Raw genomic sequence first — 113,090 nt, 5'->3', positions numbered from 1 at the left:
GGGGGGAAACGGTGGGACGCCGATCACGGCACCTCGGGGCCATCCGCGCACGCATCCGCTGCGGGGACGACGGCGTGCTGGGCCTCGAACTGGCCACCCTGGCCCTGGTGGTGCTGATGCTGGCCTTCACCACCATCCAGGTCGGCCTGTACTACCACGCCCGCAAGGTCGCCCAGTCCGCCGCACGGCAAGGCGTGGACGCCGGACGGGCGTTCGGCGCCAGCGAAGGCGACGGTGTCATGCAGGCCCAGGACTACCTCGCCCGCTTCGGCGGCTCCGTCAAAGACGCCCAGGTCTCGGCAGACGGCAGCACCGCCCAGCAGATCCGCATCACCGTCACCGGCGACGTCGCCACCCTCGTCCCCGGCCTCACACTGCACGTCACCCAGCACGCCGACGGCCCGATCGAACGCTGGACCAACCCGTGACGCGCCCCCGCCTGCTGCGCCAGGACCGGGGCAGCTACGCGCTGGAGACCGCGGTTCTCGCCCCCGTCCTGATCATCATCCTCGGCCTCATGATCGCCTTCGGCCGGGTCACCGACGCGAAGGGCGCGGTCGACGCCGCCGCCCACGCGGCCGCCCGCGCCGCCTCCCTCGAGCGCGACGCCGGCACCGCGCAGGCAGCAGCCCTGGAAGCGGTCACCCGCAGTCTCGACGGTGACGGCGTCACCTGCCAGACCTCGAGCGTTTCCATCGACACCTCCGGCTACGCCACCGACGTCGGCCAAGCCGCCACCGTCACCGCGACGATCTCGTGCACCGCGAACCTGTACGACATCGGCGTGCCCGGCCTGCCCGGAGCCAAGACGATCACCGCGTCCTGGACCAGCCCGATCGACACCTACAGGGCCCGCTAATGATCTTGACTGCTGTGCTGAGAAACCGTCTCGCCGCACTGCGCGCGCGCCGCGACGACGGCTCGATGTCCCTGTTCTTCGCAGTGACCACCGTGGCACTGCTGATGGTCATGGGCCTCCTCGTCGACGGCGGCGGGGCACTCAACGCCTCCAACCGCGCGGAATCCCTCGCCCAGGAAGCCGCCCGCACCGCCGGACAGCAACTCGACCCCGCCCAGGCGATCGAGGGCACCGCCATCACCATCGACCCGGACGCCGCCCAGGCCGCCGCCCAGAACTATCTCGCCGCCGCCGACGTACAAGGCGACGTCCAGATCAGCGACAACGGACAGACCATGACAGTCACCGTCCACGACACCTACAACACCTACTTCGCGCAGCTGATCGGCAAGGGAACCATCAACGTGACCGGCACCGCGACCGCACATCTGCAGACCCAGGCTGGAGGCTGAGCCCCACCGTGGCCCACCGAACCCCCGCACCTTTGCGCACCGTTGGCATTCTGGTGCGCGCGCTGCTCGGCCTCGCCCTCCTCGTCGCCCTGCTCGCCGGTACCCCGTACGTTCTGCTGCTCGTCGGCACGCAGCCCACCGACCTGTCCGGCGGTGTCGATGTCCTGCTCCGCCCGGACGACGGCACACTCTTCTTCACCGCCATCACCTGCATCGGGTGGGTGGCCTGGGCCGCGTTCACCTTCTCAGTGGTCCTGGAGGTCGTCGCTGTCGCGCGGCGCCGTTCCGCCCCGCGCCTGCGCGGCCTGGGCGGCCTGCAGTCCGTGGCCTCGTTCCTCGTCGGCGGGATCGTGCTGCTCGCCCCGACCGCCGCCTCCGCGGCGACCTCGGCGCCCGCCCACGCGGTGACCGCCACCCAGACGGCCAGCACCAGCACGCCCAGCGCCACGTCCGCCACGTCCGCCGCGTCGCCGTCGGCCGAGGGCACCAACGGCCCGACACACACCGTCAGCTCTTCCACCGAGCTGCCATGGGACCTGGCGGAGAAGTACCTCGGCAGCGGACAGCGGTGGCAGGACATCGCCGCCCTCAACCCCGCCATCCCGGGCCTCGCCGCGGGCGACCAGTACTTACCCAAGGGCGCGGTCATCACGCTGCCCTCCGATACCGTCCCTGCCACACCAGCCGTCAGCCCAGCCAGCGCGCAGGCGGGAGACGCCCGGACACAGCTGAACAGGAGTGCTCCGGATACCGACGGCGAGCGCGGGGCGACCGTTACGGTGCAGCCCGGCGACTATCTGTCGGAGATCGCCCAGAAGGAACTCGGCGACGGCGCCAAGTGGCCGAAGCTGTTCGAAGCCAGCCGGGGCAAACCCCAGCCGCAGGGCCTGCCAGAGATCACCAACCCGGATGTGATCTACCCGGGGCAGCAGGTCACCGTGCCCGGCCCACGGGACGAGAAGGCCGCCGAGGGCGAGAACGGCGACACGTCGAGCACCCCGCCGAGTACCAACGCTCCCAACAGCGGGCACAAGCCCGGCGCCGACCACACGCACACGCAGGTTCCCGCGCCAGGCCAGTCCACCTCGCCCGCACCACGGACGTCCGCGTCCAGCACACCGTCCAGCCGTCCCACACGCCAGCCTGACCAGGAGCAGGGGGCCGGATCCGCGGCTCCCCGCCCCACCGCGAGCACCTCCGCAACGGCGTCCGCCGAGCCGTCCGCATCCAATGCCCCCTCCCCCACGGCTACGGCACCCCAGGAACCCGCCTCATCCCCGGCAAGCGGCACACTGCAGCTGCGTACCGTCCTCGGCGCCGGCGCGCTCCTGGCGGCAGCGATCACCGGGGCGCTCGCGCTGCGCCGGCTGCTGCAGCGCCGTCGCCGCAAGCCGGGCGAGACGATCGCGATCGCGTCCGAGATCTCCCCAGCGGAGGCACAGTTGGCGGCAGCCGCCGAGCCGGGAGGCGCCGCACGCCTGGACGTAGCCCTGCGGACCCTGGCCCACCAGGCAGCCCAGGACGGCGACAGCGAACTGCCTCAGCTGCGGGCCGCGCGGATCGGCGCCCGCACGCTCGAGGTGCTACCCGAAGACATGGCCCACGAGCCGCGGGCGCCCTTCGTGCCCGGGCAGGGCGGCTGGTGGGTCCTGCCCGCCGACGCGCCCCTCCTGGACGAGGAGGCTGCCCACGAGGTACCGGCGCCGTATCCGGCGCTGGTCACGATCGGCAGTACCGAGGCCGGTGACCTCCTGCTGCTCAATCTCACCCAGGTGCCCGCCATGCTGCTGGACGGCAACCCCGTCCACATCACCGAGGTGTGCACCTCCCTCGCCCTGGAGCTCGGCATGAGCCCGTGGGCGAGCGACGTCGAGGTCGTCACCATCGGGTTCGGCGAAGACCTGCCGCAGCTGCTGCCCACCGCGCGGATCGCCCACATGCGGCAGGCCGCGCACGCGCTGCGGGACCTGAGCGAACGGCTCCTGGAAGCACACCAGATGCCCGAAACCCAGCATCAGCCGTACCTGCTCCTGTGCGCGTCCGCTCTGGACGCGGACCTTGCCTGGGAGTTCGCCGACGTCATCGACAAGGCCGGAACAGTTCCCGTCACCTTGGTGGCCCCGGCGAGTACGGCAGCCGCGCACTTCCCCGAAGCGGAGATCCTCAACGCTTCACTCAACGAGCCGCAGCAACTCGACTACGCCGGCACCGAAATCACCATGCAGCGTCTGAAGCATGCCGCCTACCTGCAGATCACCACCGCGCTGAAAGTGTCCGGGCAGCCGGCCCACCCGGCCGAGGGGCCCTGGCAGGAGGTCCCGGACGAACCCGACAGCAGGCAGCAGCCCCAGCGTCTCGCGCCGGAGAGAACGACCGCGCCCACGACGGACGCTCCTACGAGCCCCTCGCGGGCAGCGGACGTGAGCACCGAGATCTTCCCGGCCCTGCTCGCCGCTTCCACCGATCCGGCCGGACTGCGCCTGCTGCCCACCGCCGAGGCGGCAGCCGAGGCCGAAGAAGACCCTGCCCAGGAAGACCCCGGCACCGAAGCGACGACGGGTCCCACCCCAGCAGCCCCGGAGACGGACGGGGGCGAGAACTCCGGCGAGGAAGACGCGGCGCACGAGGTTGAGGAGTGCGAGGCGCACGATCTGCGCGCGCCGGAGATCCGGGTCCTGGGCCCGGTCGACGTGACGGGCGTGGACAGCACCGGCCACGGCCCGCGGATCGCCCAGCTCGCCACGCTGCTGTACTTCCGGCCCGGACGCAGCGCGGAAATCCTGTGCACTGACATGGACCCCGTCAGCCCCTGGTCGGCGAGCACCCTCAATGCCCGGCTGCAGGGCCTGCGCCGCTCCCTGGGCAGCGACCCCGCCGGCAACCCCTACGTTCCCCGCCGCAAGTCCGGCGAGGACCCCTACCGGCTCTCCCCCGGCGTGCGCTGCGACTGGACCCGCTTCCTGCAACTCGTCGAACGCGCCCTGCCGCTGGGCCCGTCCGGCCTGACCGATCTGGAGAAGGCGCTCACTCTGGTCCGGGGCCGGCCGTTCGGCGGCAAGCCCCTGCCCTGGGCCGAGCCCTACCAGCAGGAAATGATCACCCGGATCATCGACGTGACCCACACCGTGGCCACCCACCGCACCCCCGCAGGTCCGCACCACGACCTCACCGCGGCCCGCCAGGCCGTCGCGACCGGCCTCGACGTCGACGACACAGCAGAGCTGCTCTACCGGGACTGGATGAGAATCGAGACCGCCGCCGGGAACCGACAGGGCCTCCACACCGCCATCACCCGCGTCCAGCAGATCAACCGCGCTTTGGACTGCTCACTGGAGATCGAGACCGAGCAACTCATCAACGACCTCCTGAGCACCAACGACAGACAGGCCCCGGCCCAGTGATCATCCTCCAGCAGAACAGCCACTGCGGACCACCGCAAGACCCGGCGCTCGACCCGCCCCACGGCACTGCTCAACGCGCACGTGTGACAGTCGTTGAGATACGAGGTCTTTGATGGGGAAAAGCCAGCAGCACGGGACAGCAGGGAGTACGACGCCAGCAGCAAAGCTTGGCCGGGCACACCGCATCTTGATCGGTGTGGTCGTCGCCGGTGCGCTCGTCATCGCGGGAATAGGCTTCGCGGGTTCCTACGCGGCCGTGCGCGAGCTGGCCCTCAAGAAGGGCTTCGGGAACTTCGCGTACGTCTTCCCGATAGGCATCGACGCGGGTATCTGCGTCCTGCTCGCCCTGGACCTCCTGCTGACCTGGATCCGCATCCCCTTCCCGCTGCTGCGCCAGACGGCGTGGCTGCTGACGGTCGCGACGATCGCCTTCAACGGCGCGGCGGCCTGGCCGGACCCGCTGGGCGTCGGCATGCACGCCGTCATCCCGGTCCTGTTCGTGGTCTCCGCCGAGGCGGCCCGGCACGCGATCGGCCGGATCGCGGACATCACCGCCGACAAGCACATGGAAGGCGTCCGCCTCACCCGCTGGCTGCTCTCACCCATCCCGACCTTCCTCCTCTGGCGCCGCATGAAGCTGTGGGAGCTGCGCTCCTACGAGCAGGTCATCAAGCTGGAGCAGGACCGCCTCGTCTACCAGGCCCGCCTCCACTCCCGCTTCGGCCGCGCCTGGCGCCGCAAAGCCCCGGTGGAGTCCATGATGCCGCTGCGCCTGGCCCGCTACGGCGTACCGCTCGCCGAGACCGCCCCCTCCGGCCTGGCGGCGGCGGGCATAGAGCCCGCTCTCCTGTCCCCGCTTACCGTCGAGCAGGTGAGCACGGAGGCACAGCGTGTCATGCAGGCCCAGCCGGTGGGCGGCGAGCAGCCTCGTGATCAGGCGTCCATCGACGCCGCCGACGGACGCTTCGCCAAGGCCTACCAGTTGTGGCGCACTCAGTTCCAGACTGAGCCCACAGCCGCCCAGTTCGCGTCCTTCCTCCGAGACGAGTTCGGTATCTCTACCGCAGCCGGTGGTCCGCTCTCTGATGACCAATTGCTGCCCCTGCTCAGGGCCTTCCAGCAGCACTACACCTCACCGGCCGAAGCCCATCCTGCTCCGGACGACACGGAACCGGCCGCAGCAGACAAGTCGTGGGACGGGTTCTTCTACAGTGCCTGGCTCACGTACGCGCATCAGTACGGCCAGTACCCCGACGCAGCCGCCCTCGCGGCATACGTGTTCCAGCGGGACGGCATCACCGGGGCGACCGGCCAGCCCCTCACAGGCGAGGACCTGGCGGACTTCGTTGCCGCCTTCCAGGAGCGCGAGTTCGGCGACGGTGACTCGCAGGGCGAAGAGACGGACCATGAAGCTGGCGAACAGGCACCTCCAGCACCCGCCATTGTGGGAGCACAGGCTGCGGAGGGGAGGCAAGGCCTCCGGGTAAACGCTGCTATTGCCGATGAGGAGACCGCACCCGCGGAGGCGAACAAGGAAAGCGACCTCACCACCGTCGATCGCTACTACCTCGCGTGGGTAGAACATCAGAAACAGCGCGGCGCCGAGCCCACAGACAAGCAACTGTCTGTCTACCTCGACGAGAAGGGTGTGCAGGGCCGCGGCGGGAAGCCGATCAGCCCGTCCACGCTGCGCAGATACCTCCTGTCCTTCCGTGCCTACGGCGTCTGGGCCGAGCACCGGATGCGCAATGAGGCGCCCTTGGCCGACGCCGTTGCGCAGGACTGCGCAACGCGCGGGATCACCGCCCAGTACAACAACCCCATCGCTGCTACCGACATTACGAAGCAGGCCCACGACTTTGAACGCCGCTGGAAGGCTCTCGCCCGTCACCGTGACGATGCCCAGAGCTGATGTCCACTCGACGCGCGCCTTGCTCATCAGCTGCCCCATAGGGAAGGCGATCACCGAGAATCCCTGATCGGCTGCTGGGAGTCGTTTCTCTGTGCCCGGATACGCTGCCGCCATGATTCGTGCAGTGGTGTTCGATGTCGGTGAGTGTTTGGTGGACGAGACCCGCGAGTATGGCACCTGGGCCGACTGGCTCGGCGTTCCCCGACATACCTTTCATGCCATGTTCGGCGCGGTCATCGCGCAAGGCCGCGACTACCGAGAGGTCTTCCAGGAGTTCCGACCCGGTTTCGACTTGTCTGAGGAGCGCGAGCTTCGGGTGGCCGCCGGTCAGCCGGAGGCGTTCGATGAGCGGGACCTGTACGAGGATGTCCGGCCAACGTTCAGGCAACTACGGGCGGACGGCCTGTGGCTGGGCATTGCAGGCAACCAGACAATCCGTGCCGGAAAGCTTCTACGCGAGCTGTTCGCGGAGGACGTCGACCTGATCGGCACCTCGGACGACTGGGACGCCAGCAAGCCAGCCCCCGAGTTCTTCCAGCGCGTTGCCGAGGCTGTCCCCTTCCGTAACGACGAGATCCTTTACGTCGGTGACCGCGTGGACAACGACCTGCGGCCGGCGGTCACGGCAGGCATGCACACCGCGCTGGTGCACCGCGGCCCATGGGCAACCATTCAGTGGCGGACCACGGAAGCCGAAAAACTCCCGGCTTTCAGGATCGAGAGTCTCCTTGAGCTGTCCGGGCTGATCATCAACTTCAACGAGTCAGCGCACTGACGGTCGTCGACCAGCCATACAGTCGGTCGTCCAGCTCTCGCACACACCGCTCGTTCTGGTGCGGCGCCAGCACGCGCCGCACCTCCCGCACCCGGTCCATTCCCATCGCATACCAGGTCCGTTCCAGCTGATCGAGTGCCCGTAGCGCGTACCTGCAGGCCTCCTCAGGCTGTCCGGCAGCGGCCTCTACCGCGGCCAAATCGCCGAGTACAATGGTGGTCTGCTTCTCCTCGCTCGGATCAAGTGTGCTGAGTACAGCGAGGAGGGTCTCGCGTGCTTGCGGCAGATGGCCGGCCTTCAGCTGCGTATTGCCCTTAAATGCAGCTAGTCGTACAGGACTGAACCAGTCCAGCCATGGAGGATCAGCGTGCTCGGAGTCCGCGGCTAAGACATCCTCAGCATGACCGATCAAATGCAGCGCGGGACGCGTGTTGCCGCACCGGGTCTCGCACTCCGCCTCGACCGCGTCCAGCCAGGCAAGCAACCCCGCCGATGCAGACCCGCGCCGCGCGTACGTACGCGCAGCCACCATGCGCTCGACGGCCTCGTCGCGACGTCCGCCCCACGCCGGAATGAATGCCGTGTGAGCGAGCGCTGCGGCACCGATGAGCGGGTCATCTGCCTCGCCTGCCGCCTGGAGAGCGCGCAGCAGCGTCTGCGTTGCGTGGTCCGGCTCGCGAAGGTCGAAGAACTCAATCCGGCCGGCGAGTAGGTACGTCTCGGCGAGGGCCGCGGCCACTCCCCGCCTGGTCTGTCCGGCCGTCTCGGACAGCAGGACCAAGCCCAGAGCGGCGTGGGCCATGGCTGAGGGATGCAGTGCGGCGGGGGCAACCGACCAGTACAAGCGCCGATGAGAGCGCGTCACCGCCTCGAAATCGGCCACCACGCTGGCCGGTTGTAGCACGGCGGCGGCTTGTGTCGGAACCGCAGCCAAGCCGACCGCAGCCGCTGCCGTCGCCAGTGCAGACCGGCGCCCTCGCCCCGGCGTCACGCCAGTTGGCGAGAGGAATCCGAGCGCCTCGAGATCCTGGCCGAGTAAGCGCGAGAGTGCCTGTCCCACCTCTGGCTGCGGCCACGGCGGTGCCTCTGACTCCCAACGACGTACCTGACGTACTCCCACCCCGAGCGCGTCGGCGAGCGCCTGCTGGGACGGGTAACCTGCCGCCACCCGGGCGGACTTGAGCTGAATGTTGCCTGCGGGCCGTGCCACTACACACCTCCGTCTTGCCTCAATCAACAGTGTTACAGCAGGCCCTGTTTCTTGCTAGACATCACCTACAAGGCTCATTAAAAGTCCTTTTCTCGACCGAGAAAAGACCTCTGAAAGCCCTCGGAACGGGACATCCGGAGGGCCACTCTTGACACACCGTGATCCACGGCTACGGCGCGTATCGAAGAGTGCCACATGCCCTACCACCCTGTTGTCCCCCAGGAGGCGACCGTGTTACCCCGGTGTTCGATCGACGGCGCGTCTTTGACGGCGATTGAAGCTAGTCGGCTGCTCCGAATCGGGCGGCGGTGACTGCTGATGACGCTCACCGCGACAGCCATTCGCCTCGCACCCCGTCTGCACGAGGACCGGCTTGATGCCATGGCCGTATGGTTCGAGCGGCAGCTACGGAGCCCGTGCCAGCCGATGCCGCCTCAGGATGCCCGTCGTGTTCCGCAGATGCGCCGGCTCGTGGCCGCCCGGCTGCGTCTGTGTGGATTACCTGAACTCGTTGAGCCCATGCGGCTGTTGACGAGCGAGCTGGTCACCAACGCACTGGAGCACGGAGATGGCCCGGTGTCTCTGCTCCTCTCCTGTTCAAGCGAGACCGTCCGGCTGACGGTCGACGACGGCTCGCGAGAGAGTCCCCGGCTGAGAGCGCCTGAGCTGGATGCCGAGAGCGGGCGGGGGCTGTGGATTGTTGAGTCCATCGCTTCCGAGTACGGCGGCTCCTGGGGTGTCAGCCCGACTGCACGAAGACCTGGTGCTCTCTCGCAGTGCCCGCAGCAAAGGAACCTGCCGTCTGATGGCCGCTTTGGAGTTCACGCCGCCGCAGCAGACGTCAGCGGCCGCACCGGCCATGGACATGGGTGACTTCGCGGAGCTGGTCCGCTCGCCCAGGCACTGGCAAACCACGGGCCCCCGCGGTATCGAGCGGACCGCCGCCCTTCTTCCTCCTTCAGTAATTCGAAGCCCCCGCGTGCCCCCGGCGCGGGCCCGGTCTGTCGGGTGTCCACCGCGGTGCGCACCCGACAGACCTCATTCCCCGCCCCCATTCCCGCAGCCGTCAGGTCTCTTCGAGGCCGCCCGGGAGACAGACTGATGACGAATCACCGCACCAAGCGCGAGGTCTCAGCAAATCGCGCAGCAGTTATCGCCCAGAAGGCGACCGTGGTCCGCCGATACACCTGCGAGGGCGCGTCTATGGCGGCGCTCTGCCGTGACTACGGTGTGGGAATCGGATGGCTGCGGCGGCAGTTCGATGTCTGGGACGTACCCCGGCGCACGCTCGGACGGAGTGCCTTCGCAGCAGTGCAGGAGACATCCGCCGATGAGCGGGAGCGGGCGGCGCTTGCTCAGCGTCTGGCGGAGCCCGGCCTGCTCGAGCAGAGCCTCGTCCTCGATCTCAGCTCAGCCCGGGTCTCCGGCGCAGGCGTGAGCCGGCTGGCGGTGCCCGTGGGCGGGGTTCGCGTAGCGGGGGAAGTGACCGTCGGGAACTGGGGCGAGGCACTGATCGTCATTCTGCAGCTGGAAGCACATCCAGAGCGGTATCCCAAGGTCCGCCAGCGTAAGCCGCTCGGCTCGCCGTGGGAGCCGAGAACCGTCTGCTGGGGTGCCTCTACACCCGTCGATGACTGGCCCACGCGAGGCCGCATGTTCGGATACCACGAAGCCGGGATCAACGAATACACCGCCGCTCACGCCCAGTCGTCCGCGCCCCTCGGCCAGCGCTGACCGCACGCCTCAAGGCTCCACGGCCTGGTCGTCCGCGTCAGGGGCATGCCCCTCTACCAACGGCCCCCCTCGCCCTCCACTCGGCTGCAAACACGCCGACCGCTAGCCATGGCCAGCCGCTTCCCAGCGGTGCGTCTCCACGGCGGCCGCTCCCGGACCCGCCTGATCGGCCCTCGGGCCGCAGAAGCCGCTCTGGCTCCCCCAGAACTAGGGCTTCAGCCTCCTGCAGTCCGACGGCTCCTCCATCCCGTTTTGAGGACACCAACCCCCCATGTCTTGCTTACTTACCCCGGTTCCGCAGGCGGCTGGATCCGCATCTGTGCACTCGGAGGTGCACTGATGGCCACCGATGTCATAGACCTGATCGTTCACTCTGCAGGACGGGACCACGAGCTGCGTCTCGCCATGGAAGACCTGCAAATGGACCGCTGGCGCGCAGCGCAGCAGCTGCTTCGAAGCACCGGAACGAACTGGGCTTTACGGACGTCGCGCAGTCAGGCTCTGGCCGTGGGCGCCGCCAAGAGCCACGCCATCGAAGCATGGCGGGAAGAAGAGCCCGGCAGTGTGAGCGCGCTGATGATGTGGGCCCGAGTACTGACGCAGCGGGCGCTCTACGCCTTCCGTGACGGCGTGCGCGGTGAGAAGTTACGCCGCGCGGCCTATGTCGCAGACCAGGCGTGCAGGGCCGCGGCAAGCGCGTGGCCGGAGGATCCGGTACCGGGGGTTTGTTTCCTCGCCTTGGCGCAGACCGACGTCGATCAGTCATGGCCGCACAGCCGGCTGAACTGGTTTGTGCACAGGGACGGATTTCTGCCGCCCGGACCGTGGACAGTGCTGAACTGGGTCCACGTCCGGGATCCGTACAACCGGGAGGCCTACCCCCGGGTCCTTCAGGTCCTGCAGGCCCGCGGGGCGGGTGACCTGGACTTCGCTCTGTGGGTGGCAAGCACAGCACCCGAAGGCGCTGCGGTGACGCTGCTGCCCCTGTACGCATTCGTCGAGACCTACCGGCGCTCCATCGCACAGAGCCAGACCACCAAAGTGATTGCCTTCTGGGCGACTGCCCAGAAGGCCCACTACGCGTGGCGGGGCCTTGAGTGGTGGTTCAACGCACCTGCGCCGGGAGCGACATCAGCCGGCCAGAAGCGGCAGGCGCGCGACCCGCGCAAACACTCACTGACGGATCTGAACCATCTCGCACACGCCCTCAGCGCCACCGGCGTAGGAAACGCCGCAGACGTCTTCACCGCGATCGGCCCTTACGCCACCCCCGCACCGTGGGCCCACGTCACCCAGAACCCTGCGTGGTGGCAGGACGACTTCCGCTCCGCACGCAAGAGAGCCCTCAGAGACCGCAACGGTCGCCGATGAGCAGTCGAGCACCTCCGCCCTCATGCGGGCCATACCTGGCACACCACTCCACCCCCTACAACCAGAGGATTTCTCCGTTGTCTGCGAGTAGAGCCCATGCACGCCTTGACGATGATGCCGCGCTGCGCGCGCATGGCTACCAGCCCGAACTGTCCCGCCGGATGGGAGGATTCGGCAATTTCGCGATCAGCTTCAGCGTGATCTGCATCCTGGCCGGCGGCATGACGCTGTTCGGCTACGGCCTGAACACCGGCGGCCCCGCCGTCATGATCTGGGGCTGGGTCGGCATCGGCGCCATGACCTTAATTCTGGGGATGTGCCTGGCCGAGGTGACGTCCGCCTACCCCACCTCAGGCGGCCTCTACTACATGGCCCACCGTCTCGGCGGCCCCCGCTGGGCGTGGGTGACCGGCTGGCTCAACCTCCTCGGCCTGCTCGGCGCCATCGCAGGCATCGACTACGGCTGTGCCCTGTTCGTCGGAGCGTTCGCCAGTCTCCAGTGGGGTCTGACGCCCACGCCGGAGACGACGATCCTGATCTTCGCGGGCATCCTGGTCCTCCACGGCGCGCTGAACGCCGCCGGGGTCCGGCTGGTCAACGTCCTCAACAACATCTCCGTGTGGTGGCAGCTCTTCGGCGTCGCTCTGATCGTCGGGGCGCTCACCCTGGCCCCGGCCCAGCACCAGTCGGTGTCCTTCGTGTTCGGGCACTACAACAACGGCACCGGCTTCTCCAGCCCCGTCTACGTGGCCGCTCTCGGCTGCCTGCTGGCTGCGTATACGTTCTGCGGTTATGACGCCTCCTCCCACCTGTCGGAGGAGACCACTCAGGCCCAGATAGCGGCGCCCCGCGGCATCGTCCGCTCGATCGCCTGGTCCTGGGCGGCCGGCTTCGTGCTCCTTGCAGGCCTGTTGTTCGCGGTCCAGGACTACGACGGCACCCTCGGTTCGAGTACTGGTGTCCCCCCGGCGCAGATCTTCATCGACGTCCTCGGCACCGGCATGGCCAAGGGACTGCTGATCGTCGTGATCGTCGCACAGTTGTTCTGTGGCAACGCGGAGACCGCCGCTGCGAGCCGGATGTTGTACGCGTTCTCCCGCGACGGAGCCCTGCCGTTCTCGTCGACGTGGCGGCGGGTCAGCCACCGCACCCGCACCCCGATCACCGCGGTGTGGCTGTCCGTCGGCGTCGCCCTGGTCCTGGCGCTGCCGAGCCTGTACTCGCCGACCGCGTACGCCGCCGTCACCGCGATCAACGTCATCGGGATCACCCCCGCCTACGCGATCCCCGTCTACCTCCGCCTCCGCGCCGGCCGGGACTTCCAGCCCGGACCCTGGCACCTCGGAGGCTGGAGCCGCCCCCTTGGGCTCCTCTCCGTGGTGTACGTGATCGTCCTGACGGTCGCGTTCTGCCTGCCGCAGGCCTCCCCGATCACCGCCGAGTCGTTCAACTACGCAGGCTTCGCACTGGCCGTGGTCCTCGTCCTGGCCTGGATCACGTGGATCACCAAGGGCAAGCGCGACTACAAGGTTCCCCCGCTCGGCTCCGCTGCTCAGAACGCTGCTCTTGCCGGGGACGTGCTGTGATGACCGACGAGATCAACGACCGTCTCACCCGTGACAGGCTCGGCGAGCTCGTCCAGGCCCACGAGATCAACACGGTGATGCTCGGCGTCCCGGACCTGATGGGCCGCCTGAAGGGGAAGAGCTTCGACGCTCTCCACTTCCTCACGCAGCTTCCCGCCGGGTCGGAGATGTGCGCCTACATCCTGGCGTCCGACGTCAACATGACCCCGCAGGACGGCTTCGGGCTCACCGGCTGGCACGAAGGGTACGGAGACCTGAGGGTCGTCCCCGATCTGGGTGCCATCCGGCGTCTGAGCTACCTGCCCGGCACCGTTCTCATCTTTGGCGACGCCCACGACCACAACGGCTACCGCATCCCGGTGGCACCTCGGGAGATGCTGCGCCAACAGATCAAGTACCTGGCAGACCTCGGGTGGGAGGTCCGGGTGGGCATCGAGAGTGAGTTCCTGCTCTACCACGGCAGCGCAGAACGTAGCCGCCGAGCGGGATACCGGGGCCTGACGCCCGTGTCGCCCCACAACCTCGACTATGCCCTCGACCATCCCCCCGGCCTCTCCGCGTTCTTCGGAGCCCTCCGGGACGCGCTGCACCAGGCCGACGCACCGGTCGAGGCGATCAAGACGGAAGGGGCACCGGGACAGATCGAGGTCACGTGGCCGTACGGCGATGCGATGCGGGCCTGCGACACGTACGCCGTGCACAAGCACGCTGTGCGGGCCATTGCCGCACCGCAGCGTATGACGCCGACGTTCATGGCCGCCCCCGAGACGGGCATCGGCTCCGGCCTGCACTTCCACGTCTCCCTGTGGCGTGACAGCGAGCCCAAGTTCGAGACGGGGTTTGGCGCGGGTCTTCCCGAGGCCCTCGGGCATTCCATTGCCGGACTCCTCGACGCACTGCCCGAGATGGCACCGCTGTACGCCCCCTATCCCAACTCCTACCGGCGATTCGCTCCCTACTCCTTCGCACCGACGAACTTCACGTGGGGGTACGACAACCGCACCTGTGCCATCAGGGTCGCCGGCCGCCACAAGGACACCCGGCTGGAGGTCCGGCTCCCGGGCGCCGACGCCAACCCCTACCTCGCACTCGCCGCGGTCCTCGCGGGAATCCTCCACGGCATCACGAAGCACCCCATGCTGCCGGACCCCTGTACAGGGGACGCCTATGAGGCCAATCCGCTCCCGGGGCCGGTGCCGCACACTCTCGACGAGGCAGTGGCCGAATTCACGGAGGGCTCTCTTGCCACGCACGCCTTCAGCCCCTCGGTGGTGCAGCACTACGCCCACGCCGCCCGAGCCGAAATCGACGCGCACCACGGCCAGGTCACGGACGTGGACCGCGCGAGGGGGTTCTTCCATGCCTGACCTCCTGCCCGTGCCCACGGCCCCGGGGATAGTGCCGCTGTCTGCGGCTGCGGAGTGGGACGCCTGGTACACCAGGGACGCGAGGATGCGCGTGCCCATCACCGATGCGGAGATGGAACTCTTCCACCAGCACGTGGACGCGGCCCCGGGAATGCTGGCGCTCGATGCGGGATGTGGAACCGGCCACTGGTCACGTCGACTGGCTGCGGCAGGCCTGGGCGTCCTGGGCATGGACGTTTCACCCACGGCCCTGGCCATGGCCCGATGGCAGGGCTCCGGACCCCACCTCATGTACGCCCAGCACGACTTCGTCGCCCGGTCCGTCCCGGCCAGCCTGCAGCCCGGCACGTTCGACCTGATCATGTGCCGCAACACCCTGCCCTATCTGGACCGGGAACGGTTCCTCGTCGACGCCGGCCGCTGGCTGACCCCCAAGGGCCAACTGCACCTCACGGTGCCGCTCGTCGAACCAGGCGCCCCGCCCCCGCCCCGATGGGCAAGGAACCTCACCCCAGAGCAGATCCGCAACCTGGGGGCGGGCTGGAGATCGAGAACGGACTACCCACTGGACGCCAGCCACGTGTGCGTGGTCCTCAGCGGCTACGCAGACGCTCCGACGCTATAGACCCCTGCACGGTGGCCGACTCGTATCAACGGCCCGGCCCCCGCAGAAGGGACGTGCGGGCCGTCCCACCTGAGAAAGGACCTCTCTGTGGATCAGGATTCCAACGTCAAGCTCCGCGGCAGGCTGCTGACGTCCTCCCGCCCCCTGCCGGACTTCGATGTCGAGCGTGCGGTGGGACCGTGGCTCCACCGCACCGACGGCAGCCGCATCTTCGACGGATCGAGCGGACTCCTCTGCGCGAACGTGGGGCAGAGCAGTCCCAAGGTCTTCGCCCGTATCGAGCAGCAGTTCCCCCGTTACTCGTTCGGGGGCGCCGCTGTCGTCCAGCCCCACATCCAGATGGAGCTGATGGACCGCCTGTGCACGGCCGTTGGACGCCCCGACGACTCGGTCGCGCTGGCCACGTGCGGGACGCTCGGCGTAGAGGTCGCGGTGGGCCTGGCGCGGAACATCGTGCGGGTTCGCAACGGGAAGCGACGCGGAGACATCCTGACGTCCGATTTGAGTTACCACGGCAACAGCATGTTGACCCTCGCTCTCGCGGGGAATCACGCCAGGCGCCCGCGGCCGGAGGACTCGCTCGGTCTCGGCCCCGCCTTCCCGGCGCCTTACCCGCCGACGCACGGCCACGCCCATGAAGGGCACGGGTGCGATGCCTCGTGTGCCAACGAGGTGGCGCGGGCGATCGACAGCAGGGGCGCGGAGAACGTCGCCGCGGTCCTGATCGAGCCCATCAACGGGACCACGGGCGGCGCCTTCGTGCCCCCGCGGGGTTACCTGCGGCGGGTGTCGGAGATCTGCCGGGAGCGGAACGTCCTGGTCATTCACGATGAGGTCTTGACCGGGCTGTGGCGCACCGGCACGCCTCTGGCGAGTCATCACTGGGACGGGTGCGAGCCCGACCTGGTCATCCTGTCCAAGGGCTTGGGCGCCGGCTACGTCAGTGTGGGCGCGGTGCTGGTGTCGCCGGAGATCGCGCCTGTGCTGCGGCACAAGGACGTGGACCCGCTGCCCGCAATGGGCACCATGGCCACCCACCCGCTCCAGGCGGCGGCCTGCCTTGGAGTCCTGGACGAGCTGGAGTCCATGGACTTCGGCGCCTTCGCGGTTCGCGGAGAGCGTCTCGGAACGTCTCTGCGGTCCCTGGCCGACTGGGCGTCGGTGCGGGATGTCCGTGGCGTCGGCTACCTGTACGGGGTGGAGGTCACGCCGGGCCTGCTCTGGCCCTTGGTGGAGGAGTGCGAGCGGCGAGGCGTCTTCTTCTACCCGTTCACCGGAACTGGTGACCCGCGCAGCGAAGGCCTGGTCGTCGCGCCCCCGCTGAACTCCAGCGGCGAGGACATCGATTTCCTGACCTCCGTGCTCACCGACGCGGTGGCCGCCCTCAGCTAGCTCACCCCGCCGCTCCTTCTCCAAAAGGGCGGATCGTTTCGAATGAGAGATCGAGGACACGACATGCACTTTCCCGTTACGGTCATCGACCAGCTCGATGAGGCGCAGCTCCGCAAGTGGCACGACTACTACGGGGTGAACGCGGACCGGCCCCGCTTCGAGGAGGAGGGCATCTGGCGGCGCACCCAGCAGGAGGAGACCGCCTCCAACTCCGGCTGGACAGGCGAGAGTGACGCGCGCCGCCGCATCGTCCACTACTGGCACCAGTACGGGCTAGTGGACACCACCGCGGCGCCATCGCTGGCCATGCAGCAGATGTATCTGTACCACTCGGTGGCGGCGCCGCAGGCCGAGATCGACGTGGCGTGGGAGGAGAACCACGCCATGCTGACCGAGGGCGGATGGAAGCAGATCGGGCCGGGCCGGTTCGAGCTGGGTGACCTGCGTGTCCACATGATCCGCGTCGAAGAACACCCTGAGGATCTGCGGGCGGGCCGCCGGCTTCCGGCGGGCTACGAGGTCATCGACACCACGTTCACCTCCGTCAACACGTTCCCGCCGAGGGCGATCCGGCGTCGGCCGTGGGAGGTCCTGACCCACGGTGTCCGGGTCAAGGACACCCCCGGGCAGCCGGTCTACGCCGGCGACCTGGCGCAGCTTGCAGACTTCCTGCCGTTCCAGGTCGAGGTCGGCTGTGGTGTCTCCTACGAGGCCGGGATTCCGCCGCTGCACCGGCTCCACGAGATGTACCACGTCAACGAGATCGAGGACGAGCTGCTCGGCAAGGGCTTCACGTTCGTCCTGGCGCCGGGCCGGGACCCGCTGCTCGCGGAGATATTCCTCGACACGGAGGACAAGGTCGGCGAGCTGTCGGACATGTACCGGGCGTGCTTCAACGCCGAGGTCACCCCGGCCCTGCACGCGCTCAAGCGCATGGAGGAGGCCGGGCACATGGTCGGGCCGTTCATCACGAACAACTTCGACGCGCTCGGCGCGCGCGCCGGGTTCGAGGAGGAGTTCATGCGCCGCTACGACCAGCGGATTCCTCCGGTCACCTTCCACCCCGACGCGAAGGCCCTGGTCGTGGTCGGGCTGCACGCCGACCGGCGGCGGGTGGCCAAGCGGGCCCGTGCGGCCGGTCTCAAGGTGTTCCACGTCGACCCGGAGGGATTCCCGCGCCCGGACGGGTCCTGGTTCGCGTACCCGCTGGAGGCGCCGCAGACCGGTGATGTCGTCGTACGGAAGACGGCCGCCGACGCGATCGGTGACCTGGAGCGGCTGCTGAACCTCGACACCGACAACGGCTGAACTGTGGGGCCGGGCAACGGCAGTAGCCTCTGAGCTTGTCCCCGGCCCCGCACGCGGGCCCCCTCCCAAGAGTGAGAGTCACGGATGCGCATTTCAGTAATCGGCTGTGGCCACCTCGGCATCCCGCACGCGGCGGCGATGGCTGAACTGGGCCACGAGGTCATCGGCGTGGATGTCGATCAGGCCAAGGTCGACCGGCTCAACGCGGGCGAGTGCCCCATCTTCGAGGTCGGGCTTCCCGAGCTGCTCGCCCGCCACACCGAGAGCGGGCGCCTGCGGTTCACCACCGACCTCCGCGAGGCTGCCACCTTCGCCGAGCTGCACTTCATTGGCGTCGGTACCCCCATCGACGCCGACGGCCGCTCCTACGACACCGGACAGGTCTACGGCGCCATCCGTCAACTCGCCCCCCATCTCAACCGCCCGTGCACGATCGTCGGGAAGTCGACCGTCACTGTCGGTACTACCCGCCGTGTCACGGCCCTCGCCCAGAGCCTGGCTCCCGCTGGCGAAGACGTCGACGTCGTGTGGAACCCGGAGTTCCTCCGGGAGGGGCACGCGGTCGAGGACACCCTCCGTCCGGACCGCCTCATCGCCGGGCTCACCACCGCCTCGGCGGAGAAGGCGATCCGCGACGTCTACGCCCCGATCCTGGACGCCGGTGTCCCCCTCTTCGTCACCGACCCGCAGACCGCCGAACTCGCCAAGGGCGCCGCGAACACCTTCCTCGGCTTGAAGATTTCGTACATCAACGCCGTCGCCGACATGTGCGATGCCGCCGACGCCGACATCTCCCAGATCGTGGACATTCTCGGCATCGACCCCCGCATCGGGTCCGGCGGCATGCAGCCCGGCATCGGCTACGGAGGCGGCTGCCTCCCCAAGGACATCCGCGCATTCACCGCCTCCGCCGGGCAACTGGGCGCCGCCGCGGCAGCCACCCTCCTGCGCGCCGCCGAGCGCATCAACGAAGCCCGCACCGGCGTTGCCATGGACCTCATCACCCGTGCCTTGGGCGACCAGCCTGTGCAGGGCGCTCGGGTGACCGTGTGGGGTGCCGCGTTCAAGCCCGGCACCAACGACGTCCGCGAGTCTCCGGCTCTCGCTCTGGCCCACGTCCTCCAGGAGGCCGGAGGTGTTGTCACGGTCCACGACCCGCAGGCCGTCGCCACTGCCATGATCCGTAACCCCGAGCTCGACTACTCCGACGACCTGCCCGCCTCGCTCGACGGTGCCGACGTCGTCGTGCTGGCCACAGAGTGGCCCGAGTACCAGCAGGTCGACCCTCACACCCTCGTGGACCGGCCCGGGACGCCCCTGCTCGTGGACTGCCGCACCACTCTCAACGCCGAGTCCTGGCGCGCGGCCGGCTGGACCGTCCACCAGCTCGGACGTCCCGGAAAGTAGCGGCTCCGGACACCGGTTGGGTGGGCCACCTTCGCCCTATACGACTTCTCACCTGCCACACCTCGGGCAGCCGGTGATCGTCGGATAGCACTCCTCCGGCATGCGCCGAAGCGGATGGGGCACCCGTCAAGGGTGCCCCGTCTCGATCCAGCAGGCGCCGGGGTCGAGCAGCGTGGCATCGACACCGAGAGTGTCCGACAGTTCGGTTCCCGCCGCGGCGGAGGTCGCGTCGAGTCCGTCCCGCTGGAAGCCGGCTTACGATCCAGAGCGCAGTCCCAGAACACTGTGCTCCACCAGACCCGAGGGAAGATCACTCTTTCCCGAAGCCCTGGCAGTCAACTTAACAAGGCCAGCCCGGAGTTCGGCGGCGGGCTCGCCAAGGACGATCGCGCTGATGATCAGCTCCATCATCAGACAGTCGTACTCGTCGCCCATGCTCCGATAGCGCTCCCCATCGGCCTCCACCACGGCAGAGGCGATCCTCCTCCCGCGACCAGCTGCGGGGGCAAAGGACACCTCATAGACGCCGTGACCGGTCCAACTCCGGTGCATGAAAAGGACATCGCCTTCAACGAAGACGTTCCACTTCTCATCCATGTCCCGGGCTCGATATCCGCGCTGGATCCGGTCCCAGTCCTCGTCAGTCCAGACACGATCCGGCAACTGAGACACGGGCCGGGGCGTGCTGATCGGGTGGAGGCGCCGGAACGACTCTCGGGTGAGCGGGGCGTCGGCAGTCATGACGTGATCCTATGGAAGCACCACTCCAACAGGACAGCGGATTACCTCCAAGAGCAGGCAACCTGGGCGGAGGGCGCCCCTCAGCCGCCTTCCCGACGCGTCCGCAGCGTCCTGAACAGCAGCTTTGCAAGAATCCTTGACTACTACCCCAGATAAGGAGAGGAGTTCGACTACACCGTCCACCCCAACGTCGATCCGGCGGTCATCCACAATCTCGCCACCTGCGAGTGGATCGCCAAGGGGCACCCCCTGTGTCTGATCGGGGGCTCGGCACCGGCAAGTCGCACCTGCTGATCGGGCTGGGCACCGCGGCCGCCATGGCCGGTTACCGAGTCCGCTACACCACCGCAGCAGCCTTGGTGAACGAGCTGGTCGAGGCGGCAGACGACAAGCAGCTGGGCAAGATCGTCGCCCGCTACGGACGCGTCGACCGTCTCGAAATCGACGAGCTCGGCTACCTCGAGCTGGACCGCCGCGGCGCGGAAATGCTCTTCCAGGTTCTCAGCGGAGTACGGATGCCTCGCATGAACTCGATCATGGAACGGTGGGTGCCGACCTGCCGGCGCGAGCTGTTGGACCGCACCCTGATCTGGAACCCGCACCACCTGCTCCACGCACTGCGCGAGTTCGAGAGGTTCTACAACGAGCACAGGCCGCACCAGGGACTCGCCAACGCCCGCCCCCTCCACCCGCTGCCCGCCCCGATCGAGGACTCGAACCGGATCGCCCATCTGGATATTCGACGACGAGCGCGGCTTGGTGGCACGCTCCACGAGTACCGACATGCTGCCTGACCAGCATGGATGGGGTATTCGGCAAGGGCCACGTGCAGCCCGGGAACATCCCCGCGGGCGCGGGGAGCAGACCGCGGGCTGCGATGTCTGGGTGGGCAGCCCGGGAACATCCCCGCGGGCGCGGGGAGCAGTCCATGTGGTGCTTCGGCAGCCAGCGCATGTTCGGAACATCCCCGCGGGCGGGGAGCAGAGGAAATCCCGCAGCACTTCACCGTCGTGCCGGGGAACATCCCCGCGGGCGCGGGGAGCAGAGCAGCTTGTTTCGTACGATCTTCAGTCGCGCGGGAACATCCCCGCGGGCGCGGGGAGCAGTCCTCGTTCACCAGTGAGGCGAAGACCTTCGCGGGAACATCCCCGCGGGCGCGGGGAGCAGTTGATGCGGTAGACGGCGCCGACGACGGCGTCGGGAACATCCCCGCGGGCGCGGGGAGCAGGCGACCAGGTCGGCGATGTTGCCGTTGGTCGAGGGAACATCCCCGCGGGCGCGGGGAGCAGGGCAACTCGGGGCAGGGTGGCGGCCGGCAGGAGGGAACATCCCCGCGGGCGCGGGGAGCAGCGCAGCAGACGGCCCTGCTGCTGCACCGTCCGGGGAACATCCCCGCGGGCGCGGGGAGCAGGCGAAGTTCAAGGTGGCATCCACGCCGCGGACGGGAACATCCCCGCGGGCGCGGGGAGCAGCCGCCCTTGCGGAAGTTCATGACGGGGCTCGTGGGAACATCCCCGCGGGCGCGGGGAGCAGTCACGGGCCTGCTCGGCGAGATGCAGCGTGCGGGGAACATCCCCGCGGGCGCGGGGAGCAGGCCAACGCAGAAATGGGCATGTCTGGCAAAAGGGGAACATCCCCGCGGGCGCGGGGAGCAGCCTTCCTGCTCGCCGGGCCCGTCATGGAAGACGGGAACATCCCCGCGGGCGCGGGGAGCAGTCCCACCGGCTCGGCCTGCCGTGCTGGCGCTGGGGAACATCCCCGCGGGCGCGGGGAGCAGTCCGTCACGGTGGAACCCGTGTTCCCCGTGACGGGAACATCCCCGCGGGCGCGGGGAGCAGATGGGTTCGCTGCTCCGGAATCTCATCTTCGTGGGAACATCCCCGCGGGCGCGGGGAGCAGAACGTGTCGGACCGGGTCACGAGGGCGTACACGGGAACATCCCCGCGGGCGCGGGGAGCAGGCCATCGGGCTCGGGGCCGTGGCCGGTCTCGTGGGAACATCCCCGCGGGCGCGGGGAGCAGGCTCAGAACAGGCGCACAAAGGCGCGTTCGCCGGGAACATCCCCGCGGGCGCGGGGAGCAGTCTTTCTTGTTCGCCAGGTGCGACTCGCGGATGGGAACATCCCCGCGGGCGCGGGGAGCAGTCTCGAGGACGATCCGCCGTACGAGTACCAGCGGGAACATCCCCGCGGGCGCGGGGAGCAGACTGTTTGACCTGGGTGTTTACCTCTGGGGCGACGGATTCCAGAGCACTTTCTCCGAACCCGACAATCGACCCAAACTCACCCAAATGACCTTCAGGCTTTTCCGAAGCGTCGGCGTTTGGCCGCCTTGCTCCATCCGGGAGGAGCCGTGGTGGGTTGGGGCGCCTGCGGGGACGGGGGTTTCATGTCAGGGCGGTGGATAAGGGTGACGCCGTCGTGGTCGAGGGGGTGCCATGCGTGGTCGTGGGTGCGGAAGGTGTAGCCCTGTTCATTGTTGGTGGTGTGGGTGAGCAGGGCGCGTCCTTGACCGGCGTATTGCTGGACCTCGTGCCAGAGCGCGTCGCGGATGCGGGCTGACGGGTTGCCCACGAATACGCCTGCGGAGATTTCCAGGAGCCATCGGGTGAGGAAGCCACGGAGTCCTGCGGGGCAGTTGGTGAGGACGATGACGGTCACCAGGCCACCTGTTCGTAGTCGCCAGTGTCGTCGTGGTTGAAGCCGGAGGGGACTTCTCGGCCACCGTCGCTCTGGAGGGTGACCACGTCCCGGTCGCCGCCGGGGTCGGCCGAGCTGGTTCCTGTCGGCAGCAGAAGGTGCTTGATGTCGTCGACGCAGCGCTCCAGCAGGGACGTTTCGTTGATGCGGTCCCGCAGAGCGCGGCGGGTGCGGGGGCCGACGTCCTCCTCGTCCTGCGCAGCGACGTCGAACGCGAGTGGGATGCCGATCTCGGTCTTGTAGAGGTCGGCGATGTCAAGGACGAAGGACAGTTCGTGTCCGGAGTGGACGAAGCCGAGGGCTGGGCTGCAGCCCAGTGAAGTGACGACGGCGTGGGCGATCCCGTACATGCACTGGGCTGCCGCGGTGATGCCCTGGTTGACAGCGTCTGCGGCAGTGAAATCGCCGGGGGCATACTGGCGGCCGCGCCAGCGGATGCCGGTGCGGGCGGCCTGGGCGCGGTAGCAGTCTTTGACGCGGCGTCCTTCCCTGCCGAGGAGTTCGTGGCGGGTCAGGCCGGCGGGGTCTTCGTCGGGGAAGCGCAGCCGGTACATCGCGCGGGCCACGGCGAGGCGGCTGCGCGCGTTGGCCCACTGCCGGGCTTGGGCTTCCATGAGTGCCGAGGAGCGGGTGAGGGCGCGGCCGGCGGCGTAGTAGCGCACGCCGCGTTCTCCGACCCAGCAGACGGCCGCGCCGGTTTCTCCCAGCACGCTCATCGCCTGATGGGTGATGCGGGTACCGGGGCCGAGGAGGAGGGTGCCGATGGTCGCCGACGGGATGTGGGTGGTGCCTTCTGCGTCCTGGGCGGTGATGGCGTTGGCGTCCCGGTGGACGGTGCACCGTTCCAGGTAGATGAAGGAGATCCGCTCGGCGGTGCGGGTGAGTTGTCGCGGTGTCAGTGCGGCGTGCTGGGAGATCGTGGTCATGGTGTCTGCCGGGCGGGCGGGGTGAGGGGCGCCAGGGTGATCAGGCCGCAGCCGTAGGCTTTGGCCCGGCCGATCCCCTGGGTGAGGGTGCGGCGCAGGGCTGCGGGGTCGGTGACTTCGAGCCGACCGTCGAAGGTGACGGCGACGAGGGTGACGGGTTTGGTCTTCCTGTCGTCGTCTGTGGGCCTTTTGTCGAAGGAGCGGCTGTTGTGGTCGCGGATGGACAGCTCGTAGCGGTCGCCGTGGTGTTCGTGTTTGCCCTGGTACGTCGTGCCGCTGGGCAGGAGACGTTTGTCGTCGGCCTTCTCCAGGATGCGGAAGCCGCTGCGCTCCTGGCGGTCGATCAGCCATGCCATCTGGTGGACGGGGGTGAGGTGGGCGGTGATCTTGCGGGGCTCGTCGGGGGTGCGGCGGATGGTGTGGACCGGGTTGGCGGTCAGCCGGAAGGCCCAGCGGTCGCCTGTGGAGAGCTTGTCGAGGAACGGGGTGTAGGGCCTGGTCTGCCAGCCGGGGGTGTGTGGGTCGGCTGCGGCTGCCGCTGGCCAGCCGGCCTGCTCGACGAGGTGGGTGAGGTCCGGGCGGTCGGGGCTGACGATGTACAGCAGCACCTCGGCGCGGGCCTGGTGGTCCAGGCGCCACAGCACCCGTGGCGCGCCCGGTGTGGGGACGTCCGTGGGCAGCAGGCCGGGGAACGAGGACATAACGGCTGCGTGCAGGGCCTGCGGCGAGGACAGCAGCCGGCGGGCGCCGGGACGGGCGGTGTTCACGCGGAAGCGGGAGAGGAACATCAGCTGCTCTCATCCTCCAGAGCATCGAACGGGTCATGCCGCGGAGTGCCGCCCGTGACGGCGCCGGGCACCGCAACGTTGGTGGTGACGACGGTGCGCAGGGCGTGTCGGCGGTGTGCGGCGGCGAAGCTGAGCGGCTGGTCGCGCACAGTGTCAGCACCGCCGTGCTCGCCGGCTGCCGCCTCCCACAGCACCGTCAGTCCTTCCTCCGGACGGAAGCGGTGCTGCTTGCGGTACCAGGCGGACGCCTGCCACGGCACCTCTCGGAGAACGCGCTCCAGGCAGGCGTCCTCGTACAGGCCCAGCTCGAGCGGTGCGGCGGGCGGGCAGGAGCGGCGGCCGAGGAACGGCAGGTAGACCGGGGATTTCAGCGCTGCGTGCAGATCGGTGAGCAGTGTGTGCTCGCCTTCGAGGGCGGCGACGAAGACGGCGTCGGCGAGGTAGAAGCGTTCCGACAGCGGCATGGATTTGCCGGTGACGGCGTGGTGGGCGGTGTGGAAGTCCCGGATGCGGGTGCCGGGTTGGTCGATCCGGACGCCGAACCGCAACGCTGCCAGGGGCGCGAGTTCCGTGTCGTCGCCGCGTTCGATGCCTGCCGCAGCCGCGAGCAGGCCGATGACGCCGCTCTTGGTGGGGGCGGACTCGGTGGTGCGGCGGGTGAAGCGGGAGGAGGCCCCCCAGGACTGCAGGGGGCCGGCCAGCCGCAGGGTGAGGACGCCGCTCATGCGGGCTTACCCAGGCGTTCGGCGACGGCTTGGCCGACGGCGGTGACGAGGTCGCCCAGGGTGTCGGACTCGGTGCCGAGGTCGGCGAGTTTGAGGGTGTTGGGGCCGACGCGCAGGACCCAGCTGAAGGTGGAGTCCTGGTCGCCGTAGGCGCGTTCGATGTCCGGGACGTAGGCGGCGAGGCGGTCGGATGCCTCCCGGACGTGGCCGCCCTGGTCGCCGCGGACGGGTTCTTCGAAGGCGGCGACGAAGCTGATCGGGCGGGTGGTGCGCAACTTGACCACGACCGCGTCGGGCAGGGTGTGGTGCCCGAAGGTGTTGATCTTTCCCGTCGGCAGTGAGGCGACGAAGCTGTGCACGAACGCCTCGACCGCACGGCGCACCGGCTCGGTCCTCGGCTCGTCCTCGCGCAGGCCCTGGCCGAGGTTGGCGGCGAGCTGGTGGACGCCGAGGGCGGCGTAGCGGTAGAGGGTGGCGGAGTTGAAGTCGACGGTGCCGATCATTCCGGCGCCGGTCTCTTCCTCGGTGTTCTCGTCGTCGACGGCCGTGTAGTAGTCGGACTCGTTGTCCACCCGGTGCACGCTGATGGCGTGGGCGACCTGGACGGCGGCGTCGACGTTGAAGTCGGCGGCGTCGGCGACCATCCGGCCGAAGAGGGCGATGTCGACGGAGTGGCGGCTGTCCGCGATCTCCCTGACCTTCTCCTTGTTCGTCTTCTCCTTGAGGAAGGCCGTGATGTCGGCGGCGCCGTCGACGGCGAGGCGGGCGAGGCCGTCGAGCTGGCGGGCGCTGAGGAAGACCAGGTACTTCGCCTCCGGCGCCGGGGTGTTACCGGACTCCTTGGCGGCGTCGGCCTTCCGCTTGGGCACCTCGGTCTTCAGCCCTGTCGCCTTGACCGTCTCGTCGGCGAGTGCAAGGGCCGTGTCGGTGCTGAGGGAGGGGGCGAGCTCGGTGATGCGCTTGGCGAGCAGTTCCACGACCTTCTTGGTCCGCACCCCGAGTTCGCTCGGATCGAGCAGGTGCTCGTCGTCGAAGTAGGTGCGGGTGGCCCGCTTCCACGCCTGGCTGGAAACGCGGGCGCGCGGCACACCGCCGTACACGGCCGTCTTCGGCGCGCCTGTGTCGTCACGGTTGAGGTTGCTGGGCGGGACGGTCTGCAGGGCGTGCACGTCCAGGAAGATGCGGTTCACGAGGCGTCCTTGTGGCTGTCGTCGAGGCTGGCGGCGGTGTCGTCGGGGCTCCGGCTGGGGGTTTGTGCGGCCGGTTCCTGCCAGGAGTGGAAGGAGCGGCCCCACTCACGGCGGATGGTGTCGGCGCCACCGGGCCGCTGCCAGGTGTAGAGCTGCCCGGCGAGCAGGCCGTAGTCGAGGGGGATGTCCGCGCGGCGCAGCAGGACGATCAAGTCGCGCAGCCGCTGGGACAGGCTGGTCAGGTCGGGGGCGGTGCCGGCGCGCACCAGGCGCTTGCGGACGGGCTCGTCGATGCCGTCCGGCGGCATGAGACGCCGCACAGCCGCGCCCAGTCCGGCCGGCCGTTTGTAGGTGTGGGGGCGGTGCATGTGCGCGCCACGGGACTGCTGGTGCAGCGCCCAGAGCGTGAGGGCCGCGTGCAGGGCGTCCTCCGCACGCACGAGTTCCTCCTCGCTGAGCGGGCGCACGCCTTCGAGGCGCGTGTGCAGAGGTGAGGTGTCGACGAGCGTCCACAGGTCGGGCAGATCGGCGGCGTCCCGGCCCGCGCCGCGGCGCAGGCGAGCCAGCGCTGCGACATCCTGGGGGCTGTCGCGCAGGTAGCCCTCCTGCCACGTCTTGATCTGCTCTGCGGCGAGCTCGGCGACCCTCGAGCGGACGCTCGGCGCGGCTGTTGCCGTGGTCATGCGGGCACCTCCGTGTCAGTCGTGAAAGAGCCGGGCTGAAGCTGGTCGGAGTTGTCCGGGGAGACTGTGGCGGACCGTTGCAGCCCGACCTGCGGTTGCGGGGCCGATCCGGACAGCTCTCCCAGCGCCTTGGCCAGACGGCGGCGGAACCAACGTTCGGCCAGGCTGGCGTTGAGCCACTGTGTGCCGCCTTTGGCGGCGGAGACGGTCCTGCCCTGCCAGGCCGCGTCCCCGGCGTCCTGGATGAGGCGGTCGCCGAGGCGGCTGATCAGGCCGTGTACCTCGTGCTGCCACAGACGTCGCCGCTCGAACGCCTCTCCGGCGTCCGTGAGGGCTGCGAGCCAGGTGCGGTAGGGATTCTCCAGCGAGGTGAACCCGAGTTCACGCGCTGCCGATCGCCGTTGCTCCCCTTCGGAGCCGGCCGCGCGAGCGAGGTCGGTGGCCAGATCCCCGAGCGCCTGCACCGCCTGATCGGCGTCCTGGGCCGCTCCGATCGCCTGCCGGGCACACGTACGGTCCTGGCGGTGAAGCAGCACGACCGGCATGGCGAGTTGGTCGTCGACCACCTCGTCGATCACGGACTGCTGTGTCCCGTACGTGGCGCCGACGATCCGGGCCCGGATGAGGAAGTCCCGCGGCAGTTCCCCCTCGGTGACCAGGCGGGCGATCCACTCCAGGATCCCGGGACGCAGGTACGCGGCTGCTTCCGCGCCCTGGACCGTATCCGTATCCGACCGGTCCGCGACGAGGGAAGCGATGCCCCGCCACGCCGAGCGGGCCGGATCGTGCTCGCGGGGCAGGTAGACCGGCGACTGGCGCAGCTTCTTCTCCTGCGCCAGGCTGCGCCGCCACGCGGTCATCGGCTCGCGGCGGTGCATGTTCCGGGACGCGAGCGGGTCTCCGTAGCCGAGAACGACGCCCGTGACCGCGTCCTCGTCGTGATGGAGGCGCAGTCGGCGCGACTGCCACGTGTACAGATCGCGCAGCCCAGTCGGCGTGCGTTCGGTGCCGCCAGGTGGGCACGGTTCACGCCGCCAGGCCGGCCGGTCGTCCGCCGTGAACTCCAGGGCGTCGGTGTCGGCAGCCACCAGGTTCAGCAGCAGCGTCTCGCGCAGGCTGTCGCCTTCCGCGAAGACGCCGCCAAGGCCGCCGGCCCAGCCCGTGCCGAGCGGGTACACCTTGCCGCCCTTGACCCGGTCGTCGCCCACCATGCCGGACTTGATGCCGGAAGTGTCGTAGGCGTGGGCATGGACGACCCAGCGGGCCGCCTCGGCGAAGGTGAGCCGTTCGACGGTGGGCATCCGGGCGGTGAAGAACGGCTCCCCGTTGGGCACGTCGGCCACGATCCGGTTGAGGGAGGAGACCTCGTCCTTCGCCGTCCGCAGCCCAGCGGTCTGGAAGAACGGGGCGCGAGGACTCAGCAGGTCGAAGCGGTCATGGTGTGCCTCCAGATAGGTCGTGACCGGCGACAAGCACTGCGGGTCGGACCACAGGTCCGCCCACGCTTCCACGTCGCCAGGCCCCTCTAGGGCGTCATGCGCGAGGGCGAGCAGCAGCCGCAGCAGCGCGAACTCCTGCGTCGGCAGATCCCCCACCAGACGCCGCACTGCATTTGCTTGGTCGAACACCTGGTGTAGCGACAGCTCCTCCACTGAGCCATCGCGGTTGAGCACCCCAATCCACGGCTGAGTCGTCAGGTTGAAGGAGGGGACTGCCGGTGCGATTTGAGGCGGCTCCATCATGCATCGTCTCCAGACCTACAAGAATTCATGAACGGGATGCCTCCTGCCGCCGGTCACTCGACTCCGCGGCCCTGGTGTGTGACACAACATCAACTTGCTTGTAGACACCCGGGGTTTGACAGACCGCAACGTGTCCCTCCACAGTATCGGCGTACTTACGGCAACGATTCAAGGGGGAGGAATCAAGCTGTGTCGGGATGGATGCGGTGGGGAGCCGTGATCATCGGAGTCATCGTCACTTTCTGGCTGGCTCTCTTACTGGGCAGGTGGCTGCCCCTCGGAGGAGCAGAGGACGACGGGGTCAGATGGGGAATCGCAACAGCGCTCGCAAGTGCCGTATCTGCGGTTGCCGGTTTGCCGATGGTGCGCTGGGCAGAGGCGAAGCCGGGTTCGTCGAAGGATGCGTGACCCCACAGGCCACACCAACCGTCAAAGGCCGAGTCGGATAAGCTCCCACAGCTGACTGATGCCACACCAGGCGGCCGTGTTGACACGCACGTCTTGCTCCCCATCAGCGTGGGGATGGTCCCGATTCCAGGGGCATAGCACATTGCTCCCCGCGTCAGCGGGGATCTTTTGAACGAAGTACCTGCCTGGCTACTTCCCGCCCGTTCCGTCACGGGTCACCTCCAAGCCGTCGGAAGGGCTGTAGTAGAGCGCATAGCCTGCCAGCAGGGTCTGACAATCCTCATCGAGCGCGAGAATCAGCTGGTCAGCCAGCCACGGGCTGTCCTTGCCCTGCCAGGCGGGCACATACAGCTGCTCCAGTTCCGCGATGGCCTTGTCGAGGGTCTCGGCGTAGGAGAACTGGATGGGCAGCCGCAGCCCGCAACTCGCCGCCGCCCGGGCAGCGAACGAAGTGGGCACCTGGTCCTGCGGCAGCTCCAGCCCCCCGCGCCGGCGGCCCTGCTTGTCTGCTTCCAGCCATGGGAGGGTGGCGAGGGTGCCGTCGGCACGCCGCTGCATGACGACGACTTCCAGGCTCTCCCGGCTGTCGCGGACCTGGGCCCGCCCAGTGCGGGTGTCGTCGGCATCGCCCACCCCGGCCGCCACCCAGCCGAACAACGCCCTGCCGGGACGGCCGACTTCGCCGAGGCGGAACACAGCCGCCCGCTCGGCCTGATCGGCCCGGTGCCGCTCGAACCGCGCCCTTGCTTCCTCCAGCGCGTACGCCCAATGCTCCGGTCCGACCGGAGCGTCGGCGTACGCGCCCTGGACGAGCGGGCTGATGTCAGCGGGCAGCCGCACGGGACGCTGCGGCCCGCCGTCGAGATGGGGCAGCAGCACCGCGGCCGACCGCAGCAGCGCATACGCCCCGTATACCGCGACCGATCCGCGTACCGGGACGGGCACGTCCGCCTCCCAGTCGGCGCCGGTCAGCAGGCACCGTGCCGCACGCAGCCGCGCGGGTCGCTCGCTCTGACCCTCCCCGCGCTGGTGACGGTGCAGCCGGCCCATCCGCTGCAGCAGCAGGTCCACCGGGCACAGGTCGCTGACGAGGAGATCGAAGTCCACGTCCAGGGACTGCTCGGCCACCTGGCTGGCCACCACGATATGCCGCCCTGAAGGCCGCCCCGTCGCCTTGCCGGGCGGACCGAACCGCCTCAGCAGGTCACGGTCCTTGGCCGCCCGGTCGACGTCCACGAAACACGAGTGCGCCACGCTGACGTCCCCGTCGCCGAACCTCTCCCGCAGCACACGGGCTGTCTGCAGCACGCGCTTGACCGTATTGCGAACGACGAGCACACACCCGCCGTCGGCCAGCTCCCTCTCCAGCCGGTCGGCCAGAACATCCAGACCGTCCGCAAGCCTCTCGACCCGGACATCCGTGCACCGGGCCGAAGCAGCCGGATGGCGCACCACGGGCCTGCCGCCCGGCGCGACAGCGGTGAGCAGCGGATACACCCCGTCTGCCGGAGCGCTGTCGACCTGCGTGCCGGCCGCCCCGGAGTACGCCTCGACCAGCTGACGCCGACGCGCGGCAGGCAGGGTCGCAGAGAGTACGACCACGGGAACCCGGTAGGCGCCCAGCCAGGCCAGCACCCGGTCCAGGTAGACGCTCATGTAGGTGTCGTAGGCGTGTGCCTCGTCGATCACAACGACCTTGCCCGCCACCGCCAGATGGCGCAGCGCCAGATGCCGGCTCTTCAGCCCGGCGAACAGCAGCTGGTCGACGGTACCGGCCACGAACGACGCCAGCATCGCCCTCTTACGGCCCCGCAGCCAGGTATGAGCCACCAGCTCGGCGCCCGCGGACCGCGTCGGCTCCCCCAGCCGCCCGGGCGCAGGCGCGGCCGCATCAACGTCGACCGCCGCCACCTGCCCGCCACGGGCCAGTAGGCCGGCGAAGTCCTCGTTGAGAGCCGCCTTCGAATGCGCAAGGTGCACAGAGTGCCGGCGGCTGCCGTCCTCCGGCAGCCGCTTCAGCCACTCCAGCAGCCGCGGGAACATCGCATTGCCCGTCGCCATCGTCGGCAACGCGAAGAACACACCGCCCGCACCCGAACGCGCCGCGAAGACCTCGGCCACAGCGAGCGCCGCCTCCGTCTTCCCCTCCCCCATCGGAGCTTCGATGACCATCAGCCCGGGCGTCTCCATCTCCCGGGCCAACGCCAGCGCCGCCTCCTGAACCGGACGGACCCTCGCCCCCTGCGGAAGCCCGAACCGAGACACGAACAACACCTGCGCCTCCCCGACAGGCTCCGCCGCCCGCCACGGCGCCGGGAGATCCAGCCCCCGCCATGCCGCCGCCAGCCGCTCCTCACTGCCACGAGACGCAGCATCCGGGAAGTACGGGAAGAGGTCGGGATTGCTGGCGATCCAGTCGGAGACGATGACCAGCGCGGTCAGCAACACCTGTACGGGCTGCGGCAGTCTCGCCTCCCGCCACGCCTGAAGCCGGTCCCCCACGCCAAAGCACTCCGCGCACGCATCGAGCAGCTCCGTCTGCACCTGCCGCCACAGCCCGCTGCTACGGCCGGGAGTACGCAGCAACTCCTCATGGTCGTACAGGGCCTTGATCTGTCCGTTCTCCGGCGGCACCCCGTGATGCCCGCCCACCGCCACGGTGAACTGCCCGGTCTGCTTGGCCGCCCACCCGTGACGCTCCTCCAGCCACTCACCCAGCAGCACCTGACCGGCCAGCCCGTGCGGTGCCAGTCGCCGATCCGGCCCCATCGCCTGCCGGGACCGCATCTCCAGACCCTTCTCCCGCATGACATCGGCGAGTTGATCGACCTGGCAGGCGAACGCCGGCGTCGCCTTGCCAATGTCATGCACACCCGCAAGCCACACGACGAGCCTGCGCCCGTCCCCCTCGCCGCCGGGCAACGCCCCAGCGATCAACTGCCGCACACCCAAAGGCAGCCACTCGTCCCACAGCAGGCCGGCGACGGCGGCGCTGTCCTCCATGTGCCGCCACAGGGGCAACCATCCGTCAGCATCACGATCATGCTTCGCCCACACCGACCGCGCCGACACCTGAAGCCGCGGCAACAGCCCGCAACCGACAACACCCCCACTGGTCATGCAAGATGCCTACACGCAAACCAACACCCAGCAGGCCAAATCGAGAAAACAGACTTGATCTGCAGCCGATGGAGCTATCCAGCCCCCGACAGGCGCACTCAAGCCATAAGGTGATCAATTTGCTATCGGCACCCACCCCGGGAAGAGATAAGCACGAAATGCACCCTTTGCCGAGATCGGTGAAAGTACGTGAAACCGTGCAGTCCGAGCCCCAGACCACCAGGTCAGACAGTCTGCTCCCCGCACCCGCGGGGATGTTCCCTACGTCAAGGCGGCCTGCCCTTCCTGCGGCACCTGCTCCCCGCACCCGCGGGGATGTTCCCGAAGCGCGTCTACTCCCGTCAGGTGGCAGCGGCTGCTCCCCGCACCCGCGGGGATGTTCCCGGCCGTGACTCGGTAAGCGAGTACGACCGCGACTGCTCCCCGCACCCGCGGGGATGTTCCCGAACTGGATCGGGACCTGGAGCAGCCAGGTGAACTGCTCCCCGCACCCGCGGGGATGTTCCCTTGTCCAGTGCTGCGGCCACCTGCGGATTGTCCTGCTCCCCGCACCCGCGGGGATGTTCCCACCCAGTTGTTCGCGGCTGAAGTTCCGTCGTCCTGCTCCCCGCACCCGCGGGGATGTTCCCGATGCAGGTGGTTGCCCGTGGGGAGATCACTTCTGCTCCCCGCACCCGCGGGGATGTTCCCAGCCTCGTCGACCTGGCCCAGAAGGGGAAGGCCTGCTCCCCGCACCCGCGGGGATGTTCCCTGCGGCGACCGCACCGACCGCGTCCGGCTCTCCTGCTCCCCGCACCCGCGGGGATGTTCCCAAGCTGCACGAGCCCCTCGACGCCGACGCCTGCTGCTCCCCGCACCCGCGGGGATGTTCCCGCGGCCGCCGCCTGAGCCGCCAAGGTCGCGGCCTGCTCCCCGCACCCGCGGGGATGTTCCCCAGCCGCCCGCGGACGCCTTGAGGGACTCCAGCTGCTCCCCGCACCCGCGGGGATGTTCCCTCCACTGGTCGTACGGCCGCGGGGCCGGGGCCCTGCTCCCCGCACCCGCGGGGATGTTCCCCCGTTCCGCGAACGGCTGGTGATCAGCACGCACTGCTCCCCGCACCCGCGGGGATGTTCCCTTCAGGTAGATCGAGCCCAGCGAACCGTCGGTCTGCTCCCCGCACCCACGGGGATGTTCCGCCGCGGGAGTTGTCGGTGGCGGCCTGCTTCTGCTCCCCGCACCCGCGGGGATGTTCCCCGCCAGATCTCCGCGGTCCTTGAGGACGGCACCTGCTCCCCGCACCCGCGGGGATGTTCCCGAGGGGTAGGCGAAGGGGAGTCGGAGCGGATCCCCGCACCCGCGGGGATGTTCTCAAGGATGACGGCCCTGAACTGATCCAGGCTCCCTGGTGGCCTTTTCCGGTCTGCCATGAGGGGTGGGCCGGAAAGGGTCACTACAGGTGCTGCTGGAGCCACCAAGAGGCCAGGCCTGTGACGCCGGTGCCGGCTTGGCCGGGCCGGCGTGGCCGTCTTGTCGTCAGTGGGACCAACACCCTCAGGGTTCGCAGCCAACCATCACGGGCCGTCGGTGTTTACCCAGCAGCTGACCGAATTGCTGCGGTCGCCCTACGCGAGAGACCGCGAGGCACTCAAACTATCCAATCTGTACGGGTTCTTGGACGAGGCTCTGCGTGACAGCGGGTACCTGCCTCCCCTGCTGTGCAACGCGGAAGGCTTTCGACGACCACTGGCGCGTCCGCTCGCCAGCAGCCACAGCTCTCCGTATGAACTGCTCAAGCGGAGGCCCACGGCCTTGGCACGCCTTCTGTCGCGCTACGCCCTCGCCGTGGCAGGCGAGAGCGATGACGGTGGCGACGACTCCCGACGGTGGTACGACCCGTCGATCGACGCGACCACGATGTACCGGTCGCTGCTGGACAGCCATTGTGGTTTCACCGCGAACAGCACTTCGCTGCTGAGCACTCCCCCCTCACGGGACGAACTGTTCGGCTATGTAGAGGCCGTGGCACAGCGCGGCGAGAACATGACGCTGCTGTACTTCGTCGGGCACGGCGTCGCACGTCAGTCAAACGGGCAGCTAGATCTGTACATGCAGTTGGCGGACGACGAGACCGTTTCGGTGAGCGACCTCGTCGATGGCTTGCGCAGCACGCGCGCCGAGCATGTCGTCGTGTTCATTGACGCCTGTCACTCTGATCGCGCCGGCGAGACGGTACGGCTGCTCTCCCGAGCCGAGCACCCCTTTCACTCGGAGCGTCCTGGCTTCAGCCGACTGGTGGTCGAGTGGTTCAACGTCCCGCAGCAGGAGCCGCCGTCCTACCTGCCGGTACCCCCTGTCCCCTCCCCGTATGAGGTCCTGCGGGACTGGGGTGGCCCGCCTGAATACGGCGTGGATGTCGGCGCCATCGCTCCCTGGCGAAGAAGTGTGTGGGCATTCGCCTTCCAGGGAGCAGTGATCACCTACCACGATAGGTCCGGGCCGCTGAAGCGGTGGCTCGATCTGCTGCGAGGGAGCAATGACCCTGTGCAGGCGCACCGTCGTCTGCGGGGTTCTTTCGTCACGGACGCCTTATTCGATGCTCCTGGCCCGGTGCCGGCCGCGCAGCAGCAGGCGACAAGCGGTGAGACGACCGAGCCATACGTGCCGCCACCCTCAGACGCGGGCCGTCCGGTCTTCCGCAGACACCGACCGCGGCTGCGCGTGCGGCAGGAGACGCTACCGCTACGTGTGGGCAGGCACCTGCAGGTGACCTTCGACTACCTGCCCCTGGACGAGGAATGGACCGTGCGGCCAGGGGTGGATGCTACGGAGACCTCCCCCCTGGAGATCACTTTGCGGATCAACGCTGCCACCGCGTCAGTACGCCCGTCGGTGATTCATACCCGGCTGACGGATGCGGCGGGGACACCGCCCGAGCAGTTTGAGGTGATTCCCGAGGTGCGCGGCCCCGTCAGGCTGCGCATCGCTGTCGTACGCAGCGCGGACGGGGCAGTGATCCAGCAGATCAGCAGTGTGCTGAACGTGACCGGCGAGGACGGTGCGGACGTCTGACGATGGTAGAAGACACCGAACTCGACCTAGAGTTGGTGGCGGACTCCTTCGGAAGTCTCGGCCGACTCCCGCGCTCCCTGCCCGGCGATCTGCAGAAGCGCACCATCTTCTTGAACATCGAGCACTACCCGCACGACGACACGTTCCGGGTGAGCGCCGACGGGCCTGCTCTGCCCTACGACGGAAACGCTCCCCTGGTCGGGCGCATCCCCCGTAGCAGGGCGGAGATTGCCGCAGCGGTACACCGGCTGCAGGCGGCATGGCTGGAGAAGGTGGTCCGCCACTATCACTCCCCTTCCGGGACATACACGTACGACGGCCTGCCCAAAGATGTGGTCGGGGCCGAACCCGCCGAAGCACTGCTCGGCCAGGTGGGCATCGAGCTGGCGCGCGCCGGGGATGCGCTGTATCGCTACCTGTTCGCCGAGGGGGATCACGAGCTCACCCGCTTGTACAAAGCGCTGTCCCATGCTCTGCGGAGCGGCCCACAGACAATCACCGTCACCTCAAGCGACCTATTTGTGCCGTGGGGCCTGCTCTACATACCGCCTTCGCCGAACACACGCCTCATGCACAGAGACGCCAAAGTCGAATGGGCGGGGTTCGTCGGCTACTCCCATCTCGTGGAGCACTGCCTCGGCGCGGTCGACGACTACACTCCCTTCATCGCCCACGGCACAGAGCCCCCGAAGGCGGGACTCCACTTCGATCTCCGCCTGGAGAAAGACGAGGACGAAGCGGACGACCGCCCGCTGCGCCCGGTGCGCGCCGTTGTCGAGACCCATGCCGTGTCGCGGGAGCGGACCACCAAACCGGTAACCGCTGAGGCACTGTGCGAGTCCGACGACAGTGACCACGTCATCGTGTTCGCCGCCCACGGCACAGGGATCCGCACCAACCTGCGAGGGATGGAGCAGGCCCAGGTCACGCTCACCGACGACGACCCGATCTACGCCGCCGATCTGGAGCAGTGGGCGTCGCATCGAGAGCACCGGCTGCCCGACCCTCTGTGCTTCATGATGGTCTGCGAAGGCGGCCGAGCAGGGATGTGCCTCCATGAAGGACTCGCCCGACCCCTCTTCAACCTGGGCGTCGGATGCCTCATCGGCCCTCAGATCGAGGTACCGGAGACGTTCGGCAGCAAGTTCACCTGCCGCTTCTTCGAGGAGTTCTTCAAGGGAGAGTGCGCCGCTCCCGTTGTACGCGACCTGGTCCAGGAGTTCGTCAATGACCACGCGACTCCTCTCGGACTGGTCTTCACCCTGATCCGTGGGATCGACAACTGCCTGATCACCGACGGGCAGCGAACAAAGGACGCGGATGAACCCCCATGTGGACCTGATCGACATTGACGAACAGGGCCGGCTGGTCCACCCCCGGCACGCCAGCGCAGTCCCTCCCGAAGACGTCCCCCGCATCCTGGAGAAGCACCTTCGGCTGCGGGAGGACACCACTGACATCTTTCTCTACGTTCACGGCTGGCGGACAAGCTCGGACGCTGCACATGACGCGGCTCAGCGCCTCTTTGCACTGGTGGACACCACCATGGCGCAGCAACCGCGTTCCTACCCGCGCATCCGCCGCTTCCGCCCCCAGTACGTGAGCGTCCGCTGGCCCTCGCACAGCCTCCCCACTCCGCGGGGCTACCGCACCGTCCGGGACCGCACCGCAATCATGGCCAGCACCGGACAGACCGCGCGGCTGATCGGATCAGTCCTCGGCTACTTCAACGAGCATCGTCAACCGCCCGAACCCGGACCTGACGTCCTCGCCAGCTCGTACGGTCAGTACCTTCACTGCATCGGACACTCCTTCGGCAGCCGCTTCCTTCTCCACGCCATCCTGGAGTCAACGCGCCGTCTGTCCCAGGGCGGACCGAACACTCTCGCTTGGCCTTGGGCCAGCAGCCTTTATCCCTGGACACTGGACAGCCTCACACTCTTCCAGGCTGCCCTGCCCGCAGACTCCTTCCTGCACTCCCCCTATGCGGGAATGCTCAAGCCAAATGTACTCAACGCACCCATCGCCATGACCTTTTCACCCGCCGACCGAGCACTGGGATTCTGGCACCGCCAAGCCGAGGAACGACAAAACGCCATCGGATTCCGCGGGGCGACCGGCCCCACAGCAAGCCTGCAGACACTGCCGCTCCTGGCAACTGACCAGCACTACAAACTCCTGCAAAGCACCAAGCTGCTCAACATCGATGCCAGCAGCCACTTCCGCCATGGCAAACGCAGGCCCGAAGGCGCGCACTCGGACTACTTCCACCCTGAATCGGCGCACCTCTTGTTGTCCCTGGCCCAAGCCGCCCGGTGAAGGCCCATCGCCGGCCACCCGACTCTGCCGGTCGCCAACTCTCGGAACTTGGCGATGGGAACGGCGGCTGGGGCGTGCGCCTCGCGCTGTCCACGGTGAAGGGGATGAGCGAGGCGGAGGCCGCACGGATCGCCGCCCACCAGCCCTACACCGGGCTGCAGGACTTCTGGCAGCGGGCCCGACCCTCGCTGCCGATCGCCGAGCGTCTCATCCAGATCGGTGCTCTCGATGCGGTGAAGGGCCCGCTGAGGCCGCGGGATCTGCTGCTGCAGGCCACCGAACTGCACCGGCACACCCGCAACCGCACCACCGCCGACGGACAGCTCGCACTCGGCGACACCCTCGTCAGCCCTGAACCCAGCGGCCTGCGCGAGATGTCGAGCCGGGAGCGGGTGAGTGCCGAGGCGGGCGGCGTAGCGAGGCGGCAGGGCGACGGTCAGGTGCCGGGTGCGGTCCTGGTCCGTCGACCCGATCGGCGCGGTGTAGCCCATGCGGGCACGGGTGTCGATGACGATGCCGCCCGTGGACGCTGCCTTCGCCTCGGCCTTCGCCCGGAACTGCGGCTGCCACCGCTTCTTCACCTCGCGGTCTAGGTGCGCGGCGAGATCCGGGCGCGGCTTCTTGATCTGATCCTTCACGTACCGCTCGACGGTGCGCTGGGAGATCCGCAGCATCTGGGCGACCGCCTTCGTGCCCTTGAGCTGCTTGACCAGGTAGCGCATCTGCGCACCCGCGCTCTTGGGTGCCGGACGGGTGAACGCCTTCTGCACCGCGGCCTCCAGGCCGTCCCCGAACAGGCTCATCGTGGCCTACTCCTACTCTCCACTGTCGACGTCGGTGACGGTGCCGTCCTTGATGTACCGGGCGAGGTTGAGCTCCGGCGCGTTGAATCGCTCTCGGACCTCCTCACGCCACAGGACGGTCTGGGTGCCCTCGTGCTTGACCAGGCAGGGGTTGATGCCGAGCTTGAAGCCGCCGGGCAGCGGCTTGCCCTCCCGGTAGGGCAGGAAGTCCAGCGGGCTCTCGCCGTTGGCCGCGTAGACGACGCAGTCGGGCCCGAGCCCGATCTACGGCCGGGCTGCGCTGCGGAGCCCAAGTGGGACGGGTTCCGGACGCTGGTCTCCGTCGCGCAGGGTGACCGCACAGGCCGGACGCCGCCCGCCCTCGATGGTGTGCCGGCGGCTGGGCAGCAGCACGGCCTGCCCGCCAGCGGGCTCGTCACCGAACTGCGGGCGCACCTCGGTCAGCCACCACGCCAGCAGCCGGTCCACCCCGTCGATGGTCGGCACCAGGTCGGCGGCGTACGCCAGGGCGCGGTCGACGTCGCCGAGCTCCCGGTGGATCCCGACCCCCCGATGCCCGGAGTACGTCTCTTTTCAGCCATTCCCCTATAACGCCCCTGCACAAAAAGGTACTTCCGTACGGGAGCACGCGCCTGACATCTTGCATCCACCACTCGTTTCGTACGGCCCCGCCGGTGCCCTCAGCACGGCCGGGCCGTCTCCGGAGGACGCTTTGATACCCCACATATCCAGCCGGACTAGACGCACGCTGGTCCTGGCGGCCACGCTCGGCGCCGCCCTCGCGTTCGGCGCCCCGGGCGCCCTCGCGGGCACGCTCCCCATCGACCCCTCCCCCGCGCCAGCCGCCAAGGCCCACGCTCCGGCCGCCGTGCCGGCTTCCCAGAGTGCGACCTGGGTGGCCGGCACGCGTGCCTACCTCGTGATCACCGCCCCCGGTGACAGTTCGGCGGTTCGCTCCGCGATCGCGGCCAACGGCGGCACCGTCTTCTCGAACTTCGACGCCATCGGCGTGATCGTCGCCCACTCGGCGTCCAGCGAATTCGCCGCCACCATGCGCGGCGTCGCCGGCGTGCAGCAGGTCGGCGCCACGCGCACCTCGGACGTCCCGGCCGACGCCTACAACCCGGCGCTCCCGGCCAATCCGGCCCAGGCCTCGACCCCGGCCGGAGAACCGGTCCGGGCCGACATGAGCCAGATCAAGGCCGACCAGGCCTGGGCCGTGAACCCGGGCTCCGGCTCCGTCACAGTCGGCATCCTGGACACCGGTGTGGACGACCAGCACCAGGACCTGGCGCCCAACTTCAACGCGGCCGACTCAGTCTCCTGCGCCTACGGCAAGCCCGACACCCGTGTCGGCGCCTGGCGGGACGTCGACACGCACGGCACCCACGTAGCAGGCACCATCGCCGCGGCCAAGAACGGCAAGGGCGTCGTCGGCGTGGCCCCCGGGGTGAAGATCTCCGCGGTCCGGGTCGCTGAGCCGGGCAACTCCTTCTTCTTCGCCGAGAACACCATCTGCGGCTTCGTCTGGGCCGGTGACCACGGCTTCAAGGTCACCAATAACAGCTACTACACGGACCCGTGGCAGTTCAACTGCCCGGACAACATCGACCAGGCCGCCATCATCGAGGGCGTCAAGCGCGCCCAGGAGTACGCCGAGGGCAAGGGCTCCCTCCAGATCGCCGCCGCGGGCAACGAGAACTACGACCTCGCCCACAAGACGACCGACTCCGCGAGCCCGAACGACTCGACGCCGGTCACCCGCACGATCACCAACGCCTGCCTCGACATCCCGACCGAGCTGCCGGGCGTGGTCACGGTCGCGGCCAACGCCACGGGTGTCACCAAGGCCTCGTTCTCCAACTACGGGCAGGGCGTCATCGACGTCGCGGCGCCGGGCAGCAACGTGTACTCCACCGTCCCCGGCGGCGGCTACGGCAGCAAGAGCGGCACCTCGATGGCCACCCCGCACGTGGTCGGCGTGGCGGCACTCATCGCCAGCGCCAACCCGGGCATCACCCCGGCGCAGATCCGCGCCAAGCTGGCCGCCCAGGCCAACGACATCGCCTGCCCCTCGGACAGCCGCTGCACGGGCACGACGGCCAACAATTCGTTCTTCGGCGAAGGACAAGTCGACGCCCTCAAGGCCGTCGGGACCACCCCGCCGCCCGGTAAGTACTTCGAGAACCTCGCGGACTTCGCCATCAACGACAACGCGACCGTGGAGAGCCCAATCGCCATAACCGGCGTGACCGGCAACGCCCCGGCCACCCTCAAGGTGGGTGTGGACATCAAGCACACCTACATCGGTGACCTGAAGGTCGACCTGGTGGCGCCGGACGGCAGCGTCTACACGCTGCACAACCACGCCGGCGGCAGCGCCGACAACATCGCCCAGACCTACACCGTAAACGCCTCCTCGGAGGTCGCGAACGGCACCTGGAAGCTGCGCGTCAACGACAACGCCGCCTCCGACACAGGCAAGATCGACGCCTGGAACCTGACCTTCTAGCGCAGGGCCCGGCAACGCCCGCGTACAACACGCACTGCGCCGGCGACAGCTCCTTGCCCGCGGCCACGGACAAGGCGGGCTGCGGTCTGTTCGGCCAGGGCTGCGAACTGCTGGGTGGCAGAGGGCATATGGGCCTCGGCAGCGGTGAACGCCGCGGTCGGGGCCCATATGCCGGAGACGTCCAGGAAGGCCGCGAACGGCCTGGGGCCGCCGGCGTCCAGCTCACCGTGCGCCTCCCTGAGGAGCTGTCGGCCCAGTGCATCGATGGTCAGCTGACCGGGGCGGTTCCAGTGCTGAATGTCCGGGTCGAGACACGACTGCACCAGGACCCGCGCGTCACTCTGTCGCCAGGGGCGCAGATGCATGCCTCTGGGGAGTGCAAAGTCGGGCTGCCGGGTCTGCTTCATCCGGCCAGGAGGCACCACGGGGGCTATCGGATTGATCACCAATCCATCATGCCCAAGTGCGCTGTCCGTTCTCGCGAACATTGATACTGACTCGAACTGCGCACCTCCGCGAGCGACGAACATCCGCTGTCGTAACTCCTGAACAAAGCCAGGCCGCGCTCATCGTCGGCGAGGTCCTTGCGGTCGCGGTCCAGGTGCTGCTGCTTTGCTTCCTCGAGGGCGGCCGCCGCTGGCGAACGGTGTGTTCGCCGATCCCCGTGACGTGTTCGCGGGACAGGCGATCTGCGGTGATCCCGAGACGATCCACGGCATCGTCCTGACGGGACGCTCGAAGGCGGACAGCTCAGCACCGACACCTTCGATGAAATCGTTCCATCCGAAAGTCTCCGGAACAGTTCACTACGCGAAGTCGTTCGAGGCCGCTCTCACACAGTAGCGGCCCACCGATCGCGCCCCGGGGGCGCCGGACAACTTCCCAATGCCCCCGGGGCCTTCCGTTCTGAGTATGTTTACGGATACCAAGCCGCCAAGCGGCAGGAGGACCATCGTGGCCATGGGCTATCTCATCCAGGCGGCGAAAGCGGTCGCCGCGTCCGCCGCAGCCACGTTGGGCGGATGGCGTTTGTTCGAATCCCTCTACGTGTGGGCCGATCACGCTGCTGACGCGGAAGTCGACTCCGGACAGTCGGAGTGGTTCGCAGGGTCCACCCAATACCTGATTGCCAACGCGGCCGGCTGGGTGTTCGTGCCGATAGCGGTGTGGGGATTTCTGAGGCTGATGCGGCTACGAGGCAACCACCTTGCCGTCATCGTCTCCGCCTTCGTCTGGGTGATCTTCACCGCTCCCCGTCTCGTCGGTTCCCACCCCTCCCCGGGCACGGTCGTCGTATGGGTGGCTGTACAGACCGCCGTCACGGCCGCAGCATCTGCGGTGCAATCGGCCGGCCTGCCCGCAGACCCCAAGGCAATGCGGTGAGCTGGAGAACGAAGACGAAACGGGCCATGCGGTATGTGACCCGTGGCTCCGCTGCCGCCGGTCTCATCGTTCTCGGCAACGCCTACGGCTACGTCTGCAGGACTCACCCGAGGACGGTGCGCCGACTCGCTGGAAGGCACCAGTCCCAGCAGGCCCGTGAGGCGGCCGAGCAACGGCTTCGGAGCATCGTCCAAGCTTACGATGCTGTCTCCTCTCTCACCCTCCGCCTGCTCACCGTGGAGGACGTCTGCGCAGGCGGCGGCGGATGGGCTTTCACCACCGAATACGAGTACAAGATGTCCTGCACTCTGTACGTCACCTCCTACTACAGCGTCCAAGGCGACGTTGGCGACGTACTCGACGAGATCCTCGCCGCCAGCGACCGACCCGGATCGCCCATATCTTGCAGTCGTACCACCCTCCTGCCCGACGCGCGGGAAGTGGGCCAGTTGCTCAGCGTCGGACAGACCCTGTTGTGGGACACGCCGCGGTGCGCGGTGGAAGAGCCCCGCCCGTGTATGCGGCAGCAGAACGATCCGCCCGTGTACCGATGCCTGCGCGAACCCGCGGATCTGACCATGGCTGCCATCCGGCAGACATACGGCATGGTGCTCCGGCTGGACCTCAACCCTGTCGAATACTTCCGGGTCGGCAAACATGGCGAAACTTTCACAAAATCATAAATAGCCATCGCTGTCGTTCCATGAGGATCGGGTCAATGTCGATGGGTGCGGTTCCATTCGAGGGACGGTTGACCTGGGGTTCTCCTGTATCGGGGAGCTTGAAGTACGACCGGGGGCGGCGGCTCCTCCGCTCGAAGTAGGACCTGACCGGTGCTCAGGTGTAGGACGCCGACTTCACGCGTGCCGATCTCAGCGGCGCCGATCTCCACGACATCGACGTAGGCCTCAAGGACTGCACGGCCGTACACGACTCCGTCTCGCCGGAGCCCACTGGGCGACAGTAACCCGGTGGCCGCCCGCACTGAGTGCCACCATCCATGCCCAGTCCATCAAGACCGCCGACAACGCACATGGGTTGTAGCCGCCGTCACGGCACGCGGAGTGGTCTCGCAGCACGTGACCTCACTCTGAAGAGATGGACCCCACCCGTGTACCCGCCTCGCACGCCTCTGCGCCACATAGCGCAGCGCGTGCCGGATCCACGCTCACGCCTACCTGCGGGCAGCCACGGCTGGAGGTGCCTCACCTCACACCGTCCGGGGCCTCAACACCGGAACAAGCAGGGGAAGTTCACCGTTCATCTACATGTGGCTGCGGAGGGGACAGTGTCCCCGGGCCTCACCTATAGCCCATGGGGACGATCGCTCGGCTGAAGCCCCATGGAGCCTTTCGCCGCGAGGCGACCGCCCTCCGCACGCCACCACCTGCCGCCCCGGCTGGTCTCCCCCGTCCAGCCGGGGCTCACCTGTGCACAACCGCCGAAGGACCGTCAGGGGCTGCCAGAACTCGGCAGGGCATTCCCTCCGGCCGCCGCGCTTTCACCCGAGGCCGAGGCTGCTGAGGGCCGTGGTCCAGTCGGTGACGATGGCCTTCTGCGCGGCCGTGAGGGTGACCTTGCCGGCGCAGACGGCGGTGTGCAGTTTCGTCTCCACCGGGTCCTTCCGGTTGTTGACCCCGCCGCCCGCCTTGTGGCTGGGGTCCGGCGGCTCGATCCACAGATTCCGGGGATCGTTCGGGTCGCCGCCCAGCTGCAGGCTGATGAGGTGGTCGTACTCAGCGTCGCCCATGCGGCCCTTGTAGCCGTAGGAGGCGGCGTTGAGCGCCTTCTCCTTGCCGGTGACGGAGGTGGACGGCCGGATGCCGGAGGTGTAGCCACCCTTGCGGCAGATCGTCGACTTCAGATTCGCCTGGGTCACCGCCGGAGAGATCGCACCCGGCGTGCACGCCGGATCCTCCAGCGGCTCCCCCTTCTCATACCGGAAATGGCAACTGCCCGCCGGGGGCTGCTTCTGCACGGTGTAAGTGGTCTGCGGGCCGGCCCCGACCGCGATCGCCCCCTGCGGGCCGCCGCGCGCGTCCGTACCCGAAGACCCCGTGGCCGCAGTCCCGGCCGGCGACGCGGCAGATCCACCCGTTGCGGCCGGCGAGCAGCCCGCCAGGAACACCGCGGCGAACAGCACGGATGACGCGGCACGGTAGCTGGAGCGCATAACGACCCCTCACGAGCAGGCAATGGCTGGGCACATACTGCCCGGCCGGCGCATCAGCACACCGGCCGGGGCCCGCGCCAAGAAGCGCGACAGAATGCGGGGTGCGCCACCGCGCAGCCCGTTCGGCTCAAGTCCCAAGCGAAACTGCGGCTTTGGGCAAGGCTCGCCCATGCCCTGGTATGGAGAAGGTGCAGGTCACCAGATGTTCACCGCCTGCGTCTACCCGCATAGATTCGGCTGGTGGTGTCATTCCGTCAGCCGCCCGGAACCTCGCCTCCGGGCCAAATTCGGGAGACCGCCACATGCGACCTCTGCGCCGCGTCACCGCCACCACCACCGCCCTCGGCATGGCCGCCGCAGGCCTCATCATCGCGGTGAGCGGCACCGCGCACGCCTCCGCCTGTTCCCAGTCCCACCTGCCGCTGCCCGACTCGTCCTGCACGCCCGGCGCGTACAACCCCGACGTCACCCAGTCGAACATCCACAGCACCATCTGCGTGTCCGGCTGGACCGCCACCGTCCGGCCCTCCACGTCCTACACCAACCCCCTCAAGGCGCAGGGCATCATCGACTACGGGTACTCCGACACCAACATGTCGGACTACGAGGAGGACCACCTCGTGCCGCTGGAGCTCGGCGGTGCGCCCCGCGACCCCGGCAACCTGTGGCCCGAGCCGCACTACGGCACGAAGACCGCCTACACCAAGGACGGCACCGAGACGAAACTGAAGAACGCCGTCTGCAACGGCACCATCACCCTGTCCGCCGCACGCAGCGCCATCAAGAACAACTGGACCACCGCGCTCCAGGTCACCGGCATCGGCTGACCTCCCGTGAGGCCGTAGGCCGCGCCGCGTGATGGGATCCAGAGGGGACCAGCTGCACCCATGCGGCGCAGGGGACCCAGCAGCTCTGTCCCAGGAGCGCGGCGCGAGCGGCCACGGTCTGCAGGAGGCCACGCCCATCACCGTCACCCTCGCCCGCCGACCCCCGCGCGGCCACTCCGGCCGCCGACGCCAGTCCGTCGGTGGCCGGAGGTTCCTCGCCCGAGGCCCGGGCCGGGCTGTGCACGACGCCGTACTCGCGGGCGAAGCGGTTGGCCGCCGCGGCGGAGCCGAGGACCTCGGGCTCGATTGGGTCCGAGGTCTGCGTTGGCCGCAACCATGGCGAAGGGCGTCCGCTGGATAGTGTGTGACTACCAGCCCGGACGCCCTTTTGGCGGCACTGGACGTGTTCATCGACGACCGTGTGGCCCCACGTCGCCGAATCGGCCGACCCCGCTGACAGACAGGTCAGTCCCACTGCTCGTCCGCGAGGGAGCTGACCGGCTGCGGCTTGCCGATGACGGCCAGGGCGATGAAGAAGTTGATCTGGCCGATCGCGATGGTCAGGGTGGCCAGCGCCTTCTCGTCGTAGTGCTTCGCCACCTCGGCGTACAGCTCGTCGGAGACGCGCTCCTTGCCGTGCGGGGCGGGCTGGAGGGTGGCCTCCACCAAGGCGAGAGCGGCGCGCTCGGCGTCGGTGAAGTACGGGGCATCCTGCCAGGAGGAGACGGCGGTGATGCGCTCCTCGGACTCCCCGGCCTTGCGCAGGAAGCCGGTGTTCAGGATCGTCAGGTAGGTGTTGCCGACGATCTGCCCGGCGCGCAGGTGGACGAGGTTCATCGTGGTGCGCGGCACCGAGTGGTTGCCCGTGGCCCTGAAGAGGGCGGCGCTGATGTCGTTCAGCTCGGGCACGAACTCGGCCGGGTTGGGCATCCGGGAGATGGAGGTGTTCGTCATGGCTGCTCTCCTTCGCTACGGCCTGGTTGGCGTCTTCACAGCGCTGACGGATCGGCGCACGCAGATGTGACAGGAATCCGGAAAAGTTCTCTCACGTGCTCCGGACCTGGTGACAACCCTGCCCTTCCCGGGCCACGCCTGGATTGGGTGAGCCCGATGTTTCTCAGTGGTCGTAGGCGGTCAAGGATCGTTTGATCTTGGCGCCGGTGGTCCAGTTGTGCCAGATGCCGGCCGCCAGGGCGAGGCGGCGTTGGCCAGCGCGGGCGAAGACGCCGGCCTGGGTTCTGCCGCCGTGTTGTTTTCGAGGCTGAGCTGGCCCTTGAGGGTGTCGAAGACGGCCTCGATCCACAGACGGACGCGGGCAAGTCGACCGTGCCGGATCGGTTCGTTCTTCCGGTCCGGCCGGACCAAATCCGTGACAACCTCCTGGCTCGCATCATCGAGGGCGAACGCGAAGGCTGGCTCGGTGAGCTGGAAGGACTCGAAGTCAGCCTTGCCAGAGCTCAGGACAAACTCGCCCAGCTGAACGCCGAACAGACCCGCCGCAGTATCGCCGCCCCTGGACCGCCTGGACGACCTGGGACCGTTGCCCGTCGACGTCACCGCGCACCTGGACGCCGGCTACGACTCGGACAAGACCCGCACTGTGCTCTACGAACGCGGCCTGCACGGCCGCATCGCGCACAAAGGCGAGAAGGCGCCCATCCAGGCCAGTCAGCGTTGGCACGTGGAACGTACCCACGCCTGGCAGAACGCCTTCTACCGGCTCGCCCGCTGCTACGTGGCGCGCCACCGTCGTCGACGCATTCTTCGACCTCGCCGACTCAATCATCACCGTGCGCAGTCTCATCCGGCGGGCACGGACGACTCACCGCTGGGACGAACGCCCGAGCCACCGACCATGACCGCACCCGTATCCGCGCCACCTCTACACGTCGCGCACCGCAAGCAGTTCGACCGCTGCCCCAGACGACTCCAGCAGTGGTGCAGCAGCAGAGCGCCGGGGATCCGCCCGGTAGGCAGCGAGATCCTCACTGTTGGGAAAGGTTATGAGGTGGGCCTCGACCTGATCGTCCAGAGCGCGCAGTCGACGCTCAAGGTGCCCGCCATACTCGGCAAGGAGCGGCAGGACAGCGCTTTCATAGGCGTCGAAGGCGCCCAAGCCTCCTTCAGGTAGCCGCGCGAGCATCAAGTAGGTGACGGCCATGGCTCCTCATAGCGGGCTGTAAATAGTGATCTTCTGAGCCTAACTGGAGTACACGCCCTCAACACCGCCCGACGGCCGCCTATCCGCGCGACCTCTTACTCATCCCGAAGTCACCGTCGCCTGGGCGGATTCCGCCTATGGGGGAACCACATCCACTGGTCCCACTCCTTCCTCGGCCTCACCCTCAAGACGGTGCCCCGCCGGAAAGACCAGGACGGATTCGCCGTCCTCGCCAAACGGTGGCGAGTTGAACGGGCCATCGCGTCGATCATGAGAGCACGCAGAAACGTCCGTGCCTACGAGCGGCTCATCTCCCACAGCGAGGTCCACATCATGTGGACCTTCATCACCCTCATGGCGCGCCGTCTCACCCGGCCTCCCCGGCCGCCGCCTGCCGCACCGCGCCCCGTCGAACCGGTGAAAACGGCCGACAAGCCCAAGCCCATACGCATCCGGATGCAGCCACAGACAATCCGGCTGGCCCCCAACGCCTTGCGCTGACCAGCGAGTGAGCGTGGCACATCCCATCCGTCAGTAGTCGGTGAGATCCACGATCACATCGCAGTGCGGATCGTCGGAAGGCAGATGCAAGTGCTCGTTGGCCAGGAACGCCGGGGATACCAGAGCGCCGATCAGACCAGGCCCCGTATTGCTGATCAGCACGTCTACACCATACGTGCGGTCCCGCTCAGGTGAACGGAAGTAGAGGCGCATGCGGTCGTCGCCCGTGATGACCGCGCCGATGAACAGTGGTTTCCACGACACGTGCGTGGTGATAAAGGAGCGGGCGAGATCGAGCAGACGGCCGGTGGCTGCCTGCTCGACGCCTGGTTCAGGAGAGTTCACAGCTTGGCCCATGCCGGACACTTGTTCCCCGGTTGGTTGTGGCAGTACTCCGTGATGACGCCGATCTTCTGACCGCGACCGGCATCATAGCGGCCGTCCGTGGTCTTGCGCGTGTACTGCACGACCACCGTGAACTTCACCTGCCGTGGCGGGGAACGCCTGTCTCGAATACGACCCCGTCGTACTCCAGGTGTCCGTGGTGATCGTCCCGGTCCACACGGCCGTGCAGGGCCGCGTACAGGGTGGAGCATTTCTTGATGTTGTGACGGCCTGTGAAGTGATACCAGCCCAGCTCCGAGTTCCCGTAGCGGGTGACGATGTGCCTGCCCTCCGGGTCGTCCGTCTGGCACTTGACCCGTTGGTCCCACGGGTGCGGCACCACGGGCATCGGAGCGGCACTGGCAGTCCCCGACATCAGCGAAGCGGCGAACGCCATGGCGGCAGTGAGCGTCGCGATCTTCTTCATGGAGAAGATCACGTCATCAGCACACCGATCAACAACAGGCACCTATTGGACAAAAAACCGGGTTACGGAAAGATCGCCTCCCGTCGTCATCTCCCTGACCGTTGCTCAGCCCGTCTGATTGCCGCCTACCCCTTGACTTGAAGTGACCGCACCTCACCATGGCCCACTCGCTACGGAACGTCACAGATCACCGGTTCTGACGCAGCTTCTCACCTTGTTCCTTAACCTCGGGCCCGGTCGAGCGGTCACTCCTTGGAGTGACCGCAGAGTATGAGGGCGGCCTTCCTCGTGATCCTGAACTCTGCGACGAGATCCAGGGGTTCACAAGCAAGGCCGTGGGGATGAGTGTGCTACAACAGGTCAGCGAACGGGACGTTCGCGGAGCTGTCACGCTTTCGGACGGCCTTCTACGGGTGTCTGTCCGCGCGAGCGGATGCGTTCTTCGAACTGACCGACGCGCTGTTGTGCGCGGACGGCCCGACACGGACGCCGGTGGAGTTGTCGCTGCTCGCCGAGCACCAGCGTGGATACAGCCCGCTGTACGGTGCGTTGAACCATGGCCGCCTGGACGTGGACCGGCTGCGGGATCTCCTGGTGTCGATGCCACTACCGCGTTTCGACGGGCGGGTCGTGCTCACCGTGGACGTCTCCCCGTGGCTACGCGCTGTCCGCACTCGCCCACCGCGCGCGGCCCGTGTCCGCCGGGCGCTGGCCTCCTACTCAGCGCGCAGCGCGATCCGGGCGCGATCGACCTTGGTCCCGGGCGGGTAGGGCGGCATGCACGACTGATCGCCGCTGTCGCCGACCACTACACGGACGCGCTGGAGAAGGTCATCGAGGCGAAGCGGTAGAGCAAGGAGCCGCCCTAGTCATCCGAGACACCAGAACCCCAGGCGCAGGTGGTAGATCTGATGGCCGCCCTGGAGGCGTCCGTGGCCAAGGCGCAGGCCTCGCGAGGCGAGGGCGGCGACACCGAGGTGCACGAGATGCCGAAGAAGAAGACCGCGGCCAGGAAGACCGCCAAGACGCCCGCAAAAAAGACCACGAAGAAGGCGGCAGCGAAGCCCGGGCGCAGCGCCTGACCAGCCGGTCCTCCCCCTACGGCCTTCCCGCGTTCACCGTGGCCGCTCCGGCCACCGACGGCAGTCTGTCGGCAGCCGGAGGTCCCTCGCCGGAGGCCCGAGCCGGGCTGTACACGACGCCGTACTCGCGGCCGAAGCGGTTCGCTTCGGCCGCGGAGCCCGTCATCCGGTGCAGCCACAACCCGTACGCCACGGACTCCATCTGCTCCTGCGTCAGATACAGCCGCCACCGCTTGATCCCGTGATCGCACGAGGCCGTGCGGACCTGCTCCGCCAGCCCGTCGGCCAGCGGCACCCGGAGCTGATCAGCGAGGCCGACGAACACACGCAGCGCCGCCATCTGCGATGGGATCAGCTCCACCACCTGCCGGTCCACTTCCTCCCCGTCGGGCGGGGACTCGGCCCGGGGGCGGGAGCGGCCGTAGGCGAGGGTGTCGTGGCCGTACGGCGTCAGGCGGGCCGCCCTCCGCACGGGCCGCCCCTCCAGCGCCGACAGCTCCGCGCGGTCTTCCCGGCAGGCAAGCTCCACCAGGCCCTGGTTCTCCAGGGCGTTCACTTGCTGCTGGTGCGGTGAGAGGAGCTCCGTGTCCAGCGTCCAGCCGTGCCCGGCCGCCTGCCCGCGCTCGCACAGCGCCTCCAGCACCGACAGCGCCCTCTCCCAGTTCCTCATCCCGCTCCCCCAGCGTGTGCCCATCTGCGCGTGCGCCGACCGTAGACGCCAACACTGGTCCGGACGAGCCAAGGCGGGGAAGTCAAGCCCACCGGGTGACACCGGCCGCCACAGACGCGCCGGGCCTGTGCGGTACCGCGCCGGATCCGTCAGTACCGCAGGCGTCTGCTGCTGTGCTCAGGGGGTGACGTCCAGTACGCGGCACCGGTGCGGGGCCGTGGTGGCGATGACCGTGCCGTCGGGACGGTCCGGGGTGGACACCTTACGCCACCACCGGGTTTGGTGATTTCAGCAGTTGAATTCCACGAGCGTACTGTAAGTCCGACCGCCCTTGACCTCGAGATGGCCCCAGACCCGGAACCCGTACTGAAAAAGGCAGTCGGGGGTCATGCGTACGCCCTTCCATATCTTGCGCGTGGTTTGGCCTTTCTTGACGGTGCGCCAACCGGTTTACTTCCGGACCCCCCGACCACTTGTCCCTTGCGCGTCACCTTCCAGGATCAACCTTGCTCGGATCCTTGCGCCGGACTTCTTCTTGTATTCCACGCTGACATGACTCATGTAGGTGCTGTGTGTGTTGAGCCCGGTGACGCAAAGCTTCCCGGCACCCAAGTCTTCGCAGTGGCTGCGGATTTCGAATGCGGCCTGTGCGTTGGCGACTACCGGCGTGTGGCCTTCCCCGGCTTCGGCGGGGGTAGCGAAAATTCCTGATGTGGCTATGGTGGCGGTGGCGGCGCAGAGGGCCAGACGCTTGATCAACTTGATCTCCCGGATCGAATCTGTATTACCGTCACCATCAGATTGCCGGGCGACCAACCGCGTGTCGTTGGCGGACAGTCCACGCCTGATTGGTGTTGCGTCTACTCCGGGAAGCGCTGAGCTCCCTGGCGGTAGCTCGGTGATCGAGTGAATGATTGTGAGGATGCTCCGCCCCTTGGCGAGCGGCGTAGGCGGCCACGCCGTTGGCGCCGAGATCGGTGGCCGGGGAGAGTTTGGGCAGTACCGAGACGAACTTGACGCCAAGTGCGTCCCGTTCGGATTCGGCGGCGGCGTAGGCGCAGATGAACTTGATCGTGGCCTTGGCTTCGGCGTAGCCACAACTGAGGGGCGAACCGCCCAGCGCGGCCCCGCTGGAGAATGGAGTCGGCGGCCTGGGCGACGAAGGCCCCTGGATGGTCGCGGCTCCATGTCGGCTGCATCACCGCCCGAGGTCGGTTACGTTGATAAAGCACCTGGTCACAGGGGGGTAACAAGCCGTAACCCACCCGGGACACTCCATGACCGGCCTGACCGTCATCCTGCTGCTCGTGGTTCTGGCCACCGCCGTGGCGACCGGTGCCCGACGCTGGAGCTTGCCCGCCCCCTCGCTCCTCGTAGTTGCCGGTCTGGTCGTGGGGCTGATGCCCTGGGTTCCAGAGGTGAGCCTGCCGCCTCACGTGATCAACGTGCTGGTGCTGCCACCGCTGCTCTACGCCGCGGCCGGAGAAATCTCCGTCCGCGACCTGCGCACCGTGTGGCGGCCGGTGACCGGCCTGGTCTTCGGCCTGGTCCTCGCCTCGGCCATCGCCGTCGGGTACGTGGCCCACGCGATCACCCCGCTCACGGCCGCGACCGCGTTCGTCCTCGGCTCTGTCCTGGCCAGCACCGACCCCGTGGCCGTGACCGCGCTTGGCCGGCGCCTGTCTCTCCCACCGCGCGTGTTGGCCATGGTGCAGGCGGAAAGCCTGTTCAACGATGCCACCTCACTGGTCCTGTACAAGGTCGCCGTGGCCACCGCGGTGTCCGGCAGCGCCATCAGTGTGCCCGGGACCGTTGAGCAGTTCCTGATCCATGCAGGCGGAGGAGGCCTCATCGGCGCGGCGGTCGCCGCAGTAGTGGCCCTGATCCGCAGACGGACCGAGGACCTGCCAGACCGTGGGAGATCGACGACGAGTTGTGGGCGCGGATCGAGCCGCTGCTGCCGGTCGTCCCGCGTAATCCGCGGCGTCCAGGCCGCAAGCGTCCGGATAGTCGCAGGGTGCTGTGCGGGATCCTGTTCGTGCTGTACACCGGGATCCGCTGGGAGTTTCTGCCCCAGGAGCTGGGCTTCGGCTCGGGGATGACCTGCTGGCGACGGCTGCGGGACTGGAACGAGGCCAGCGTCTGGCAGCGCCTGCACGAGCGCGCGATCACACCCCCGCACTGGCAGGTACCACCATGGCATTGCGTCGCGGCCGCCCCACGGGACCGCATGATGCGTGGGCCCTGTAGTGGTTTTGATGCGCTGGGCCGGCGGGGAAGGGGGCGGGCGGCGTCCCGGATAGCCGCGCCTACACCTCCCAGCCGTCCCCGTCCATTACAGGTAGGCCATAAGCGGCGTCTCGGGCATCCGGAGCCTCAACCCCGAAGGTTTTGCGGGACCTGCTCCTGGACGACGTCCTCACCCTCCGGCCCCGGCGCGCGGGTGCGGAGGGCACCGGACACGGGGCGGGCAGCACGACCGGGGCCAGCGTCACGCACGGTTCACCGATAGCAGTCTGGGCGGCTGCGGCCGACTCGCTTCCCCATCACAAGGGACTTCGCTCGTGAGAAAAGGACACGGGCAACAGCTGCTCGGCGAGCTTGCGGGTGGATTTGGTGGTCCAGCGCAGCGGCGACATGGAATCTCCGCGGACGTCGGGCTCGACCAGCGTGAGGAGTGCCTCCCGGACGGCCGAATTCCGGTCGGCGATGCGTTTGCGGCCGGCGCCGGGCCGACGGACCCGTCCCAACGGGGCTTCTCCGGAGGCGAGTTCCCGCATTCCGGCAGACACTGTGGCGTCACGGACACCGGCGGCACGGGCGACCGCTCTGATCCCGCCATGACCGAGGGCCTGGGCCTCCGCCCCTATAAACAAGCGGCGCTGCCGCTCGTCGAGGTGCGGCAAAATCGCCCCGAACTTGGCTGCCAGCACAGCCCGTTAGCCTTCCAACCCGCTCATACCAGACCAACGAGCCACCGAGCGGAAAGCTACGAGTTAAAGACTGCACGCCCTAAAGCGGACAGCACATGCAGGTGTCTTCGCTGCCCGCCATGGAGTGAGAGGACGAGAAGACGTGGATGTGTATGAAGCCGTGGACAGTCGCAGGGCCGTGCGGGCGTTCAGCGATAAGCCGATACCCAAAGAGGTACTTGAACGAGTACTGGCAGCAGCGACGCGGGCTCCGTCGAGTGGGAATCTCCAGCCTTGGCATGTGTATGTCGTGACCGGTGAGCCCTTGGCCGAGCTGAAGAGACGCGCGACGGCCAGGGCGCTGGCGGGAGACCCGGGTGATGAGCGGGAGTATCCGATGTACCCGGCCGAACTGACCTCACCGTATCTGGACCGTTTCTCCGCCGCGGCTGCGCAGCGGTACAAAGCGCTGGGAATCAAGCGCGACGACCCCGACAGGCCCACCAAGATCGCCGCCGTGAACTCGGACGCGTTCGGGGCGCCGGTCGTACTGTTCTGCTACCTCGACCGGACGATGGGGCCCGGACAGTGGGGGGACGCGGGGATGTACTTGCAGACGGTCATGCTGTTGCTGAGGGCGGAAGGGTTGCACAGCTGCCCCCAGGTGATGTGGACGATGTTCCGCGAGACTGTCAGCGAGGTGGTTGGAGCCGATGACGGGCTCGTGCTGTTCTGCGGTGTCGCGGTGGGGTTCGAGAAGGAAGGCGTGCCACGGCTGCGGACCGGGCGGGCGGACATGGCAGAAACGGTGAGCTTCATCGGAGCATGACCCGCTGACCGGTGATCCTCACGACAGACGGGTCGTCAGTCAGTGGCCGCCGGTGAAGATTTCGCGGACCTCGCGGACCGCGTAGTAGACCAGCACGTAGCCGGCCGCCGGGTCGGCCCACCACCAGCCGACGGCGGTGTTCAGGGCCAGGCCGAGCAGGACCGCGGCGGCCAGCAGGCCGTCGATCAGTGTGACGCGGCCCTCGGTCTTGAGCACCGGGTTGTCCAGGGCGGCGCCGGTGCGGGCCTTGCCCGCGGCGAGGGCGAACATCACGACGGCGGTGACCGCGGTCCACCCGATGCCCAGCGGCGAATGGCGCGGGTGAAAACCGGCGGCCAGCACCCAGGTGGACTGCACCAGCAAGTAGACCGCGAGCGCCGCGAATCCGACGCCGATCAGCCGCAGCGCGCGTTTCTGACGCGCTTCACCGGTGCCCGACAGCTCCCAGATCACTACCGTCGAGGCGCCGATCTCGATCAGGGAGTCCAGTCCGAACCCGGCCAGCGCCACCGAACGGGCGGAGACCGCCGCGACGGCAAGCACCACGATGCCGATGACGTTCCAGGCCAGCGTGGTGTATTCGAGGACGAAGCCCTGGCGGAGCAGGGAAGCGCGGGAGATCTCTTGCGGAGCGGTCACGTCCTGATTCTCTCCGGTCGGCACTCGCCACCGGCACCCCCGTCGCCCGAGAACGGCGGTCAGAGTCCCACCCAGAGTGGCGTGCCGAAGTACGGGGCCGTCGCGGGTTGAGCCGTGCCCCGGCTGAACGAGACGCGACTGGCGGTCGAGACCCGTGACAGCCCGCAGTCGCGGCAGACAAGACGCCTGGGCGTGAACAGTGTCGCTCTCGCGTCTCCGGCACCCGCGGGTGCCGGCACGACGTGCGCGACCTTTGCGCAGTTGGGGCAGCGCACGAGGATCGAGCCGATGAAGTCGTACGTCGTGCTCCGCGGATCCCGGAACCGATGCGCGGCGGACAGGGTGGTCATGCCGTGAGTATGCGGCTGGGCGGCGGAGCATCGCATCCCTGTATCGCCCCGGACTCCCCACTCCAACTCCCTGTCATCGTCCGTGGCGGGGAGCGGGCCGTCACCCATGGCCAGAGCGTTGGAGCAGCCAGCGGTAGTGCTCGGGATCGGCCAGGATGATGTCCTTGGCCCGCTTCTGGGCGATCTGCAGGTCGTCCGGGTAGACGGACGGATCGAGAGACACCCACAGCGAGAGGTCCTGGCGGACTCCCGGGTCCTCGCAGGACAGGAAGGCGGCCAGGACCGCATCGCGGTAGCAGTCACGGAGATCCGACAGGGCCTCCACCGCTTCCTTGCTCTCCGAGGTGGGGATACGTTCCTCCCACGACACGTACTTGATGGGAGGGCGGGCGAAGTACCAGGCCATGGTCGCGCCGACCTTCTCTGCCCCCGAGCCGGTACGCACGTACCGAATGATCTCCTCCTGTACCCAGCGGTATCCGAGGACGTTCACCAGCGGCCGAACGAGCTGGTTGATGCCGCTCCGGCACTGATCGTGCATGGCGGCGTGCACAAGGAGGTCCGCATGCCGGCGGGTGAGGTCTGGATCCGCCTCGGCCGCTCGGCCGATCTCCCAGCGCTTCACCTCGCAACGATGATGCTGATGCGCCTCCACCATCCGCTCCGGCATGACCCAGTCCGGACTGAACTGCGCCAACAGCTCATCAAGGAGCGGCTCGAACACCGCCTCCCGACCTGGCCTGTCCGGGATCATCTCCAGTGCCATTCCCACCCCTCCATCACCTGGTTGCCTCTGATGCTCGGCACCGCGTCATCATCCGGGAGAGATCTCGGCGGTGGAGGCCAGACGTAGGCCGGCCAGGGTGAGGAAATGGGTGAGTTCGATGTGGCCGCCGTCGGACCCGTCGTCCCACTTCGTCCACAGCCTGGAATCCTCACCGTCCCATGTGTCGGTGTCCTCGCTCGGATGCTGCTCGACGGTCCCCTCCCCGTGCCGGTACCGCAGATACAGGTACTGGCCGCCGGTCGTCCACGCGTCCCACTGCGACGGGAAGCCGCCGCTGGTCTGCACCACCCGGGCGAGGGTCACGTCTTCGTGCAAGTGGCTCTCGACAGGGCCCAGGTGCTGGTCGTGGGCGAGGACGAGCTCGTCGTCGAGGGCGAGGAGGCGGATGCTCCCGCCGGGGAACTGGAGCGTGAGTCCGGCCCCGAAGTCGACGCGTGCGTCCCGATAGCTGATCTCTCGGACCGAGCGGACCGGCTCGCCGATGAACCGGGTCACCGACAGGCCAGGTGGATCCTCGACGACCACGATGCTGCCGTACTGCTCCATCGGGTACGGCTCGTGCGGCTGGTCGATCGTCAGCGACAGGCCGGTACCGGGTGTGTGGAAGTGGACCGGGCCGAGCCCTTCGAGATGGAGCCACAGATGCAGCAGCGACGGCTCGCCATCGGCATAGTGGTGCCAAGCCGTGGTCACCCGCAGCAGCCGCTTACCGATCAGGTCGGCGGCGAACAGCTCCTCATCGTCGGTCACCCGCTGATGTTCGCATGGCTCTCCCTACCGTGGCGCCGGGTTTCGCTGGCCCCCAAGCCTGGACGCTCATCTCTGTGCGGCCGGCTCGCGACGGCTGGCGCGCTCAGGTGGATCGGCCCTGGGGGCCTTGTCCGGCGCGGGAGTTGAGCGTTCGGTCCGGTGTGGCCGGCACGCCCCTCGCGGCGATGTCACACCGGGGTCCTCATCAACCCTCTTGGATGCGGACGCTCGGCAAAGACGCGGCAGACGCGCGCGGGAGGCCCTTAAGACGCGCGGGAGGCCCTTATGACAGGAGGCTCTTATGAACGACGTGACCGATCCGGTGTCCGGAGAGCGGGAGAAGGTCCGTTTCAGCAGTGGCGGCAGCGAGTGCGCCGCCTGGCACTATCCGGGGAGCGACGGCTCCTGTGTGATCATGGCGGGCGGGTTCGCCGTGACGAAGGAACCAGGCACCGACCTGTTCGCTCGGCGCTTCCACGACGCCGGGTTCGGCGTGCTGGCCTTCGACTATCGCGGATTCGGTGAGAGCGGCGGTCGCCCGCGCCAAGTCGCCTCGGCCGGCGGACAGTTGGCGGACTGGCGAGCCGCCGTCGAGTTCGCCGCGACCCTACCGGGAGTCGATCGGAGCAGGCTGGCGGTCTGGGGGTTTTCCGCATCCGCCGGTCACCTCCTCCGGCTCGCGGCGCGCACCCCGCACCTCGCCGCGGTGATCGCCCAGACGCCGAACGTCGGGGGTCCGGCCGCCGCTCGGCTCGCGGCGTGCCACCAGAAACCACTCGCCCTGCTGCGCCTGCTCGGCAGGGGCGTCCTCGACGCGGCCGGCGGCCTCCTCGGCCGTCCGCCCCTGCTGGTGCCACTCGGCGGCGAGCCCGGCACCGTCGCCGTCCTCACCACGCCGGACACGGCCGACGCCCCACGCGCGCTCAATCCCGGCGACCGGTATGCGGACTGGCGGCAGGAGGTCGCGGCCCGCTCGGCGCTCGGCCTCGGGTTCCACCGTCCCGGCCGTGACGCCTCCCGCGTACGGTGTCCGCTGCTCGTCGTCGTATGCGAGCAGGACCAGTCCGCCTCGCCCACGGCGGCCGTGCGCGCGACGCGGCGGGCGCCCCGCGCGGAGCTGGTGTGGTTGCCCGGCGGGCACTACGCGCCGTTCCTGGACGCGCACGAACGGGCGGTCGACGCCGAGTTGTCGTTTCTGCGCCGGCATGTGCTCGATTCCCCGGTGACCTCCGTCGCCTCCGTGGAGCGCGGATGACGACGGGGGAGATCGAGCTGTCGGCGGGGACGGTCGCGTACCGGGACACGGGTGGCGACGGTCCGGTGCTGGTGCTGCTGCATGGGCTGATGATGGACGCCTCGCTGTGGGACCGGACGATCACCGAGCTCGCCGCCGACCACCGGTGCGTGGCGCCGACCCTGCCGCTCGGGGCGCATCGGCACGGCATGCGGGCCGACGCCGACCTGTCGCTGCCCGGGGTGGCCCGGCTGGTCGCGGAGTTCCTCGACCGCCTCGATCTGCGGGACGTCGTCCTGGTCGGCAATGACACCGGCGGTGCGCTCGTCCAGCTCATGATGGTCGACGGTGCGGCACGGGTGGCGGGGGTGGTGCTCGTGTCGTGCGACGCCTTCGACAACTTCCCGCCCGGGCTGACGGGCCGGACGCTCGTCCTCAGCGGCAGGCTCCCACCTCGGCTGTTCGGGATGTTCATGCAGCAGATGCGGCTGCGGCCGCTGCGCCGCATGCCGGTCGCCTTCGGGTGGCTGACGCTCCGGGGGGACGCCGCCACCGCTCGGTGGATCAGGCCGGTCCTCGAACGGCCGGAGATCCGCCGCGACGCCGTGCGCACACTGCGCGCGGCGGCGGCGGACACCGGTCTGCTGCTCGCCGCGGCCGAACGACTGCCGCGCTTCGACCGCCCCGCCCTTGTCGTCTGGGCGCGCGGCGACCGCGTGATGCCGCCCGAGCACGGCCGACGCCTCGCCGCGCTGCTCCCGCGGGGGCTGCTGGTCGAGATCGACGACAGCTACACGCTCGTCCCGCTGGACCGGCCGACGGAACTCGCCCGGGCGATAAGGGAGTTCACCCGGTCGTCCGCGGCCACCTGACGGTCCTGGCGGCGCGCTCGGCACCCGTTCGACAGCCGTAGAGCCGTAGAGCCGTACGGGGTCACAGCGTCGTACGGGATTCGAGGTCGGCGCGGGTGTCGTTGCCGTAGACGCCCGTCTCGTCGCCCCTGATCCCGTACCAGAGCTGGAAGCGCGCGACCGCGGCCGTGAGCGTGGCGTCGTAGGTGCCGTTCGTGGAGCCGTGGTCGTAGACGTTCGGGATCCGGAGCAGCCGTTGCTGCAGGTCCTTGACCGCGGGGCCGCTGTCCCCCTCGCGGAGGGTGCCCGCACCGTCCGGGTCGGCGCTCGCGGACGGTACCTGGGCGGCGGCCGTCGTGGGCGCGCCGGTCGGGGCCCGCCCGGCCTGTGCGCCGGCCTCCTGCTCACCGCCGGGCAGCAGGAGCGCGAGGGCGAAGCCGACGAGGGCCGCCCCCGTGACCCCGATGACGACCGCCGCGCGGCGGTGCCCCGCACCCCACCCGGCCGTCCGCTCGCCCGCGGGCCCGCGCTCGCGGTGGACGCCGGGAGCGGAGGAGGGCCCGCGAGCCCCCACCGGTCGCCCGCCCCGGGTGTAGTCCTCGCCCACCAGGACGGGTGGCAGTTCCTCGGTCGCGTCCTCGGCCACCGGCGGCGTCACGGCGACCGTCGCGACCGGTACGGCGATGACCTCGTAGTTCTCGTCCGAGTCGGGACCGTGCTGCTCCTCCCGCACCTCCTTCAGAAGTTGCGCGAGTGCCTCCGTCCGGCGGCGCCGCTGAACATAGGTGGGTTCGATCGCCCGTCGCCCCCCGGGCTGCCCTGGTTCGGGCGGTGTCGGCACACTGCTCTCCTTCCATGCGCGCGGTTTCACGCCATCCCCGTGGAGTGATACGCGGCCGGCGGCCCCGGGGTTCAACGGCGCCCCAGGCACCCGAGCCCACGTGGTCGTACAACGTGAAGAATGGGCAAATAGCGGGTAGGACCACCTTCGGGGAGCGGAGAGGGTCGCCGTGGCTGCGAGCGAGGAACGAGACGTGTCGGCCGCCCGCCGGCGTTTCGACATGGCGGACGCCGCGCCGCTGCTGCTCGACGCCCGGATGACGGTGACCAGCTGGACCGCGGACGCCGAGCGCCTGCTGGGGTACGCGCCCTCCGAGGTCCTGGGCCGCCGCGCCGCCGACCTGCTGCTTCCGGAGGACGCGGCGCGGATCCCCGACCTTTCGGCGCGGTGCCGCGACGGCGGCGGCTGGGCGGGACTGCTGTCCGCGCTGCACCGGGACGGGCACGCGGTCCGGGTGATGGTCCGGGCCGTCCCGATACGCGAGCGCGGCGGGCCGACGCGCTGGGTGGTGCTGCTCGCCGATCTGGCCGGTGGCCCCGGCTGGAGCATGAGCCGGTCGGTGCTGGAGCGGATGAACGCCCGCTCGCCGGTGGGCATCGCCATCGTGGACACGGACCTGCGCTATGTGTGGTCGAACGCCGCGCTGGAGCAGTTCGGCGGGGGCCCGCCACACCGGCGGCTGGGGCGCAGGCTCGGCGACATCCAGCCGGGCCTGGACGCCGAGACGCTCGAGGCGCAGATGCGCCGGGTGCTGGAGAGCGGCCGGCCGGTCGTCGGGTACGAGCACGTGGGCCGCATACAGTCCGCGCCGCATCGCGAGTCCGCGCACTCCCTGTCGTTCATCCGGCTGGAGGACGACCACGGCCACCCGATCGGGGTCTACTACACCGTCGTCGACGTCACCGATCGCTACCGTGCGCGACGGCGGCTGGCGCTGCTCGACCGGGCCGGCGAGCACATCGGTCGCAGTCTGGACGTCCTGCACACCGCGCAGGAGCTGGCCGATGTCGCCGTACCGGGGCTGGCCGACTTCGTCACCGTGGACCTGCTGGAGTCCGTGCTCAGGGGAGCCGAGCCGGTGCCCGGCCGGCTGAGCGACTCGGACGTGGTGTCACTGCGGCGTGCCGGACAGCAGTCGGTCCGCGCCGGTATCCCGGAAACCGCCGTCGAGGTGGGCGAGGCCGCGACCTACCAGGCGACCTCTCCCCCGGTGCGCGCTCTGGCCGAGGGCCGGTCCTGGCGTGAGGCGCGGCTCGATCCACAGGCCAGGAAGTGGAGCACGAGCGCCCGCGAGGGCCCGGCCGCCTCCTTCCTCGACCTCGGGCTGCACAGCGCGATGATCGTGCCCGTCCGGGCCCGTGGCGTCACCCTGGGAATCACCACGTTCTTCCGGCGCGACCGCGAGGACCCCTTCGACGAGGACGATCTGAGCCTGGCGGAGGAGTTCGTCGGCAGGGCGGCGCTGTGCCTGGACAACGCCCGTCGTTACACCCGTGAGCGCGACGCGGCGCTCGTTCTCCAGCGCAATCTGCTCCCGCACCGCTTCCCCGAGCAGAACGCGGTGGAGGTCTCGGCCTGCTACCGGCCCGCGGACGAGCTGACGGGCCTCGCCGGGGACTGGTTCGACGTCATTCCGCTGTCCGGGGCCCGGGTGGCGCTGGTCGTGGGCGAGGTGACCGGTCACGGCATCGACGGCGCCGCCGCCATGGGGCGGCTGCGGGCCGCCGTACAGACCCTCGCCGATCTGGACCTGTCGCCCGAAGAGGTGCTCGCGCACCTGGACGACCTGGTCAGCCGGGCCGCCCGGGAGGAGGGCAGCGGCGCGGACACCCTCACCAGCGGGATGCAGGCCGTGGGAGCCAGCTGTCTGTACGTCGTGTACGACCCGGTGAGCGGGCGGTGTGCGATGGCGGGCGCGGGACATCCCGCACCCGCGGTCATCGCCCCCGACGGCACCGTCACGTTCGCGGACCTTCCCCGCGGTCCCGCGCTGGGTGTCGCCGGACTGCCCTTCGAATCCGTCGAGCTCACCCTGGAGGAAGGCAGTGTGCTCGCCCTGCACACCGACGGGCTGATCGCCACGCCCCGCACGGGACGGGATCCGGACGCGGGCCGGGAGCGACTGCGGGGCGCGTTGGCCTCGCACCGTCAGCCGTTGGACGGCATGTGCCGCACGATCGTGGACGATCTCGTGCCGTCGCGGCCGTACGACGACGTGGCGCTGCTGATGGCGCGCACCCGCCGGCTCGACGCCGAGCAGGTCGCGACCTGGGACCTGTCCACGGATCCGGCCATGGTCGCCGAGGCCAGGAAGGTGGCGACGCAGCAGCTGAGCGCGTGGGGCCTCGACGAGCTGGCCTTCACCACCGAGCTGGTCGTGAGTGAGCTCGTCACCAACGCGATCCGGTACGCCTCGGGGCCGATCCGGCTGCGTCTGATCACCGAGCGGGCGCTGATCTGCGAGGTCTCCGACGGCGCCGCGACCGCCCCTCATCTGCGGCACCCGAAGACCACCGACGAGGGAGGCCGCGGGCTGTTCCTGATCTCCCAGTACACCCGGCGCTGGGGCACCCGCTACACCCCCGAGGGGAAGGTCATCTGGGCCGAGCAGTCGCTGACCACCCAGCCCACGACGTGACGGACGGACGCGTGGCCGCGGGGTTCAGCAGTCGCGGAACTCGGGTGACTGGTTGAGGATCTGCGAACGCTGCGAGGTGAACCGGGAGTGGGTCGCGCCGCCCCGGTCCTCGGGGCGGAAGACGGCGACGCGGTGGCAGTTCATGAAGGCGAGGGTGACGCCGAAGTGCCGCTCCAGGCTGCCGCGGATCGCGTCGCTGGCGAGCGCCCGCAGTAGCTGGCCGCGTTCCTTCTCGGAGGGCGGCGGAGTGTGGTTGTCGGCGAACTCGGCCGTCCCGTCGCGGAGTTGATGAGCCAGGTCGGCGATGAGGTCGTACGCGTACGGCAGGGACGTACGGACGGTGTCCACGAAGTCCGCTTCGCGGACCGGACCGCGTTCGGCTTCGGCGAGCAGCTTCGGGGAGACGTCGAGTGACATGAGAGTGGCAGTCCTGTCGTTAGGTGGTTCGGTGGTGCGCCGGTGGTACTCCGGCCGTGCGCGGGGGGTCAGTCGGTGGACGGCTCGAGGGCGGTGGGGCCGTGCCGGAAGTCGGGGTCGATCTGTGCGGAGAGGTCGGTCCCGGTGGCCCGGTCGGCCCAGGCCGCGGCGTTGCGGAGGTGGAAGGCGACGGCGTGTTCCTGGAAGGCCGTCCAGTCCTTCGTACGGGCGTCCAGGGCCGTCCGCATGTGGCGCAGCGCGTGGATGTTGTGCGGTTCGAGGTCGCCGTGGGGTCGGCCCTGCTCCTGGGCGCGCACCCAGGAGGAGTGCCGTACGTACGTCAGGAGGTCGTCGCCGACGTGTTCCTTGAGGAAGAGCAGGTCGTCCTCGGCGGTGACCTTGTTGCCGATCACCGCGATCGGGATGCCGAACTCCTCGGCGTGGTCGCGGTACTGGCGGTAGACGGAGACGCCCTTGCGGGTGGGTTCGGCGACCAGGAAGGTCATGTCGAAGCGGGTGAACAGTCCGGAGGCGAAGGCGTCGGCACCGGCGGTCATATCGACGACGACGTACTCGCCGTGCCCGTCGACGAGATGGTTGAGGTACAGCTCCACCGCTCCGAGTTTGGAGTGGTAGCAGGCCACGCCGAGATCGCTCTCGTCGAACTCACCGGTGACCATCAGCGGTACGCCGCCGACCCGTTGGAGGTGCGAAGTGTGCACCGGGTCGTCGCCGAGGAGGCGCAACAGGCGTGAGCCGCGGCCCGGCGGCGTGGTCTTGATCATGGCCTCGGGCGAGGTGATGCGCGGGTTGCTGCCGCGCAGGTGGGCCTTGATCTCGCCGAGGCGCGCGCTGAGGGGCGGGGCGGCGAAGGTCTCGTCGTCGCCGAGGCCTAGGGCGTGGGCCAGGTGCTGGTTGATGTCGCCGTCGATGGCGACGACGGGCGCACCGGAGTGCGCCAGCTCGCGGGAGAAGAGGGCCGACAGCGTGGTCTTGCCGCTGCCGCCCTTTCCGACGAAGGCCGCGCGCATGTCAGCCCTCCGGGCGGAGCAGGCCGCGCTCGTACGCCTTGGCCAGCCGCTGGGGTACGAGGTGGGAGGCGCCGTCGACGGTGATCGGGACGAGCCGCGCCGTGGCGGCCTTCCACTGGGCGCGGCGGTGGCGGGTGTTGCTGCGGGACATCTTGCGTTTTGGCACGGCCATGTCGGTCTCCAAGGTAGGTGGACACGACTGACGCTATCTGAAAATGGATCTCATTTCCAAGCTGGCGCGCGGGGCGCGAGCGGGATGCGCATGGGGCATGCGCACGGGGCATGCGCGAGACACGGAGGGCGCGCGGACAGCCTTGCGGCCAAGCGAAGTTGACAGATTGTTGACCAATTCCAAGGCGAGTGGTGACCAACGCCGCCACTATGGTCGGCCGCATGTCCTCACACCCCCCACGGACTCCGGCCCTCCCTGTCCTCCCGTATCGGAAACCGACCCGTGACCGGGACTACTGGGTCTTCGACGACGTGCTGCCCGACGCGGACGCCGTCCGGGCGCGCTGTCTCGCCAAGGACGACTGGGCCAAGGGCTACCCGTACACCTCGGAGAGCTGGCCGGGCCTGCGGACGATGCCGGGGCTCGAACCGGGTGAACTGGCCCGCGTGGAACGGCTGGTGAAGAAGGCAACGGGCGCGAAGGAGCTGTGGGTGCAGAGCACGCCCTCCGGGGGCACGCTCAACCACAACTGCGTCCAGGTCGTCGGCAAGGACGAGGGCCAACCGCGCCCGCACACCGACTCCCGCGCACTGTGCCGGTACGCCGCCGTGCTCTATCTCAACCCGGTCGTACCCAAGAGCTGCGGAACGAGCTTCTACCGGCAGAGCCTGCCCGGCGGCCGGCTCGGCGGGAACGTGGTGGCGGCTCCGCACAACAACCTGGTCGACGCGCTGGGTACGCGGTTCGTGGCGCCGGACTCCTTCGTCGAGGACCTCGAGGTCCCGCACCGCTACAACCGGCTGCTCCTGTACCACGCCAATCTGATGCACAGCGCCACCGGCTACTGGGGCAGCACGTTGGAGGACAAGCGGATGACCGCGGTCTTCTTCTGGATGGCGTGAGCCCATGTGCTGATGCCGAGCGGCCCCGGACCTTGGAGTCCGGGGCCGCTCGGCTGTGCGGGGCGGTGGTGCTCAGTTGCCCGTGAGTTCGCGTTCGATGGAGGCCGGCTCGTCTGCGGGGTCCCGCGGGAGATCGCTCGCGGCTAGGGCCCGGTGGGGCTGCGCGCCGGGAGCTTCGGCCTCGGGTCGATGTGGGCGGTGGTGTCCGGGGCCGAGCGGCGGCAGGTGACGGCGTTCGTCCGGATCGCCCACGGGGTCGCGGTGCATCTGATGCGGCGCAGGACCGAGGACTACCGCACCCACCGGGTCGACCCCTCCAACGCGCCATCGCCCGCTCCCGGCTGGAACACGGGCTCGCGCTGATGCAGCGGTCCCGGGATCTGACCGTGCACGCCGGGCAGTCGCCCAGCCTCTGGTACCTCGTCCTGACGGTCGGCCGTCCCCAGGAGAACTCCGCGGCGACGGTACGGGACTGGCTGCGGGACCTGCTCGACGGCGGGACCGGATCGTATGCCCAGCTACGCGGGCGTCGGTTCGGCGGCCGACAACCGCGACGGACTGCCCAGGTCACGCAAGGAGGCCGAGCGGGCGCCGGCCGTGGCCCGCCGCGCAGCGGTTGCACATCCATCCGAACACCCTGCGCTACCGACCGACGAAGATCGAACAGACCGTCGGTATCAATCTCGCCGATCCCGACATCAGGCTCGTCCTCGCCCTCCAGCGCAAGGCACTCGACCCCGCCTGCCCCACTCGTCCCGTGCGACCTCGCCCTCGACCTCGGAGAACGCTGCCCGCTCGGGGAGAAACGCCCCTGACTTCCACCCGCCATTTCCGGACATGCGTGGGCTACGGCTCAGTTACGGCTCGCTCAAGTCCTGGTGGCCGGAGGGTGAGCTCGTCATGATGGGCGCATGACGTTGGCCTCGCGTGCCATGACGCAACTGGCGGGCTGGCCGGACCTCGCGGAGGCCCGGCCGAGCTGCGGCACAGGGCGGGCGCTGAGTTCGGCGCAGGGCGAGATCGTGCACTTCCATTCGGATCACGATGTCGACCTGCACCTCACAGCGCGTGCCATTCACCGTTTCCAGGATCATCTCAGGGGCGCCACCGCGGTCCGGATGGTGCCCGAATCGCGGTGGGTGACGATACGCCTCGAAGTGAACGCCGACATCAGCCTGCTCCTCACTCTGGTGAGCCTCGCTCTTCAGTCCCACCAGGCATGGCCGGTTCCGGGCGACTCTCTGTCGGCGGGCTGCAACGACCTGCGCAGCATGGTGCTTCCACGCGACAGCGTCGGCTGAGACGTCACCGACGTAGGGCGGAAGCGGGCGGTGGGGCCGAGACGTGCGCTGCCCATCTGGGAGAGCTCGGCAGCGGTGAAGCCCAGGGGATCGAGCAGACGCAGGTTGCCGACGTCGAACGCCTGGTCCACGTCGTCGGCGGCCTGTCACTGTGCCAGGTTCGCCAGATGGATACGGGGACGCACGGTGGAGTACTGGGAGTAGGAGACGAACACCCGGATCCGTGATCCAAGGGCGTCCCAGGCCTGCTGGTAGACGGTGCGGCGGCGGGCCGCGGCACGGAGCCGGTCGACCCGTTCAACCGGCTTGGGCGCCGGGGGACTTCGGACTGCGCGTGTCGCCGTCGCAGCGGGCGATGCGGAAGTTGTTCGCCGTGTGGCGCGATGCGTTGCCGCCGGGGCGCAACTGACCAAGACGCACCTTCCGCGCGTGTCCGGGGCGCGAGTTCGTGGATTCCCACGTCACAGAGCGTCTGCGCCTCCGCTTCGGGGGCACACGGCGGTGCATCGGGTGCGAAAGCCACCCAGCCGAAGACCGCCGCGAGGCGCCGACCCGTGGGAGTCCCGATGCCGACCGCCGTGCCGGAGAGAGCCACAGGAGCGACTGGGGAAGGACCCGAAGCGGTCCGGCCGGGCCGCTCGTCCGTCCTGCCCTGCGGTACCGGCAAGGCCGCCGCCCGCATCGGCGTACTGACCGTCTGCCAGGCCGCCCTGATGGTGGGCTTCGGACTGCTGATCACGGGTCCCGCCCGGGACGTGTGGCCGCTGACGGTCGAGGACAACGTCAACGAGGGATTCGAGCGGATCCGTACGGGCCCGCTCACCACCCTGTCGCACCTCGGCTCGGAGGCGGGCAACACCCTCACGGTGATCGCCATCACCGTGCTGAGTTGCGTGGCCCTGCTGCTCGTACCCCGGCTGCCGATGTGGCGCCAGGCAGTCTTCCTCGCCGTCGCCGTCTCGCTCCAGTCACTGGTGTTCCTGGCCGTCACCGAGTCGGTGGACCGCACCCGCCCGGACGTGCACCGCCTCGACGCCTCTCCGCCCACGTCCAGTTACACCTCCGGCCACACCGGCGCGGCCACCGCGCTGTACGCCGGACTCGCGCTGCTCGCGCTGTCCCGGGTCCGCAGGCCGTGGCGGTGGCCGCTGGCCGGGCTGCTGTTCCTCGTGCCGCTGGCCGTCGGCGCAGCCCGCCTCTACCGGGGCATGCACCACCCCACGGACGTGATCGGCGGAATGGCCAACGGCGCCCTGTCCCTGCTGATCGTCGGCCGTGCCCTGTTCACCGACAGGTCCGTGGCCGCCGTCCCCTCGCCACGGACCGGGCACACCGACGCGACCGGCGAGGTCGAGAAGCGCGAGCCCGGCAGGACCGCCGTGATCTTCAACCCCATGGTGACCGGCGAAGCGGACCGCGAGAAACTGCGGCGGATCCTCGAACAACACGGCCACCGCGCACCGGCGTTCATCGAGACCACCGCCGACGACCCCGGCACCGGCCAGACGGCCGGCGCGGTCCGTGCCGGAGCGACCCTGATCGTGGTCTGCGGTGGCGACGGAACCGTCAGGGCGGCCGCGGACGCCCTGGCCGGCAGCGGGGTACCGCTCGTCGTGGTGCCCTGCGGCACCGGCAACCTGCTGGCCCGCAACCTCGGCCTGCCGCTCACCCCCGCCACCGCGCTCGACGCCGCGCTGTCCGGTACCCCGCACCGCCTCGACCTCGGCCGCATCGAGGGCGACGGCCTCGCTCCCACCCACTTCGCCGCGATGTCCGGAGCCGGGCTCGACGCCGCGATGCTGGAACACACCGACGACCGCGCCAAGTCCGCCGTCGGCTGGCCCGCCTACCTACTCGCCATCATCGGCTCACTGGGCACGCCCCGGATGCGGCTGACGCTCCGGCTCGACGACGCGCCCGTCCTGCACCGCACGGCCCGCATGGTGCTCGTGGCCAACGTCGGCACCGTACAAGGCGGTCTCACGCTCCTCCCGGCGGCCCGGCCCGACGACGGACTGCTCGATCTGCTGATCCTCGACCCGCGCGGCCCCGGTGGCTGGATGCGTGCCCTGGGCGTCCTGATGCGCGGCCGCAGGCGGAACGCGCGGCCCACGACCATGGACACGCTCGTCCCCCAAGGCACCGGCACGAAGGGCGTACCGGTGGAGTTCCTCACCTTCCGGCGAGCCGAACTCACCTTCGCCGCACCGCAGTCGCGTGAACTCGACGGAGACCCGGTGTCCCACGGCCGACGTCTCACCGCCGAGGTCAGGCCCGGCGCGCTGACCGTCCTGCTGCCCACCCGGGAGAAGTGAATGAGCACCGCCACCAAGGTCCCCGAGACCCGCGACATGACCGGCGACGAACTCTCGGCCGACGAGGCACTGGCGTCGCTGCGCCGCTACGGCCGCTGGCCCCTGCTGCGCGACTCCTTCGTCCGGTTCCGCTACGCCGACGGCTTCAGCCACTCCCGCGCGCTCGCCCTCCAGACGGTACTGGCGGTGATCCCACTGGCCATCGCCTTCGTCGGGCTCTCCACCGCGCTGCACACGGAGAACATCGGCAGACTCGCCGAACTGACCATCCACCGGATCGCGCAGGGACCCAGCGCCGACGTCGTCGACGACGCACTGGACCGCAGCCGCCACAGCGCGGGCGACGGTGACCAGATCGCCCTCTGGTTCGGCCTGGTCTTCTCCCTGGTCAACGTCACCACCGCGATGTGCCAGATCGAACGCGGCGCCAACCGGATCTACGGGAACGAACGGGACCGCCCCTTCCACCAGAAGTACCTGCGCGGACTCGTGATGTCCCTCAGCGCCGGGATCCCGCTCGGCCTCGGGTTCATCGTGATGGTGGCCGGCGGCGACCTGGCCGCCGCCGCGGTGACGGTGTATCACCTCGACGGCGACGCCAGGACCGTCTGCGAGATCCTGCGCCGGCCCTTGGGCCTGCTGCTCGCCCTCCTCTCGGCCAGCGCGATCTTCCGCCGTTCTCCCCGGCGCCGACAGCCCGGCTACACCTGGCTGGCCTTCGGCGCCGCCGTGTATCTCGTGCTGTGGACGGCCCTGACCTGGCTGCTGAGCCTGTACCTGGGCATCAGCGGGTCCTTCGACACGGTCTACGGCCCGCTCAGCGCCTTCATGTCGCTGCTGCTGTGGGCCTACCTGACCTCCATCGCCCTGTTTCTGGGGCTGTCCTTCGCCGCGCAGTTGGAGGCCGCGCGGGCGCTGCGGCCCGGTCCGATCACAGCCGACCCGGGAGTCTGAAGGGTGGTCCGCGCCACGGCCCAGCGCCTTCGTGACCGTCGCCGCCGGGCGGCCGACCGGAGATTCGGCATCCACCTGCTCGGTTCTGCCGCCGTCGCCGCCGTCGCCGCCGTGCCCTTCGGACTGCTGCTCGTCCTGGTCGAGGGGCACTGGCAGCCGCTGCGCCGTCTCGACGTGGGCGCGGCACGGCGGTTGAACGAGACCGCCCTCGAACACCCGGCGTGGACGCACACCCTGCGCTTCCTGTCCGACCGGGTGTGGGACCCGTTCACGCTGCGGACGGTCGTCGCGCTGCTGACCGTGTGGCTGCTGTACCGCCGGGCCTGGCGACTCGCCGCCTGGTCCGCCGTGACGGCCGTGGCCGGCGGACTCGTCGGGCTGCTGGTCAAAACGGTGGTCGAGCGGGCCAGACCGTCCCTGGAGGACCCGGTCGCGCACGCACCGGGATACTCCTTCCCCTCGGGGCACGCGATGACCGCGACCACCTCGTTCGCGATCCTGCTGCTGGTCCTGCTGCCCATGGTGCCGCGCGCTCTGCGGGTGCCGTGCTGGTGCGCCGCGGTCGTGTCCGTGCTCGGCGTCGGTTTCACCCGGATCGCGCTCGGCGTGCACTGGTTCAGCGATGTCGTGGGCGGCTGGCTGCTGGGCCTCGCCGTCGTCACCCTCACCACCTGGGCCTTCGAGGCCTGGCGCACCGACGCAGGCCGCGGTCATGCCGGATTGACGGAGGGACTGGAGCCCGAACTCACCGGTGCGAGGCCCCGGACACAGGGTGGTGCGCAACACCCGTAGAGAGTGGGCGAGTTCTGAGCACTGCGGGTGCGTGAGCGGCGTACCGAGGAAGAGGAAGGTGTCGAGGGTGTCGTCGCGCATCGAGGCCGCTCGTCGAGCAACTGGCGCTCCTCGGCGGTGAGTTCGCCCAGACTGGAGCTGCGGTCGGTCGGATCGCTGCGGTGTACGCACAGGCCCTGGACCTCTCCCTCCAGATCCCCGTCATCCACCCGTCGAGGGCAATGCGGGGCGGCCTGCGGCCGACGTCCAGGTGAACCCGCAACCCGGACAAATCCGCCTCCTGCCACAGCCGCGTAACAGCGGCCGCGCAGGGCACAACTCCCGTCCCACCCCGCCGGTCGAACCTGCTGCGTCGCACACCTGCGCCGCGGCGGAACCGGTGCCGCCCGGAGCAACTTCTCCAGTCCCGACCGAAGTTGGAGCTCCCCTGTGTCCAGGAAGTCCCTGCCGACGCGGCTTGCCGCCACCGCCGCGCTCCTGCTCGCCGCAGGCGCGCTGTCCGCGCCCGCCGCCTCAGCCAAGCCCTCGGACGCCTCCCCCGGCGACGCCTATGTGCTGACCGTGACCACCAACCCGGCCAGCACCGACTACGACAACCGCCACGTCGACGTCACCGGCACCGTCACCAAGGCCGACGGCACCCCGGCGCCCCACATCCCCGTCACCATCAAGGAGGTCGTTCAATTCACCACCTGGAACCCGTGGGGCGACCCGATCGACCCCAACTACTACGAGCCGCGCGACCTGGGCAAGCCGGTCACCGACGCAAGCGGGAAGTTCACCGTCCCCGACGTCGACATCGACCACGTGACCGGCAGCAGCCTGCTCAACGTCCAGCACGGGGTACAGATCACCGCTCTCTACGACGAGGACGGCGACCTCAACACCCCGCAGGACGGCTACTTCGCGGACACCACCGTGGCCGCCAACACCAAGTCCAGCTCCCTCAGTTACCAGGTCAACAAGAAGAAGGTGAAGGCGGGCGACATCCTCACCGTCCAGGGCAAGGTCACCCTCCCCAAGGGGGTCGAGCCCGGGGGTACCGAGGTCTTCCTCCAGACCTACTGGGAGAGCGAGTACCACGTGAAGACGACCACCGAGGACGACGGCTTCTTCGTGCTGTCCGTGCGCGTCTCGCGCGACGACGACACGTTCGAGCTGCGCACGGCTCCGACGGACCTCTACGTGGCGGGCGCGGACCAGCCGCTCCCGATCACCAACACGTCGCTCCCCCGCACGTAGCCCTCCAGCAGGAGGCGAAGTCCTTGGGTTCAGTCGATTGATCCCGTGAACGTATCCCGAGGGATGCGTTCGCGGGAGTGCCGTCGACCTCGCGCTCGCTCCCGAACACCGTCGCGGTCATGGAGCTCCGCCCAGCAGGTCGGCCAGCTCGGCGTCGTAGAACCGTGCGGGGTCGAACCCCATCCCGGTGAAGTGGCCGGCGAGTTCCAGGGACAGGACGCCGTGCAGGCGGGTCCAGAAGGTCAGGGCCCGGTGGAGCGTGGCGGGCGGGGCGGGGTGCCCACCCGCCCAGTCCCGGTGGTCGGCGAGGTGGGCGTCAAACGGGGTCGCCGGGCCGTCCGCGGACAGCTCGGCGCACGCGTCGAGCAGCCCCGCCATGATCTCGGAGGCGATCGCGGTGATGTCTTCGGGCGCGTGGTATCCGGGGACGGGGGTGCCGTAGACGAGGAAGTACCGCTGGGGGTCGGCCAGGGCCCAGCCGCGCAGCGCGTGCGCGAGGCCGGTCGGGTCGGCACCCGCGGTGCGGGCCGCTCGGAAGGTGTCGGCGAGGCTGCGGTACGCATCCCTGACCAACTCGGTGATGAGCTCGTCACGGCTGGCGAAGTACCGGTACAGCGCGGGCCCGCTCATGCCCATGCGCTTGGCGATCGCATTGAGGGAGAGCGCGGACGCCCCCGCCGTGGCGATCTGCTCCCACGCACGCTCCTTGATCTCCGCACGCACCTGGGCGCGGTAGCGCTCGCGTGGCGTCGTCACCTCTGCCTCGTCCATGACCTGCCCTCCCTCGCCGTCTAGTTAGAGGTTATCACGATGGTTATTGACACTCCCTCCGAGGGTGAGTTACAACTTCTAACGAACCCGAGAGCCTGACCACCCAATACCGCGCCGCAGTGGGTGACGGGATCCGGGACCCGGTGGCCGACTGGTCCAGGCGGGCGGGTCAGCCGCCCTGACCGGCGCTTCCGACCGGGCCGACCTTCACCGGGGAGCCGGAGCCGTCCGTGACGGGCAGCGTGGCGGCGCCCGGCCAGTTGAGGGTGACCGACTTCGTCTCGTCAGGCGGGGTCACCACCAGCCCGGTGACGCGGACGCCGGAGCCGCCCGACTTGTTGAACGGGTAGTTGACGGGGAAGTACGTCGACTTTCCGTTCTTGAGGACGGCCGAGGTGGCCTGCTGGCCGGTGCGCTTCGCGGACAGCGACCCCGCGTTGGTCTTCAGGTCGACGCCCGCGTACCCGGAGATCGTGCAGTCCCGGCCGCTGTGGTTCGTCAGCTCGACCACGACGGTGCCGTCGGGGTCGCCGTCGATGGTGTTGTCCTTCGCCGTGATCTCCAACTCGTCGGTACGGCACTTGCCGACCTTGGCGTTCGCGTGGGAGCCGGTCCCGGCAGCCGTACCCGTCCCGCCGGAATTCGTTGCGCCGGAGTTCGTTGCGGAGCTCGTCCCGGCGGAGTTCTTCGCGCCGCCCTGGTCCGAACTGCCCGAGTCCGAACCGCCGCCCGAGGACGACGCGGTGGCCCCGGACGACGGGGCGCTCTGTCCCGTGTCGGCGTCGTCGTTCTGGCAGGCCGTGAGCGAGAGACCGGCGGCGACGGCCAGGGCGGCGAAGGTGAGCTTGTGAACGCGCATCGTTTCTACCTCGGTATCGGTTGGCAGTGTCGGCCGCTCGGTACGGGTCGGTACGAGCGAGCGTTTCCGACCAACAGGAGCGGCCCTGCCCGGTCGGCCGTTCCGTCCAGTCACCGCATAGGACATTCCTGTTACACGCACAGCCAGGCACAACGCGCGCCATCACTGGGCAGACCGCGCCGGGACGCGCCGCCGGCCAGCCGGGACGGCGGTTCCCGCCACCGTCGCGCACCTGTTCGCGGCCGCCGCCCGTTGGGACAGACCCGTGACCCGGCGGACCACAACCGATCGCCTGCCCTCCTCATCCCGCTCCGCCCGGTCCGCGAGGCCAGGTTTCCAGCACATCGAAGGCACGCATCCTCCGCGAAGACATCTTCGCGACGTGTCGTGGACGATCCACGCGGACCCCGAAAGCAACGAGTTCCGCGTGCCGGTCTACTCGACCTTGACCCAGTTGAGCGTGCGCTCCACCGCCTGCTTCCAGCCCGCGTAGCCCTCCGCTCGTCGGCCGTCGGACCACTGGGACTCCCAGCGTTTCGACTCCTGCCAGTGGGTGCGCAGTTCGTCGGTGTCCTGCCAGAAGCCGGTGGCCAGCCCTGCGGCGTAGGCGGCGCCGAGCGCGGTGGTCTCGGCGACGACCGGGCGGCTGACCGGTACACCGAGGACGTCGGCCTGGATCTGCATGCACAGGTCGTTGGCGGTGACACCGCCGTCGACCTTGAGTACGTCGAGGTGGACTCCGGAGTCCTGCTCCATGGCCTCGACGACGTCGCGGCTCTGATAGCAGATGGCTTCCAGGGTCGCCCGGGCCAGGTGCCCGTTGTCGTTGTACCGGGCGAGGCCGACGATCGCACCCCGGGCGTCGGAGCGCCAGTACGGGGCGAACAGGCCCGAGAACGCCGGGACGAAGTACATGCCGCCGTTGTCCTCGACGGTGCGGGCCAGGGTCTCACTCTCGGCCGCGCTACTGATGATCTTCATCTGGTCGCGCAGCCATTGCACCGCGGACCCGGTGACCGCGATGGAGCCCTCCAGGGCGTAGACCGCCGGGCTGTCGCCGAACTGGTACGCCACGGTGGTGAGAAGGCCGTGCTGTGAGCGGACCAGTTCCGTGCCGGTGTTGAGCACCAGGAAGTTGCCGGTGCCGTAGGTGTTCTTGGCCTCGCCGGGCGCGTAGCAGACCTGTCCGACGGTGGCCGCCTGTTGGTCGCCGAGCACCCCGCTGATGGGGATGGCGGCGCGCAGTGGCCGGGATGCGCGCGTCACACCGAACGCCTCCCGATGGGACGAGGGGTTGATGGTGGGCAGCATCTCCCGCGGGATGTGGAAGAAGCCCAGCAGTTCTTCGTCCCAGGCGAGGGTTTCCAGGTCCATCAGCATGGTGCGGCTGGCGTTGGTCACGTCGGTCGCGTGGATGCCGCCGTCGGGGCCGCCGGTCAGGTTCCACAGGACCCAGCAGTCCGTGTTGCCGAAGAGCGCGTGTCCCTGCTCGGCTGCCTCGCGGACGCCGTCGACGTTCTCCAGGATCCACTGGATCTTGCCGCCGGAGAAGTAGGTCGCCGGCGGCAGGCCCGCCTTGTGGCGGATGACGTCTCCCTGGCCCGAGCGTTCCAGGGCCGCGGCGATGGAGTCGGTGCGGGTGTCCTGCCAGACGATGGCGTTGTAGTAGGGGCGGCCGTTGCGCGGGTCCCAGACGACCGTGGTCTCCCGCTGGTTGGTGATGCCGATCGCGGCCAAGTCGGTCGGGGACAGGTTCCCGTGCCGCAGGGCGTTCTGCATCACGGAGTTGGTGCGCTCCCAGATCTCCACCGGGTCGTGCTCGACCCACCCGGAGCGAGGAAGGATCTGGGCGTGCTCCAGCTGGTGCTTCGCCACCTCGTTGCCCGCATGATCGAAGATCATGAATCGGGTACTGGTGGTCCCCTGGTCCACCGCGCCGACGAAATCCGCCATGGGTGCCACCTTTTAGTAGGCGTCAGTCCTTGGGGGCGGGGATGCGGCCCGGGGGCTCGGGCTCCCCTGTCGGCAGGAACCGGCCGACGAAGAACTTGTACAGGGCCGCGCCGATCAGACCACCGGCCAGGGGACCGAGGATCGGCACCCAGAAGTAGAAGTTCCCGTACTGATCTCGCCATGCTCCGCCGTATCCCGTCAGGAAACTGGCCAGACGAGGACCGAAGTCACGTGCCGGATTGATCGCGTAGCCCGCGTTGGTGCCCCAGGCCATGCCGATGCCCACGACGACCAGGCCGATGATGAAGGGGCCCAGGTTGGCGCCGGGGGGTGTGTTGAGCAGGTCCGTGATGGCCAGGATCAGCAGCAGCAGGATGGCGGTCCCCATGACCTGGTCGCGAAACGCGCCCCACTCGTAGACCGGCAGGTTCGTGTTGCCGTTGGCGGGGAGCGTGGAGAACACGATCTGTGTCTTGAAGGTGTGACCGGGGTCGGCCTTCGCCAGCGCCTCGGTGTAGTTCCACCGTACGAGGAGGGCCGCTACGAAGGCGCCGGCCGTCTGTGCCAGTGCGTAGGGCGCCACCTTGCTCCACGGGAAGCCCTTGAACGTGGCCAGGGCGACGGTCACCGCGGGGTTGAGATGGGCACCGCTCAGCCGTGCCGCGACGTAGACACCCAAAGTGACACCGAGGCCCCACGCCCAGGAGATGCTGTCGTGGTTTCCGAGGCCACCCGGTGGAGTCGTGAGCGCTCCGCCGGCGACCACCTGGGCCACCACGCCGCAACCGAAGAGGATGAGAATCATGGTGCCCGCGAACTCGGCCGACAGCTCACCTACCAACCCCGACCTGCTAAACCGCTCACTCATGGAAGCCCGCTTCCCGCCGGCTCAGAACCGGCCGTCGACTGCCCGAGTCCGCACGGCATCAGCATAGGGCGATCAAGAAATAACCGCACAAACAGTGAGTCATGCCCTCAGACCTGGTCATACGCTGGGACACCCCTTCGGGGCCGGCCGTCCCGGCGCGCTCTCGTTCCCGAACATCACACACGGGCTGTACGGCAAGGACGCTCACAGCCATGCAATGAGTCATCACTCTACGTAATGATGATAACAGGACAAATCGATGTCGCCAGCGGAATGCCCTCCCGCGGACCGCGACACTCTGCGACCGCGTAGGAGGTTTCACGCTTGTCACGCCAGTTGTTGACGGTCGACCAGGAGCGGCCGGACGGCTATCGGACGATCGGTGAGGCCCTGGCGAGGGCTCGCAGCGGCGCCGTCATCAGCGTGCTTCCCCGGACGTACGCGGAGAACCTGACCGCCGGGTCACGGTACGCGGCTGCACCATCCGCGACGCCCGCGGCAACGGCGAGGCACAGGGTTCCGTCGAGGAGTGCGACATCTCCTCCACCGACGGCCCGGCCATCGCCCTGGAGGACCGCTGCACCAGCCAGGTGCTGCGCACGGTCGTGCACGACACCAGCGCAGGCATCCACCTGACCAGCCAGGCCCGTACGGTGCTGGAGGACGTACGGGTCATTGGCACCGCCGGCCCCGGCATCGTCCTGGGCAGCGGTACCGACCCGCTGCTGCGCCGGTGCCGTACGGCCCGTACCGGTGGGAGCGACGACGGCAAGAACCGGGTCGCCCGGGCCGGCGCGACGCCGGGCACCGTCCTGGGGGCGCGCTCCCGGCGCCTTCGACTCGGCGGCGCCGTCCCCGGAGGGCTCCGCCAAGCAGTCCCCGACCGGAAAGACACCGGACCACATGACGGCCGGGCAGGCGGGCGGCTCGGGCGGGGGTGTTCGACGACGACAGCCGCGACGTCGCCTCGATCGAGAAGGTCTTCAACGCGGACTACACGGGCACCGCGATCACCCCGACCGACGGCGACCATCTGCTCTGGTCCCCCACCGACTCCCGCAGCCGCCTGCTGTCCCTGATCAACGGCACCACCACGACGCTCGACGTCGAGGAACTGGAACTCAGCGACAGCGCGATGGTCAACGCCATCGTGGCGAGGGCGCAGGCGGGCGTCGCCGTACGGCTGGTCCTGGAGAGCCCCTCCAGCTACTCCAGCGAGGTGTCCGCGATCAAGGCGGCCGGTGGCACCGTCGTCGGATACTCCGACCCCAACGGCTTCTACATCCACGCCAAGGCGATGGTCGCCGACTACGGCCTGTCCACCCAGAAGGTGGAAGCGGGTTCCATGAACATCAGCAGCAACTCGCTGAGCAACAACCGGGAACTGGGCATCATCCTCACGGGCACCGGCGTCGCCCAACCCGTTGCCACCACCATCGAGACCACCTTCAAGAGCGACTACTCGGGCGGCACCACCGCCTAGAACCCGCCGGGAGAGCGCTGGTCGCAGCTCGCCGCGGCCACGTACCCTCGACCGATGGACAAGATCGCCGTACGGCTGGAGGCGGACGCCACACCGTCAGCCCCCGCTCTCATACTGCGTCCCTGGAGCCCGACAGACGCTGCCGACCTGGTTGAGCTGTATCAGGATGACGCCCTGCGCCGATGGACGAGCTCAGCCGTGCACGACGAGGCGAGCGCGGCACGGTGGATTCAGGACCAGCAACGCGGATGGGAGACGGGAGACCGCTTCGGATTTGCCATCACGGAAGCCCAAGCCGCGGGCCTTGAGGGACGGTTGGCGGGTCACGTGGTCCTCAAAGAACGTCACCCCGGGCGCTTCGTCCGCCGAGGTCGGCTACTGGACCGCAGCGCGTGCGCGCGGCCGGGGAGTGGCACCCGGAGCGCTGCGGGCGGTGACGTACTGGGCCTTCACCGCCTTCCCCGATGACGGTCCGAAGCACCTTGAACTCGTGCATCAAGTGGACAACACAGCGTCATGCCGCGTCGGGCAGAAGAGCGGGTACGAACTGATCACGACCCTGCCCGCGGCACCGCCCGCCTACCCCCTCGCCGGTCACCTGCACGCACGGGAGCGCGACCGCTGACCCAGCCGGGTAGTCACCCTCGCACTGCTGATGACGGCTCCGCCATGGGGAGAACAGCCGGTCAAAGACGTGTCGCTACACGGATCAGGTCGGCGACCGCGCGAAGTCGGCTCTGCGGCGGCCAGGCGATCACCGTTGTCACGGGCGGAGCATCCACGACGGGCACGGCGGCGAGATCCCGGCGCAGGTCGGTGCCGGCGGACTCGGGCATGATCACGGTGGTACGGCCGAGCGCGATCAGCTGGAAGAGCTGTGTCAGGTTCCGTACCTCTGCCCCTGGTCCCTCCGGGTAGCTGCCGCCAGGACCGGGCCAGCGTGCCATCGGAAGTTCCGGCAGTGCGGTGACCTCGGCCATCCGGATCTGAGAGCGGCCGGACAATGCGTGCGAGCTGGGCAGGATCGCCACCTGTCCCTCGGTGTAGAGGGTTTCGGTGTCGAGTCCCACCGTCGAATCGAAGGGCAAGTGCAGCAGAGCCACGTCGGCCTGCGCGTCCTGCAGCAGCTTCTGATGCTGATGCGCCTCGCAGAGCAGCAGATCGACGGTGGCCGCACCGGGCTCCATGCGGTAGGCATCGAGCAGTTTGGCCAACAACTCGCCGGCGGTGCCAGACTTGACGGCGAGGACGAGGCGGGGACGCCTTTGCGCAGCCTGCTGGGTACGCCGCTCGGCCGCGGCTACCGCGCTGAGGATCGCACGCCCCTCGGACAGCAGCACGGCCCCGGCCTCGGTGAGCGTGACCTTGCGGCTGGTGCGCTCCAGCAGCGTGACCCCGAGCTGTCGTTCGAGCCGGGCGATCGTGCGGGACAGGGGCGGTTGGGCGATCTCCAGACGCCTGGCGGCCTTCCCGAAGTGCAGTTCCTCGGCAATGGCGACGAAGTACCGCAACTCGCGTATCTCCATCCGTTCACATTGACGTGCTCCCTGGCCTAAAGTCCAGGGATTCCGGCCTGGGTCGTCTGACCCTTCCGGGGGGCTTCCTGCTTCAACGCGCCGTGCCGGGACTTTCGTCCTGGTCTTACCGGCGCTCTGCGAGGCGTTTGGTGTCTCCGCCCGTCCGGCGGCGACGATACGGCGTCCTTCGAAGAGGACGTTGCGGGCTGCGTTGTGGTCGCGGTCGTGCACGGTGCCGCACGCGCCGCACGTCCACTCCCGGACGTGCAGGGGCTTGGGGCCGTCCCGGAATCCGCAGGCCGAGCAGACCTGAGAGGACGGGAAAGCGCGGTCCACCTTGGCGAAGGTGCGGCCGTGCCTGACCGCCTTGTACTCCAGCATGCAGACGAACGCGGACCATCCCGCGTCGTGCACGGACTTGGCGAGCCGGGTGCGGCCGAGGCCGGAGACCGCGAGGTCTTCCACATACACCGCTTGGCTGTCGCGGATGATCTGTGTGGATGCCTTGTGGTGGAAGTCCCGGCGCCGGTCCGCCACCTTGGCGTGCTGGCGTGCGACCTTGATGCGGGCCTTGGCCCGGTTCTTCGATCCCTTGGCCTTGAGGGACAGGTCCTGCTGAAGGCGTTTGAGTTTCTTCTCGGCCCGGCGCAGGAAGCGGGGGCTGTCGATCTTCCGGCCGTCGGACAGGACCGCGAAGGCGGACAGGCCGAGGTCGATACCGGACTCCGTCTCCAGCCCGGGGAGGATATCCGGTTCGGTGTCGACGACGAAGCTGAGGAAGTACCGGCCACAGCTGTCCTGGGTGACGGTCAGGGACGTGGGCGCGGCCGATAGCCGACGTGACCACTTGACCTTGAGGTTGCCGACCTTGGCCACGTACACCGTGCCGTTCTCCTGGAGACAGAAGGCGTTGGTGTTGAGGCGGATCGACTGGCGGGTGTCTTTCTTCGACTTGTACCGGGGCGGCCCCACCTTCCGGCCCTGCCGCTTGCCCCTCAGGCTGTCGAAGAAGTTCTTGTAGGCGGTGTCCAGGTCCCGGAGGGACTGCTGCAGGACGACCGCTGACACGTCGGCGAGCCAGGCGCGTTCCTCGGTGCGCTTGGCCTGGGTGATGCGAAGCCGGGACAACTGGGCCGACTTCACATACGGCAGCCCGGCCGCGTGTGCTTCCTTGCGGTCGCGCAGGCAGTCGTTCCACACCACGCGGGCGCACCCGAACGCCTGGGCCAGCGCGCGGCGCTGGGCGGCATCCGGGCAGGCCCGGTAGTTGTAGCGGAGCTGCATACCACGATCTTAATGCGATTCGTCTCATGGATGAGGAGAACACTTATAGACGTGGCAGGCACGTCATTTCAGCGATGCATGTGCACTTGGTCTTCGTGACGACGTACCGGCGAGGGGTCTTCAATGACGAGATGCTCACACGCTGCGAAGAGATCATGCGCAAGGTGTGCGAGGACTTCGAAGCGGAGCTGAAGGAGTTCAACGGCGAACGCGATCACGTCCACCTCTTGATCAACTACCCGCCCAAGGTCGTCGTCTCCAAGCTGGTCAACAGCCTCAAGGGCGTCTCCGCCCCCGGATACGCCAGGAGTTCACCGGCCACATCAACCGCGCCATCATGCACGGGCACCTGTGGTCGCCCTCATACTTCTCCGCCTCCTGCGGCGGAGCGCCGTTGACGATCGTCCGCCAGTACATCGAGCAGCACAAACGCCCACTCTGAGGTTGCACGTCACAGCAGTGTTGAGATGCATTCATCCCCGGCGTGAACGGCGGGGCCTTCTGCAAGATCCCCGGTAACTCCGGCGCACGGTCGATCGATGTCCCTCAGGTATCGCTGCATGACCGAGTTGGTGTTGGTGCCAGGCCGAGGCGCAGCCATGCTCGCTGTCATGAGTGAGAAGACCATCGCGCTGGTCACCGGCGCGAACAAGGGAATCGGGTACGAGACCGCGGCCGGACTGGGCGCATTGGGCTGGAGCGTCGGCGTCGGCGCTCGGGACGAGCAGCGCGGGAAGGACGCCGTGGCGAAACTGCGCGCGGCGGGTGCCGACGCGTTCGGCGTTCCCCTGGACGTGACCGACGACGAGAGCGTGACTGCTGCGGCGCAACTGATCGAGAAGCGAGCGGGACGCCTCGACGTGCTGGTCAACAACGCGGGCATTGCGGGCAGTTGGCCGGACGAGCCCACAACCGTCGACCTCGAGACCGTGCGGCGGCTGGTGGAGACCAACGTCATCGGCGTCATCCGGGTCACCAACGCGATGCTGCCGTTGCTGCGGCACTCGGCGCACCCGCGGATCGTCAACCAGTCCAGCCATGTCGGCTCTCTGGCCCTGCAGACCACGCCCGGTGTCGACCTCGGAGGGATCAGCGGGGCGTACGCGCCGACGAAGACCTTCCTCAACGCCGTCTCCATCCAGTACGCCAAGGAGTTGAGCGACACCAACATCTTGATCAACAACGCCTGCCCCGGCTACGTGGCCACCGACCTCAATGGGTTCAGCGGCACTCAGACCGCCGAGCAGGGCGCGGTGATCGCCATCCGGTTGGCGGCTCTGCCCGACGACGGCCCTACCGGCCGGCTGTTCGACGACAAGGGGGTCGTACCGTGGTGATCTTCTGATGTGTTGTCCATGGCCTCCGGATCACCAGCGGGGCAGTCGAAGCTCGTACTCGGGGTGGAATCGCCGCATGTAGCCGGTGTCGTCGCGGCCACGCAGCCCCGAGTCGAGGTAGCGGCGGTGGAGTCGCTCCAGGGCGTCGTGGTCCAGTTCGACGCCGAGGCCGGGGCCGGTGGGGACCTTGACCGCGCCGTCTCGCAGCGCCAGGGGGCCGGGGACGATCACGTCGTCCGCGGAGTTCCACGGGTAGTGGGTGTCGCAGGAGTGGTCGAGGTTCGGGAGGGTCGCGGCCACGTGGGTCATCGCGGCGAGGCTGATGCCGAGGTGGGAGTTGGAGTGCGTCGAGAGACCGATGCCGAACGCCTCGTAGACGGCCGCTAGTTCACGGGTGGGGCGCAGCCCGCCCCAGTAGTGGTGGTCGGTGAGGAGGACCTGGATCGCGTTCTGTTCCACGGCCGGGCGCAGGTGTTCCCAGGCGATCAAGCACATGTTGGTGGCCAGCGGCATGGGTGAGCTCTCGGCGACCTCGGCCATACCGGGGATGGTGGGGGTGGGGTTCTCCAAGTACTCGATCACTCCGTCCAGTTCGCGTGCCACCTGCCGCGAGGTCTCCACGGGCCAGGCCGTGTTGGGGTCCAGGCGGAGCGGGCTGCCGGGGAGGGCCTCGGCGAGGGCCTTCATCGCGGCGATCTCCTCGTCCGGCGGGAAGACTCCGCCCTTCAGCTTGAACGAGTCGAATCCGTACCGCTGTCGCATCACCCTGGCCTGCTCGACGATGCCCGCCGGGTCGAGGGCCTCGCCCCAACCGTCGCCGATCGCCGGACGGCCGTCGAGCGCCGGGTGTTCGGCCCATTTGTAGAAGAGGTACGCGGCGAAGGGCACGGAGTCGCGGACCCTGCCGCCCAACAGGTCGCTGACGGGGCGTCCGGTGAGCCTGCCCTGCGCGTCGAGGCAGGCCACCTCCACGGCAGAGGCGATCCAGCCACGCTCGTGGGAGCCGGGCACCGTGGGCAGCAGGGCGGCGTCGATGGCGGCGGCGACGGCCGTGGTGTCGAAGACTTCCATGCCGACGATCACCTTCCCGGCGGCCAGCAGCCGTTCGAGCGATCACTGAAGGCGATCGGTGTGACGATGAGCTGACGGATGCGACTGTCCGTGAGCTCGCTTCATCGATCTGAATCACGCAACGGGCCCCGGTACTCACGTACTCGGTGAGTACCGGGGCCCGTCGAAGTCGTCGCGATCCGATGACTTCAGATGTCAGACGACAGATTTCAGATTTCAGATTTCAGATTTCAAAAAACCTGTCAGCCGTCGGACGACGGACGTCACGAGCTGGTGCGCGTCGAGCGTCGACGCCGGGTGACGACGGTGATCGCTCCACCGGCCACGAGCAGGGCCGCGGCGCCGGCGGCGATCGGCAGGGTGTTGCCACCGCCCGTCTCCGCGAGGTCGCCGGGCGGCGTCGACTGGCCGCCGTTCGGCGAGGGAGCCGGCGGCGTGGTCGAGTGGGAGGCAGACGGGGAGGCCGGCGTCGTCTCCGGGGTCGACGGCTCGTCGGGCGTCGTCGGGGTCGGGCTGCCGGGGGTCTCCGCGGGCGGCGTGGCGGCCGGCGGAGTCGAGGCCGGAGGCGTGGTCTCGGGCGTGCTCGGCGGCTGCGCCGTGCAGTCCTTCTTGCCGCCGTTCCACGCCATGATCAGCTTGTCCTTGATGACCGCGCGGTCCGGCCCCTTGGGCAGGTCGCCGTGCTCGAAGCCGTCGTTGGCGTCGAACTTGCCGTCGAACTTCACGGCGCCGCGGTAGAGGTCGATCTGCGCGTAGCAGCCGGCGTCGGGCACCGCGATGTCGAGGGAGTCGGTCTGGCCCGGCTTGACCTTGACGCTGTCGAAGTCGTGGAAGACCTGCTCACCGGAGGTCTTGAAGGTGGCCCCGTGGGTGCGGTACGCCGCGAGGGAAGCGGTGCAGGTCCCGGCGTCGCCCGCCGCGCGCACCTTGATGTGCACCTTGCCGTCTTCGGTGGGCTTCAGGTTCTGGTCGTCGACGCGGACCCAGTCGTAGAAGTTCGTCCCGTCCAGGGAGAACTCGCAGCGATCCGCCGCGGTCACCGTGCCGGCGCCCTGGCCGGGCTTGTAGGCGCTGTTGCCACTGTCCCAGCCGTCTCCGCCGGGGGTACCCGTGGCCCAGGCGCTGGTGGTGGCCGCGGAGAGGGCGAGGGCCGCCGCGCCCGTCCCCAGCAGGCAGCGAAGGGTGACACGTCTCGCTATGGACATGCAGATCCCATCTTGATGATCCAAGACCCGGTCGTCGGCGGCAGGGCAGCACAAAGCAGCCGGGGGCCGCACCGGGGATGAGTGGTCGAAGAAACACTGGGCCCACTGGTCACATGGGCCACAGTTCGAGCACATAGTCGATCACTGTGCAGGGGCTGTCAACCTCCTTGAAAACACAATGAGTTCACACGCTGCCACATTTCCGACACATGGGGAATCAATGAATCCGCGGCGGCTCGACGACGGCCGGTCGCGATCGACCAGCACCTTCACCGGGGGCACTCAGTTCCCTCGATCATGTGCACTGAGTGCCACACTGTCCGCGCGATGCTAGGTTCCGTCCATGAGCGAGGAACCCCGTGGCGGGGACACCGCCGACACGACGACGGCAAAGCCGCCCATGCGGGACGCGCTGGTCGCGGCGGCCTTCCAGCTGTTCCTGGAGCGCGGGTACGAGCAGACCACGGTCGACGACATCGTCACGCTCGCCGGTGTCGGCCGGCGGTCCTTCTTCCGCTACTTCCCCTCCAAGGAGGGCGTGGTCTTCCCGGACCACGAACGCTGCCTGATCGACATGACGGCGTTCCTGGGCGCCGGCACCGGCGAGGAGGAGCCGGTGCGCAGGGTGTGCGACGCCGCCCGGCTGGTGCTGCGCATGTACGCCGAGAACCCGACCTTCTCCGTGCAGCGCTACCGCCTCACCAAGAAGGTCCCCGGCCTGCGCGCGTACGAGCTGTCGGTCGTCTGGCGCTACGAGCGCGCGCTCGCGGAGTATCTGCGCGGCCGCTTCGCCGGCCGGCCCGACGGCACCCTGCAGGCCGACGTCATCGCCGCGGCGGTGGTCGCCGCGCACAACAACGCCCTGCGCTCCTGGCTGCGTTCGGACGGACAGAGCGATCCCGACACTGCCGTGGACCACGCGCTGGGATACGTACAGACCTCGTTCGGTGGCTCCCCCGGAGCCGGTGACGCGCCGGCCGCGGAGCAGGAGGACGTAGTCGTCGTGATCTCCCGGCGCGGGGCACCGATGTGGCGCGTCGTACGAGAGATCGAGTCCGCGTTCGGCAGGGAGTGAGAAGCCGAATCGCACCCACTTCCTCAGGTAAGGGTACCGAGTGCCTTTACGAGTGGCACTCAGTGCCATACCCTGTGGCTCGTGCGCGGCGTTCCGGGCACCTCAGACTCCGGCCCAGTGCAGGGAGATGACATCGTGTACCCCTCAGGAATCGCCCTTCATCCGGGCGTCGGACCCGCGACGGACATACTCGGCAGCGACTCCGCGCCGAACGGGACGTCGAGCTCGGACGCTCTCCTCTTCCAGCGGTGCCGCTGGTGCGGAACGGCGATGTACCACCGCCTCCTCTGCCCGGTCTGCGCGGGCAGCGACCTGCGGACGGAGACGAGCGCGGGAGCCGGCGTCGTGCGCCACTCCACCATCGTCCACCGCAACACCCCGGCGGCTCGGAACGTCTCCCTCATCGAGATGGCGGAGGGGTTCACCGTGCGCGGCCGGGTGATGGGCGCGCCCGCCGACGTCCACAGCGGTGACCGGGTCCAACTCTCCACCGCTCAGGACCCGGTGCGCAGTCAGCCGGTGTTCCAGCTCATCGACGGTCCCTATCGCGGCTGGAGTTGACATGGGGTGACTGGACGAACCGGCGCGCGCCGCCGGTTCGTCCAGTCACCGCGAGAGAACCCTCAGCCGTACGTGATGTCGGACGTCGCGTACTTGCAGTAGGTGCCGTCGGGGCCGGTCCCGTTCGCGGTCGGCTCAGCCCCCGTGTTGTTGCCGATGTACTTCTGGCAGGGGATGATCTTCTTACTGGAGTCCCCGACGATCTTGATGGCCTTGAGGGTCGCGCTGTCGCCGTAGTTGGTGTTGATGCCGACGAGCTTGCTTCCCTTGTAGGTGGCCTCGATCCCGTTGAGGTTGATCGCGCGCTTGTACTGCGTCTTGCAGTTGCCGCACGAGCGGACGAACGTGCCGAAGGTCTGCACCGCGAAGTTCGAGACGTTCAGCGTTCCGGCGCCGTTGAACTGGAACACCTTGTCACTGGCTTCCTTCGCGCCGCCGCCCGAGACGGTGTAGACGTTGGACGACGAGGAGCCCAGGAACGTCGCCGCGTCCTCGCCGACGTCCTCCCACCAGACGTTCTGCAGCGTGCAGCTGCCCAGGCAGTGGATGCCGTCCGCGGCGGGGGCGCCGATGATGACGTTCTTCAGAACGGTGCCGGCGGCCAGTTCCAGGATCGGTCCCTGATCCTCGTCCTGACTGCCGGAGCCCAGGTCACCGGTGCCGTAGAGCCGCTTCATCCCGTAGTCCTTGGTACCGGAGACCGAGAGGGTGGCGGAGACGGCCTGACTGCCGTTCGCGGTGGGCCAGGTGGCGGCACTCGCCGGAGACAGGCCGCCGACTGCCATGATCATGACAGCCGACAGGCCGACTGCGGCCAGGGAGCCGGTGAGAGCGCGCCGTCGGGCGCGCGGGCGTGCGGATGAGGTCATGTCCCGATTCCTCCTTCTGAACGAACGTGGGGGCGGTCAGAGCTTCCCGGCGCCCGCGCCGGACGTCACCGAGACGACGACACTCGAGACGGGCGGGTGAAGGTGTTCCAGGACACGGTGACGCAATCGGAGCCGTGATTGATGTCGAGCAGACCGTCGTAGCACCACCTTGGCGGTGTCGCCGGTGACGGCCGCCTCGAATGCGTCGAGTGTCGAGACCGTAACGGCGGCGGCCGTGGCCAGGGCCAGTCTGCGAGTGCGTGTCGGTGGGGGGCGAGTACGCATGCGGGTGCGTCCCTTCGGGAGTGCCGTAGGTCATGTATGCGAACGATGTGCACCATTACGAACAGCGTGAGGCACTCATGACACCTGCACGAGAATCGTCAGCTCCAGGGAGTGCGCACATTCCCAGGTGATGCGGCTCGGAGATCTGATGTCTCGCCCATGAGATGCCAGGCGCAGGTCAGGCTGCTGAACGGGAAACGTAAGGGGTAAGCGCTTTCTAGTCAACGCTTCGCGCAGAACACATCCGGTCGACTTCCGCACCCCGCCCGGTCGGTGGACACAAGGACGCCAGGCCCGATCCGCGGAGGGATCGGGCCCGGCGAGGTTGTTCGGCCGCGTCGCGACGGGTGGCGCGTCAGCTGACGCCGAGGTCGGAGAGGGCGGTGGTCCAGTCGTTGATGATGGCGTCCTGGGCGTCGGAGAGCGAGACCGTACCCGCGCAGACGGCCTTCTTGAGCTTGTTCTCGACGGTGTCCTTGTTGGCCGCGGTCTTGGTGCCGTACTGCGGCTCGGGCCAGAGGTTGAGCTCGCTCTTCGGTGCACCCCCGAGCTCCAGGGGCACGAAGTGGTCTTCCTCGTAGTCCGAGGTGCTGGTGTCGGTGTAGCCGTACGCGACGATCTGCTTCTTCTTGAGGGCGGTGGTGTACGAGCTGGAGGGCCGTACGGTCGCGGTCCAGCCGGAGACACAGATCGTGGAGTCGATGGTGGACTGGGAGACGTCCGGGTTGAGGGCGCCGGGCTGGCAGCTGGGGTCCGGCAGGGGAAGGTACGCCTGGCTGCACGTCGCGGCGTGGGCGCTGCCGGTGGCGACGGTCATCCCGGCGGCGGCGAGGGCGAGGGCGGACAGAGAGGTGACGAGGGGGCGGGTTATGCGGGACATCGTGGGGGTCTCCCGATGTGGTGCCCGGCAGGAGTTCCGGGCGGTCGTGCGCATGACAGCATCGGGAGCGTCTATGCGGGTAGACCCTTTGACCGGACCGGGAGACGCTTGATTGAAGATTTGTCCATGACCTGACAGCACCGAATGAAGTCATGGCCTCGGCTTGGTTGTTCAACGCGGTACGGCCGGGCCATGGCCTGGGCGGTCGCCGCCGGCCCGCCTCACACGGTCGGGGCAACCCGCCTCACATTCGAGGGGGCTGTCTCGTCATAGAGGTATGAACTCGAAAATCAGGTACGCCAGTCTCGGCCTCCTGGCCGTGACCGGGCTGTACACAGGCATCTGGGCCTACTGCTCCCCGACGAGCTGGTACGCGAACTTCCCCGGCCTCGGACTGAGCTGGCTGCCCCAGCTGGGCCCCTACAACGAACACCTCACCAAGGACGCCGGAGCCATGTTCCTGGCCCTGGCCGTCCTGACCGTCATCGCCCTGCGCTCCGTACACAACACCCGGCTGGTCCAGACAACAGGTGCCGTGTGGTTGCTCTTCAACGTGCTGCACTTCAGCTACCACGTCCAGCATCTCGACATGTACAACACACGCGACCAGATCCTCAACGTAGTCTTCCTCGCCGCACTCATCCTGCTCGCGGCCCTGCTGCTGCTCCCCGCCCTCCCCGCCCTCCCCGCACGACAGGACCGCACACGATGACCCACAACGGCGACAACGGCGACACCGCCGGCGTGAGCGCGAAGCAGGAGCCTGGTATGCGGGTGGCAGTGGCAGGCGGAACCGGACTGGTGGGACGGCATGTGGTCGAGGAGCTCACGGCGGCCGGGCACCACCCGGTGGTAGTGGCCCGCTCCACGGGTGTGGACCTCGTGACCGGCACCGGACTCGACGCGGCCCTGGCCGGCGTGGACGCGGTCGTCGACGTCACCAACGTGACGACCACGAGCGCCAAGAAAGCCATCGCGTTCTTCGACCGCGTCGCCCACACCCTCCAGGACGCCGGTGAACAGGCTGGGGTTCGCCACCACGTCCTGCTGTCGATCGTCGGGATCGACCGGGTCGGCCTCGGCTACTACCAGGGAAAACTGCGCCAGGAAGACGTGCTCAAGAGCGGGCGGACGCCGTGGACGGTGCTGCGCGCCACCCAGTTCCACGAGTTCGCCCAGCAGACCCTCGACCGCGTCCCGGGACCCCTCGCGGTGGTACCCCGGATGCGGAGCCAGCCCGTCGCCGCCCGTGAGGTCGCCCATCACCTCGTACGACTCGTCTCCGCCCCGGCGCGGGGCATGGCCCCCGAACTCGCCGGACCCCGTGTCGAACAGGTCGTCGACATGACAGGCCGGCTGCTGCGGGCCCGTCACCAGCGCCGGCTGCTGCTGCCCGTGAAAATGCCCGGTGCCACCGGCACGGCCATGACCGGCGACGGCCTGCTCCCGACCGGACCCGGCCCCCGCGGCAGCCAGACCTTCGACGAATGGCTCACCCACCACACCGCTCACCACGCCCATCAGGGAGGATGACGGCCCCGTGTCCACACCCCCGGGACCCGCCGAGGACCCCACCCTCGGCACGCTCATGGCCGAACGCCGCCGTCTGCTCAACCTCGGCTACCGCATGCTCGGATCCCTGCAGGACGCCGAGGACGTGGTCCAGGAGACCTACGCCCGCTGGTACAGCCTGCCCGAGGAGGAACAGCGGGCGATCGGCGCGCCGTTGGCCTGGCTGACGCGGGTCGCCTCCCGGATCTGCCTCGACCACCTCACCTCGGCCCGCGTCCGCCGCGAGCACTACACCGGTGAGTGGCTGCCCGAGCCCGTCCGGCACAGTGCCACATGGACCAGTACGGGCGATGAGGGCGGGGCCGATCCGGCCGACCGGATCACCCTCGACGAGTCGGTCAGCATGGGCATGCTGGTGGTCCTGGACTCGTTCACTCCCGCGGAGCGCGTGGCCTTCGTCCTCCACGACATCTTCGGCATGCCGTTCACCGAGATTGCCGACACCGTGGGCCGCACCCCCGCCGCCTGCCGCCAGCTCGCCTCCTCCGCCCGTCGACGCATCGCCGACCGACGTACCGGCGGCAGCACCGCACAAGAGCACCGGCAGATCGTCACCGCGTTCCGCCACGCCTGTCAGACCGGCGACCTCGACACCCTCGTCGCGCTCCTCGACCCCGCCGTCGAGTCGCGCAGCGACGGAGGCGGCAGGGTCCGCGCCGCCTTGCGACCGGTCGTCGGCCGGGACAAGGTCGCCCGCCTCTTCCTCGGCCTCATGCGGAACGAACCCGGGGTCGAACTCGTCGAGGAGGACGTCAACGGCACCCCCGGCGTCAGCGTCCGCATCGCCGGTACCACGATCGCCGTCGTCGCCCTGGACATCCACGAGGGTCTGGTCACCGACGTGTGGATGGTCGTCAACCCCGACAAGCTCCATGCCTGGACCGGCTACGAAACCCCCTGAGGAGCGGCCCTCGGACGAGGGGCCGAAGTTCTACGTGAACTTCCCGCCCGTACAGGTGAGTTGTCCCGTCCTCGGGACGACGACCAGGGGTGAGAGCCCGGCGGTGGCCGGGCTCTCACCCCCTCCTCACGTGGTCAGGGAGATGCGAATCCCGACCGTGCCGTCCGTGCCCCGCCGCAGACGGCTGCCGAAGAGGGTGAGACGGCCGAGGATGCCGTACTTGCCGGCGATCAGTCGGCGGTAGCGCGCGGTGGCGGCCGGGTCGAGAATCTCCGCCGTGGCGGGGACCTGCTCACCGGTCGGCTTGCCGCGCGCGTCGCACGGACCCACCAGGACGTCGGCCCGGTTGCGGATCCGCTTCACCTTCCAGGAGTCCGCACTGGTCCAGGCGCCGAGGGCCGCACCGTCCCGGACCACCCACACGGGCGTCGCCACCCCCGTACCGTTTTTGCGGTAGCTCGTGATCAGCAGGAACTTCCCTGAAGCGAGCGCGTCCAGTTTCGTCTCGTCCATGCGGGGAGTCTAAGCAGTCACGGCTGGGAGTCCAGGCCGCCCGTTCAGGACAGCTGGCCGTTGTAGTCCGGCAGCTTGAACGTGCGCTCGGCGTGACCGCCGACGAGGTCGGAGTCGTTGTTGCCGACGTTGGCGATGATCGTGTAGCCCCGCGACTCGATCTCCGCGCGCTTGCTGGTCTTGTAGGCGCTGACCTCTTCGAACAGATCGGGCAGGTCGCGCGTGTAGAGACCGGAGACCGGGTAGCCGACGGTCGTCAGGTTCCACTGCGTCAGGGAGGAGATGATGCCCGGACGTGCGCTGATGAAGAAGATGTCGACGCCGCGGGAGCGCGCGTAGCGGGCGAGGTCGAGCGAGGGCTTGACCGCCGGGGTCGGCAGTTCGTACCACGGGTGGAAATCCGTCTCCAGCGTGGTGTTGTCGATGTCGAAGACGAGGGCCAGCTTCTGCCCGGCGGCGTTCGCGGTGCGCTGCTCGACGTAGGGCTTTGCTTGGTCGATGACCGCCTTGACGTCGCTCTGCCAGGTGGCGTAGTCGACCGCGGCCGTCGTCGCCGTCGCGCTCACCACCGTCTGGGCCGGAGCCGCGGCGGCGGTCCCCGCAGCGGTGACCGTCCCCCCGATGCCCAGTGCCACGACCGCCGAGACCGCGCCGATCCGGCGCCCCACACCGCGTCCTGTCATGCTCGTCCCCTTTTCATGTCGGAGCGGCGAGGTGCCTCGACCATCGCCGCTGGACAGATGATCGTGCCTAAGGATGTACAAGAAGGGAAGACGAAGTTACTGATCGGTAGAAGAACTCGCGGCCGCCGCCCTCCCCTCCGACGCGGGGTGGCACTTGGTGCCATCCCGTGTGAGCCTGGGCTGACGGGTGGCGGGCCACGATGTCTGACACACGGAGAGAGGTAGCTGGGATGGACGCACCGAACATCGTGATCGTCGGCGGCGGGTTCGCCGGCGTCGAGTGCGCACGCGGACTCGAGCACGCCCTTCAGCCGGGTGACGCCCGGATCACCCTGGTCAGCCCCACCGACTACCAGCTCTATCTGCCACTGCTGCCGCACGTCGCCGCCGGAGTCGTCACCCCGCAGTCCGTGGCCCCCTCACTGCGCCGGATCCTGCGCCGCACGACGTTCCTGCCGGGCGGGGTGATCGGCGTGGATCCCGCGTCCAAGAGGTGCGTCGTACGCAAGATCACGGGGGAGCTCGTCGATCTGTCGTACGACTACTTGCTGCTCACGCCCGGCAGCGTGACCCGCACCTTCGACATCCCCGGTCTCCTCGACGAGGCGCGCGGGATGAAGACGCTCGCCCAGGCGGTGTATCTGCGTGACCATGTGATCGCCCAACTCGACCTGGCCGCGGCCACGTCGGACGAGGACGAGCGGGCGGCACGACTGCAGTTCGTCGTGGTCGGCGGCGGATACGCGGGCGCCGAGACCGCGGCCTGTCTGCAGCGACTGACCACCGCCGCGTCGAAGCGCTACCACCCGCGCCTGGATCCCGGGCTCATCAAGTGGCACCTGGTGGACGTCGCCCCCAAGCTGCTCCCGGAGCTCGGTGACAAGCTCGGGGCGAGTGCGCTGCGCCTGCTGAGCGAGCGCGGACTGGAGATCTCCCTCAAGACGACCGTCGCCTCGGTCACGGAAGGCAAGATCACCCTCACGGACGGCCGGGTACTGCCGTCACGGACACTGGTGTGGACGGCCGGTGTCGCGGCGAGTCCGCTGGTCGACTCGCTGGGCGCGGAGACCGTACGCGGCCGGGTCCTCACCGAGCCGGACTTCAAGGTGCCGGGCCTGGACGGGGTGTTCGCGCTGGGCGACGCGGCCGCCGTGCCCGACCTGGCCAGGGCCGACGGTTCCTACTGTCCGCCGACTGCCCAGCACGCCGCCCGGCAGGGCCGGCACGCGGCGAAGAACCTGGCGGCGCTGCTGCAGGGACTGCCCATGACGCCGTACAAGCACAAGGACCTCGGCCTGGTCGTCGACCTCGGCGGCCACGAGGCGGTGTCCAAGCCGCTAGGTATCGGTCTCAAGGGCGTGGCCGCACAGGTCGTGGCCCGTGGATACCACCTGTACGCGCTGCGCACGGGCACGGCACGGTTCCGTACGGCCGCCAACTGGTTCCTCAACGCGGTCGCGGGCGACGACTTCGTGCGCACCGGCTTCCTCGCCGACCGGAAGGGGACCCTGCGGGAATTCGAGCACACCGACAAGTACCTGACGCCGGAGGAGGTCGCCGCCCGCCTGAGCCGTTAGGGCCCGTCCGGCGGATCATGCCGCGGACGCGGGGCCGTTCAGGAGGGCGAGGTAGCGGCGGGCGAAGAGGTAGGCGTCACCCGGCCAGCGGGCCGAGAGATAGCGGCCGTCCTCGACGACGAACGCGTCCGTGTCGTCGGTGGCGGTGCCGCGCCGGGTCAGGGTGCGGGGGCCTCGTACGAACTGCTTTCCCGGGTCGGCGAGGGCCGCCCTGACCTCGTCCTCGACGTACGCGGGGTAGGTGCGGTAGTAGCGGCCGAGGCGCCAGGCGGTGATGAAGTAGGCCGTGCGTTCCATGTATGTGGGCAGGCAGGTCGTGCGCCGGTCGGCCAGGACGCTCCGGCCGGTGGTGAGGTCGCGGGCGCGGGCGAGCACCAGGACGCCGTGGCAGATCGCGCCGACGGGCCGCCCGAGGGCCCAGAAGCGGGCGATCTGCTGGTGAAGCGCCGTCGAGCCGAGGTACTGCCGCATGCCGGGTGCGTGTCCGCCGGGCAGCAACAGGCCGTCGTACTGCTCGATGTCGACCTCGGCCCAGGAGACGGTGGAGGTGAACTCCGGTGACTTCGTGAACTGCTCGTAGAACCGCCGGGGTTCCTCGGCGGCGCCCAGTTGTCCGAAGAGCACCCCCCTCAGCAGCCGTGGGTCCGCCGCCGGCCGGGTGCCCGCGCGCTCGGTGGCGAGCACCACCTCGTGCCCCGCGTCGGTGAGGATCCGCCAGGGAACGGCCACTTCGGTGACGTCGAAGTCGCGGTCGGGTACCGGCATCAGCACGCGCATGGGCCCATCATGGCAGGCCCCGGGGTTGCCACCGGTACGGCTGACAGGAGAGTGACAACTTCCCTTTCCCGTTGGCTTGTTGACGCCTACATTGCCGGTCGACACGTCATCGCAGGAAATGCCCAGGAGCTGATTCCGTGCCCGAGAACCCGGCCGCCTCGCAGCTCCCCGCCGAGGGGGTGCTCAGCCGGATCATCACGACCCGCCCGCACACGGCCCGGATCTGGAACTACTGGCTCGGCGGCGGCGACTACTACGAGGTCGACCGGGCGGCCGGGGAGCGGATCCGCCAACTGCACCCGGGCATCGGCGACTACGCGCGGGCGGACCGGCTGTTCCTGGGACGCGCCGTACGCCATCTGGTCACCGCGTGCGGAATACGCCAGTTCCTCGACATCGGCACCGGCCTGCCGACCGCGGACAACACGCACGAGGTGGCGCAGCGGCTCGCGCCGGACGCCCGGATCGTCTACGTCGACAACGACCCGCTGGTCCTGGCGCACGCCCGCGCCCTGCTCACCAGCACCCCCGAGGGCCGCACCGACCATCTCGACGAGGACCTCCGCAATGTGGACGCCATCCTCGAACGCGCCGCGAGGACCCTGGACTTGAGCGAGCCGGTCGGGCTGATGCTGCTCGGGGTCGTCATCTTCATCGACGACGACGCGGAGGCGTACGACATCGTGCGCCGACTGCTGGAGGGGTTGCCCTCGGGGAGCCATCTGGTCCTCTCGCACACGATCACCAGCCCGGCGATGTCTGACGTGGACGCCGCCGTCTCCTACTGGAACCAGCACGGCACGCCCTGCATCACCCAGCGCACTCCGGAGGCGGTCGCCCGGTTCTTCGACGGTCTCGATCTCCTGGAGCCCGGTGTCGTCTCCTGTTCGCGCTGGCGTCCGCAGCCGACGGACGGGGACGAATCGGCGGAAGTGGCCATGTTCGGCGGGGTGGGCCGCAAACCCTGAACCGGAGAACGGCCGGGGGTGAACACGAGGGCACGGGCGTACGTATGGAAGGAGGGCTCACGACCGCAGCCCCGGCGGCGTCGACGCCGCACCGTACGGCTTCGGGAGCCCATGCATGAGGCACGCACGACGACGGATCGTCCGACGGGGGGCGCGACTCGCTGCCGTCGGCGGGGTCCTCTGCGGAGGGTTGATGGTGACGCACGCCATGGCGAGCGAGCCGTCCGCCGCGTCACGTGCTCCCCAGAGCGCCACCCTGGCCGCCGCGGGCAAGGGCGCGGGTCTGGTGTCGACCCTCGGCACCTCGCGTACGGCGGGCAGTTGGATCGCTGCCGACGGGCACCCTGTCGTCGCGGTGACCGACTCGGCCGCGGCGGCCGAGGTGCAGAAGGCGGGCGCCCGACCCAAGGTCGTGAGCCACAGCATGGAGGACCTCAATTCCGTGACGAAGGCGCTGAAGGCGGCGCCACGCGTCGCGGGCACCGCCTGGGCCATGGACTACGTCCACAACGAGGTGGTGGTGCAGGCCGACCGCACCGTGTCCGCCTCCGACTGGTCCCGGATGAAGAAGCTCGCCGCGAGCATGGGCAGTTCGGTCCGCATGGAGCGGACCGAGGGCACGTTCACCACACGGCTCAACGCCGCCCTGCCGATGTTCTCGACCGGCGGGCGCTGTTCGGCGGGCTACAACGTGACCAACGGTCGCAACGAGTTCATCCTGACGGCCGGGCACTGCGGGCCGGCCGGGTCCGTCTGGTTCGGGGACAACCAGGGCGCCAAGCAGTTGGGGCAGACGGTCACCACGGCGTTCCCCGGCAGCGACTTCTCCCTCATCCAGTACAACAACGGCCAGAACGACACCGGGAACAACGTCGTGTCGATCGGGGGCGGCAAGGGCGTCCAGATCATCGGCGCCGCCGATCCGACGGTCGGCCAGCGGGTCTTCCGCAGCGGCAGCACCAGTGGACTCCACGACGGTGAGGTGAAGGCGCTCAACGCGACGGTCAACTACCCCGAGGGCACCGTGACCGGTCTGGTGGAGACCAACGTGTGCGCCGAACCGGGCGACAGCGGCGGTCCGTTGTTCTCGGAGGGCATCGCGCTCGGCGTGACCTCGGGGGGCAACGGAGACTGCACGGCGGGCGGTACGACGTTCTTCCAGCCGATCACCAAGGCGCTCACGGCGCTCGGGGTGAAACTGACCGGACCGGGTGCGGCCGCCCAGGGCGCGGCGGGCGGAGCAACCGCCCAGTCCTCCCCCGCCCCCGCGTCCTCGCAGGGCGCGGCCGTCGTACCGGGATCCGCCGCGCCCGGCTCGGTCCAGGCGGTCGGGTCGGGCGCCTCCGAGCCGCTCCTCACCCGTCTCACGGACCCGCAGAACATCGGTCCGGGCCTGCTGGTCATCGCCGGCAGCATCATCGCGCTGGTCGCCACGCGGTACATCCGCACGGAACAGGATCGCAACCGCTACCGGCGGCAGTACTCGCAGAGTTGGGGCTGAGGCCGGACGGCGGACGAGGGGACGGGGCGGAGACTCGCAACCAGGAGTCACGCCCCGTTCGTCACGGAGTCGCGGGGCGGCCGAGCGGGCTCACGCCGCCTGTATGGGCGACTGGGGGGCGGCTTCCGCCCACTCCAGGACGAGCCGCTGATACTCCCGCCGCTCCTCCATGCTCAGCGTCCCACCGGCCCGGAACCACAGGGCACGGATCTCCTCGTTGACATCGGCGGCGGACCGCACGGAGTCGGTTTCAGGAGTGGTGGACATGGTGTGAAGCATACGGGCCTTGGCGTGAAGGCGTTGTGAGTAAAGGTGCGCCTTACGACATTACGGACCGTGAACCTGATCACTCGTCCGACGTGGGATCACCTTCCGCACCTGTTCACCGTCTCTCCCCCGCCCCCAGCACCAGCACCTGAATGGCCAGCACCGCGGCCCCGCGCGCCCAGTCGTGGAAGTCGGAGACCTTCGTGTGCAGATCGACCGGATCGGCCTGCGGGTGGCGGTGTGTGAGGATCGTCTCCTCGACGACCGGGCCCGCCACGTCGACGAGTCCGACGCCCTCTCCGGCGAGCAGGATCTTCTGCGGCATGGCGAAGTTGGCGATCTGTGCGACGAGGGTGCCGAGCGCGCGGGCCGCCTCGTCGAGGACGCGGGTCGGCAGCGGGTCACCCGCCGCGGCACGGGCGAGGATCTCCTCGTAGGTCAGGTCCTCGCCGGTGGCGGCCCTGACCTGGTAGCGGATGCTGGGGATGGTCAGCAGGGAGATGGCGCTGCCGCGTTCCCCTTCGGGGGTGAGGGGCCCGTACGGGTTCACGATCCAGCGGCGGCCCACGCCCCGCCCGTCCTCGACGGAGGCGACCCGGCTGCCGCCTAGGACGAGGCCGTAGCCGATCCCGGCGCCGATGGTGAGGACCACGAAGCGGTCGAGTCCACGGCCGGCGCCGAACCAGGTCTCGGCCTCCACGAGGGCGGCGACGTCGTTCTCGACGACCACCGGCAACCCGGTGCGCGATACGACGAGTTCGGCCAGCGGGACGTCCGTCCAGCCGAGGAAGGCCGACTCGGCGACGACCGATCGATTCTCGACACGGCCGCCGACTCCGATGCCGATTCCGGCCGGCGCGGGAGAGGACGGGGTGAGTTCCTCGGTCATCTCAGCCAGCAGGTCGGCGACTTCGGCCGGGGTGTGGGTGGTGAGCGGGCGGTCGTGACGCACCACGATGTCGCTGCGCAGGGTGGTGACGACGCCGTAGACCATGTCCTCGGTGATCTTGAATCCGATGAAGGAGCGGGAGTCGGCGACGATGTCCAGGGGCTGTGAGGGACGCCCCTGCCGTACTTCCGCGCTCTCCCCCTCCCCCGACTCGGCGGCCTCGATCAGCAGGCCGGTCTCGATCAGCGGTTTGGTCAGCCGGGTGAGGCTGCCCGCCGACAGGTTCAGGCGGCGCGCGAGCTCGCTGCGCGACAGCGGCCCGTGCACGAGCACCTCGATCGCCACCGCACGCTCACCCGGACTCAGCGGCAGCCAGCCGGCGGCGGCACGTGTGGTCATGAGGATCGGACTCCCACAAAATTTTCTTTCGCCTCGGAATTAACGACATCACTCTATGGCGCGGCAGTTCGCCGGAAAGGATGCGTACAGGACTCTTGACGCCTTGATTGTTCCGCATCAAAAGTAAATGAGTCCAGGACGAGCCCGACCCGTGAAGTCTCCACCAGTGAAGGATGTTGCTCAGATGACGTTCTCTCTCGGCATCGTCGGCGCCGGCCAGTTCTCCGGCCAGTTCGCGAAGCTGTTCCTCGCCCACCCCGGCGTCGCCGATGTCCACGTCACCGATCTGCTCCCCGAGCGGGCGGAGGAACTGGCGGCCGCCGAAGGGCTGTCGGGCACCTTTCCGTCGTACGAGGCGATGCTGGAGTCGAAGGCGGTGGACGCCGTCGCGATCTTCACCCAGCGCTGGACCCACGGGCCGCTGGTGCTCCAGGGGCTCCGGGCGGGCAAGCATGTCTACTCCGCGGTGCCGATGGCCATCACCCAAGACGAGATCGCCGCGATCATCGACGCGGTACGGGCGACCGGACTGACGTACATGATGGGCGAGACCAGCCAGTACAACCCGGCGACGGTCCACGCCCGCAACCAGATCGCCGAGGGCGCCTTCGGGCGGCTCTTCTACGCCGAGGGCGACTACGTCCACGACATGGATCTCGGGTTCTACGAGGCGTACCAGTACAGCGGCGGCGAGAACTGGAAGGCGACCGCCAGCTATCCCCCGCTCCTCTACCCGACGCACTCGGTGGGCGGGGTGCTCGGCGCCTGGCGGACGCACGCGGTGAGCGTGTCGGCCATCGGAGTTCGCGACGAGCGCGGGGACGGGGTGTTCGACAAGGAGATCAGCCAGTTCGGCAACGACTTCTCCAACGCGACGGCGCTGTTCGAGGTGGCGGGCGGCGGCTCGTTCCGCACGAACGAGTTCCGGCGGGTCGGCTATCCCTCGCACATCCGGGAGTCGCGTTTCCGGTTCTTCGGAACCGACGCCAGCATGGAGCAGCTCGCCACGGTGAGCTTCTGGCAGGACAAGAAGGGGGTGCAGGACATCACGGAACTCCTCGAGCCCAAGCCGACGCTGGCGCCCGACGATCCCTCGCTCCAGCACATCGCGCCGGCGCTGCGGGCCGCGTTCACGTCCGGGTCGGCGCCCGTGCACGACCGGGCGCGGCTGCCCCGGGGGTTCGACCACCTGCACAACGGGCACGAGGGCAGCCACCACTTCCTGGTGGACGACTTCGTGACCGCGGTCAACGCCCGGACGCTGCCGTCGGTGAACGCGTGGGTCGCGGCCCGCTACACCCTGCCGGGCATCGTCGCGCACGAGTCCGCGCGGCAGGGTGGGGTCAGGCTGGAGATCCCGGACTTCGGGGACGCGCCCGAGGCGTGATGACGTTCCCCGGCGGGTCCGGGTGCCGTCAGGTGCCCGGCTTGCGGCCGTAGACGAAGACGTCGTCGCCGTTCTTCAGCAGCGACCAGTACTTCTTGGCCGTGGTCGTGGTCATGTTGACGCAGCCGTGCGAGCCGGGCGGGTTCCACATGCTCAGGCCGACCGAGTGGAAGGCCTGGCCGCCGTCGAAGAACTGGCTGTAGGGCATGGGCACGTTGTAGATGGTCGAGACGTGGTCGATGTCCCGCCAGTAGATCTTCTTCAGACCGGTGCGGGTCTCGTACCCGTTGCGTCCCGTGCGGACCGGCACCGGACCGTAGACGAGCCTGCTGCCGTCCTGGATCCAGCTGAGCTGGAGCGTCAGGTTGACGCAGGCGATGCGGCCCTTGTTGACGGGGCACTTGCCGTCCTTGTTGGGTTTGTTGCCGACGGCCTTCTGCTTGTTCATCAGGTCCATCACGCCCCAGGTGACGGACCCGGCGTAGCCCGCGTTCGGGGTGATGCCGTGCTTGGTCTGGAAGGCCTGGATCGCCTTGCAGTCGGCGGTGGACTGCCGGCCGTCGACCGGTCGGCCGAGGAACTTCTCCACCTGCTTCTGGTACGGGCCGGTCTGTGTCGTGCAGCTCGCGGCCTGCGCGGGCGCCGTGCCCAGCGCGAGCGTCAGCGGCGCGACCAGTCCGGTGATCCCCAGAGCGACGGCTCCGCGTCTGCGTATGTCCCCCATGTCGGGCCCTTCTGTCTGCGTGTTCCCGGGTGTTTCCCTCGTTCTCCGCCTGCTAGACCCGCGTCGGGTCGCAGGCGTTGTACGGCTGTCCGGTCTGCGACGAAACGGTGACATTGAGCGCAGTCCAGTTACCTCGGATTGGACCGGGCTGCGGGTGCGCCGCCCGATCTACGCTGCCGCCATGCACCGCACACTCGCCGACGATCTCTCCCGGCTTCCCGAGCTCCTGCAGTCCGCCCGTGACTTCGCCGCCGGGGAGGTGGACGGACTCGACGGGCGTCCCGTCGCCCACCCCGGCAAGGTGCCCGACCCGGAGCCCCTGCCCGCCGAGGGACTCGGCGCGCAGGGGGCGCTGAGCCGGTTCGCCGAGCGCTGGGCGCCCGGATTCTCCGCTTCCGCGGGGCCCCGCTACCTCGGTTTCGTCACCGGCGGCGCGACGCCCGCCTCGCTCACCGGGGACTGGCTGACCGGCGCGTACGACCAGAACGTGTCCGGCGGCGGCGGATCGTCGGCGAGCGCGCTGGAGCGGGAGACGGTGGGCTGGCTGCGCGAGCTGTTCGGACTGGGCGAGGCGCACAGCGGGGCGTTCGTGACCGGCGCGTCCGTCTCGAACACGGTCGGTCTGGCGATCGCGCGGGAGTGGCTCGGCGAGCGGCTGGGCGTGTCCGTGTCACGGGAGGGCGCCGCCGCGCTCGGACCGGTCGACGTCCTGTCCGGCTCCCCGCACTCCAGCGTCACCAAGGCACTGTCGGTGCTCGGCATCGGCCGGGACCGGCTGCGGACGGTGCCGGTGCTGCCCGGGAACCGTGAGGCCGTCGACGTCGAGCGGCTCGCCGCCGCCCTCGAGGCGCTCGACGGGCGCCCGGCGGTCGTCGTGGCGAACGCCGGAACCGTGAACACCGTCGACTTCGACGATCTGCGGGCCATCGCCGCGCTCAAGGAGCGGTACGACTTCTGGCTGCACGTGGACGCGGCGTTCGGCGGCTTCGCCGCGCTGTCACCGTCGTACGCGCATCTCGTCGACGGGCTCGACGCGGCCGACTCCGTCTGTGTCGACCTGCACAAGTGGCTCAACGTCCCCTACGACGCGGCCGTGCAGTTCACGCGCCGCCGGGACCTCCAGGTCCGGGTCTTCCACAACAAGTCCCCGTACCTGGGCCTGCCGACCGGCGACCCCGACTTCCTGCACCTCACCCCGGAGAACTCGCGCCGGCTGCGGGCGCTCCCGGCGTGGTTCTCGCTGATGGCGTACGGACGCGAGGGGCATCGCGAGATCGTCGAGCGGAACATCGCGCTCGCCCGGCTGCTGGGCGAACGCATCACGGACGTACCGGAGTTGCGGCTCCTGGCGCCCGTCCGGCTCAACGTCGTCTGCTTCACCCTCGCGGACGACCCCACGCGGGAGCGGGTGCACGCCCTGGCGGCGGCGGTCGCGGCCTCGGGCGAGGCCTACGTGACGCCGACCGTGTACGCGGGGACTCAGGGACTGCGGGCCGCCTTCAGCAACTGGCGTACGACAAAGGCCGACACCGAGAGGGTGTTCTCCGCCCTGCGGTCGGCCGCCCTCACGGCCTGACCGCGCTCCGGAAACCCGTGTTGACCGCGGTGAGGCCGCCGTCCACGCACAGCGTGGTCCCGGTGATCCATGCCGCGTCCCGGGAGGCGAGGAAGGCGACGGCGGCCGCGATGTCGTCCGGTTCACCGACCCGTCCGAGCGGATAGATCCCCGACGCCTGGGCGAGATCGCCGTCGCGGCCCTCCCACGCCGGGGTGCGGACCGTGCCCGGCGCGACCAGGTTGACCCGCACACCACGAGGGGCCGCGTGCCCCGCCAGGGTGCGGGTGAGGGACATGAGGCCCGCCTTGGCCGCGCTGTAGGCATGGTTGCCGAAGTCCTGGATGCCGTTCACCGAACCGATGTTGACGATGGCGCCCCGGCCCGAGGCCACCAGGTGCGGGAGGGCCGCGCGGCTGCAGCGGTACGCGCCGGTCAGGGTGAGGTCGAGGTCACGGGCCCACACCTCGTCCGGCTCGTCCTCGAAGAGCGGGGCGTCGGGAGAGCACCCGTACGCGTTGTTGACCAGGACGTCGAGCGAGCCGAAGGAGTCCACGGCGTACGCGACGGCCGCCTCCACCGCCGCCCGGTCCCCCACGTCACACGCCAGCTCCTCGGCCCGCGCCCCCAGTTCGCGGATCGCGGCGGCCGTCTTCTCCGCCTCGGCCGGGTCCACGTCCGTGACGAGCACCCGGGCGCCCTCCTCGGCCAGCCGGCGGGCGGTGGCCGCGCCGATGCCGCGGGCCGCGCCCGTGATCAGAACTCCGTATCCCTCGAATCGCCTCATGACGGATACCGTGCGCCCATGTCCGCGTTCATACAACAACTTCCGGCACTGATCGGCGTGGTCATCGGTGCCCTCGGCTCGTATCTGGCGATCGTGCGAGGCGATCGGGCCCGCTTCCGTCGGGAGCAGACGGCCCGATGGGATGAACGGCGGCTCGCGGTGTACGCCGACTACGCGCGGTCGCTCAAGAAGAGCGTCACTTTGACCTACCGGGTGGCGTCATACCTGGGCAACGACCCGCACCCGCACCCCTTGTCCCCGCAGGAGGCCGAGCCGCTGCTGGCCGAGGCCACCCTCGCGCGGGATCCGTCCGGGGAGACGCTGATCCTCCTGGGCAGTCCGGAGGTGGTGGAGCGGGCCCGGACGTGGGTGGTCAGGGTGATGGAGATGGAGCAGTTCCTGCGCGAGGGGACGCGTGACCCGCAGGCATGGCAGACCCTGTTGGAGCGGCAGCGCGCCGGGCGCGAGGGCTACTACGCGGCCGTGCGGGAGGATCTGGCGCTGCCCCCGGGCCACTCCGCACGCTGGCCGCTGTCGCCGGTGCCTCCGACCTGAGCTCACCGGTACCCCGCCACATCCGCCGGTCTGCCCGCGTCCTGGACCTCGACGAGATAACGCCAGGCGTCGGGCCTGCTGCCGTCGCGGTCGGTGAAGCCGTACTCCTGGGCGAGCTGCCCGCTGGAGAGCGAGCGGCCGTTCCAGCGCGCGACGTCCGGGTCGGCGGCCAGCGCGGCCACCGCACGGCCGACGTAGAAGGGCGTCTCGGAGATGGCGAAGTGCGGGACGCGCTCGAGGGCGTCCCGCCAGTTCTCCTCGCTGACGTCGAAGTTGTCGAGCATCATCTCCGAGCGCAGCCAGCCGGGGGTGAGCGCGAGGGCGGTGGCGCCGCGCGGGCCGAGTTCGTGGCCGAGGGAAAACGCCATGCGCAGGACGGACGCCTTGGCTAGGTCGTAGAAGAAGGAGACCCGGTAGGTGTCCTGGTTGTACTCGGCGGTGCCGTCGGTCATCTCGACGACGAGGCCGCCGGGGGTGCGCAGCAGCAGGGGCAGTGCGTGGTGGCTGGTGATCGCGTGCGTCTCGACGGCCCGGCGCAGCAGCCGAAGGCCCTGGTCGAGGTCGGTCTCCCAGAGCGGGGTGTCCCACTCGAAGTGTTTCTCGCCGCCCCAGACGTCGTTGACGAGGACGTCGAGGCGGCGCTGTTCGTCCGCGATGCGGGCGACCAGGGCCTCGACCTCGGCGGGGACCAGATGGTCGGTGGGCACCGCGATGCCGACGCCTCCGGCCGCGGTGACCAGGTCCGCCGTGTCCTCGATCGTCTCGGGGCGATCGTACTCGGAACGCCGTTCGCGCGTGCTGCGTCCGGTGACGTAGACGATGGCGCCGGCCGCGCCGAGCTCCACCGCGATTCCTCGGCCCGCTCCGCGGGTCGCTCCCGCGACCAGCGCGACCCTGCCGTCCAACGGCCCTGGCATGTCCGACCTCCGTGCTCGTGGCGTTCACGGGCTGCCTTCGCCCGTGTGTCCCCACGAGAGTCCCTCGGAAGCCGGACATCTCCTGTCGTGATTCGTGGTGTGTCGCGACGGGCCCGGCCCGGTCAGTGACCGCGCTTGATCCACTCCTCCAGATGCGGGGCCTCGGCACCGATCGTGGTCGAGTCCCCGTGCCCGGTGCGCACGACCGTGTCGGCCGGGAGGGTGAGCAGGCGCTCCCGGATCGACTCGACGATCGTCGGGAAGTGGGAGAAGGAGCGCCCGGTGGCTCCGGGCCCGCCCTGGAACAGCGTGTCACCGGTGAAGACGGCGCCCAGGCCCGGGTCGTAGAGGCAGACCGCGCCCGGGGCGTGACCGGGCGTGTGCAGGACGGTCAGGTCCGCGCCGGCCGCCTCGATCACCTGCCCGTCCTGCAGCCAGGCGTCGGGGAGCCGGTCGGGGTGGGTCTGCTTCCACAGCTGCAGATCGTCGGGGTGGAGCCAGATCGTGGCGCCGGTGCGCTCGGCGAGGGCGGGCGCGGCGTCGATGTGGTCGTTGTGGGCGTGGGTGCACACGATGGCCAGCAGCCGCCGGTCGCCCACCGCCGCGGCGATGGCGTCGGCGTCGTGCGCGGCGTCGATGACGATCGCCTCGTGGTCGTCGCCGACGATCCACACGTTGTTCTCGACGTCCCAGGTGCCGCCGTCGAGCGAGAACGTGCCCGAGGTGACGAGGTGCTCGATCCGGGCGCCCATCACAGCACCACCACCGAACGCAGCACGTCACCGTGGTGCATCCGCTCGAAGGCGGCCTCGATCCCGTCGAGGGCGATCGTCTCGCTCACGAACGCGTCCAGGTCCAGCCGCCCCTGGAGGTGCAGGTCGATGAGCATCGGGAAGTCGCGGGAGGGCAGGCAGTCGCCGTACCAGGACGACTTGAGGGCGCCGCCGCGTCCGAAGACGTCGAGGAGCGGCAGTTCGAGCTTCATCTCGGGGGTGGGTACGCCGACGAGGACGACCGTGCCGGCGAGGTCGCGGGCGTAGAAGGCCTGCCGGTACGTCTCCGGGCGGCCGACCGCGTCGATGACGACATCGGCGCCGAAGCCGCCGGTGAGTCCCTGGATCGCCTCGACGGGGTCGGTCGAGGTGGAGTTGACGGTGTGGGTCGCGCCGAGCTTCGAGGCGGTGGTGAGCTTCCGGTCGTCGATGTCGACGGCGATGATCTTCGCGGCGCCGGCCAGCCGGGCTCCGGCGATCGCGGCGTTGCCGACGCCACCGCAGCCGATGACGGCGACGGAGTCCCCGCGGCCGACGTTGCCGGTGTTGATGGCGGCGCCGATGCCCGCCATCACCCCGCAGCCGAGCAGACCGGCGACCGCCGGGGAGACCGCGGGGTCGACCTTGGTGCACTGTCCGGCGGCGACCAGGGTCTTGTCCGCGAAGGCGCCGATGCCCAGGGCCGGGGACAGTTCGGTGCCGTCCTTGAGCGTCATCTTCTGCTTGGCGTTGTGCGTGTTGAAGCAGTACCAGGGCCGCCCGCGCAGACAGGCCCGGCACTGTCCGCACACCGCACGCCAGTTGAGGACGACGAAGTCGCCGGGAGCCACGTCCGTGACGCCGTCGCCGACCGACTCCACGATCCCGGCCGCCTCGTGGCCGAGCAGGAAGGGGAAGTCGTCGTTGATGCCGCCCTGCTTGTAGTGCAGGTCGGTGTGGCAGACCCCGCACGCCTGGATCTTCACCACGGCCTCTCCCGGCCCCGGATCCGGCACGACGATGGTCTCGACGCGCACCGGTTCGTTCTTGCCCGGGGCGATCACGCCACGTACTTCCTGCGCCATGGTGGTGAACCCTTCCGTAGATCGACGTTCGTCAACCGACCCTACGGTGTGACCCGCCGGTAACCGACCGGTAGAACGCCAGGTGGCGTGCGGCCGCCTCGGTCCAGGTGTGGCGGGCGGCCAGCTTCCGGCCAAGGGCGGCGCGTACCGGATCGTCCGAGGTGAGGGCGTGGCCGAGCGCGGTGGCGAAGGCCTCCGGCGTGTCCGCGAAGCGGGCGGCGGATCCGAAGACCTCGCGCAGGACGGGCAGATCACGGACGACCAGGGGGACGCCCGCGGCGAGCGCCTCCATCGCGGCGAGTCCGAAGCCCTCCTTGAGGGAGGGGAACGCGAAGGCGTCGGCCGCGGCCACGAGCGGCGGCAGATCGGACTCCGGTACGGCGCCTAGGACGACCGGCTCGACGCCGAGTGCGGCGGCCCGGGCCTCCCACCTCGCCCGGTAGTCGCGGTAGTCGAAGAGCGTCTCGCCGCCCGCGATCACGAGCCGCACATCGGGACGCGCGGCGCGCAGCAGGGCGTAGGCCTCGATGAGGTCGAGGGAGCCCTTGCGCGGTTCGATCCCGCCGACGGTCAAGACGTACGTGCCGAGGCGGGCGCGCCAGGCGGCACGGGCCGCGGGTTCGGTGCTCGCGAACCGTTCGTACGCCACGCCGTTGGGGATGACGGCGGGGTCGAGGCCCCAGCCCGCGCGGAGTTCGTCCGCGACGGACCGCGAGACGCAGAGGTGTGCGTACGGCTCGACGATGGCCCGTTCGTGGCAGGCGGCCAGTTCGGGGGTGGTGAAGTGGTCGAGGTGGTGGACGGTGCGGACGCAGGGGCCCGCCGCGTTGGCGCTGATGCAGTCCTGGGCGTGGACGATGTCGTACGCCGCCGCGCACGGGGCGAAGGCGGCGCGGAGGGTGGCGATGGAGCGGAGGATGCGCGCGCCGACGGTCTCCTCCCGCGGGCCGTCGGGGAACGGGACGATCCGTACGCGCACCTCGTCGTCGACCTCGCGGAAGAAGCCGCGGTCGCCGCCCCGGCCGAGCGACCAGACGGTGACGTCCTCGCCGGCCGCGGCGAGCGCCTCGGCGAGGGCGAGGGTGTGCACGACACCGCCGCGCGGCCTGGTGGAGTAGCTGAGCAGGGCGATCTTCACGAGGGGCTCCCCGGTCTATCGGTACGCGGCGGGGCGGCGTTCGTCGAGGTGGCGCAGCACGCGGCGGGCGCGGTCGATCTCGGCGGCGATGTCGATCTCGGCGACGGCCAGGCCCGCCTTGGCCCAGGTGCGGGCGAGGATGTCGCCGCCGGGGCCGACGACCTTGGACTGGCCGAGGAAGCGCATGCCGCCCATGGCGCCGGTCTGGTTGGAGGAGGCGAGGACGACCTGGTTCTCGGCGGCACGTGCCTGGTCGTAGAGGTCGAAGAGTTTGGCCTGGCGGTCCTGGGCCATGCGCGGGGCGCGGTTGGTGATGCTGGTGGGCCAGGCGGACAGGCACGCGAGGATCTCGGCGCCGTCCAGGGCGAGGGAGCGCGCGGACTCCGGGAACGTCTTGTCGTAGTCGATGAGCATGCCGATTCGGCCGACCGGGGTGTCGAAGGCGTCGAAGCGGTCGCCGGGCGCGTAGGCGGCGACCTCTCCGGCCGGCAGGTGGACCTTGCGGTGGCGGCCGAGGACGCCGTCGCCGCTGACGCAGACGGCGGCGTTGTAGCGCTCGTCGCCGCCGTCCTCGCAGTAGCCGACGCAGACCACCATCTCGGCGGCGAGGCGGGCGACCTGGAGGATCAGCGGGTCGTCCGGCTTGAGGGCCGGGGGCAGCGCCTCGGGGTCGGGGTGGCGCAGGTCGGCGAGGTAGCCGCCGAGCGCGGCGTCGGGCAGGACGAGCAGTCCGGCGCCCGAGCCCCGGGCGTCGTCGATGATCTTGGCGATGCGGGCGAGGTCGAACTCCAGGTCGCGGCCGAAGTGGGCGGCGGCGGCCGCGATCCGGACTGCGCTCATCGGTCGCTGCTCATGTGCTGACTGCTCCTGCGTACGTGTAGGTGTCCGGGCGCCGGTCACGCAGGTGCCCCATGGAGCGGCGGGCGGTCTCCAGGGCCTGGGTGACGTCGAGTTCGGCGATCGCCAGACCCGCTTCGACTCCGGTGTCGGCGAGGATCTCGCCACCCGGGTCGACGACCTTGGCGCTGCCGACGAAGCGTAGCGACCCGAAGGTACCCGCCTGGTTGGCGGAGATCCACACGATCTGGTTCTCCAGGGCGCGGGCCCGGTCGAAGAGATCGAAGCGACGCTTCCAGCGGTCGTCGGCGAGTTCGGTCGCGGCGTTCGTCCGGGAGCCGGGCCAGGCCGAGACACAGACGCCGATCTCGGCGCCGTCCAGCGCCAGCGCCCGCGCGGACTCCGGGAACGCCTTGTCGTAGCAGATCATCATGCCGATCCGGCCGACGGGCGTGTCGAAGGCGTGGAAGCGGTCGCCGGAGGCGTAGCTGGCGTCCTCGCCGAGCGGCTGGTGGACCTTGCGGTGGTTGCCGAGCACTCCGTCGCCGTTCACGCACACCACGCTGTTGTAGCGGGCGTCCCCGTCGGCCTCGCAGTAGCCCGCGACGACGGTCAACTCCCCCGCAAGGGCGGCCAGTCGGCGGATCTCGGGTCCGTCGAGGGCGAGTGCGGGCGGGCCCTCGTCCGAGGCGGAGTCGTCGAGGCTGAGCAGATAGCCGCCGAGGCAGGCCTCCGGCAGGGCGAGGAGGCGTACACCGGCTGTCCGGGCCTCCTTGATCAGCCGCTCCACGACGGCGAAGTCCTCTTCGAGGTCGCGGCCGAACTCGGCGGCGACAGCCGCCATACGAAGGGTGCTCATGCCGTCCCCATTCCCGTCACCGGTCCGGTGACCGCTTCGGTGATCACGCCGTCGGGCCAGCGCAGTCCGACGCCTTCTCCTGTGGTCAGTTCCCCGCACACCGCACCGACGGCGGGGCCCGCGGGCAGCCGGGGAGCGCCCGGCTCGTCGGTGGTGAGCATCCCGAACCCCGGGAAGCAGGTCAGCCAGTCCCCCATGGACGCCCCGCCCGGCCGGGGCACCGCGGCCACCTCGAGGACGGCCCCGCAACCGCTCGCCTCCGCGAGCATGCCGAGCGTCCCGGCGATCCCGGCCATCGACACGTCCTTGGCGGCGGCGGGCCGGGCGACGGCCACCGCCGCGGTCATGGCGCGCAGTTCGTCCGTACGACGATGGGTGGACGAGTCCCATTGGCGCCCCCGGTGGCCGGCGCGCCAGCCGCCGCCGAGGTCGGCGGTGAGCCGGACCGCGTGACCGGGCCGTCCGCCACCGCCCGGTACCGGGTGGCGTGTGCGGCCGAGGGCGGTGACGGACAGGGCGGCGGGGACGCCGAGTTGGGTGTGGCCGCCGAGGACTGGAACGTCGTACGCCCGGGCCGCGCGTCCGAGTCCCGCGAGGATCCGCCGGGCGTGCGCCGCGTCCCTGGCGCCCACCGCGTCCAGGAGCCCGACGGGCGCGGCACCCATCGCCGCGAGGTCGTTGACGTTGACGAGGACGGAGCACCAGCCCGCCCATTCCGGGTCGCGCTCGACCATGGAGGGCACGATCGCGTCGCAGGCGGCGATCACATCGGTGCCCGGGACGGGTGCTCCGTCGTCGCCCAGGTAACCGCGCGGCGCCTGGAGCAGCGGGCCGGGCAGGGGTCCGAGGAGCGGTCCGAGAAGGGGTCCGAGCGGGGCCTTGGTGGCCGCCGCCTGTGCGGCGATCCGGCGGATCGGCCACCGCATGAGGACGTGCGGGGTGTTCGCGACCACGACCTCCCGGGCGGTCTCCCAGCCGAGTCGGCCGAACAGAGGGCGGTTTCGGGGCTGTACGGTCGCGTCGAAGCGCAGGACGCCCTCGGCCTCCGCCCGTGCGCACGCCGCCCGCACCAGGGCCGCGCCGATCCCGGCCGGGCCCCGGGCGCCGGGCGCGACGACCAGCCGCCCACCCGCCCACCAGCCAAGGTCGGGGCCGTCGTCCACCGGGCCCAGCCGCACCCCGCCCACGACGGTGCCGTCCCGGTCCCTGGCGACCAGGACGAGGGTGCGCGGGTCCTCGTCGCGGTCGTCGAGGTCATGGCCGGCGAAGAGCCCCTGCTCGTGGACGAAGGTGTCCCGGCGCAGCCGCCGATAGGCGCGCGACTCCCGTTTCCCCGGGGCGTCCTCGATGAGAAACGCGGGCTGTCGGGCGAGGGTGCTGCGATCGCCGAGCAGCGCCAGGATGTCCTGAGCGCGCTCCGGCCCCGGCACGGTGGTGGATCCGTCGAGATACACGGTTCACCCACCCGCCGTCCTGAGCACACTGCACGCGCCGCAGGCCGCGCAGCCCGCACGTTGGTCGGCGCCGGTCATACCCGCCGCGCGGAGCTTCGCCGCGACGCCCTCGGTGACGCGGCGCAGCAGTTCGGCGTCCGGTGCCCGGGCTCCGTCGCGGGCGGCGAGCGTGCCGTGCATCGGCCGGAAGGGGACGACGAAGGGATAGACACCCCGGTCGATCAACTCCCCCGCTCCGGCGATGAGTTCGCCGGGGTCCTCGCCGAGGCCGACGAGGAGGTAGGTGGAGACACGGTTGGGTCCGAACACGCGGACCGCCTCGTCCCACGCGGCCTCGTACTCCGTCAGCGGGACGGTGGACTTGCCGGGCATCCAGCGCCGTCGTACGGCGTCGTCCAGGGACTCGACGTGGATGCCGATGGCGGTGGCCCCGGCGTCGTACAGCTCCTGGATCCACGCCAGGTCGCCGGGCGGTTCGCACTGCACCTGGACGGGCAGGCCGGGCACGGCGTCGAGGACGGCACGCACGGAGCGTACGAGGTTGCGGGCGCCCCGGTCCGGGCCGGTCGTCGTACCGGTGGTCATCACCATCTGCCTGACCCCGTCCAACCGGACGGCCGCCTCGGCGACTTCGGCGAGTTGTGCCGGGGTCTTGGCGGCGGTGGTCGCGCCGGAGCGCAGGGACTCCTCGATGGTGCAGAAGCGGCAGCGGTCGGACTCGGCGTAGCGGATACAGGTCTGGACGACGGTGGTGGCGAGGACGTCGGCCCCGTGCAGGCGGGCGATGTGCTCGTACGGGGTGCCCTCGGCGGTCGTCAGGTCGTAGAACTTCGGCCGAGGTACGGCGGTCAGGGTCAGGCCGGTGTCGGTGGGTGTCCCGCTCTCGTCGCCGAGCCAGACGCGGCCGTCGCGTACGGAGTAGGGGCTCGCGGGGTTGCGGGGCAGCGCGGCGTTGGCACCGTCGACGGGACCGGTACCCAGGACGAAATGTCCGTCGTCGCTCGGTCCCGCGCCGTCGGGCCGCCGCACGAAAGCCTCGGTCCGCACTCCGTGCAGGGCGAGTTCGGCGCGGGTCGTGATCCGCACGTCCACCGCTGTCGACTTGGTGCCAACGCTCACGGTGTACCCCTCAGAGCTGGTAGGTGGAGTTGATGACGGCGCCCTTGCGCGCGTAGTGGATCAGCGCGTCCTGGACGTCGAGGGGGTGGGTGGGGATGACGCCCTCGATCAGGTCCTCCTCGCGGGCGCCGTGCAGGGACAGGCCGAACCGGCAGCAGAAGACCTTGCCGCCCTCGGCGATGAACGTCTTGAGCTGGTTGTTGATGTTGTGCTCGCCGGGGAAGGCGGAGTTCCCCGTGGTCGGGAAGCCGCGGGTGGCGAGGCAGTTGAGGGAGCCGGGGCCGTAGAAGTAGAGGGCGGTCTCGAAGCCCTTGCGCAGGGCTCGGGTGGCCTGCAGGACGGCGACGAAGGAGACCGAGGACTCGTGGGCGATGCCGTGCACGAGGGTGAAGTAGGTCTCCCCGTCCTCGGCCTGGTAGTCGGGGAAGACCTTGGTGGAGCCGTAGATGCTGGAGCCCTCGGGGAGGGAGGGGTGCGGGATCTCGTCGAGGGACTTCCGTTCGACGTCGCTGAGTTCGGTGACCGTTTCGGACATGGCTGTCTCCTTGTGTGTGAGGGAGCGGGGAGTTGCGTGCGAGGGAGTGGGTGGGGTCAGTCGTAGAGCGCGGCGAAGGTGTCCCTGAAGACCCGCTCGCCGAGTTCGCCACCGCCGGTCGCGGCGGTCATCCGGGCGTACTCGCCCACGTAGTCGCCCCATGGCTGGTCGCTCGCGAAGAGCACGCGGTCGTGGCCGATGCCGCGGCGCTCGATCTCCCGGGCCAGCCAGTACGGGGCGAAGCCGATGGCCCAGGAGAGATCGGTGTAGACGCGTTTGCCGGCCTCGATCCAGTCGAAGAAGCGTGAGCCGACGAGTTTGATGTGGCCGCTCATTCCGCCGCCGAAGTGCACGAGGTGGAGGGCGACCCGGTCGGCGTACCGGTCGACGAGAAGTCCGACCTCGTCGATGTCGGAGGCGGCGCCGGGCGAGGTGTGGACGTGTACGACGAGGTTCAGGCGTGCCGCCTCGTGGAAGATCCGGTCGAGTACGGGGCGGCAGGCGGGGTCGGAGGCGCGGCCGCCCAACAGGAAGCTGAGCTTGAGGGCGCGTACGCCGTCCTCGCGGGCCAGGGCGAGCGCCTGTGCGGTGCGGTGCTCGTCCTCGGGGCGCGGGGAGACCCACAGGCCGGCCCGGATGCGGTCGTCGCTCTGGGCGGCCTCGATGGCCAGTTCGTTGAAGGAGAAGGCGACGGCGGGGTCGGGGACGCCGTAGTTGGGGATGACGAGGGCGCGTTCGGTGCCCTCGGCGTCGAGGTCGGCGACGAGTTGCTTGACGGTGGCGCGGGCGCTGACGTCGGGGTGGACGGGCGGACCGCCGTAGAAGGGGTGGGCGGGCAGGACACCGATGTGACGGTGTGCGTCGTGGACCATGGCAATGCCTTCAGCCGACAGGGAGGGCGGCGGCGAGTTCGGTGGGGGCGCCGGTGAGGGCACCGCAGACATCCGCGAGGCGACGCGAGGCGTCGATGTGGTCCACGAGGAACTCGGCGTCCCTGCCGACCGCCTCGAAGCGGCCCGAGCCCCACGAGTACTGCCAGGGCAGACCCAGGAAGTACAGGCCGGGAGTGCTGGTGGCGCCACGCCGGTGCATGGGGTAGCCGCGGCCGTCGAAGGCGGGTATCCCGATCCACCGATGGTCACGGGTGAAGCCAGTGGACCAGACGACGGAGGTGATGCCGGCCTCGGCGAGGTCGAGTGCGTCAGACTGCCGCGAGGGTTCCCAGACGGGACGGTAGCGGGCCTCGTCCGGGGCCTGGATGCCGTGCGCGGTGATGTACGCGTCGATGGCGTCCTTGATGCCGTCGGCGACGGCGTCGGCCCGGTCGAGGTTGATCTTGAGGTCGTCGGCGAACTCCAGGACGCCTTCGTCGATGCCGGTCAGCCGCCCGTACAACCGCATTCCGTCGCGGGCGAAGGCGCGCAGGTCGATGTCGCGACCGCCGTCCCGCCCGGTCACGTAGTGGTTCACTCGCATTCGGACGGCGGAGGCGTCGTCGAAGCTGTCGATGCTCTTGGCGTAGTGGCCCATCTCGTCCAGCCAGGCCACGCAGTCCCGACCGCGGTAGAAGCGGGCCACCCGGGGTGCGCTGCCGACGGCCAGATGGACCTGGCGTCCCGCGAGGTGCAGGTCCTCGGCGATCTGGCAGCCG

Annotated in this window: 103 protein-coding genes, 15 pseudogenes and 2 CRISPR repeat arrays (1 of these 120 cut by a window edge); of the genes and pseudogenes, 59 read left to right on the top strand and 59 right to left on the bottom strand. The window is 69.3% G+C overall.

What is annotated here, in order from left to right; genetic code table 11:
• The first annotated feature begins 11 nt into the window (after positions 1-11).
• From OG798_RS47545 to OG798_RS47520, 6 genes are all read left to right on the top strand, one after another.
• Positions 12-428 (top strand): TadE/TadG family type IV pilus assembly protein, encoded by a 417-nt coding sequence (locus OG798_RS47545; RefSeq protein ID WP_328759220.1) that lies wholly within the window; start codon positions 12-14, stop codon positions 426-428.
• Positions 425-859, top strand: coding sequence for a TadE/TadG family type IV pilus assembly protein (locus tag OG798_RS47540; protein ID WP_328759219.1), 435 nt, complete (start codon positions 425-427; stop codon positions 857-859). Before OG798_RS47545 ends, OG798_RS47540 begins: the two co-directional genes overlap by 4 nt.
• A 14-nt stretch (positions 860-873) precedes the next feature.
• Positions 874-1,311 (top strand): TadE/TadG family type IV pilus assembly protein, encoded by a 438-nt coding sequence (locus OG798_RS47535; RefSeq protein ID WP_328759218.1) that lies wholly within the window; start codon positions 874-876, stop codon positions 1,309-1,311.
• Positions 1,312-1,343: 32 nt separating this feature from the next.
• Entirely contained in the window at positions 1,344-4,712 is a 3,369-nt protein-coding gene (locus tag OG798_RS47530; protein ID WP_328759217.1) for a hypothetical protein, read from the top strand.
• Between the two features lie 112 nt (positions 4,713-4,824).
• Positions 4,825-6,624 (top strand): DUF2637 domain-containing protein, encoded by a 1,800-nt coding sequence (locus OG798_RS47525; RefSeq protein ID WP_328759216.1) that lies wholly within the window; start codon positions 4,825-4,827, stop codon positions 6,622-6,624.
• Between the two features lie 112 nt (positions 6,625-6,736).
• On the top strand, positions 6,737-7,399 hold the full coding sequence (locus OG798_RS47520) for an HAD family hydrolase (RefSeq protein ID WP_328759215.1): 663 nt from the start codon (positions 6,737-6,739) through the stop codon (positions 7,397-7,399).
• Here OG798_RS47520 and OG798_RS47515 read toward each other — a convergent pair.
• Positions 7,380-8,609 (bottom strand): helix-turn-helix transcriptional regulator, encoded by a 1,230-nt coding sequence (locus OG798_RS47515; RefSeq protein ID WP_328759214.1) that lies wholly within the window; start codon positions 8,607-8,609, stop codon positions 7,380-7,382. The genes OG798_RS47520 and OG798_RS47515 overlap by 20 nt on opposite strands.
• 318 nt (positions 8,610-8,927) lie before the next feature.
• Between OG798_RS47515 and OG798_RS56780 the strand changes: the two genes are divergently transcribed.
• From OG798_RS56780 to OG798_RS47475, 9 genes are all read left to right on the top strand, one after another.
• Positions 8,928-9,482 carry an ATP-binding protein gene (locus OG798_RS56780; RefSeq protein WP_443054112.1) on the top strand — a complete coding sequence of 185 codons (555 nt, stop codon included), beginning with the start codon at positions 8,928-8,930 and terminating at the stop codon, positions 9,480-9,482.
• Positions 9,483-9,710: 228 nt separating this feature from the next.
• Entirely contained in the window at positions 9,711-10,343 is a 633-nt protein-coding gene (locus tag OG798_RS47510; protein WP_328759213.1) for a DUF6302 family protein, read from the top strand.
• A 339-nt stretch (positions 10,344-10,682) separates the two neighbouring features.
• On the top strand, positions 10,683-11,714 hold the full coding sequence (locus tag OG798_RS47505; RefSeq protein ID WP_328759212.1) for a hypothetical protein: 1,032 nt from the start codon (positions 10,683-10,685) through the stop codon (positions 11,712-11,714).
• A gap of 161 nt (positions 11,715-11,875) precedes the next feature.
• Positions 11,876-13,300 (top strand): amino acid permease, encoded by a 1,425-nt coding sequence (locus OG798_RS47500; RefSeq protein WP_328760171.1) that lies wholly within the window; start codon positions 11,876-11,878, stop codon positions 13,298-13,300.
• Positions 13,300-14,667 carry a glutamine synthetase family protein gene (locus OG798_RS47495; protein WP_328759211.1) on the top strand — a complete coding sequence of 456 codons (1,368 nt, stop codon included), beginning with the start codon at positions 13,300-13,302 and terminating at the stop codon, positions 14,665-14,667. The genes OG798_RS47500 and OG798_RS47495 overlap by 1 nt, the downstream gene beginning before the upstream one ends.
• On the top strand, positions 14,660-15,292 hold the full coding sequence (locus tag OG798_RS47490; RefSeq protein WP_328759210.1) for a class I SAM-dependent methyltransferase: 633 nt from the start codon (positions 14,660-14,662) through the stop codon (positions 15,290-15,292). The genes OG798_RS47495 and OG798_RS47490 overlap by 8 nt, the downstream gene beginning before the upstream one ends.
• Positions 15,293-15,379: 87 nt before the next feature.
• Entirely contained in the window at positions 15,380-16,684 is a 1,305-nt protein-coding gene (locus tag OG798_RS47485; protein WP_328759209.1) for an aminotransferase class III-fold pyridoxal phosphate-dependent enzyme, read from the top strand.
• A gap of 63 nt (positions 16,685-16,747) precedes the next feature.
• A complete protein-coding gene (locus tag OG798_RS47480) occupies positions 16,748-17,992 on the top strand; it encodes a hypothetical protein (protein ID WP_328759207.1) in 1,245 nt (414 codons plus the stop codon).
• A gap of 84 nt (positions 17,993-18,076) precedes the next feature.
• Entirely contained in the window at positions 18,077-19,399 is a 1,323-nt protein-coding gene (locus OG798_RS47475; RefSeq protein ID WP_328759205.1) for a UDP-glucose dehydrogenase family protein, read from the top strand.
• A gap of 255 nt (positions 19,400-19,654) precedes the next feature.
• Here the strand turns inward: OG798_RS47475 and OG798_RS47470 are convergent, their stop codons facing one another.
• Entirely contained in the window at positions 19,655-20,140 is a 486-nt protein-coding gene (locus OG798_RS47470; RefSeq protein WP_328759203.1) for a hypothetical protein, read from the bottom strand.
• A gap of 183 nt (positions 20,141-20,323) precedes the next feature.
• Here OG798_RS47470 and OG798_RS47465 point away from each other — a divergent pair.
• Positions 20,324-20,934 (top strand): annotated as a pseudogene (locus OG798_RS47465) (ATP-binding protein); the annotation flags it as partial.
• 221 nt (positions 20,935-21,155) lie between these two features.
• A CRISPR array of direct repeats spans positions 21,156-22,344; the repeat unit is 29 nt; unit sequence GGGAACATCCCCGCGGGCGCGGGGAGCAG.
• Positions 22,345-22,436: 92 nt separating this feature from the next.
• Here OG798_RS47465 and cas2e read toward each other — a convergent pair.
• The 8 genes from cas2e to cas3 form a co-directional block, all read right to left on the bottom strand.
• Positions 22,437-22,799, bottom strand: coding sequence for a type I-E CRISPR-associated endoribonuclease Cas2e (gene cas2e, locus OG798_RS47460; RefSeq protein WP_328759201.1), 363 nt, complete (start codon positions 22,797-22,799; stop codon positions 22,437-22,439).
• Positions 22,796-23,764, bottom strand: coding sequence for a type I-E CRISPR-associated endonuclease Cas1e (gene cas1e, locus OG798_RS47455; protein WP_328759200.1), 969 nt, complete (start codon positions 23,762-23,764; stop codon positions 22,796-22,798). The genes cas2e and cas1e overlap by 4 nt, the downstream gene beginning before the upstream one ends.
• On the bottom strand, positions 23,761-24,552 hold the full coding sequence (gene cas6e / locus OG798_RS47450; RefSeq protein WP_328759199.1) for a type I-E CRISPR-associated protein Cas6/Cse3/CasE: 792 nt from the start codon (positions 24,550-24,552) through the stop codon (positions 23,761-23,763). Before cas6e ends, cas1e begins: the two co-directional genes overlap by 4 nt.
• Positions 24,552-25,277, bottom strand: coding sequence for a type I-E CRISPR-associated protein Cas5/CasD (gene cas5e, locus OG798_RS47445; protein WP_328759197.1), 726 nt, complete (start codon positions 25,275-25,277; stop codon positions 24,552-24,554). The genes cas6e and cas5e overlap by 1 nt, the downstream gene beginning before the upstream one ends.
• Positions 25,274-26,467, bottom strand: coding sequence for a type I-E CRISPR-associated protein Cas7/Cse4/CasC (cas7e, locus tag OG798_RS47440; protein ID WP_328759195.1), 1,194 nt, complete (start codon positions 26,465-26,467; stop codon positions 25,274-25,276). Before cas7e ends, cas5e begins: the two co-directional genes overlap by 4 nt.
• Positions 26,464-27,150 (bottom strand): type I-E CRISPR-associated protein Cse2/CasB, encoded by a 687-nt coding sequence (gene casB / locus OG798_RS47435; protein ID WP_328759193.1) that lies wholly within the window; start codon positions 27,148-27,150, stop codon positions 26,464-26,466. The genes cas7e and casB overlap by 4 nt, the downstream gene beginning before the upstream one ends.
• A complete protein-coding gene (gene casA / locus OG798_RS47430; protein WP_328759191.1) occupies positions 27,147-28,892 on the bottom strand; it encodes a type I-E CRISPR-associated protein Cse1/CasA in 1,746 nt (581 codons plus the stop codon). The genes casB and casA overlap by 4 nt, the downstream gene beginning before the upstream one ends.
• Before the next feature lie 597 nt (positions 28,893-29,489).
• Positions 29,490-32,420 (bottom strand): CRISPR-associated helicase Cas3', encoded by a 2,931-nt coding sequence (gene cas3 / locus OG798_RS47425; protein ID WP_328759189.1) that lies wholly within the window; start codon positions 32,418-32,420, stop codon positions 29,490-29,492.
• 233 nt (positions 32,421-32,653) lie between these two features.
• A CRISPR array of direct repeats spans positions 32,654-33,772; the repeat unit is 29 nt; unit sequence CTGCTCCCCGCACCCGCGGGGATGTTCCC.
• A gap of 214 nt (positions 33,773-33,986) precedes the next feature.
• Here cas3 and OG798_RS47420 point away from each other — a divergent pair.
• From OG798_RS47420 to OG798_RS47405, 4 genes and pseudogenes are all read left to right on the top strand, one after another.
• On the top strand, positions 33,987-35,471 hold the full coding sequence (locus tag OG798_RS47420; protein WP_328759187.1) for a caspase family protein: 1,485 nt from the start codon (positions 33,987-33,989) through the stop codon (positions 35,469-35,471).
• Positions 35,472-35,620: 149 nt separating this feature from the next.
• Positions 35,621-36,823, top strand: coding sequence for a hypothetical protein (locus tag OG798_RS47415; protein ID WP_328759186.1), 1,203 nt, complete (start codon positions 35,621-35,623; stop codon positions 36,821-36,823).
• Positions 36,792-37,790, top strand: a complete 999-nt coding sequence (locus tag OG798_RS47410; RefSeq protein ID WP_328759185.1) for a hypothetical protein — start codon at positions 36,792-36,794, stop codon at positions 37,788-37,790. The genes OG798_RS47415 and OG798_RS47410 overlap by 32 nt, the downstream gene beginning before the upstream one ends.
• 65 nt (positions 37,791-37,855) lie before the next feature.
• Positions 37,856-38,194, top strand: a pseudogene (locus tag OG798_RS47405) (helix-hairpin-helix domain-containing protein); the annotation flags it as partial.
• On the opposite strand, the pseudogene tpg reads toward OG798_RS47405, so the two are convergent.
• The 3 genes and pseudogenes from tpg to OG798_RS47390 all read right to left on the bottom strand — a co-directional run.
• Positions 38,192-38,593 (bottom strand): annotated as a pseudogene (tpg, locus tag OG798_RS47400) (telomere-protecting terminal protein Tpg); the annotation flags it as partial. The pseudogenes OG798_RS47405 and tpg sit on opposite strands and share 3 nt — an antisense overlap.
• Before the next feature lie 12 nt (positions 38,594-38,605).
• Positions 38,606-38,842: pseudogene (locus OG798_RS47395) on the bottom strand (telomere-associated protein Tap); the annotation flags it as partial.
• 15 nt (positions 38,843-38,857) lie between these two features.
• Positions 38,858-39,079 (bottom strand): hypothetical protein, encoded by a 222-nt coding sequence (locus OG798_RS47390; RefSeq protein WP_328759184.1) that lies wholly within the window; start codon positions 39,077-39,079, stop codon positions 38,858-38,860.
• A 226-nt stretch (positions 39,080-39,305) separates the two neighbouring features.
• Between OG798_RS47390 and OG798_RS47385 the strand changes: the two genes are divergently transcribed.
• Complete coding sequence (locus tag OG798_RS47385) at positions 39,306-41,105, top strand: S8 family peptidase (protein ID WP_328759183.1); 1,800 nt, start codon at positions 39,306-39,308, stop codon at positions 41,103-41,105.
• Here OG798_RS47385 and OG798_RS47380 read toward each other — a convergent pair.
• Complete coding sequence (locus tag OG798_RS47380; protein WP_328759181.1) at positions 41,102-41,551, bottom strand: GNAT family N-acetyltransferase; 450 nt, start codon at positions 41,549-41,551, stop codon at positions 41,102-41,104. The genes OG798_RS47385 and OG798_RS47380 overlap by 4 nt on opposite strands.
• 508 nt (positions 41,552-42,059) lie before the next feature.
• On the opposite strand from OG798_RS47380, the gene OG798_RS47375 reads away from it, so the two are divergent.
• The 3 genes and pseudogenes from OG798_RS47375 to OG798_RS56775 all read left to right on the top strand — a co-directional run.
• Positions 42,060-42,488 carry a hypothetical protein gene (locus OG798_RS47375; RefSeq protein ID WP_328759179.1) on the top strand — a complete coding sequence of 143 codons (429 nt, stop codon included), beginning with the start codon at positions 42,060-42,062 and terminating at the stop codon, positions 42,486-42,488.
• Between the two features lie 26 nt (positions 42,489-42,514).
• Positions 42,515-43,171: a hypothetical protein gene (locus tag OG798_RS47370; RefSeq protein ID WP_328759178.1), complete on the top strand. Its 657-nt coding sequence runs from the start codon at positions 42,515-42,517 to the stop codon at positions 43,169-43,171.
• A 167-nt stretch (positions 43,172-43,338) separates the two neighbouring features.
• Positions 43,339-43,455 (top strand): annotated as a pseudogene (locus OG798_RS56775) (hypothetical protein); the annotation flags it as partial.
• Between the two features lie 534 nt (positions 43,456-43,989).
• Here the strand turns inward: OG798_RS56775 and OG798_RS47365 are convergent.
• Positions 43,990-44,661: a hypothetical protein gene (locus OG798_RS47365; RefSeq protein ID WP_328759176.1), complete on the bottom strand. Its 672-nt coding sequence runs from the start codon at positions 44,659-44,661 to the stop codon at positions 43,990-43,992.
• 302 nt (positions 44,662-44,963) lie between these two features.
• On the opposite strand from OG798_RS47365, the gene OG798_RS47360 reads away from it, so the two are divergent.
• Positions 44,964-45,488 (top strand): hypothetical protein, encoded by a 525-nt coding sequence (locus OG798_RS47360; RefSeq protein ID WP_328759175.1) that lies wholly within the window; start codon positions 44,964-44,966, stop codon positions 45,486-45,488.
• A 465-nt stretch (positions 45,489-45,953) separates the two neighbouring features.
• On the opposite strand, the gene OG798_RS47355 is transcribed toward OG798_RS47360, so the two are convergent.
• Complete coding sequence (locus OG798_RS47355; protein ID WP_328759173.1) at positions 45,954-46,442, bottom strand: carboxymuconolactone decarboxylase family protein; 489 nt, start codon at positions 46,440-46,442, stop codon at positions 45,954-45,956.
• A 163-nt stretch (positions 46,443-46,605) separates the two neighbouring features.
• A pseudogene (locus OG798_RS47350) lies at positions 46,606-46,874 on the bottom strand (IS982 family transposase); the annotation flags it as partial.
• A gap of 115 nt (positions 46,875-46,989) precedes the next feature.
• On the opposite strand from OG798_RS47350, the pseudogene OG798_RS47345 reads away from it, so the two are divergent.
• Positions 46,990-47,347: pseudogene (locus tag OG798_RS47345) on the top strand (transposase); the annotation flags it as partial.
• A 23-nt stretch (positions 47,348-47,370) separates the two neighbouring features.
• On the opposite strand, the gene OG798_RS47340 reads toward OG798_RS47345, so the two are convergent.
• Positions 47,371-47,649 (bottom strand): hypothetical protein, encoded by a 279-nt coding sequence (locus OG798_RS47340; protein ID WP_328759172.1) that lies wholly within the window; start codon positions 47,647-47,649, stop codon positions 47,371-47,373.
• Between the two features lie 270 nt (positions 47,650-47,919).
• Here OG798_RS47340 and OG798_RS47335 point away from each other — a divergent pair, with 270 nt between their 5' ends.
• Entirely contained in the window at positions 47,920-48,150 is a 231-nt protein-coding gene (locus OG798_RS47335) for a hypothetical protein (RefSeq protein ID WP_328759171.1), read from the top strand.
• A 30-nt stretch (positions 48,151-48,180) separates the two neighbouring features.
• On the opposite strand, the gene OG798_RS47330 is transcribed toward OG798_RS47335, so the two are convergent.
• Together OG798_RS47330 and OG798_RS47325 are read right to left on the bottom strand one after the other, a co-directional pair.
• A complete protein-coding gene (locus OG798_RS47330; protein WP_120984957.1) occupies positions 48,181-48,495 on the bottom strand; it encodes a hypothetical protein in 315 nt (104 codons plus the stop codon).
• A 136-nt stretch (positions 48,496-48,631) separates the two neighbouring features.
• Positions 48,632-48,973, bottom strand: coding sequence for a hypothetical protein (locus OG798_RS47325; RefSeq protein WP_328759169.1), 342 nt, complete (start codon positions 48,971-48,973; stop codon positions 48,632-48,634).
• A 333-nt stretch (positions 48,974-49,306) separates the two neighbouring features.
• On the opposite strand from OG798_RS47325, the gene OG798_RS47320 reads away from it, so the two are divergent.
• Together OG798_RS47320 and OG798_RS47315 are read left to right on the top strand one after the other, a co-directional pair.
• Entirely contained in the window at positions 49,307-49,732 is a 426-nt protein-coding gene (locus OG798_RS47320; protein ID WP_443054111.1) for a transposase, read from the top strand.
• Between the two features lie 140 nt (positions 49,733-49,872).
• On the top strand, positions 49,873-50,043 hold the full coding sequence (locus OG798_RS47315) for a hypothetical protein (protein WP_328759168.1): 171 nt from the start codon (positions 49,873-49,875) through the stop codon (positions 50,041-50,043).
• A 16-nt stretch (positions 50,044-50,059) separates the two neighbouring features.
• Here OG798_RS47315 and OG798_RS47310 read toward each other — a convergent pair whose 3' ends face one another.
• Together OG798_RS47310 and OG798_RS47305 are read right to left on the bottom strand one after the other, a co-directional pair.
• The gene (locus OG798_RS47310; protein WP_328759167.1) at positions 50,060-50,713 is read right to left on the bottom strand and encodes a DUF6417 family protein; all 654 of its coding nucleotides are present in this window, start codon (positions 50,711-50,713) and stop codon (positions 50,060-50,062) included.
• Between the two features lie 450 nt (positions 50,714-51,163).
• Positions 51,164-51,472 (bottom strand): hypothetical protein, encoded by a 309-nt coding sequence (locus tag OG798_RS47305; RefSeq protein ID WP_328759166.1) that lies wholly within the window; start codon positions 51,470-51,472, stop codon positions 51,164-51,166.
• Positions 51,473-51,990: 518 nt separating this feature from the next.
• Here OG798_RS47305 and OG798_RS47300 point away from each other — a divergent pair.
• Together OG798_RS47300 and OG798_RS47295 are read left to right on the top strand one after the other, a co-directional pair.
• Positions 51,991-52,605, top strand: a pseudogene (locus OG798_RS47300) (cation:proton antiporter domain-containing protein); the annotation flags it as partial.
• 29 nt (positions 52,606-52,634) lie between these two features.
• Positions 52,635-52,874, top strand: a pseudogene (locus tag OG798_RS47295) (transposase); the annotation flags it as partial.
• Between the two features lie 424 nt (positions 52,875-53,298).
• Here OG798_RS47295 and OG798_RS47290 read toward each other — a convergent pair.
• Positions 53,299-53,646: pseudogene (locus OG798_RS47290) on the bottom strand (ISAzo13-like element transposase-related protein); the annotation flags it as partial.
• Positions 53,647-53,788: 142 nt separating this feature from the next.
• Between OG798_RS47290 and OG798_RS47285 the strand changes: the two are divergent.
• Positions 53,789-54,454 (top strand): nitroreductase, encoded by a 666-nt coding sequence (locus OG798_RS47285; RefSeq protein WP_328759164.1) that lies wholly within the window; start codon positions 53,789-53,791, stop codon positions 54,452-54,454.
• Positions 54,455-54,493: 39 nt separating this feature from the next.
• Here the strand turns inward: OG798_RS47285 and OG798_RS47280 are convergent, their stop codons facing one another.
• The 4 genes from OG798_RS47280 to OG798_RS47265 form a co-directional block, all read right to left on the bottom strand.
• Positions 54,494-55,093 (bottom strand): cation transporter, encoded by a 600-nt coding sequence (locus tag OG798_RS47280; RefSeq protein WP_328759163.1) that lies wholly within the window; start codon positions 55,091-55,093, stop codon positions 54,494-54,496.
• A 59-nt stretch (positions 55,094-55,152) separates the two neighbouring features.
• The gene (locus OG798_RS47275; protein ID WP_328759162.1) at positions 55,153-55,443 is read right to left on the bottom strand and encodes a hypothetical protein; all 291 of its coding nucleotides are present in this window, start codon (positions 55,441-55,443) and stop codon (positions 55,153-55,155) included.
• Between the two features lie 100 nt (positions 55,444-55,543).
• Positions 55,544-56,209 (bottom strand): hypothetical protein, encoded by a 666-nt coding sequence (locus OG798_RS47270; RefSeq protein WP_328759161.1) that lies wholly within the window; start codon positions 56,207-56,209, stop codon positions 55,544-55,546.
• 48 nt (positions 56,210-56,257) lie between these two features.
• A complete protein-coding gene (locus OG798_RS47265) occupies positions 56,258-56,980 on the bottom strand; it encodes a hypothetical protein (RefSeq protein WP_328759160.1) in 723 nt (240 codons plus the stop codon).
• A 301-nt stretch (positions 56,981-57,281) separates the two neighbouring features.
• On the opposite strand from OG798_RS47265, the gene OG798_RS47260 reads away from it, so the two are divergent.
• Positions 57,282-58,235: an alpha/beta hydrolase gene (locus tag OG798_RS47260; protein ID WP_328759159.1), complete on the top strand. Its 954-nt coding sequence runs from the start codon at positions 57,282-57,284 to the stop codon at positions 58,233-58,235.
• Positions 58,232-59,086 carry an alpha/beta fold hydrolase gene (locus OG798_RS47255; RefSeq protein ID WP_097223652.1) on the top strand — a complete coding sequence of 285 codons (855 nt, stop codon included), beginning with the start codon at positions 58,232-58,234 and terminating at the stop codon, positions 59,084-59,086. The genes OG798_RS47260 and OG798_RS47255 overlap by 4 nt, the downstream gene beginning before the upstream one ends.
• Positions 59,087-59,147: 61 nt before the next feature.
• On the opposite strand, the gene OG798_RS47250 is transcribed toward OG798_RS47255, so the two are convergent.
• Positions 59,148-59,906, bottom strand: coding sequence for a peptidoglycan-binding domain-containing protein (locus OG798_RS47250; protein ID WP_328759157.1), 759 nt, complete (start codon positions 59,904-59,906; stop codon positions 59,148-59,150).
• 220 nt (positions 59,907-60,126) lie between these two features.
• On the opposite strand from OG798_RS47250, the gene OG798_RS47245 reads away from it, so the two are divergent.
• Complete coding sequence (locus OG798_RS47245; protein WP_443054230.1) at positions 60,127-62,544, top strand: SpoIIE family protein phosphatase; 2,418 nt, start codon at positions 60,127-60,129, stop codon at positions 62,542-62,544.
• 24 nt (positions 62,545-62,568) lie between these two features.
• Here the strand turns inward: OG798_RS47245 and OG798_RS47240 are convergent, their stop codons facing one another.
• The 3 genes from OG798_RS47240 to rpmF all read right to left on the bottom strand — a co-directional run bounded on the left by OG798_RS47240 (position 62,569) and on the right by rpmF (position 64,164).
• A complete protein-coding gene (locus OG798_RS47240) occupies positions 62,569-62,961 on the bottom strand; it encodes an SCO5389 family protein (RefSeq protein ID WP_060898206.1) in 393 nt (130 codons plus the stop codon).
• A 68-nt stretch (positions 62,962-63,029) separates the two neighbouring features.
• Entirely contained in the window at positions 63,030-63,992 is a 963-nt protein-coding gene (locus OG798_RS47235) for an ATP-binding protein (protein ID WP_121413924.1), read from the bottom strand.
• A gap of 1 nt (position 63,993) precedes the next feature.
• Positions 63,994-64,164 carry a 50S ribosomal protein L32 gene (gene rpmF / locus OG798_RS47230; protein ID WP_060898204.1) on the bottom strand — a complete coding sequence of 57 codons (171 nt, stop codon included), beginning with the start codon at positions 64,162-64,164 and terminating at the stop codon, positions 63,994-63,996.
• A gap of 221 nt (positions 64,165-64,385) precedes the next feature.
• Between rpmF and OG798_RS47225 the strand changes: the two genes are divergently transcribed.
• From OG798_RS47225 to OG798_RS47190, 8 genes are all read left to right on the top strand, one after another.
• Positions 64,386-65,066 (top strand): DUF6445 family protein, encoded by a 681-nt coding sequence (locus OG798_RS47225; RefSeq protein ID WP_095857533.1) that lies wholly within the window; start codon positions 64,386-64,388, stop codon positions 65,064-65,066.
• Positions 65,067-65,219: 153 nt separating this feature from the next.
• Entirely contained in the window at positions 65,220-65,429 is a 210-nt protein-coding gene (locus OG798_RS47220) for a hypothetical protein (protein WP_328759155.1), read from the top strand.
• Positions 65,430-65,682: 253 nt separating this feature from the next.
• Positions 65,683-65,970: a helix-turn-helix domain-containing protein gene (locus OG798_RS47215; RefSeq protein ID WP_328759154.1), complete on the top strand. Its 288-nt coding sequence runs from the start codon at positions 65,683-65,685 to the stop codon at positions 65,968-65,970.
• Positions 65,971-65,977: 7 nt separating this feature from the next.
• Complete coding sequence (locus tag OG798_RS47210) at positions 65,978-66,367, top strand: luciferase domain-containing protein (protein ID WP_328759153.1); 390 nt, start codon at positions 65,978-65,980, stop codon at positions 66,365-66,367.
• Positions 66,368-66,933: 566 nt separating this feature from the next.
• The gene (locus OG798_RS47205; RefSeq protein ID WP_328759152.1) at positions 66,934-68,682 is read left to right on the top strand and encodes a diacylglycerol kinase family protein; all 1,749 of its coding nucleotides are present in this window, start codon (positions 66,934-66,936) and stop codon (positions 68,680-68,682) included.
• The gene (locus OG798_RS47200; RefSeq protein WP_097223657.1) at positions 68,683-69,636 is read left to right on the top strand and encodes a YihY/virulence factor BrkB family protein; all 954 of its coding nucleotides are present in this window, start codon (positions 68,683-68,685) and stop codon (positions 69,634-69,636) included.
• A gap of 3 nt (positions 69,637-69,639) precedes the next feature.
• Positions 69,640-70,428 (top strand): phosphatase PAP2 family protein, encoded by a 789-nt coding sequence (locus tag OG798_RS47195; protein WP_328759151.1) that lies wholly within the window; start codon positions 69,640-69,642, stop codon positions 70,426-70,428.
• Positions 70,429-70,857: 429 nt separating this feature from the next.
• Positions 70,858-71,670: an acyl carrier protein gene (locus OG798_RS47190; RefSeq protein WP_328759150.1), complete on the top strand. Its 813-nt coding sequence runs from the start codon at positions 70,858-70,860 to the stop codon at positions 71,668-71,670.
• 117 nt (positions 71,671-71,787) lie between these two features.
• On the opposite strand, the gene OG798_RS47185 is transcribed toward OG798_RS47190, so the two are convergent.
• The 4 genes from OG798_RS47185 to OG798_RS47170 form a co-directional block, all read right to left on the bottom strand.
• A complete protein-coding gene (locus tag OG798_RS47185) occupies positions 71,788-72,441 on the bottom strand; it encodes a TetR/AcrR family transcriptional regulator (RefSeq protein ID WP_328759149.1) in 654 nt (217 codons plus the stop codon).
• A gap of 169 nt (positions 72,442-72,610) precedes the next feature.
• Positions 72,611-73,300, bottom strand: coding sequence for a DUF4232 domain-containing protein (locus OG798_RS47180; RefSeq protein WP_328759148.1), 690 nt, complete (start codon positions 73,298-73,300; stop codon positions 72,611-72,613).
• 435 nt (positions 73,301-73,735) lie between these two features.
• Entirely contained in the window at positions 73,736-75,253 is a 1,518-nt protein-coding gene (glpK, locus tag OG798_RS47175) for a glycerol kinase GlpK (protein ID WP_328759147.1), read from the bottom strand.
• Positions 75,254-75,275: 22 nt separating this feature from the next.
• The gene (locus tag OG798_RS47170; protein ID WP_328759146.1) at positions 75,276-76,121 is read right to left on the bottom strand and encodes an MIP/aquaporin family protein; all 846 of its coding nucleotides are present in this window, start codon (positions 76,119-76,121) and stop codon (positions 75,276-75,278) included.
• Positions 76,122-76,603: 482 nt separating this feature from the next.
• Here OG798_RS47170 and OG798_RS56770 point away from each other — a divergent pair.
• The 3 genes and pseudogenes from OG798_RS56770 to OG798_RS47155 all read left to right on the top strand — a co-directional run.
• Positions 76,604-76,792 (top strand): annotated as a pseudogene (locus OG798_RS56770) (hypothetical protein); the annotation flags it as partial.
• Positions 76,793-77,058: 266 nt separating this feature from the next.
• On the top strand, positions 77,059-77,604 hold the full coding sequence (locus OG798_RS47160; protein WP_328759144.1) for a phospholipase D-like domain-containing protein: 546 nt from the start codon (positions 77,059-77,061) through the stop codon (positions 77,602-77,604).
• Positions 77,605-77,751: 147 nt separating this feature from the next.
• Positions 77,752-78,229: pseudogene (locus tag OG798_RS47155) on the top strand (GNAT family N-acetyltransferase).
• Between the two features lie 61 nt (positions 78,230-78,290).
• Here OG798_RS47155 and OG798_RS47150 read toward each other — a convergent pair.
• Together OG798_RS47150 and OG798_RS47145 are read right to left on the bottom strand one after the other, a co-directional pair.
• Complete coding sequence (locus tag OG798_RS47150) at positions 78,291-79,130, bottom strand: LysR family transcriptional regulator (RefSeq protein ID WP_328759142.1); 840 nt, start codon at positions 79,128-79,130, stop codon at positions 78,291-78,293.
• 26 nt (positions 79,131-79,156) lie between these two features.
• Positions 79,157-80,405: pseudogene (locus OG798_RS47145) on the bottom strand (RNA-guided endonuclease InsQ/TnpB family protein).
• 26 nt (positions 80,406-80,431) lie between these two features.
• Here OG798_RS47145 and tnpA point away from each other — a divergent pair.
• A pseudogene (tnpA, locus tag OG798_RS47140) lies at positions 80,432-80,847 on the top strand (IS200/IS605 family transposase).
• Between the two features lie 157 nt (positions 80,848-81,004).
• Positions 81,005-81,742 (top strand): SDR family oxidoreductase, encoded by a 738-nt coding sequence (locus OG798_RS47135; protein ID WP_121413937.1) that lies wholly within the window; start codon positions 81,005-81,007, stop codon positions 81,740-81,742.
• 30 nt (positions 81,743-81,772) lie between these two features.
• Here the strand turns inward: OG798_RS47135 and OG798_RS47130 are convergent.
• Together OG798_RS47130 and OG798_RS47125 are read right to left on the bottom strand one after the other, a co-directional pair.
• Positions 81,773-82,852, bottom strand: a pseudogene (locus OG798_RS47130) (enolase C-terminal domain-like protein); the annotation flags it as partial.
• Positions 82,853-83,076: 224 nt separating this feature from the next.
• A complete protein-coding gene (locus tag OG798_RS47125) occupies positions 83,077-84,018 on the bottom strand; it encodes an LAETG motif-containing sortase-dependent surface protein (RefSeq protein ID WP_121413938.1) in 942 nt (313 codons plus the stop codon).
• 400 nt (positions 84,019-84,418) lie between these two features.
• Between OG798_RS47125 and OG798_RS47120 the strand changes: the two genes are divergently transcribed.
• Entirely contained in the window at positions 84,419-85,093 is a 675-nt protein-coding gene (locus OG798_RS47120) for a TetR family transcriptional regulator (protein ID WP_183127699.1), read from the top strand.
• Positions 85,094-85,225: 132 nt separating this feature from the next.
• Positions 85,226-85,654 (top strand): Zn-ribbon domain-containing OB-fold protein, encoded by a 429-nt coding sequence (locus OG798_RS47115; protein ID WP_107096582.1) that lies wholly within the window; start codon positions 85,226-85,228, stop codon positions 85,652-85,654.
• 62 nt (positions 85,655-85,716) lie between these two features.
• Here the strand turns inward: OG798_RS47115 and OG798_RS47110 are convergent, their stop codons facing one another.
• Positions 85,717-86,523: a pectate lyase gene (locus OG798_RS47110; protein WP_328759140.1), complete on the bottom strand. Its 807-nt coding sequence runs from the start codon at positions 86,521-86,523 to the stop codon at positions 85,717-85,719.
• 640 nt (positions 86,524-87,163) lie between these two features.
• A complete protein-coding gene (locus tag OG798_RS47105; protein WP_095850836.1) occupies positions 87,164-87,688 on the bottom strand; it encodes a hypothetical protein in 525 nt (174 codons plus the stop codon).
• 277 nt (positions 87,689-87,965) lie between these two features.
• Between OG798_RS47105 and OG798_RS47100 the strand changes: the two genes are divergently transcribed.
• The 3 genes from OG798_RS47100 to sigJ are packed head-to-tail and all read left to right on the top strand — an operon-like array spanning position 87,966 to position 90,161.
• A complete protein-coding gene (locus OG798_RS47100; protein WP_095850837.1) occupies positions 87,966-88,400 on the top strand; it encodes a hypothetical protein in 435 nt (144 codons plus the stop codon).
• Positions 88,397-89,221, top strand: coding sequence for an SDR family oxidoreductase (locus tag OG798_RS47095; protein WP_328759139.1), 825 nt, complete (start codon positions 88,397-88,399; stop codon positions 89,219-89,221). The genes OG798_RS47100 and OG798_RS47095 overlap by 4 nt, the downstream gene beginning before the upstream one ends.
• A 7-nt stretch (positions 89,222-89,228) precedes the next feature.
• Positions 89,229-90,161, top strand: a complete 933-nt coding sequence (gene sigJ / locus OG798_RS47090) for an RNA polymerase sigma factor SigJ (RefSeq protein WP_328759138.1) — start codon at positions 89,229-89,231, stop codon at positions 90,159-90,161.
• A gap of 126 nt (positions 90,162-90,287) precedes the next feature.
• On the opposite strand, the gene OG798_RS47085 is transcribed toward sigJ, so the two are convergent.
• A complete protein-coding gene (locus OG798_RS47085; protein WP_099944982.1) occupies positions 90,288-90,674 on the bottom strand; it encodes a PPOX class F420-dependent oxidoreductase in 387 nt (128 codons plus the stop codon).
• A 44-nt stretch (positions 90,675-90,718) separates the two neighbouring features.
• A complete protein-coding gene (locus OG798_RS47080) occupies positions 90,719-91,357 on the bottom strand; it encodes an HAD family acid phosphatase (RefSeq protein WP_095850839.1) in 639 nt (212 codons plus the stop codon).
• A 230-nt stretch (positions 91,358-91,587) separates the two neighbouring features.
• Here OG798_RS47080 and OG798_RS47075 point away from each other — a divergent pair, with 230 nt between their 5' ends.
• Positions 91,588-92,934, top strand: coding sequence for an NAD(P)/FAD-dependent oxidoreductase (locus OG798_RS47075; RefSeq protein ID WP_095850840.1), 1,347 nt, complete (start codon positions 91,588-91,590; stop codon positions 92,932-92,934).
• Positions 92,935-92,949: 15 nt separating this feature from the next.
• Here the strand turns inward: OG798_RS47075 and OG798_RS47070 are convergent, their stop codons facing one another.
• Entirely contained in the window at positions 92,950-93,711 is a 762-nt protein-coding gene (locus OG798_RS47070) for a type 1 glutamine amidotransferase domain-containing protein (protein WP_328759136.1), read from the bottom strand.
• Positions 93,712-93,848: 137 nt separating this feature from the next.
• On the opposite strand from OG798_RS47070, the gene OG798_RS47065 reads away from it, so the two are divergent.
• Both OG798_RS47065 and OG798_RS47060 read left to right on the top strand, forming a co-directional pair.
• Positions 93,849-94,679 carry an SAM-dependent methyltransferase gene (locus OG798_RS47065; protein ID WP_328759135.1) on the top strand — a complete coding sequence of 277 codons (831 nt, stop codon included), beginning with the start codon at positions 93,849-93,851 and terminating at the stop codon, positions 94,677-94,679.
• A gap of 115 nt (positions 94,680-94,794) precedes the next feature.
• A complete protein-coding gene (locus OG798_RS47060) occupies positions 94,795-96,180 on the top strand; it encodes a S1 family peptidase (protein WP_095850843.1) in 1,386 nt (461 codons plus the stop codon).
• Positions 96,181-96,270: 90 nt separating this feature from the next.
• Here OG798_RS47060 and OG798_RS47055 read toward each other — a convergent pair whose 3' ends face one another.
• Together OG798_RS47055 and OG798_RS47050 are read right to left on the bottom strand one after the other, a co-directional pair.
• Positions 96,271-96,459, bottom strand: coding sequence for a hypothetical protein (locus OG798_RS47055; RefSeq protein ID WP_095850844.1), 189 nt, complete (start codon positions 96,457-96,459; stop codon positions 96,271-96,273).
• Between the two features lie 103 nt (positions 96,460-96,562).
• Complete coding sequence (locus OG798_RS47050) at positions 96,563-97,735, bottom strand: ROK family transcriptional regulator (protein WP_328759134.1); 1,173 nt, start codon at positions 97,733-97,735, stop codon at positions 96,563-96,565.
• A gap of 184 nt (positions 97,736-97,919) precedes the next feature.
• On the opposite strand from OG798_RS47050, the gene OG798_RS47045 reads away from it, so the two are divergent.
• Complete coding sequence (locus OG798_RS47045) at positions 97,920-99,122, top strand: Gfo/Idh/MocA family protein (RefSeq protein WP_328759133.1); 1,203 nt, start codon at positions 97,920-97,922, stop codon at positions 99,120-99,122.
• Between the two features lie 28 nt (positions 99,123-99,150).
• Here the strand turns inward: OG798_RS47045 and OG798_RS47040 are convergent, their stop codons facing one another.
• Positions 99,151-99,846: a L,D-transpeptidase family protein gene (locus OG798_RS47040; RefSeq protein ID WP_095850847.1), complete on the bottom strand. Its 696-nt coding sequence runs from the start codon at positions 99,844-99,846 to the stop codon at positions 99,151-99,153.
• A gap of 181 nt (positions 99,847-100,027) precedes the next feature.
• On the opposite strand from OG798_RS47040, the gene OG798_RS47035 reads away from it, so the two are divergent.
• On the top strand, positions 100,028-101,422 hold the full coding sequence (locus OG798_RS47035; protein WP_121418162.1) for a pyridoxal phosphate-dependent decarboxylase family protein: 1,395 nt from the start codon (positions 100,028-100,030) through the stop codon (positions 101,420-101,422).
• On the opposite strand, the gene OG798_RS47030 is transcribed toward OG798_RS47035, so the two are convergent.
• Positions 101,412-102,188 (bottom strand): SDR family NAD(P)-dependent oxidoreductase, encoded by a 777-nt coding sequence (locus OG798_RS47030; RefSeq protein WP_095850848.1) that lies wholly within the window; start codon positions 102,186-102,188, stop codon positions 101,412-101,414. The genes OG798_RS47035 and OG798_RS47030 overlap by 11 nt on opposite strands.
• An 18-nt stretch (positions 102,189-102,206) precedes the next feature.
• On the opposite strand from OG798_RS47030, the gene OG798_RS47025 reads away from it, so the two are divergent.
• Positions 102,207-102,743: a hypothetical protein gene (locus tag OG798_RS47025; protein ID WP_095850849.1), complete on the top strand. Its 537-nt coding sequence runs from the start codon at positions 102,207-102,209 to the stop codon at positions 102,741-102,743.
• Between the two features lie 2 nt (positions 102,744-102,745).
• Here OG798_RS47025 and OG798_RS47020 read toward each other — a convergent pair whose 3' ends face one another.
• The 11 genes from OG798_RS47020 to OG798_RS46970 form a co-directional block, all read right to left on the bottom strand.
• Entirely contained in the window at positions 102,746-103,660 is a 915-nt protein-coding gene (locus OG798_RS47020) for an SDR family oxidoreductase (RefSeq protein WP_121413946.1), read from the bottom strand.
• 122 nt (positions 103,661-103,782) lie between these two features.
• Positions 103,783-104,412 carry an MBL fold metallo-hydrolase gene (locus OG798_RS47015; RefSeq protein WP_095850851.1) on the bottom strand — a complete coding sequence of 210 codons (630 nt, stop codon included), beginning with the start codon at positions 104,410-104,412 and terminating at the stop codon, positions 103,783-103,785.
• The gene (locus OG798_RS47010; RefSeq protein ID WP_075028203.1) at positions 104,412-105,497 is read right to left on the bottom strand and encodes an S-(hydroxymethyl)mycothiol dehydrogenase; all 1,086 of its coding nucleotides are present in this window, start codon (positions 105,495-105,497) and stop codon (positions 104,412-104,414) included. Before OG798_RS47010 ends, OG798_RS47015 begins: the two co-directional genes overlap by 1 nt.
• 31 nt (positions 105,498-105,528) lie before the next feature.
• Positions 105,529-106,635 (bottom strand): MSMEG_0565 family glycosyltransferase, encoded by a 1,107-nt coding sequence (locus OG798_RS47005; protein ID WP_328759131.1) that lies wholly within the window; start codon positions 106,633-106,635, stop codon positions 105,529-105,531.
• 15 nt (positions 106,636-106,650) lie between these two features.
• Positions 106,651-107,475: a carbon-nitrogen hydrolase family protein gene (locus OG798_RS47000; protein ID WP_095850853.1), complete on the bottom strand. Its 825-nt coding sequence runs from the start codon at positions 107,473-107,475 to the stop codon at positions 106,651-106,653.
• Positions 107,476-107,485: 10 nt separating this feature from the next.
• A complete protein-coding gene (locus tag OG798_RS46995) occupies positions 107,486-108,331 on the bottom strand; it encodes a carbon-nitrogen hydrolase family protein (protein WP_095850854.1) in 846 nt (281 codons plus the stop codon).
• Positions 108,328-109,785: an MSMEG_0567/sll0787 family protein gene (locus OG798_RS46990; RefSeq protein WP_328759130.1), complete on the bottom strand. Its 1,458-nt coding sequence runs from the start codon at positions 109,783-109,785 to the stop codon at positions 108,328-108,330. The genes OG798_RS46995 and OG798_RS46990 overlap by 4 nt, the downstream gene beginning before the upstream one ends.
• 3 nt (positions 109,786-109,788) lie before the next feature.
• Positions 109,789-110,904: an MSMEG_0568 family radical SAM protein gene (locus OG798_RS46985; protein WP_328759129.1), complete on the bottom strand. Its 1,116-nt coding sequence runs from the start codon at positions 110,902-110,904 to the stop codon at positions 109,789-109,791.
• 10 nt (positions 110,905-110,914) lie between these two features.
• Positions 110,915-111,439 (bottom strand): MSMEG_0572/Sll0783 family nitrogen starvation response protein, encoded by a 525-nt coding sequence (locus OG798_RS46980; protein WP_095850857.1) that lies wholly within the window; start codon positions 111,437-111,439, stop codon positions 110,915-110,917.
• 56 nt (positions 111,440-111,495) lie between these two features.
• Positions 111,496-112,311 carry an amidohydrolase family protein gene (locus OG798_RS46975; RefSeq protein ID WP_121413951.1) on the bottom strand — a complete coding sequence of 272 codons (816 nt, stop codon included), beginning with the start codon at positions 112,309-112,311 and terminating at the stop codon, positions 111,496-111,498.
• Between the two features lie 10 nt (positions 112,312-112,321).
• On the bottom strand, positions 112,322-113,090 hold the 3' portion of the coding sequence (locus tag OG798_RS46970; protein ID WP_328759128.1) for an MSMEG_0569 family flavin-dependent oxidoreductase. Its footprint extends 542 nt past the window's final position; only the last 769 of its 1,311 coding nucleotides appear in the window; the start codon falls outside the window, past its right edge; it ends in the stop codon at positions 112,322-112,324.

Origin of the sequence: Streptomyces sp. NBC_00271 (assembly GCF_036178845.1) — a bacterium.
GTDB lineage: Bacteria > Actinomycetota > Actinomycetes > Streptomycetales > Streptomycetaceae > Streptomyces.
This window is presented reverse-complemented; position numbering and strand designations above follow the sequence as displayed.

Excerpts from the sequence above, each read along its gene's own strand:
- OG798_RS47310 (WP_328759167.1), bottom strand. The coding sequence starts at position 50,713 with ATGAGGAACTGGGAGAGGGCGCTGTCGGTGCTGGAGGCGCTGTGCGAG.
- cas3 (WP_328759189.1), bottom strand. The coding sequence starts at position 32,420 with ATGACCAGTGGGGGTGTTGTCGGTTGCGGGCTGTTGCCGCGGCTTCAG.
- OG798_RS47410 (WP_328759185.1), top strand. The coding sequence starts at position 36,792 with ATGAACCCCCATGTGGACCTGATCGACATTGACGAACAGGGCCGGCTG.
- cas5e (WP_328759197.1), bottom strand. The coding sequence starts at position 25,277 with ATGAGCGGCGTCCTCACCCTGCGGCTGGCCGGCCCCCTGCAGTCCTGG.
- OG798_RS47075 (WP_095850840.1), top strand. The coding sequence starts at position 91,588 with ATGGACGCACCGAACATCGTGATCGTCGGCGGCGGGTTCGCCGGCGTC.
- OG798_RS47100 (WP_095850837.1), top strand. The coding sequence starts at position 87,966 with ATGAACTCGAAAATCAGGTACGCCAGTCTCGGCCTCCTGGCCGTGACC.
- OG798_RS47050 (WP_328759134.1), bottom strand. The coding sequence starts at position 97,735 with ATGACCACACGTGCCGCCGCCGGCTGGCTGCCGCTGAGTCCGGGTGAG.
- OG798_RS47000 (WP_095850853.1), bottom strand. The coding sequence starts at position 107,475 with ATGAGCGCAGTCCGGATCGCGGCCGCCGCCGCCCACTTCGGCCGCGAC.
- OG798_RS47095 (WP_328759139.1), top strand. The coding sequence starts at position 88,397 with ATGACCCACAACGGCGACAACGGCGACACCGCCGGCGTGAGCGCGAAG.
- OG798_RS47475 (WP_328759205.1), top strand. The coding sequence starts at position 18,077 with ATGCGCATTTCAGTAATCGGCTGTGGCCACCTCGGCATCCCGCACGCG.
- OG798_RS47020 (WP_121413946.1), bottom strand. The coding sequence starts at position 103,660 with ATGCCAGGGCCGTTGGACGGCAGGGTCGCGCTGGTCGCGGGAGCGACC.
- rpmF (WP_060898204.1), bottom strand. The coding sequence starts at position 64,164 with ATGGCCGTGCCAAAACGCAAGATGTCCCGCAGCAACACCCGCCACCGC.
- OG798_RS47470 (WP_328759203.1), bottom strand. The coding sequence starts at position 20,140 with ATGACTGCCGACGCCCCGCTCACCCGAGAGTCGTTCCGGCGCCTCCAC.
- OG798_RS47205 (WP_328759152.1), top strand. The coding sequence starts at position 66,934 with ATGCCGACCGCCGTGCCGGAGAGAGCCACAGGAGCGACTGGGGAAGGA.
- OG798_RS47025 (WP_095850849.1), top strand. The coding sequence starts at position 102,207 with ATGTCCGCGTTCATACAACAACTTCCGGCACTGATCGGCGTGGTCATC.
- cas1e (WP_328759200.1), bottom strand. The coding sequence starts at position 23,764 with ATGACCACGATCTCCCAGCACGCCGCACTGACACCGCGACAACTCACC.
- OG798_RS47055 (WP_095850844.1), bottom strand. The coding sequence starts at position 96,459 with ATGCTTCACACCATGTCCACCACTCCTGAAACCGACTCCGTGCGGTCC.
- OG798_RS47085 (WP_099944982.1), bottom strand. The coding sequence starts at position 90,674 with ATGGACGAGACGAAACTGGACGCGCTCGCTTCAGGGAAGTTCCTGCTG.
- OG798_RS47340 (WP_328759172.1), bottom strand. The coding sequence starts at position 47,649 with ATGGCCGTCACCTACTTGATGCTCGCGCGGCTACCTGAAGGAGGCTTG.
- OG798_RS47255 (WP_097223652.1), top strand. The coding sequence starts at position 58,232 with ATGACGACGGGGGAGATCGAGCTGTCGGCGGGGACGGTCGCGTACCGG.
- glpK (WP_328759147.1), bottom strand. The coding sequence starts at position 75,253 with ATGGCGGATTTCGTCGGCGCGGTGGACCAGGGGACCACCAGTACCCGA.
- OG798_RS47365 (WP_328759176.1), bottom strand. The coding sequence starts at position 44,661 with ATGCGCTCCAGCTACCGTGCCGCGTCATCCGTGCTGTTCGCCGCGGTG.
- OG798_RS47525 (WP_328759216.1), top strand. The coding sequence starts at position 4,825 with ATGGGGAAAAGCCAGCAGCACGGGACAGCAGGGAGTACGACGCCAGCA.
- OG798_RS46980 (WP_095850857.1), bottom strand. The coding sequence starts at position 111,439 with ATGTCCGAAACGGTCACCGAACTCAGCGACGTCGAACGGAAGTCCCTC.
- OG798_RS47060 (WP_095850843.1), top strand. The coding sequence starts at position 94,795 with ATGAGGCACGCACGACGACGGATCGTCCGACGGGGGGCGCGACTCGCT.
- OG798_RS47225 (WP_095857533.1), top strand. The coding sequence starts at position 64,386 with ATGTCCTCACACCCCCCACGGACTCCGGCCCTCCCTGTCCTCCCGTAT.
- OG798_RS47170 (WP_328759146.1), bottom strand. The coding sequence starts at position 76,121 with ATGAGTGAGCGGTTTAGCAGGTCGGGGTTGGTAGGTGAGCTGTCGGCC.
- OG798_RS47495 (WP_328759211.1), top strand. The coding sequence starts at position 13,300 with ATGACCGACGAGATCAACGACCGTCTCACCCGTGACAGGCTCGGCGAG.
- OG798_RS47010 (WP_075028203.1), bottom strand. The coding sequence starts at position 105,497 with ATGGCGCAGGAAGTACGTGGCGTGATCGCCCCGGGCAAGAACGAACCG.
- OG798_RS47180 (WP_328759148.1), bottom strand. The coding sequence starts at position 73,300 with ATGCGCGTTCACAAGCTCACCTTCGCCGCCCTGGCCGTCGCCGCCGGT.
- OG798_RS47275 (WP_328759162.1), bottom strand. The coding sequence starts at position 55,443 with ATGACCACCCTGTCCGCCGCGCATCGGTTCCGGGATCCGCGGAGCACG.
- OG798_RS47370 (WP_328759178.1), top strand. The coding sequence starts at position 42,515 with ATGCGGTATGTGACCCGTGGCTCCGCTGCCGCCGGTCTCATCGTTCTC.
- OG798_RS47480 (WP_328759207.1), top strand. The coding sequence starts at position 16,748 with ATGCACTTTCCCGTTACGGTCATCGACCAGCTCGATGAGGCGCAGCTC.
- OG798_RS47135 (WP_121413937.1), top strand. The coding sequence starts at position 81,005 with ATGCTCGCTGTCATGAGTGAGAAGACCATCGCGCTGGTCACCGGCGCG.
- OG798_RS47105 (WP_095850836.1), bottom strand. The coding sequence starts at position 87,688 with ATGTCCCGCATAACCCGCCCCCTCGTCACCTCTCTGTCCGCCCTCGCC.
- OG798_RS46975 (WP_121413951.1), bottom strand. The coding sequence starts at position 112,311 with ATGGTCCACGACGCACACCGTCACATCGGTGTCCTGCCCGCCCACCCC.
- OG798_RS47500 (WP_328760171.1), top strand. The coding sequence starts at position 11,876 with ATGGGAGGATTCGGCAATTTCGCGATCAGCTTCAGCGTGATCTGCATC.
- OG798_RS47235 (WP_121413924.1), bottom strand. The coding sequence starts at position 63,992 with ATGCGCGCGGCCTTCGTCGGAAAGGGCGGCAGCGGCAAGACCACGCTG.
- OG798_RS47315 (WP_328759168.1), top strand. The coding sequence starts at position 49,873 with ATGGCCGCCCTGGAGGCGTCCGTGGCCAAGGCGCAGGCCTCGCGAGGC.
- OG798_RS47505 (WP_328759212.1), top strand. The coding sequence starts at position 10,683 with ATGGCCACCGATGTCATAGACCTGATCGTTCACTCTGCAGGACGGGAC.
- OG798_RS47510 (WP_328759213.1), top strand. The coding sequence starts at position 9,711 with ATGACGAATCACCGCACCAAGCGCGAGGTCTCAGCAAATCGCGCAGCA.
- OG798_RS47270 (WP_328759161.1), bottom strand. The coding sequence starts at position 56,209 with ATGGCACTGGAGATGATCCCGGACAGGCCAGGTCGGGAGGCGGTGTTC.
- OG798_RS47200 (WP_097223657.1), top strand. The coding sequence starts at position 68,683 with ATGAGCACCGCCACCAAGGTCCCCGAGACCCGCGACATGACCGGCGAC.
- OG798_RS47355 (WP_328759173.1), bottom strand. The coding sequence starts at position 46,442 with ATGACGAACACCTCCATCTCCCGGATGCCCAACCCGGCCGAGTTCGTG.
- casB (WP_328759193.1), bottom strand. The coding sequence starts at position 27,150 with ATGACCACGGCAACAGCCGCGCCGAGCGTCCGCTCGAGGGTCGCCGAG.
- OG798_RS47210 (WP_328759153.1), top strand. The coding sequence starts at position 65,978 with ATGACGTTGGCCTCGCGTGCCATGACGCAACTGGCGGGCTGGCCGGAC.
- OG798_RS47360 (WP_328759175.1), top strand. The coding sequence starts at position 44,964 with ATGCGACCTCTGCGCCGCGTCACCGCCACCACCACCGCCCTCGGCATG.
- OG798_RS47035 (WP_121418162.1), top strand. The coding sequence starts at position 100,028 with ATGCACCGCACACTCGCCGACGATCTCTCCCGGCTTCCCGAGCTCCTG.
- OG798_RS47150 (WP_328759142.1), bottom strand. The coding sequence starts at position 79,130 with ATGGAGATACGCGAGTTGCGGTACTTCGTCGCCATTGCCGAGGAACTG.
- OG798_RS47070 (WP_328759136.1), bottom strand. The coding sequence starts at position 93,711 with ATGCGCGTGCTGATGCCGGTACCCGACCGCGACTTCGACGTCACCGAA.
- OG798_RS47045 (WP_328759133.1), top strand. The coding sequence starts at position 97,920 with ATGACGTTCTCTCTCGGCATCGTCGGCGCCGGCCAGTTCTCCGGCCAG.
- casA (WP_328759191.1), bottom strand. The coding sequence starts at position 28,892 with ATGATGGAGCCGCCTCAAATCGCACCGGCAGTCCCCTCCTTCAACCTG.
- OG798_RS47125 (WP_121413938.1), bottom strand. The coding sequence starts at position 84,018 with ATGTCCATAGCGAGACGTGTCACCCTTCGCTGCCTGCTGGGGACGGGC.
- OG798_RS47335 (WP_328759171.1), top strand. The coding sequence starts at position 47,920 with ATGAGAGCACGCAGAAACGTCCGTGCCTACGAGCGGCTCATCTCCCAC.
- OG798_RS47040 (WP_095850847.1), bottom strand. The coding sequence starts at position 99,846 with ATGGGGGACATACGCAGACGCGGAGCCGTCGCTCTGGGGATCACCGGA.
- OG798_RS47015 (WP_095850851.1), bottom strand. The coding sequence starts at position 104,412 with ATGGGCGCCCGGATCGAGCACCTCGTCACCTCGGGCACGTTCTCGCTC.
- OG798_RS46995 (WP_095850854.1), bottom strand. The coding sequence starts at position 108,331 with ATGAGCACCCTTCGTATGGCGGCTGTCGCCGCCGAGTTCGGCCGCGAC.
- OG798_RS47240 (WP_060898206.1), bottom strand. The coding sequence starts at position 62,961 with ATGTCACTCGACGTCTCCCCGAAGCTGCTCGCCGAAGCCGAACGCGGT.
- OG798_RS47080 (WP_095850839.1), bottom strand. The coding sequence starts at position 91,357 with ATGACAGGACGCGGTGTGGGGCGCCGGATCGGCGCGGTCTCGGCGGTC.
- OG798_RS47120 (WP_183127699.1), top strand. The coding sequence starts at position 84,419 with ATGCGGGACGCGCTGGTCGCGGCGGCCTTCCAGCTGTTCCTGGAGCGC.
- OG798_RS47260 (WP_328759159.1), top strand. The coding sequence starts at position 57,282 with ATGAACGACGTGACCGATCCGGTGTCCGGAGAGCGGGAGAAGGTCCGT.
- OG798_RS47245 (WP_443054230.1), top strand. The coding sequence starts at position 60,127 with ATGGCGGACGCCGCGCCGCTGCTGCTCGACGCCCGGATGACGGTGACC.
- OG798_RS47490 (WP_328759210.1), top strand. The coding sequence starts at position 14,660 with ATGCCTGACCTCCTGCCCGTGCCCACGGCCCCGGGGATAGTGCCGCTG.
- OG798_RS47520 (WP_328759215.1), top strand. The coding sequence starts at position 6,737 with ATGATTCGTGCAGTGGTGTTCGATGTCGGTGAGTGTTTGGTGGACGAG.
- OG798_RS47030 (WP_095850848.1), bottom strand. The coding sequence starts at position 102,188 with ATGAGGCGATTCGAGGGATACGGAGTTCTGATCACGGGCGCGGCCCGC.
- cas6e (WP_328759199.1), bottom strand. The coding sequence starts at position 24,552 with ATGTTCCTCTCCCGCTTCCGCGTGAACACCGCCCGTCCCGGCGCCCGC.
- OG798_RS47110 (WP_328759140.1), bottom strand. The coding sequence starts at position 86,523 with ATGACCTCATCCGCACGCCCGCGCGCCCGACGGCGCGCTCTCACCGGC.
- OG798_RS56780 (WP_443054112.1), top strand. The coding sequence starts at position 8,928 with ATGACGCTCACCGCGACAGCCATTCGCCTCGCACCCCGTCTGCACGAG.
- OG798_RS47185 (WP_328759149.1), bottom strand. The coding sequence starts at position 72,441 with ATGGACGAGGCAGAGGTGACGACGCCACGCGAGCGCTACCGCGCCCAG.